Source organism: uncultured Luteimonas sp. (assembly GCF_947492465.1).
Taxonomy (GTDB): Bacteria; Pseudomonadota; Gammaproteobacteria; order Xanthomonadales; family Xanthomonadaceae; genus Luteimonas.
This window is the reverse complement of sequence record NZ_CANLNF010000006.1, coordinates 1-112884: the sequence shown is the minus strand read 5'-3', so window position 1 is coordinate 112884 and position 112884 is coordinate 1. Positions and strand designations below refer to the sequence as shown.

Annotated in this window: 105 protein-coding genes and 1 tRNA gene; 52 read left to right on the top strand and 54 right to left on the bottom strand. The window is 68.5% G+C overall.

Features of this window, described 5'->3' with window-relative positions:
• Positions 1-7: 7 nt before the first annotated feature.
• Positions 8-964, top strand: a complete 957-nt coding sequence (gene yegS, locus Q0863_RS13900) for a lipid kinase YegS (protein ID WP_298579532.1) — start codon at positions 8-10, stop codon at positions 962-964.
• Between the two features lie 132 nt (positions 965-1096).
• Positions 1097-2572 carry an anthranilate synthase component I gene (gene trpE / locus Q0863_RS13895; RefSeq protein ID WP_298579529.1) on the top strand — a complete coding sequence of 492 codons (1476 nt, stop codon included), beginning with the start codon at positions 1097-1099 and terminating at the stop codon, positions 2570-2572.
• 80 nt (positions 2573-2652) lie between these two features.
• On the opposite strand, the gene Q0863_RS13890 is transcribed toward trpE, so the two are convergent.
• Both Q0863_RS13890 and Q0863_RS13885 read right to left on the bottom strand, forming a co-directional pair.
• Entirely contained in the window at positions 2653-3285 is a 633-nt protein-coding gene (locus Q0863_RS13890; RefSeq protein WP_298579526.1) for a hypothetical protein, read from the bottom strand.
• 3 nt (positions 3286-3288) lie between these two features.
• Complete coding sequence (locus tag Q0863_RS13885) at positions 3289-3546, bottom strand: DUF2249 domain-containing protein (RefSeq protein ID WP_298579524.1); 258 nt, start codon at positions 3544-3546, stop codon at positions 3289-3291.
• A 137-nt stretch (positions 3547-3683) separates the two neighbouring features.
• On the opposite strand from Q0863_RS13885, the gene Q0863_RS13880 reads away from it, so the two are divergent.
• The 5 genes from Q0863_RS13880 (at position 3684) to Q0863_RS13860 (ending at position 7520) form a co-directional block, all read left to right on the top strand.
• Positions 3684-4262 carry an aminodeoxychorismate/anthranilate synthase component II gene (locus tag Q0863_RS13880; RefSeq protein ID WP_298579522.1) on the top strand — a complete coding sequence of 193 codons (579 nt, stop codon included), beginning with the start codon at positions 3684-3686 and terminating at the stop codon, positions 4260-4262.
• 151 nt (positions 4263-4413) lie between these two features.
• Positions 4414-5457: an anthranilate phosphoribosyltransferase gene (trpD, locus tag Q0863_RS13875; protein WP_298579520.1), complete on the top strand. Its 1044-nt coding sequence runs from the start codon at positions 4414-4416 to the stop codon at positions 5455-5457.
• A 43-nt stretch (positions 5458-5500) separates the two neighbouring features.
• The gene (locus Q0863_RS13870; RefSeq protein ID WP_298579517.1) at positions 5501-5860 is read left to right on the top strand and encodes an antibiotic biosynthesis monooxygenase; all 360 of its coding nucleotides are present in this window, start codon (positions 5501-5503) and stop codon (positions 5858-5860) included.
• Positions 5861-5982: 122 nt separating this feature from the next.
• Positions 5983-6801 (top strand): indole-3-glycerol phosphate synthase TrpC, encoded by an 819-nt coding sequence (trpC, locus tag Q0863_RS13865; protein ID WP_298579785.1) that lies wholly within the window; start codon positions 5983-5985, stop codon positions 6799-6801.
• Entirely contained in the window at positions 6798-7520 is a 723-nt protein-coding gene (locus Q0863_RS13860; protein WP_298579514.1) for a haloacid dehalogenase-like hydrolase, read from the top strand. The genes trpC and Q0863_RS13860 overlap by 4 nt, the downstream gene beginning before the upstream one ends.
• Positions 7521-7574: 54 nt before the next feature.
• On the opposite strand, the gene Q0863_RS13855 is transcribed toward Q0863_RS13860, so the two are convergent.
• A complete protein-coding gene (locus Q0863_RS13855; RefSeq protein ID WP_298579511.1) occupies positions 7575-8048 on the bottom strand; it encodes a GNAT family N-acetyltransferase in 474 nt (157 codons plus the stop codon).
• Entirely contained in the window at positions 8045-8680 is a 636-nt protein-coding gene (gene crp, locus Q0863_RS13850) for a cAMP-activated global transcriptional regulator CRP (RefSeq protein WP_298579782.1), read from the bottom strand. Before crp ends, Q0863_RS13855 begins: the two co-directional genes overlap by 4 nt.
• A 182-nt stretch (positions 8681-8862) precedes the next feature.
• On the opposite strand from crp, the gene speD reads away from it, so the two are divergent.
• Entirely contained in the window at positions 8863-9657 is a 795-nt protein-coding gene (gene speD, locus Q0863_RS13845; RefSeq protein ID WP_298579508.1) for an adenosylmethionine decarboxylase, read from the top strand.
• 189 nt (positions 9658-9846) lie between these two features.
• Here the strand turns inward: speD and coq7 are convergent, their stop codons facing one another.
• Positions 9847-10542 carry a 2-polyprenyl-3-methyl-6-methoxy-1,4-benzoquinone monooxygenase gene (gene coq7 / locus Q0863_RS13840; protein WP_298579505.1) on the bottom strand — a complete coding sequence of 232 codons (696 nt, stop codon included), beginning with the start codon at positions 10540-10542 and terminating at the stop codon, positions 9847-9849.
• A 203-nt stretch (positions 10543-10745) separates the two neighbouring features.
• Between coq7 and rplM the strand changes: the two genes are divergently transcribed.
• From rplM to maiA, 6 genes are all read left to right on the top strand, one after another.
• Entirely contained in the window at positions 10746-11174 is a 429-nt protein-coding gene (rplM, locus tag Q0863_RS13835) for a 50S ribosomal protein L13 (RefSeq protein WP_298579503.1), read from the top strand.
• A 3-nt stretch (positions 11175-11177) separates the two neighbouring features.
• On the top strand, positions 11178-11570 hold the full coding sequence (gene rpsI / locus Q0863_RS13830) for a 30S ribosomal protein S9 (protein WP_298579499.1): 393 nt from the start codon (positions 11178-11180) through the stop codon (positions 11568-11570).
• 48 nt (positions 11571-11618) lie between these two features.
• Positions 11619-11693: transfer RNA gene (locus tag Q0863_RS13825), tRNA-Gln, on the top strand.
• 182 nt (positions 11694-11875) lie between these two features.
• Positions 11876-12619, top strand: coding sequence for a 2OG-Fe dioxygenase family protein (locus tag Q0863_RS13820; protein ID WP_298579496.1), 744 nt, complete (start codon positions 11876-11878; stop codon positions 12617-12619).
• Positions 12620-12829: 210 nt separating this feature from the next.
• Positions 12830-13819, top strand: a complete 990-nt coding sequence (locus tag Q0863_RS13815) for a fumarylacetoacetate hydrolase family protein (protein WP_298579494.1) — start codon at positions 12830-12832, stop codon at positions 13817-13819.
• Positions 13820-14028: 209 nt separating this feature from the next.
• Positions 14029-14694 (top strand): maleylacetoacetate isomerase, encoded by a 666-nt coding sequence (maiA, locus tag Q0863_RS13810; RefSeq protein ID WP_298579491.1) that lies wholly within the window; start codon positions 14029-14031, stop codon positions 14692-14694.
• Between the two features lie 64 nt (positions 14695-14758).
• Here the strand turns inward: maiA and Q0863_RS13805 are convergent, their stop codons facing one another.
• Entirely contained in the window at positions 14759-15865 is a 1107-nt protein-coding gene (locus Q0863_RS13805) for a PilT/PilU family type 4a pilus ATPase (protein ID WP_298579488.1), read from the bottom strand.
• A 91-nt stretch (positions 15866-15956) separates the two neighbouring features.
• Between Q0863_RS13805 and Q0863_RS13800 the strand changes: the two genes are divergently transcribed.
• The 5 genes from Q0863_RS13800 to Q0863_RS13780 all read left to right on the top strand — a co-directional run bounded on the left by Q0863_RS13800 (position 15957) and on the right by Q0863_RS13780 (position 20436).
• Positions 15957-16343, top strand: a complete 387-nt coding sequence (locus Q0863_RS13800) for a DUF4398 domain-containing protein (RefSeq protein WP_298579485.1) — start codon at positions 15957-15959, stop codon at positions 16341-16343.
• Positions 16340-16933, top strand: coding sequence for a hypothetical protein (locus Q0863_RS13795; RefSeq protein WP_298579482.1), 594 nt, complete (start codon positions 16340-16342; stop codon positions 16931-16933). The genes Q0863_RS13800 and Q0863_RS13795 overlap by 4 nt, the downstream gene beginning before the upstream one ends.
• A gap of 387 nt (positions 16934-17320) precedes the next feature.
• Positions 17321-17539, top strand: a complete 219-nt coding sequence (locus Q0863_RS13790; protein ID WP_298579779.1) for a YdcH family protein — start codon at positions 17321-17323, stop codon at positions 17537-17539.
• A gap of 133 nt (positions 17540-17672) precedes the next feature.
• Positions 17673-19049 (top strand): pyridoxal-phosphate dependent enzyme, encoded by a 1377-nt coding sequence (locus tag Q0863_RS13785; RefSeq protein ID WP_298579479.1) that lies wholly within the window; start codon positions 17673-17675, stop codon positions 19047-19049.
• Between the two features lie 208 nt (positions 19050-19257).
• Positions 19258-20436 carry a cystathionine gamma-synthase gene (locus tag Q0863_RS13780; protein WP_298579476.1) on the top strand — a complete coding sequence of 393 codons (1179 nt, stop codon included), beginning with the start codon at positions 19258-19260 and terminating at the stop codon, positions 20434-20436.
• A 112-nt stretch (positions 20437-20548) separates the two neighbouring features.
• Here Q0863_RS13780 and Q0863_RS13775 read toward each other — a convergent pair whose 3' ends face one another.
• From Q0863_RS13775 to gspG, 10 genes are all read right to left on the bottom strand, one after another.
• A complete protein-coding gene (locus Q0863_RS13775) occupies positions 20549-21136 on the bottom strand; it encodes a hypothetical protein (RefSeq protein ID WP_298579473.1) in 588 nt (195 codons plus the stop codon).
• An 18-nt stretch (positions 21137-21154) separates the two neighbouring features.
• The gene (locus Q0863_RS13770) at positions 21155-23368 is read right to left on the bottom strand and encodes a secretin N-terminal domain-containing protein (RefSeq protein ID WP_298579470.1); all 2214 of its coding nucleotides are present in this window, start codon (positions 23366-23368) and stop codon (positions 21155-21157) included.
• A 40-nt stretch (positions 23369-23408) separates the two neighbouring features.
• The gene (locus tag Q0863_RS13765; RefSeq protein ID WP_298579467.1) at positions 23409-23885 is read right to left on the bottom strand and encodes a hypothetical protein; all 477 of its coding nucleotides are present in this window, start codon (positions 23883-23885) and stop codon (positions 23409-23411) included.
• Positions 23886-23926: 41 nt separating this feature from the next.
• A complete protein-coding gene (locus Q0863_RS13760) occupies positions 23927-24526 on the bottom strand; it encodes a hypothetical protein (RefSeq protein WP_298579465.1) in 600 nt (199 codons plus the stop codon).
• Positions 24523-25515: a hypothetical protein gene (locus Q0863_RS13755; RefSeq protein WP_298579462.1), complete on the bottom strand. Its 993-nt coding sequence runs from the start codon at positions 25513-25515 to the stop codon at positions 24523-24525. The genes Q0863_RS13760 and Q0863_RS13755 overlap by 4 nt, the downstream gene beginning before the upstream one ends.
• Before the next feature lie 49 nt (positions 25516-25564).
• A complete protein-coding gene (locus tag Q0863_RS13750) occupies positions 25565-26578 on the bottom strand; it encodes a type II secretion system protein GspK (protein ID WP_298579459.1) in 1014 nt (337 codons plus the stop codon).
• A 73-nt stretch (positions 26579-26651) separates the two neighbouring features.
• On the bottom strand, positions 26652-27245 hold the full coding sequence (locus tag Q0863_RS13745; RefSeq protein ID WP_298579456.1) for a type II secretion system protein: 594 nt from the start codon (positions 27243-27245) through the stop codon (positions 26652-26654).
• A gap of 2 nt (positions 27246-27247) precedes the next feature.
• The gene (locus Q0863_RS13740; RefSeq protein ID WP_298579453.1) at positions 27248-27757 is read right to left on the bottom strand and encodes a prepilin-type N-terminal cleavage/methylation domain-containing protein; all 510 of its coding nucleotides are present in this window, start codon (positions 27755-27757) and stop codon (positions 27248-27250) included.
• Positions 27726-28112, bottom strand: a complete 387-nt coding sequence (locus Q0863_RS13735) for a prepilin-type N-terminal cleavage/methylation domain-containing protein (RefSeq protein ID WP_298579450.1) — start codon at positions 28110-28112, stop codon at positions 27726-27728. The genes Q0863_RS13740 and Q0863_RS13735 overlap by 32 nt, the downstream gene beginning before the upstream one ends.
• 4 nt (positions 28113-28116) lie before the next feature.
• Positions 28117-28575, bottom strand: coding sequence for a type II secretion system major pseudopilin GspG (gene gspG, locus Q0863_RS13730; RefSeq protein ID WP_298579447.1), 459 nt, complete (start codon positions 28573-28575; stop codon positions 28117-28119).
• 75 nt (positions 28576-28650) lie between these two features.
• On the opposite strand from gspG, the gene Q0863_RS13725 reads away from it, so the two are divergent.
• The 9 genes from Q0863_RS13725 (at position 28651) to Q0863_RS13685 (ending at position 42319) form a co-directional block, all read left to right on the top strand.
• The gene (locus Q0863_RS13725) at positions 28651-29535 is read left to right on the top strand and encodes an ABC transporter permease (protein ID WP_298579444.1); all 885 of its coding nucleotides are present in this window, start codon (positions 28651-28653) and stop codon (positions 29533-29535) included.
• Positions 29536-29543: 8 nt separating this feature from the next.
• Positions 29544-31232 carry a type II/IV secretion system protein gene (locus Q0863_RS13720; RefSeq protein ID WP_298579441.1) on the top strand — a complete coding sequence of 563 codons (1689 nt, stop codon included), beginning with the start codon at positions 29544-29546 and terminating at the stop codon, positions 31230-31232.
• 45 nt (positions 31233-31277) lie between these two features.
• The gene (locus Q0863_RS13715) at positions 31278-32489 is read left to right on the top strand and encodes a type II secretion system F family protein (RefSeq protein WP_298579438.1); all 1212 of its coding nucleotides are present in this window, start codon (positions 31278-31280) and stop codon (positions 32487-32489) included.
• Between the two features lie 299 nt (positions 32490-32788).
• Positions 32789-34480, top strand: coding sequence for a hypothetical protein (locus Q0863_RS13710; RefSeq protein ID WP_298579431.1), 1692 nt, complete (start codon positions 32789-32791; stop codon positions 34478-34480).
• A gap of 239 nt (positions 34481-34719) precedes the next feature.
• Positions 34720-36000 carry a polysaccharide ABC transporter ATP-binding protein gene (locus tag Q0863_RS13705; RefSeq protein ID WP_298579415.1) on the top strand — a complete coding sequence of 427 codons (1281 nt, stop codon included), beginning with the start codon at positions 34720-34722 and terminating at the stop codon, positions 35998-36000.
• A gap of 203 nt (positions 36001-36203) precedes the next feature.
• Positions 36204-36917 (top strand): glycosyltransferase, encoded by a 714-nt coding sequence (locus Q0863_RS13700; RefSeq protein WP_298579400.1) that lies wholly within the window; start codon positions 36204-36206, stop codon positions 36915-36917.
• Positions 36914-37759: a hypothetical protein gene (locus Q0863_RS13695; RefSeq protein WP_298579385.1), complete on the top strand. Its 846-nt coding sequence runs from the start codon at positions 36914-36916 to the stop codon at positions 37757-37759. The genes Q0863_RS13700 and Q0863_RS13695 overlap by 4 nt, the downstream gene beginning before the upstream one ends.
• A complete protein-coding gene (locus tag Q0863_RS13690; protein WP_298579371.1) occupies positions 37756-38526 on the top strand; it encodes a sulfotransferase domain-containing protein in 771 nt (256 codons plus the stop codon). The genes Q0863_RS13695 and Q0863_RS13690 overlap by 4 nt, the downstream gene beginning before the upstream one ends.
• Before the next feature lie 163 nt (positions 38527-38689).
• Positions 38690-42319, top strand: a complete 3630-nt coding sequence (locus tag Q0863_RS13685) for a glycosyltransferase (RefSeq protein WP_298579356.1) — start codon at positions 38690-38692, stop codon at positions 42317-42319.
• On the opposite strand, the gene Q0863_RS13680 is transcribed toward Q0863_RS13685, so the two are convergent.
• The 9 genes from Q0863_RS13680 to Q0863_RS13640 all read right to left on the bottom strand — a co-directional run bounded on the left by Q0863_RS13680 (position 42316) and on the right by Q0863_RS13640 (position 53360).
• Positions 42316-44793 carry a hypothetical protein gene (locus Q0863_RS13680; protein ID WP_298579349.1) on the bottom strand — a complete coding sequence of 826 codons (2478 nt, stop codon included), beginning with the start codon at positions 44791-44793 and terminating at the stop codon, positions 42316-42318. The genes Q0863_RS13685 and Q0863_RS13680 overlap by 4 nt on opposite strands.
• A gap of 7 nt (positions 44794-44800) precedes the next feature.
• A complete protein-coding gene (locus Q0863_RS13675; RefSeq protein WP_298579343.1) occupies positions 44801-45781 on the bottom strand; it encodes a glycosyltransferase family 2 protein in 981 nt (326 codons plus the stop codon).
• Positions 45782-45917: 136 nt separating this feature from the next.
• Positions 45918-46526, bottom strand: coding sequence for a CatB-related O-acetyltransferase (locus Q0863_RS13670; protein ID WP_298579336.1), 609 nt, complete (start codon positions 46524-46526; stop codon positions 45918-45920).
• Positions 46523-47473, bottom strand: coding sequence for a hypothetical protein (locus Q0863_RS13665; protein ID WP_298579329.1), 951 nt, complete (start codon positions 47471-47473; stop codon positions 46523-46525). Before Q0863_RS13665 ends, Q0863_RS13670 begins: the two co-directional genes overlap by 4 nt.
• A 23-nt stretch (positions 47474-47496) precedes the next feature.
• Positions 47497-48297: a class I SAM-dependent methyltransferase gene (locus Q0863_RS13660; protein ID WP_298579322.1), complete on the bottom strand. Its 801-nt coding sequence runs from the start codon at positions 48295-48297 to the stop codon at positions 47497-47499.
• On the bottom strand, positions 48294-49481 hold the full coding sequence (locus Q0863_RS13655) for a glycosyltransferase (RefSeq protein ID WP_298579316.1): 1188 nt from the start codon (positions 49479-49481) through the stop codon (positions 48294-48296). The genes Q0863_RS13660 and Q0863_RS13655 overlap by 4 nt, the downstream gene beginning before the upstream one ends.
• On the bottom strand, positions 49478-50416 hold the full coding sequence (locus Q0863_RS13650; protein WP_298579310.1) for an electron transfer flavoprotein subunit alpha/FixB family protein: 939 nt from the start codon (positions 50414-50416) through the stop codon (positions 49478-49480). Before Q0863_RS13650 ends, Q0863_RS13655 begins: the two co-directional genes overlap by 4 nt.
• Complete coding sequence (locus tag Q0863_RS13645; RefSeq protein ID WP_298579301.1) at positions 50416-51162, bottom strand: electron transfer flavoprotein subunit beta/FixA family protein; 747 nt, start codon at positions 51160-51162, stop codon at positions 50416-50418. The genes Q0863_RS13650 and Q0863_RS13645 overlap by 1 nt, the downstream gene beginning before the upstream one ends.
• A 131-nt stretch (positions 51163-51293) precedes the next feature.
• Entirely contained in the window at positions 51294-53360 is a 2067-nt protein-coding gene (locus Q0863_RS13640) for a glycoside hydrolase family 99-like domain-containing protein (RefSeq protein ID WP_345780527.1), read from the bottom strand.
• 320 nt (positions 53361-53680) lie between these two features.
• Here Q0863_RS13640 and Q0863_RS13635 point away from each other — a divergent pair, with 320 nt between their 5' ends.
• The 3 genes from Q0863_RS13635 (at position 53681) to Q0863_RS13625 (ending at position 57587) form a co-directional block, all read left to right on the top strand.
• The gene (locus Q0863_RS13635) at positions 53681-54409 is read left to right on the top strand and encodes a CoA transferase subunit A (RefSeq protein WP_298579274.1); all 729 of its coding nucleotides are present in this window, start codon (positions 53681-53683) and stop codon (positions 54407-54409) included.
• Positions 54409-55062 carry a CoA transferase subunit B gene (locus Q0863_RS13630; protein WP_298579265.1) on the top strand — a complete coding sequence of 218 codons (654 nt, stop codon included), beginning with the start codon at positions 54409-54411 and terminating at the stop codon, positions 55060-55062. The genes Q0863_RS13635 and Q0863_RS13630 overlap by 1 nt, the downstream gene beginning before the upstream one ends.
• A 206-nt stretch (positions 55063-55268) precedes the next feature.
• Positions 55269-57587: an FG-GAP-like repeat-containing protein gene (locus Q0863_RS13625; RefSeq protein WP_298579256.1), complete on the top strand. Its 2319-nt coding sequence runs from the start codon at positions 55269-55271 to the stop codon at positions 57585-57587.
• Between the two features lie 198 nt (positions 57588-57785).
• On the opposite strand, the gene Q0863_RS13620 is transcribed toward Q0863_RS13625, so the two are convergent.
• The 3 genes from Q0863_RS13620 to Q0863_RS13610 all read right to left on the bottom strand — a co-directional run bounded on the left by Q0863_RS13620 (position 57786) and on the right by Q0863_RS13610 (position 62233).
• Positions 57786-58526: a phosphoadenylyl-sulfate reductase gene (locus Q0863_RS13620; protein ID WP_298579248.1), complete on the bottom strand. Its 741-nt coding sequence runs from the start codon at positions 58524-58526 to the stop codon at positions 57786-57788.
• Complete coding sequence (cysI, locus tag Q0863_RS13615) at positions 58523-60241, bottom strand: assimilatory sulfite reductase (NADPH) hemoprotein subunit (RefSeq protein ID WP_298579240.1); 1719 nt, start codon at positions 60239-60241, stop codon at positions 58523-58525. Before cysI ends, Q0863_RS13620 begins: the two co-directional genes overlap by 4 nt.
• A 153-nt stretch (positions 60242-60394) precedes the next feature.
• A complete protein-coding gene (locus tag Q0863_RS13610) occupies positions 60395-62233 on the bottom strand; it encodes an assimilatory sulfite reductase (NADPH) flavoprotein subunit (RefSeq protein ID WP_298579234.1) in 1839 nt (612 codons plus the stop codon).
• Between the two features lie 139 nt (positions 62234-62372).
• Between Q0863_RS13610 and cysD the strand changes: the two genes are divergently transcribed.
• A complete protein-coding gene (gene cysD, locus Q0863_RS13605; RefSeq protein ID WP_345780526.1) occupies positions 62373-63308 on the top strand; it encodes a sulfate adenylyltransferase subunit CysD in 936 nt (311 codons plus the stop codon).
• 46 nt (positions 63309-63354) lie between these two features.
• Positions 63355-65301 (top strand): adenylyl-sulfate kinase, encoded by a 1947-nt coding sequence (cysC, locus tag Q0863_RS13600; RefSeq protein ID WP_298579230.1) that lies wholly within the window; start codon positions 63355-63357, stop codon positions 65299-65301.
• A 119-nt stretch (positions 65302-65420) separates the two neighbouring features.
• On the opposite strand, the gene Q0863_RS13595 is transcribed toward cysC, so the two are convergent.
• Both Q0863_RS13595 and Q0863_RS13590 read right to left on the bottom strand, forming a co-directional pair.
• Positions 65421-65687 carry a GlsB/YeaQ/YmgE family stress response membrane protein gene (locus Q0863_RS13595; RefSeq protein ID WP_298579228.1) on the bottom strand — a complete coding sequence of 89 codons (267 nt, stop codon included), beginning with the start codon at positions 65685-65687 and terminating at the stop codon, positions 65421-65423.
• Positions 65688-65766: 79 nt separating this feature from the next.
• Entirely contained in the window at positions 65767-67260 is a 1494-nt protein-coding gene (locus Q0863_RS13590) for a M20 family metallopeptidase (protein WP_298579226.1), read from the bottom strand.
• A gap of 200 nt (positions 67261-67460) precedes the next feature.
• On the opposite strand from Q0863_RS13590, the gene Q0863_RS13585 reads away from it, so the two are divergent.
• Positions 67461-67796, top strand: coding sequence for a ComEA family DNA-binding protein (locus Q0863_RS13585; RefSeq protein WP_298579224.1), 336 nt, complete (start codon positions 67461-67463; stop codon positions 67794-67796).
• Between the two features lie 246 nt (positions 67797-68042).
• Entirely contained in the window at positions 68043-68627 is a 585-nt protein-coding gene (locus Q0863_RS13580) for a HutD family protein (protein ID WP_298579222.1), read from the top strand.
• 42 nt (positions 68628-68669) lie between these two features.
• Here the strand turns inward: Q0863_RS13580 and Q0863_RS13575 are convergent, their stop codons facing one another.
• The 13 genes from Q0863_RS13575 to Q0863_RS13515 all read right to left on the bottom strand — a co-directional run bounded on the left by Q0863_RS13575 (position 68670) and on the right by Q0863_RS13515 (position 82567).
• Positions 68670-70304 carry a sulfite reductase flavoprotein subunit alpha gene (locus Q0863_RS13575; protein ID WP_298579220.1) on the bottom strand — a complete coding sequence of 545 codons (1635 nt, stop codon included), beginning with the start codon at positions 70302-70304 and terminating at the stop codon, positions 68670-68672.
• Positions 70301-71272: an FAD:protein FMN transferase gene (locus Q0863_RS13570; RefSeq protein WP_298579218.1), complete on the bottom strand. Its 972-nt coding sequence runs from the start codon at positions 71270-71272 to the stop codon at positions 70301-70303. Before Q0863_RS13570 ends, Q0863_RS13575 begins: the two co-directional genes overlap by 4 nt.
• Before the next feature lie 40 nt (positions 71273-71312).
• Positions 71313-72194, bottom strand: a complete 882-nt coding sequence (locus tag Q0863_RS13565; RefSeq protein WP_298579217.1) for a DUF4198 domain-containing protein — start codon at positions 72192-72194, stop codon at positions 71313-71315.
• 38 nt (positions 72195-72232) lie between these two features.
• Positions 72233-72748: a DUF2271 domain-containing protein gene (locus Q0863_RS13560; protein WP_298579215.1), complete on the bottom strand. Its 516-nt coding sequence runs from the start codon at positions 72746-72748 to the stop codon at positions 72233-72235.
• Positions 72749-72771: 23 nt separating this feature from the next.
• A complete protein-coding gene (locus tag Q0863_RS13555) occupies positions 72772-73413 on the bottom strand; it encodes a PepSY-associated TM helix domain-containing protein (RefSeq protein ID WP_298579213.1) in 642 nt (213 codons plus the stop codon).
• Between the two features lie 109 nt (positions 73414-73522).
• A complete protein-coding gene (locus Q0863_RS13550; protein ID WP_298579211.1) occupies positions 73523-75886 on the bottom strand; it encodes a TonB-dependent receptor in 2364 nt (787 codons plus the stop codon).
• A 393-nt stretch (positions 75887-76279) separates the two neighbouring features.
• Positions 76280-76612: a non-heme iron oxygenase ferredoxin subunit gene (locus Q0863_RS13545; protein WP_298579209.1), complete on the bottom strand. Its 333-nt coding sequence runs from the start codon at positions 76610-76612 to the stop codon at positions 76280-76282.
• Positions 76609-77148: a GNAT family N-acetyltransferase gene (locus Q0863_RS13540; protein WP_298579207.1), complete on the bottom strand. Its 540-nt coding sequence runs from the start codon at positions 77146-77148 to the stop codon at positions 76609-76611. Before Q0863_RS13540 ends, Q0863_RS13545 begins: the two co-directional genes overlap by 4 nt.
• An 89-nt stretch (positions 77149-77237) precedes the next feature.
• Positions 77238-78512, bottom strand: coding sequence for a cysteine desulfurase (locus Q0863_RS13535; protein ID WP_298579205.1), 1275 nt, complete (start codon positions 78510-78512; stop codon positions 77238-77240).
• 4 nt (positions 78513-78516) lie between these two features.
• A complete protein-coding gene (gene sufD, locus Q0863_RS13530; RefSeq protein WP_298579203.1) occupies positions 78517-79755 on the bottom strand; it encodes a Fe-S cluster assembly protein SufD in 1239 nt (412 codons plus the stop codon).
• Entirely contained in the window at positions 79752-80516 is a 765-nt protein-coding gene (gene sufC / locus Q0863_RS13525; RefSeq protein WP_298579201.1) for a Fe-S cluster assembly ATPase SufC, read from the bottom strand. Before sufC ends, sufD begins: the two co-directional genes overlap by 4 nt.
• A gap of 111 nt (positions 80517-80627) precedes the next feature.
• Positions 80628-82091 carry a Fe-S cluster assembly protein SufB gene (gene sufB, locus Q0863_RS13520; protein ID WP_298579200.1) on the bottom strand — a complete coding sequence of 488 codons (1464 nt, stop codon included), beginning with the start codon at positions 82089-82091 and terminating at the stop codon, positions 80628-80630.
• A 17-nt stretch (positions 82092-82108) separates the two neighbouring features.
• Entirely contained in the window at positions 82109-82567 is a 459-nt protein-coding gene (locus Q0863_RS13515) for an SUF system Fe-S cluster assembly regulator (protein ID WP_298579198.1), read from the bottom strand.
• 151 nt (positions 82568-82718) lie between these two features.
• On the opposite strand from Q0863_RS13515, the gene Q0863_RS13510 reads away from it, so the two are divergent.
• Together Q0863_RS13510 and Q0863_RS13505 are read left to right on the top strand one after the other, a co-directional pair.
• Positions 82719-83201: an SET domain-containing protein-lysine N-methyltransferase gene (locus Q0863_RS13510; RefSeq protein ID WP_298579774.1), complete on the top strand. Its 483-nt coding sequence runs from the start codon at positions 82719-82721 to the stop codon at positions 83199-83201.
• A gap of 114 nt (positions 83202-83315) precedes the next feature.
• Complete coding sequence (locus tag Q0863_RS13505) at positions 83316-85562, top strand: DUF5916 domain-containing protein (protein WP_298579191.1); 2247 nt, start codon at positions 83316-83318, stop codon at positions 85560-85562.
• 52 nt (positions 85563-85614) lie between these two features.
• Here the strand turns inward: Q0863_RS13505 and Q0863_RS13500 are convergent, their stop codons facing one another.
• From Q0863_RS13500 to fusA, 6 genes are all read right to left on the bottom strand, one after another.
• Entirely contained in the window at positions 85615-86325 is a 711-nt protein-coding gene (locus Q0863_RS13500; protein WP_298579184.1) for a hypothetical protein, read from the bottom strand.
• 58 nt (positions 86326-86383) lie between these two features.
• Positions 86384-86815 carry a hypothetical protein gene (locus tag Q0863_RS13495; protein WP_298579176.1) on the bottom strand — a complete coding sequence of 144 codons (432 nt, stop codon included), beginning with the start codon at positions 86813-86815 and terminating at the stop codon, positions 86384-86386.
• A gap of 31 nt (positions 86816-86846) precedes the next feature.
• A complete protein-coding gene (locus tag Q0863_RS13490; RefSeq protein ID WP_298579166.1) occupies positions 86847-87515 on the bottom strand; it encodes a tellurite resistance TerB family protein in 669 nt (222 codons plus the stop codon).
• 102 nt (positions 87516-87617) lie between these two features.
• A complete protein-coding gene (locus Q0863_RS13485; protein ID WP_298579157.1) occupies positions 87618-88001 on the bottom strand; it encodes an HU family DNA-binding protein in 384 nt (127 codons plus the stop codon).
• Positions 88002-88137: 136 nt separating this feature from the next.
• On the bottom strand, positions 88138-88557 hold the full coding sequence (locus Q0863_RS13480; RefSeq protein ID WP_298579155.1) for a DUF2784 domain-containing protein: 420 nt from the start codon (positions 88555-88557) through the stop codon (positions 88138-88140).
• A gap of 9 nt (positions 88558-88566) precedes the next feature.
• Entirely contained in the window at positions 88567-90630 is a 2064-nt protein-coding gene (gene fusA, locus Q0863_RS13475) for an elongation factor G (RefSeq protein ID WP_298579153.1), read from the bottom strand.
• A gap of 340 nt (positions 90631-90970) precedes the next feature.
• On the opposite strand from fusA, the gene Q0863_RS13470 reads away from it, so the two are divergent.
• The 4 genes from Q0863_RS13470 to Q0863_RS13455 all read left to right on the top strand — a co-directional run bounded on the left by Q0863_RS13470 (position 90971) and on the right by Q0863_RS13455 (position 94708).
• Positions 90971-91405, top strand: coding sequence for an OsmC family protein (locus Q0863_RS13470; protein ID WP_298579151.1), 435 nt, complete (start codon positions 90971-90973; stop codon positions 91403-91405).
• On the top strand, positions 91398-92084 hold the full coding sequence (locus tag Q0863_RS13465) for an alpha/beta fold hydrolase (RefSeq protein ID WP_298579149.1): 687 nt from the start codon (positions 91398-91400) through the stop codon (positions 92082-92084). The genes Q0863_RS13470 and Q0863_RS13465 overlap by 8 nt, the downstream gene beginning before the upstream one ends.
• Positions 92085-92189: 105 nt before the next feature.
• Positions 92190-92951, top strand: coding sequence for a glycine zipper 2TM domain-containing protein (locus Q0863_RS13460; RefSeq protein WP_298579147.1), 762 nt, complete (start codon positions 92190-92192; stop codon positions 92949-92951).
• Positions 92952-93034: 83 nt separating this feature from the next.
• Positions 93035-94708 (top strand): amidohydrolase, encoded by a 1674-nt coding sequence (locus tag Q0863_RS13455; protein ID WP_298579145.1) that lies wholly within the window; start codon positions 93035-93037, stop codon positions 94706-94708.
• Positions 94709-94792: 84 nt separating this feature from the next.
• Here the strand turns inward: Q0863_RS13455 and Q0863_RS13450 are convergent, their stop codons facing one another.
• Complete coding sequence (locus tag Q0863_RS13450; RefSeq protein ID WP_298579142.1) at positions 94793-95677, bottom strand: PhzF family phenazine biosynthesis protein; 885 nt, start codon at positions 95675-95677, stop codon at positions 94793-94795.
• A 90-nt stretch (positions 95678-95767) separates the two neighbouring features.
• Here Q0863_RS13450 and Q0863_RS13445 point away from each other — a divergent pair, with 90 nt between their 5' ends.
• The 4 genes from Q0863_RS13445 to Q0863_RS13430 all read left to right on the top strand — a co-directional run bounded on the left by Q0863_RS13445 (position 95768) and on the right by Q0863_RS13430 (position 102071).
• A complete protein-coding gene (locus Q0863_RS13445; RefSeq protein WP_298579140.1) occupies positions 95768-98362 on the top strand; it encodes a bifunctional aspartate kinase/diaminopimelate decarboxylase in 2595 nt (864 codons plus the stop codon).
• On the top strand, positions 98359-99741 hold the full coding sequence (murL, locus tag Q0863_RS13440; protein WP_298579138.1) for a UDP-N-acetyl-alpha-D-muramoyl-L-alanyl-L-glutamate epimerase: 1383 nt from the start codon (positions 98359-98361) through the stop codon (positions 99739-99741). The genes Q0863_RS13445 and murL overlap by 4 nt, the downstream gene beginning before the upstream one ends.
• 1 nt (position 99742) lies before the next feature.
• Complete coding sequence (murD, locus tag Q0863_RS13435; protein ID WP_298579771.1) at positions 99743-101152, top strand: UDP-N-acetylmuramoyl-L-alanine--D-glutamate ligase; 1410 nt, start codon at positions 99743-99745, stop codon at positions 101150-101152.
• A gap of 112 nt (positions 101153-101264) precedes the next feature.
• Positions 101265-102071, top strand: coding sequence for a dienelactone hydrolase family protein (locus Q0863_RS13430; protein ID WP_298579137.1), 807 nt, complete (start codon positions 101265-101267; stop codon positions 102069-102071).
• On the opposite strand, the gene Q0863_RS13425 is transcribed toward Q0863_RS13430, so the two are convergent.
• Complete coding sequence (locus tag Q0863_RS13425; RefSeq protein WP_298579135.1) at positions 102023-102298, bottom strand: helix-hairpin-helix domain-containing protein; 276 nt, start codon at positions 102296-102298, stop codon at positions 102023-102025. The two genes, Q0863_RS13430 and Q0863_RS13425, sit on opposite strands and share 49 nt — an antisense overlap.
• Complete coding sequence (locus Q0863_RS13420) at positions 102298-103296, bottom strand: polyprenyl synthetase family protein (protein ID WP_298579133.1); 999 nt, start codon at positions 103294-103296, stop codon at positions 102298-102300. Before Q0863_RS13420 ends, Q0863_RS13425 begins: the two co-directional genes overlap by 1 nt.
• 202 nt (positions 103297-103498) lie before the next feature.
• Here Q0863_RS13420 and ssb point away from each other — a divergent pair, with 202 nt between their 5' ends.
• From ssb to Q0863_RS13390, 6 genes are all read left to right on the top strand, one after another.
• Complete coding sequence (gene ssb, locus Q0863_RS13415) at positions 103499-103981, top strand: single-stranded DNA-binding protein (RefSeq protein WP_298579131.1); 483 nt, start codon at positions 103499-103501, stop codon at positions 103979-103981.
• 138 nt (positions 103982-104119) lie between these two features.
• On the top strand, positions 104120-105433 hold the full coding sequence (locus Q0863_RS13410) for a site-specific integrase (RefSeq protein ID WP_019185703.1): 1314 nt from the start codon (positions 104120-104122) through the stop codon (positions 105431-105433).
• Positions 105417-107006 carry a site-specific integrase gene (locus Q0863_RS13405; RefSeq protein WP_237740350.1) on the top strand — a complete coding sequence of 530 codons (1590 nt, stop codon included), beginning with the start codon at positions 105417-105419 and terminating at the stop codon, positions 107004-107006. Before Q0863_RS13410 ends, Q0863_RS13405 begins: the two co-directional genes overlap by 17 nt.
• Entirely contained in the window at positions 106999-109032 is a 2034-nt protein-coding gene (locus tag Q0863_RS13400; RefSeq protein WP_026070176.1) for a hypothetical protein, read from the top strand. Before Q0863_RS13405 ends, Q0863_RS13400 begins: the two co-directional genes overlap by 8 nt.
• Before the next feature lie 4 nt (positions 109033-109036).
• The gene (locus tag Q0863_RS13395; RefSeq protein WP_080114903.1) at positions 109037-109471 is read left to right on the top strand and encodes a hypothetical protein; all 435 of its coding nucleotides are present in this window, start codon (positions 109037-109039) and stop codon (positions 109469-109471) included.
• 284 nt (positions 109472-109755) lie between these two features.
• Positions 109756-110400, top strand: coding sequence for an IS1595 family transposase (locus tag Q0863_RS13390; RefSeq protein ID WP_157267241.1), 645 nt, complete (start codon positions 109756-109758; stop codon positions 110398-110400).
• A 49-nt stretch (positions 110401-110449) separates the two neighbouring features.
• On the opposite strand, the gene Q0863_RS13385 is transcribed toward Q0863_RS13390, so the two are convergent.
• Entirely contained in the window at positions 110450-112273 is a 1824-nt protein-coding gene (locus Q0863_RS13385) for an SLC13 family permease (protein WP_019185707.1), read from the bottom strand.
• 86 nt (positions 112274-112359) lie between these two features.
• Positions 112360-112668 (bottom strand): PilZ domain-containing protein, encoded by a 309-nt coding sequence (locus Q0863_RS13380; protein WP_019185708.1) that lies wholly within the window; start codon positions 112666-112668, stop codon positions 112360-112362.
• On the opposite strand from Q0863_RS13380, the gene Q0863_RS13375 reads away from it, so the two are divergent.
• Positions 112661-112884: transposase zinc-binding domain-containing protein (locus Q0863_RS13375; RefSeq protein ID WP_298579100.1), on the top strand; the 224-nt coding region annotated here is incomplete at its 3' end. The two genes, Q0863_RS13380 and Q0863_RS13375, sit on opposite strands and share 8 nt — an antisense overlap.

Genomic DNA, 112884 nt, shown 5'->3' with positions numbered 1-112884 from the left:
CCCCTCCATGTCCAGCCCGCACTGGCGCCTGATCATCAACGGCAAGTCCGCTGGCGACGACGATCTGCGCGCGGCCGTGCAGGCCATGCGCGGACGGGGCATCACCATCGACGTGCGCGTGACCTGGGAGCAGGGCGATGCGCGGCGCTACGTCGACGAGGCCATCCGCGACGGCGCCTCGACCATCGTCGCGGCCGGGGGCGATGGCACGCTGAGCGAGGTCGCGGCCGCGCTCGCCGGCGACGACCGCTCCGCCGCTGTCCTTCCCGCACTGGGCCTGGTGCCGACCGGCACCGCCAACGACTTCGCCACGGCCGGGGACTTCCCGCAGGCACCCCTGCCGGCGCTGGCGCTGGTGGCGACGCAGGCGGCGCAGCCGATCGACCTGCTGCGCCTGGAGGCGGGCGGCGCCGTGCACTGGGTGGCCAACCTCGCCAGCGGCGGGTTCGGTACCCAGGTCACGGTGGAAACGCCGGAAGGCATGAAGAAGCTGCTCGGCGGACTGGCCTACCTGCTGACCGGCCTGTCCCGGCTTGGCCGGATCGATCCGAGCCGGGCCACCCTGCGCGGCCCCGGCTTCCAATGGCAGGGAGAGTTCATCGCGCTGGGCGTGGGCAACGGGCGCCAGGCGGGCGGCGGCCAGGCACTGTGCCCGGATGCGCTGGTCGACGACGGCCTGCTCGACGTCACCGTGATCCCGGAACTGTCCGGCGAGATCGCCGCGACGCTAGGCGCGGTCGTGAGCGAGGGCAAGGTGGCGGCGCTGGATCGCGTGGCCACGCGCGTGCGGCTGCCGTGGATCGAGATCCATGCCGACGCGCCGCTGGCGCTCAACCTCGACGGCGAGCCGGTCGAATCCACCCGCTTCCGCATCGAATGCGTGCCGCGTCGCCTGCGCATGCACCTGCCGCCGGACAGTCCGTTGCGTTCGCAACCACCGCCGCGGCCCCGTCCCACGGTGTAAAACGGCCGCAAAGCCGCTACATTAACGCCATGGGCGCGACCGCATTCCCGCATTTCCTTGCTGCCGGCGAAGGCTGGCGATGGTGGCCTGCCGCCGTCGCCACCGCCCGTCCGCATCCCGAGGAAATGCCGCGTGTCCCCGCAAGAAGAATTCCAGCGATCCGCCGCTGAAGGCCATACCCGTATTCCCGTCGTGCGCGAGGTCCTGTCCGACCTCGACACGCCGCTGTCGGTCTACCTGAAGCTGGCCGACGGCCCGCACACCTACCTGTTCGAATCGGTCGAGGGCGGCGAGCGCTTCGGCCGCTATTCGATCATCGGCCTGCCGGCCAGGCGCGTATTCGCCTTCCGCGGGCACACGCTGACCGTCAGCGAACTCGGCGAGCCGGTGGAAACGCGCGAGGTGGCCGATCCGTTCGCCGAGGTCGAACGCCTGCGCGCGGAGCACTCGGTGCCGCGGCTGCCCGGGCTGCCGGGCTTCAGCGGCGGCCTGGTCGGCTGGTTCGGGTTCGAGTGCATCGAGTACATCGAGCCGCGCCTGCGCGCCAACGCCAATCCCGACGAGCTCGACACGCCCGACATCCTGCTGATGCTCAGCGAGGAAGTGGCGGTGTTCGACAACCTCAAGGGCCGGCTGTACCTGGTCGTCCACGCCGACCCGCGCGAGGCGCAGGCGTTCGCGCGCGCCAACCGGCGCCTGGACGCGCTCGCGCACCGGCTGCGCCACGGCGGCGCGGGCTATCCCGAGACGCTGCGTCCGGAAGCCGTGGACGAGGCCCACTTCGAATCGGGCTTCACCCGCGAGGGCTTCCTCGACGCGGTGGCCCGGGCCAAGGACTACATCGCCGCGGGCGATGCCTTCCAGGTCGTGCTGTCGCAGCGCATGAGCGTGCCGTTCAACGCGCGCCCGGTGGACGTGTACCGCGCGCTGCGGGCGATGAATCCCTCGCCGTACATGTACTTCCTCGACGTCGGTGGCACCCAGGTGGTCGGTTCCTCGCCGGAGATCCTGGTGCGGCTGCAGGGCGGCGAGGTGACCGTGCGACCGATCGCCGGCACGCGTCCGCGCGGCGCCACGCACGAGGAGGACCTGGCGCTGGAGGCCGAACTGCTGGCCGATCCCAAGGAGCGCGCCGAGCACCTGATGCTGATCGACCTGGGCCGCAACGACGTCGGCCACGTGTCCGAGGCGGGCAGCGTGGAGGTCGGCGAGCGCTTCGTGATCGAGCGCTACAGCCACGTGATGCACATCGTCAGCGAGGTGACCGGCCGACTGAAGCCGGGGCTGAGCTATGCCGACGTGCTGCGCGCCACCTTCCCGGCCGGCACCGTCAGCGGCGCGCCCAAGGTGCGCGCGCTGGAGATCATCCGCGAGCTCGAGCCGGTCAAGCGCAATGTGTATGCCGGGGCGATCGGCTACATCGGCTGGCACGGCGATGCCGACACCGCCATCGCCATCCGCACCGCGGTGATCCAGGACGGCCGCCTGCACGTGCAGGCAGGCGCCGGCATCGTGTTTGATTCCGACCCGCAGAAGGAATGGGACGAAACCATGAACAAGGGCCGCGCGCTGTTCCGCGCGGTGGCGCAGGCGGCGCGGGGACTGTGAGAAGGAGTGTCGGGGGCATGTATGCAATGAAGCGTGCAGCGGCGGCCACGGGCGTGGCTGCGCTGGTCCCGGCGGGCGGCTCAGCTGCGCAGGGCCGTAGCCGGCGCGATGCAACGGACCTGGACCACCGCCGGGTCGTCCGCGTGCTCGAGCAGCAGGCGGCGTACGCGCGCCTGCCAGGCGTCGGCCAGCCGTCGCTGCTGCGCGGCTTCGGCCTGGCCGTGCACCACCAGGGCGAACAGGTTGCGCTGGTCGGGCTCGACCGGCACGGGAGAGGTGTCCAGCGTCACCTCCACCACCTGGCCGCTGTCGCGCCTGCGCAGGCGCAGCGCGTCGATGCCGGCTTCGCCGTAGCGCAGCAGCCCGGCCCGCACGTGGTGGCCCGCCAGGCCCTTGAAGCCGCCGGCGCCTGCCGCGCCGGTGACCAGGGTCAGGACCTGCCCGATCACGCCCGAGACGCCCGCGTCCTCGGTTTCGGGCAGGCTGACCGCGACGTGCCCGCGTTCGGGCAACGCTTCGCCATAGAGCGCCCGCAGCCCGGCACGGGCGCACAGCCATGCGCCGGCCACGGTCGGGCAGGAGTGGCCTGCCAGGCGCACGGCATCGGCGTAGCGGTACTCGATCACCCCGTCCGACGGCGCGCCCAGCAGTTCGGCCAGGCCGTCGTGCAGGCGCAGCACCGGCGCCTGCTCGAAGAACGCGGGAAAGCCCATGGCTCAGGCCCGGACGATGAAGTCGATCACGATGGCGCCGGGCTCGCGCTGGCGGTAGGCGATCTCGACGCGATCGCCGAAGCGGTCGACCAGCTGGCCCAGCAGCGGCAGCGGGTCGTGGTCGTTCACGAAGCGCATCGCCTCGCCCGGCTGCAGCGCGTCCAGCGCGCCGAAGATCGCCGAATGGCGGAAGCGCCGGGCGATGCCGCGGGCGTCGAAGGGGTGGGCGGTGTACTCGGCGGAACCGGAAGCGTCGGTCATGGCGATGGTCCTGTGGAAGGGGACGCCAGCCTGCGCCGCGCGCCGGCCGCAATCCCTGATCCAGGTCAGGGCATCGCCGGATCGCAGCCCGGCACGTGCCCGCAGGCCGGGCGTCCGAGTGCCGCGGAGGGCCCGGCATGCTGCTGATGATCGACAACTACGACAGCTTCACCTGGAACCTCGTGCAGTACCTGCAGGCGCTGGGGGCGGAGGTGAAGGTGGTGCGCAACGACGAGCTGACGGTCGCGCAGATCGGGCAGCTCGCGCCCGAGCGCATCGTGATCTCGCCCGGACCGTGCACGCCCAACGAGGCGGGCGTGTCGGTGGGCGTGATCGAGGCGCTGGGTGCGCGGGTGCCGATCCTGGGCGTGTGCCTGGGCCACCAGAGCATCGGCCAGGCCTATGGCGGCAGGGTCGTGCGCGCGGGCCGGATCATGCACGGCAAGACCTCGCCGATCCGCCATGCGGGCCAGGGCGTGTTCGCCAACCTGCCCGACGGCTACGAGGCCACGCGCTACCACTCGCTGGTCGTCGAGCGCGACTCGCTGCCGGCGTCGCTGGAAGTCACGGCGTGGACCGAGCACGACGACGGGTCGGTCGAGGAGATCATGGGGCTGCGCCATCGCGAACACCCGGTGGAAGGCGTGCAGTTCCATCCCGAGTCGATCCTGACCGAACACGGACATGCGCTGCTGAAGAACTTCCTGGAGCGCTGAACCCCACCGGCCGCTTCCGGAAGGCGGGTCCTTCCGGCGACGCGAGGCGATCCCGTCCGATGGGCGGACCGGCGGTCCACCACGCGACAGGCAGCCACACGAATCCCGAACACGCGCCACGAACCACACGAACCACGGATCAGCCCAGCCCATGACCATCACCCCCCAGGAAGCCCTGCAGCGCACGATCGAGCATCGCGAGATCTTCCATGACGAGATGATCGACCTGATGCGACAGATCATGCGCGGCGACGTCTCGCCGGTGATGACCGCGGCGATCCTCACCGGCCTGCGGGTCAAGAAGGAGACCGTCGACGAGATCGCGGCCGCGGCCAGGGTGATGCGGGAACTCTCGCGCGCGGTCGAGGTGCAGGATCGTTCGCGCCTGGTCGACATCGTCGGCACCGGGGGCGACGGCTCCCACACCTTCAACATCTCCACCGCCAGCATGTTCGTGGCCGCCGCCGCAGGCGCGCGCGTGGCCAAGCACGGCAACCGCAGCGTGTCGTCGAAGTCGGGCAGCGCCGACGCGCTCGAGGCGCTGGGCGCGGCGATCGAGCTGCAGCCGGCGCAGGTATCGCGCTGCATCGAGGAGGTCGGCGCCGGTTTCATGTTCGCGCCGATCCACCATCCGGCGATGAAGGCGGTGGCGCCGGTGCGCCGCGAGATGGGCGTGCGCACGATCTTCAACATCCTCGGGCCGCTGACCAATCCGGCCGGCGCGCCCAGCGTGCTGATGGGCGTGTTCCACCCCGACCTGGTCGGCATCCAGGTGCGCGTGCTGCAGGAGCTGGGTACCGAGCGCGCGCTGGTCGTCTGGGGTCGCGACGGCATGGACGAGATCTCGCTGGGCGCGGCCACGCTGGTGGGCGAGCTGCGCGACGGCGTGGTGCGCGAGTACGAGATCCACCCCGAGGATTTCGGCATCGGCATGGCCGCCAGCCGCAACCTGCGCGTGGCCGATGCGACCGAATCGAAGGCGATGCTGCTGGGCGCGCTGCGCGGCGAGGCCGGCCTGCCGCTCGAGATCGTGGCACTCAATGCCGGCGCGGCGCTGTACGTGGCCGGCGTCGCCGGTTCGATCGGCGACGGCATCGCGATGGCGCGGGCGGCGGTGGCCTCGGGCGCGGCGTTGCGCAAGCTGGAGGAATTCGTCGCGGCCACCCGGCGGCTGGCCGCCGCGGACGGGGGCTGATCCGTCGCTGGTCCTGTCGCCGCCCCTGTCCAGGAGTCCGAAAATGCATCCGGCCACGTTCGCCCGACTGCCGCCGCCGCCGTACTACGCGGTGATCTTCAGCGCCCAGCGCACCGACATCGACAACGGCTATGGCGCCACGGCCGATCGCATGGTCGAGCTGGCGCATCAGCAGCCCGGTTTCCTCGGCGTCGAATCCGTGCGCGGCGCGGACGGATTCGGCATCACCGTGGCGTACTGGGACAGCGAGGAGGCGATCCGCGCCTGGCGCCAGCATGCCGAGCACACCGCGGCGCGCGAGCGCGGCCGCGCCGAGTGGTACCGGCATTTCGAGTTGCGCGTGGCCCGCGTCGAGCGCGCCTACGGCTGGGATCGCAAGGCCGCCGCCGTGCCGGGCGGCTGAGACAAACCCCGCGTGGCTTCCGGCGCCGTGCGCAACGGTGCGATCATGCACATCGCCTTGCGGGGCCGGCGCAGTGCCGGTTGGCGCCCGGCAATCGAAGAGGACACACCGCCTTGAACCACCTGTTGCGCCCCGCGCTGCCGCGCAGCGGCGACATCCTGCAGAAGATCCTGGCGCGCAAGGCCGAGGAGGTCGCCGCGCGCGCCGCCGACCGCCCGCTGGCGCAGATGCGCGCGCTGGCCGCCGACATGCCGCCCACGCGCGGCTTCGCCGCTGCGATCGAGGCGAAGATCGCCGGCGGCGCCGCGGCCGTCATCGCCGAGATCAAGAAGGCCAGTCCGTCGAAGGGCGTGATCCGCCCCGATTTCCATCCCGCGCAGATCGCGCGCAGCTACCAGGACGGCGGCGCCGCCTGCCTGTCGGTGCTCACCGACATGGACTTCTTCCAGGGCGCCGACGCCTACCTGCAGGAGGCCCGCGCGGCCTGCACGCTGCCGGTGCTGCGCAAGGATTTCACCATCGATCCGTGGCAGGTGCATGAGGCGCGCGCGCTGGGCGCCGACTGCATCCTGCTGATCGTCGCCGCGCTGTCGGACGGGCAGCTGGCCGAACTGTCCGGCACCGCGATGGAACTGGGACTGGACGTGCTGGTGGAAGTGCACGACATCGACGAACTCGAGCGCGCCATCCAGGTGCCCGCGCCGCTGCTGGGCATCAACAACCGCAGCCTGCGTAGCTTCGAGGTCTCGCTCGATACCACGCTGTCGCTGCAGGGCGCGGTGCCGCGCGACCGCCGCCTGGTGACCGAAAGCGGCATCCACGCCGCAGCCGACGTCGAGCGCATGCGGGCGGCCGGCATCCACGCCTTCCTGGTCGGCGAGGCGTTCATGCGCGAACCCGATCCGGGCGCCGCGTTGCGCCGGCTGTTCTTCCCGGCATGAGCGCGGACGAGGCCCCGCGCCAGCCGCCGCTGGTGGTGTTCGATTTCGACCACACCCTCTACGACGGCGATTCGGGCAGCCACCTGTTCGCCTGGCTGATCCGGCGCAGCTGGTGGCGCACCGCGCTGGCGCTGCTGGCCGCGCCGGTGTTCGGGCCGATGGTCGCGTTCCTGCCCACGCGCCGCTACGGCATCTCGGGCTTCGTGTGGATCGGCACGGTGGGCATGTCCGGGCCGCGCACGCTGGATGCGGCCATCGACCGCTACGTGGCAGGGCACGAGGCGCAGATCCGCGCGCGGCTGCTGCCGGTGGCGCTGGCCGTGCTGCACCGGCACCGCGACGCCGGCGACCGCGTGGTGATCGCTACCGGCGCGCCGCCGGAGCTGGCGCGCGCGATCCTGGCGTTCGTGGCGCACGAGGCGGTGCCGGTGATCGGCACCCTGGTCGGCCCGCGGCTGGGCGCGATCGTCGCGGTGCGCCACTGCCACGCCGAGGAGAAGATGCGCATGCTGCGCGAGCGCGGCCTCGGCGAGATCGACATCGCCTACTCCGATTCCAGCGCCGACCTGCCGCTGCTGGTGGCGGCGAAGTCGCCGGTGGTGGTCAATCCCAAGCGCGGCAGCGAGGCGATGTTCCAGCGCATGCTGGCGCCGGGCACGCCGATCCTCAACTGGGGTTGCCGCGACCGCGGCGGCGAGCCGGTGACCGTCCCGGCCTGACCGCCGGACCGCCGGACCGCCGGGCCGCCGGCGGCGGCCTGCGGCCGGCGCGTGTCAGGCGTCGCCCAGGCGCTTGATGAAGCGGACCGTCCCGTCGCTGTAGCCGCAGGCCCGGTAGAACGCGTGCGCGTCGGTACGCTGGGAGCCGCTGGACAGCTCGAGACGCGCGGCACCGCCGCGGCGGGCGCGCCGCTCGGCCTCGCGCAGCAGCTGCCGGCCGAGGCCCTGGCCGCGCGCCGATGCGCTCACCACCAGCGCCGTGATGCGGCAGGTGGTGGTGTCCAGCGGCAGGTAGTACATGAAATCCAGCGCCACCAGCCCGGCCACGGCGCCATCCACCCGCGCCACCACGAGCGCCTGGCGGTCGTTGTCCAGGATCGCGCGGATCCGGCGCGCCGCGTCCTCCACGTCGCAGGGATAGCCCAGCTCGCAGAGCAGGGCGGCGACGTCGTCGGCGTCGAGCAGGCCCGCGCTGCGCAGGTCGGCTTCCGGCAGGTCGCCGCCCTGCGCGAACGGGCCGCCGCTCATCGGGTCCCGTAGAGCACGATGGTCTTGCCGCGGGCGTGCAGCTGGCCGTCGGCCTGCAGCTTCTTCAGCACCCGCCCGGCCATCTCGCGCGAGCAGCCCACCAGCCGTGCCAGCTCCTGCCGCGACACGCGCAACTGGGTGCCTTCGGGGTGGCTCATCGCCTCAGGCTCCCGGGTCAGGTCGTGCAGGGTGCGAATGATGCGGTCGGTGACGTCCAGGAAGGCCAGGCGGCCGGCCTTGCGGCTGGTGTCGAGCAGCCGACGCGACAGCTGCGCACCGATCGCGTACACGATGGAGGTCGCATCGTTGGTCAGGGTGCCGTCGAACAGCTGGTAGAGCCGCTCGTAGCTGATCTCGGCCAGTTCGGTCGGCACGCGCGTGCGCAGGATCACCTCGCGCACCTCGCTCTCGATGAACAGCCCCATCTCGCCGACGAATTCGCCGGGCCCGAAGTAGCCGAGCACCAGTTCGCGGCCGTCGTCCTCCTCGGTGATGATGCTGACCGAACCGCTGATCACGTAATACAGGGTGCCGGCGGGATCGCCGGGGCGGAACACCTCCGTGCGCGGCGGATAGCGCCGACGGTGGCAATGGGCGAGGAAACGTTCGATGGCCGCGGGGGACGGTGCCATCGGATGGGACGGGCGGCGATAGCTGCTGATCAGGGCCACAGGGCTTGGTTTCATGCAGGGGGGAACGGGGGAAGCGCCGAGATTAGGCCGTCCTTGCCCCGCGAGCAAACGCCTTGCCCCCACGGTCACCCGCTTTGCCCCATAATTCTGCCCTTCGTCCGCCCGACCGGGGACCGTCCCACGTGGTCAAGCCGCTGCCTCGCCTGAAGCTCCAGGGCTTCAACAACCTCACCAAATCGCTGTCCTTCAACATCTACGACGTCTGCTACGCGGCGTCCGAGGATGAGCGACGCCGGTACATCGAGTACATCGACGAGCAGTACGACGCCGACCGGCTGACCCAGATCCTGACCGACGTGGCCGAGATCATCGGCGCGAACATCCTCAACATCGCGCGCCAGGACTACGATCCGCAGGGCGCCTCGGTGACCATCCTCATTTCCGAGGAGCCGGTGATCGACAAGAAGGATGCCGGCCGGGACGTGATCTCCGACGCCGTGGTCGCGCACCTCGACAAGTCGCACATCACAGTCCACACCTATCCGGAGACCCATCCGGACAACGGCATCGCGACCTTCCGCGCCGACATCGACGTGTCGACTTGCGGCGTGATCTCGCCGCTGAAGGCGTTGAACTACCTGATCGAGAGCCTCGAGTCCGACATCGTGGTAATGGACTACCGCGTGCGCGGCTTCACCCGCGACATCAAGGGCAAGAAGCACTTCATCGACCACAAGATCAACTCGATCCAGGACTACCTGGCCAAGAACATCAGGTCGCGCTACGAGATGCTGGACGTCAACGTCTACCAGGAGAACATCTTCCACACCAAGATGCACCTGAAGGACTTCGACCTGGACCAGTACCTGTTCGAGGAAAAGGCGCGCAACCTGTCGTTCAAGGAGCGCATGAAGATCGAGGCGCGGCTCAAGCGCGAGATCGAAGAGCTCTACCACGGGCGCAACCTGATCGACTGAAGGTCCCGCGACCGCCGCGTGGCAGGGGTCGCGTGGCAGGGGTCAGAGTCGACTTTTCGCCTCCGCGAAACGTCTGGCCTGATCCTGCCGCTGGGGGCGAAAAGTCGACTCTGACCCCGGTTCCAAGGCCCCGCATCGCGGGGCCTTTCGCGTTGCGGGGCCCGCCCGACGGCGCTGCCGCTGGCGTGCCTACAGCCGGTAGGCCACGGTCTTCATCAACCTGGAGGCGGCCGCCATCAGGCCCGGGATCGGTCGCGGCAGGATCCGCGCGCCGGCCATCTCGGCGTTGACCGCATGGCGCGCCTCGTCGAGTTTCATCTGCTGCAGGATCTCGCGGCTGCGCCGGTCGGCGCCGGGCAGGCTCTGCAGGTGTTCGTCCAGGTGCGCCTCGACCTGGCGCTCGGTTTCCACCACGAAGCCGAGGTTCCAGCCGTCTCCGCGCAGCCCGGCCAGCAGGCCCAGGGCGTAGCTGCCGCCGTACCAGAGCGGATTGAACAGGCTCGGACGGCTGTCGAGTTCGCGCAAACGCTCGGCGCACCAGGCCAGGTGGTCGGTTTCCTCCTGGGCGGCCTCCAGCAGGTGCGCGCGCGTGTCCGCTTCCCGGGCCACGGCGGCCTGGCCGAAGTACAGACCCTGGGCGCAGACCTCGCCGACGTGGTTGATCCGCATCAGTCCGGCGGCGTGGCGGCGCTCGCCGGGCGACAGGGCGGCGTCGGGCGTGCCGTCGGCGGGATTGTCGCGGCTCGCGGCGGGCTGCCCCAGCACGGTCTCCAGCGCCCGCTGCGCCTCGACCAGGACGCGGTCGACCGGGTTCAGCCGGCGGGGCCTGCCGCGTGGCGGTGCGGGAATGGTGGCCGGGAGCGTGGAAGCGGGGGCGTCGGGCATGGCAATCTCCGGGTGGGGCCGGGCGGAAGCGCCCATGTTGGCGCCTGCCGGGCCCCCACGCCAGCGCGAGAGTGGCCGCGACTTGCACCGGGCCGGGCGTCGGGCTAGAATTCCGCTTCTGTGTTCCACCTCAACAACGCGAGGCGAAGTTCCGGACCCCCGGAACCAGCCCGACCAGGCACCCGCCCGGAGTCATTATTTAGATGAAGACCTTTACTGCCAAGTCCGAGACCGTCCAGCGCGACTGGTATCTCGTCGACGCCACCGGCAAGACGCTGGGCCGCCTGAGTTCCGAACTCGCGCGCCGCCTCCGCGGCAAGCACAAGCCCGTCTACACCCCGCACGTCGATACCGGCGATTACCTCGTGGTAATCAACGCCGAGAAGATCGCGGTGACCGGCAAGAAGCTGACCGACAAGCTCTACCACCGCTTCACCGGCCACATCGGCAACCTCAAGACCGAGTCCCTGGCCCAGGCGCTGGAGCGCCACCCCGAGCGCGTGATCGAGATCGCGGTCAAGGGCATGCTGCCGAAGAACACGCTCGGCCGCGCCATGTACCGCAAGCTCAAGGTGTACAAGGGTGCCGAGCACCCGCACGCCGCCCAGCAGCCCCAGCCCCTGGATATCTAAACGATGGCTACCACCCAGAATTACGGCACCGGCCGTCGCAAGTCCTCCACCGCCCGCGTGTTCCTGCGCAAGGGCAGCGGCAACATCACCGTCAACGGCCGTCCGCTGGACGAGTTCTTCGGCCGCGAGACCGCGCGCATGATCGTGCGCCAGCCGCTGGAGCTGACCAAGAACACCGAGAGCTTCGACATCCTCGTCACCGCCAGCGGCGGCGGCACCACCGGCCAGGCCGGTGCGATCCGCCTGGGCATCGCCCGCGCCCTGGTCGAGTACGACGAGACGCTGAAGACCGAGCTGCGCAAGGCCGGGTTCGTGACCCGCGATGCGCGCGAGGTCGAGCGCAAGAAGGTCGGCCTGCACAAGGCGCGTCGCGCGACGCAGTTCTCCAAGCGTTAATGCGCCGCTGGCGCCATCGCCTCGCGATGGCGCTACAATCCGCTCCATAGCCCCGTCGCCAAGCGGTAAGGCACCTGACTCTGACTCAGGCATTCGGTGGTTCGAATCCATCCGGGGCTGCCATATCCGAAAAGACCCGCCTTTTGGCGGGTCTTTTTGTTTGCGCGCCGCCAGGCCCTGGTGCGCGCGTACCCTGTGCATGCGCAGCGAGTTCTCGCCGATGCGCTCGCGGCAGGGGCGCAGAGAGCGAGCGATCGCGCTGCGCCCGCCACGTCGTCCGGCTGCACGCACGCTAGAATCCGCCGATGACGGCCCCGCTCCTTCCGCCCCTGTCCGATATGCACCGCGTGCTGGACGACATGCGTGCGCGCGGTTTCGCCGTGCTGCCTCCGGCCGGGCTGGTTTCGCTGGCGCGGGCGCGACCTGCGGATTTCGAGACGCTCGCGGCGGCTTGGGACGACCTGCCGCCCGACGCCTACCTGCGCGACGGCGGCCGCTATCGCAGCCGTCGCCACTCCTGTTTCGTGGTCGACGGGGAGCAGGTGCGGCAGGTTCCGCATCGCGCGCACTGGCAGTCGCTGGACTACAACGCGCTGCACGGCGGCATGCTCCGCATGTTCGAACCGATCGCGCCGGGTACCGTCGCCGCGCCGGTCTGGGCGTCGCTGCTGCGTGCCCTCGGGCAGCGGTGCTCGGCGCTGCGCGACCCGCGGCCCTGGTTCGTCGAAGCGCACCAGTTCCGCATCGACACCGCCGACGGGATCGGCCGGCCGACCCCGGAAGGGGCGCATCGCGACGGCGTCGATTTCGTCGCCGTCATCCTCGTTGCCCGCCACGCCATCAAGGGTGGCGAGACGCGGGTGTTCCAGGCCGAAGGTCCGGACGGCCAGCGGTTCACCCTGCTCGAGCCCTGGTCGCTGCTGTTCCTGGACGACGCCCGGGTGATCCACGAGTCCACCCCGATCCAGCCGGCCTCGGACGACGCGCCGGGCCATCGCGACACCCTGGTGCTGACCTTCCGCGCCGGCAGCTTCCAGGGCGACGACTGAGGGCAGTGGGCGGGGGCGGCAGCCCGCGATTCCAGGGTCCTGCCCCGCGGCGAAGATGACGCGCCGCCAGTTTCGATCCAGCCGTCCACGCAACGCTCGCGCTCGCCGATGGAAGATCCAAGGCGAATCCGGGCCAGGCGCCACCACCGCGAACCTCGATCCGCGGGCCGCTGGTTACAATTGAAATCACGAATCCGTTCCGGAGCAGGCATGAAACTCGGTTCACTGAAGGAAGGCGGCCGCGACGGCACCCTCGTGGTCGTCTCGCGCGACCTGACCCGCGCGGTCCGCGCCGCCGGCATTGCGCCGACCCTGCAGCGCGCGCTGGAAGACTGGGACAACGCCGCGCCGCGGCTCAACGCCCTGGCCCAGTCGCTGGAAAGCGGCGATGCCGACGGCGTGTTCGACCTGGAGGCCAACGCACTGGCCGCGCCGCTGCCGCGCGCCTACGAATTCGTCGATGGCAGCGCCTACCTGCCGCACGTCGAGCGCGTGCGTCGCGCCCGCGGCGCCGAGGTGCCGGAGAGCTTCTACACCGACCCGCTGATGTACCAGGCGACCAGCGCCGGCTTCCTCGGACCGCGCGATCCGGTGAGGGTGGTCAGCGAGGACTACGGCATCGACCTGGAAGCCGAGGTCGTGGTGGTCACGGGCGACGTGCCGATGGCGGCCACGCCCGAGCAGGCGGCCGCGCACATCCAGCTCGTCGGCCTGGTCAACGACGTCAGCCTGCGCAACCTGATCCCGGCCGAACTGGCCAAGGGTTTCGGCTTCCTGCAGTCCAAGCCCCGCTCGGCGCTGTCTCCGGTGTTCGTCACCCCGGACGAGCTGGGCGAGGCCTGGCGGGGCTGCAAGCTGCACCTGCCGCTGGTCACCCACGTCAACGGCGAATGGTTCGGGGCGCCCGAAGCGGGCGTGGACATGCAGTTCGATTTCGCCCAACTGGTGGCCCACGCGGCCAGGACGCGTCCGCTTTCCGCTGGAACTCTCGTTGGTTCCGGGACCATCGCCAACCAGGACACCTCGCTTGGCGCATCGTGCTTCGCGGAAAAACGCACCGTCGAAGCGCTCGAGACGGGCAAGCCGGTCACCCCGTTCCTGTCCTTCGGCGACAGCGTGCGCATCGAGATGCTCGATCGCGACGGGCGCAGCATCTTCGGTGCGATCGAGCAGCGCATCGAGCGCTACTCCGCGTCCTGACGGGCGGGGGCTGACGCGACGGGTGGCGAGCATGCATCATGCGCGCTGGCCCACGATGGCGGGCCGGCCCGGCATGGCGTCACCATGGCATGGACAGGCAGGGCCGATGGCGCGATGCGCGCCGCGGCCATCGCGGCGCGCGTGCATTCCCGCACCGCTCCGGCACGTGGGGATGCGTGCATCGTGAACAGCGACAGGGGGCGTGCGGGGTGAGCGAAGAACTGCGGCTGTATTCCTACTGGCGCTCGAGCGCCGCCTATCGCGTGCGCATCGGCCTCAACCTCAAGGGCCTTGCCTACGAGACCGTGCCGGTGCACCTGCTGCGCGACGGCGGCGAGCAGCTGGCGCCCGCGTTCGCGGCGACCAATCCGCAGAAGCTCGTCCCGGTGCTGCAGCACGGCCAGCGCGTGTTCCGCCAGTCGCTGGCGATCCTGGAGTACATCGACGAGGTGTGGCCGGAACCGCAGCTGCTGCCCAGCACCTCGCGCGAGCGGCAGCGGGTGCGGACGCTGGCGCAGCTGGTGGCCACCGACATCCATCCGCTCAACAACCTGCGGGTGATGCGCTACCTGGAGCGCGAGTGGAACGTGCCGCAGGCCGAGCGCGATGCCTGGACCCGGCACTGGATCATGGAAGGCTTCGATGCGTTCGAGACGCTGCTCGAAGGCCATCCGGCGACCGGGACGTTCTGCGACGGCTTCGCGCCGACCATCGCCGACTGCTGCCTGGTGCCGCAGGTCTACAACGCGCGCCGGTTCGGCGTGGACATGGCGCGCTACCCGACCATCGTCGCCGTCGAGCAGGCCTGCCTGGAACTGCCGGCGTTCCGCGACGCCGCGCCCGACCGGCAGCCCGACGCGCCGCTCCAGGCCTGACGCCGGGCCTTCGGACCGCCTTCATGCTGGCCGCGGTGGCGCCAAGCCAACCGCGGCAGGGCCATCAGCCCGTGCCGAACACGTCGGCGTAGGGGTCGTGCTCGCCGCTGCCGCCTTCGGACAGGCGGAACTTGAGGTCCAGCCCTTCGCGCGAGTCGGCCGCGCGCAGCGCGGTTTCGCGCTCGATCCGGCCTTCCTTGTAGAGGCGGAACAGGCACTGGTCGAAGCTCTCGATGCCGTCCTCGAGCGATTCCTCCATCGCCTGCTTGATCTCGTGCACCTGCCCGCGCCGCAGCAGGTCGCGGATCATCGGCGTGTTGATCAGCACCTCGGTCGCAGGCAGGCGACGCCCGTCGACCCCCACCACCAGCCGCTGCGAGACGACGGCGCGCAGGTTCAGCGCCAGGTTCATCAGCACGTTCTTGTGCGCGGCCTCGGGGAAGAAGTTGAGGATGCGCTCGATGGTCTGGTCGGCGTTGTTGGAGTGCAGCGTGGCCAGGCACAGGTGGCCCGTCTCGGCGAAGGCGATCGCCGCCTCCATCGTGGTGGCATCGAGGATCTCGCCGATCAGGATGACGTCCGGCGCCTCGCGCATCGCGTTCTTGAGCGCGTTGTGGAAGGCGTGGGTATCCAGGCCGACCTCGCGCTGGTTGACGATCGACTTCTTGTGCTTGTGCAGGTACTCGATCGGATCCTCGATGGTGAGGATGTGGCCCGAGGTGGTGCTGTTGCGGTAGTCGATCATCGAGGCCAGCGAGGTCGACTTGCCCGAACCGGTGGAGCCGACGATCAGCACCAGCCCGCGCGGGGCCATGATGATGTCCTTGAGCACCTGCGGCAGCTGCAGTTCCTCGATGGTCGGGATAGCGCTGCGGATCGCACGGATCACCATGCCCACCTCGCCGCGCTGCTTGAACACGTTGACGCGGAAGCGCCCGGAGTCCTGCAGCGAGATCGCCATGTTGAGCTCGAGGTCGCGCTCGAACTGCGGCACCTGGCCCTCGTCCATCAGCGAGTACGCGATCTTCTTGACCATGCCCGGCGGCAGGCCGGTGTTGCCCAGCGGATAGAGCTTGCCCTCGACCTTGATGTACACAGGCGCGCCGGTCGTCAGGAACATGTCCGACGCGTTCTTCTCCGCCATCAGCTTCAGGAAATAGCCGATGTCCATGTACAGATCCCCAATGGCCCGCCCCGACCGTTGCGCATCGGGCGAAGGCTGTCGACAATGGCCGCGCACCCGCAAACGGCACGGCCCCCCAATGGCGACAAGCTTCGCATACTTCAGGACCACGCTGCAGGCACTGGTGTGCGGATGCGTGCTGGCGCTCACGGCTTGCGCCACGACGCCTCCGCCCACGAGCGAACTGGCTGCCGCGCGGCAGGCGGTGTCGCGCGCGTCCGATGCCCATGCCGAACAGTACGCGACCGACGAACTCGCGCGCGCGGGCAGCCTGCTGACCCAGGCCCAGGCCGCGATGGCCGACCGGCGCGAAGGCGAGGCACGCGAGCTGGCGCTGCGTTCGGCGGCGCTGGCCGACCTCGCGACCGCGCGCAGCCGCGAAGCGGCCGTCCGCGCCGAACTCGAGCAGCGTCGCGCCGAGGTGGCCGGCCTGCGCCAGCGCCTTGGAATGGAGGAGGCGCCATGAAGATCCCCCTGCGCAATGCCGTGTGCCTGTCGCTGCTGCTCGCGCTGCCGCTGGTCCACGCGGCCGAAGATCCCGAGGCCGCCGCGCTGAACGGACGCCTGGTCGCCATCGAGGCAGATCCGTCCACCAATGCGCTGGCCTCGCTCGAGCGGCTGCAGGCGCGTCAGGCCGTGCAGGCCCTGGCCACCGCGCGCAGTCGGGCGCGTCCGGCCGCCCTGGAAGTAGCGCAGTGGCGGGTCGAAACCGCTGAGGTCGCGGTGCAGGCCGAACTGGCCCGCCGCGAGATCGACCGGCTCGAACGCGAGCGCTCGGACCTGTTGCTCGAGGCCAGTCGCCGCGAGGCCGCCCGCGCGCGCCAGGAAGCCGAACGGCTGCGTATCCAGACCCAGATCCAGGCCGAGGAAGCGGCCCGCCTGCGCGAGGCGGCCGAAGCCGAATCGCTGGCGCGGCAGGAGGCCGAAACCGTGCTCCAAGGCGTGTCCTCGCGCGAAGCCGCACGCCTGCGCGCGTCCCGGCAGCGGGCCGCGGAGCTCAAGCGCCAGGAAGAAGAGCTGATGCGCAGCCTGGAAGCCACGGACGAGACTCCCTGAGACCGGAGTCCGCCGGATTTTTGTGGCGGATCAATGGCTTGCTTCGTCCTGCCTGATGTATGGCCGGCCGTTTCCATGACCTTGCTGAACCGTTCCGGCAGCGCCGACCGGTTTCGTGACGGGCGCCTGCGGCAGGTGCCCCGGGGACCCTTGTCGCCCCCTGTGGGGAGGAGTAGGGTCGGATACCCAGGCGGCCACTTTTCCCGGCCGCCTGGTGACCGAGCCAGACCGATGACCGAGCCGATCCCGAACCAGGTGCCCGCCCCCGGCAAGACAGGCCGCCGGTGGGCCGTGGCGGCGCGATCCGCCCCGCGTCCGGTCTGCACCCCCGACGACGCCCCGTGCCCCGACCGGCCGGGGCGTCCGTATTTGCGCAGGAGGATTTCCATGTTCGAAGGGCAACCCCAGGCGGAACTCGACAAGCTGATCAAGGGCCATCCCGAGTTCAAGCAGCTCTACCAGCGCCACAAGGAGCTGGACAAGAAAGTGCTCGATGCCGAACTCGGCGTGCTCCCGATCGATGAAACCACCCTTTCGCTGATGAAGCGCGAGAAACTCGCCGCGAAGGACCGCCTGACCCGTCTCTACGACGTGTTGCAACACTGAACCTCTTGGAAGTCACGGGCGGCGGCGGCCATCCTCGTCGGTCGCCGCCGCCCGTGAGCTGTCCATCCGCCGTCCCGCGGCGGAGGCCGCGACCGGTGCGATAATCCCTGCTTTCCCGGGCGCAGCGATCCGCATGACGATCCATTCCTCCGTACTCGAACTCATCGCCGACACTCCGATCGTCAAGGCCCAGCGCCTGGATGCCGGCGTGTGCGAGCTCTACTTCAAGCTCGAGAGCCAGAACCCCGGCGGGTCGATCAAGGACCGGATCGGCCTGAAGATGATCGAGGCGGCCGAGGCCCGCGGCGAGCTCCAGCCCGGCGCCACCCTGGTCGAGGGCACCGCCGGCAACACCGGCATCGGCCTGGCCCTGGTGGCCCAGCAGAAGGGCTACCGCCTGGTGCTGGTGGTCCCGGACAAGATGAGCCGGGAGAAGATCTTCAACCTCAAGGCGATGGGCGCCGAGGTGGTGCTGACCCGCTCGGACGTGGCCAAGGGCCATCCGGAGTACTACCAGGACCTGGCAGCCCGCATCGCGGCCGAAACACCCGGCGCCTACTTCATCAACCAGTTCGGCAACCCCGACAACCCGGCCGCGCACGAGCACGGCACCGGCCCGGAGATCCTGCGGCAGATGGAGGCGGTAGGCGGGCTGGACGCGATCGTGTTCGGCTGCGGAAGCTCGGGCACCATGACCGGCCTGTCGCGCTGCTTCGCCGAGCGCGCCCCTCATGTGGAACTGGTGCTGGCCGACCCGGTCGGTTCGATCCTGGCCGAGTACATCAACGAGGGCACGCTCAGCGAGAAGTCGGGCAGCTGGATGGTCGAGGGCATCGGCGAGGACTTCCTGCCGTCGATCTCGGACTTCTCGCGCGTGAAGAAGGCCTACGCCATCTCCGACAAGGAGAGCTTCCTGGCCGCGCGCGAGCTGCTGCAGAAGGAAGGCATCTTCGGCGGCTCGTCCACCGGCACCCTGCTGGCCGCGGCGCTGCGCTGGTGCCGCGAACAGACCACGCCGAAGAAGGTGCTGGTGTTCGTCTGCGACACCGGCAACAAGTACCTGAGCAAGCTCTACAACGACTACTGGATGCTCGACAACGGCTTCCTGGAGCGCGAGCAGCACGGCGACCTGCGCGACCTGATCCTGCGCCCGTACTCCCAGCGCGACACCGTGGTGCTGGCGCCGGGCGACCTGCTGGTGACCGCGTACCAGCGCATGAAGCTGTACGAGATTTCCCAGCTGCCGGTGATGGATGGCGACAGCATCGTCGGCATCCTCGACGAGAGCGACGTGCTGCTGCACGTCTATGGCGACGAGGCGAAGTTCCGCGACCCGGTGTCCACCGCGATGGTGCGCAAGCTCGACATCCTGGACGTCAAGTCGCCGGTCGAGTCACTGCTGCCGGTGTTCGACCGCGGCCATGTCGCGATCGTCGTCGACGGCGACCGCTTCCTGGGCCTGATCACCCGGATCGACCTGCTGAACTGGCTGCGCCGGCGGGTACAGTAGTCGGCAACCGGCCGTCCGTGACCGGGCGGGCGGTCCCGTGCGGGCTGGACGGATTGTCTGTCCTCGTGAGGGCGCCCGGCATCCAACGGTGAGCGCCCCGCACCCAGGTTCCGCGGCCTTGGCGCGCAGCTGAACGGAGGCAGGGGCGCCCGGACCGACCCACCGGCCGATGCTAGAATCGCCGGCTCGATTCGTGATGGAAAACAGGATGACAGACCCCAACAAGGCGGTCGACGCAGCCGGCTGGGGGCTGGGCACGAAGGCCATCCACGCCGGCCAGGCGCCGGACCCGTCCACCGGGGCGGTGATGCCGCCGATCTACGCCACCTCGACCTACGCCCAGTCCAGCCCGGGCGTGCACCAGGGCTTCGAGTACTCGCGCACCCACAACCCGACGCGCTTCGCCTACGAGCGCTGCGTGGCCGGCCTGGAAGGTGGCAGCCGCGGCTTCGCCTTCGCCTCGGGCATGGCGGCCACCGCCACGATCCTCGAACTGCTGGACAGCGGCGATCACGTCGTGGCGATGGACGACCTGTATGGCGGCAGCTTCCGCCTGTTCGAGCGCGTGCGCCGGCGCAGCGCCGGGCTGGACTTCAGCTTCGCCGACATGACCGACGCGGCGACCTTCGAGGCCGCGCTCACGCCGAAGACGAAGCTGGTGTGGATCGAGACCCCGACCAACCCGCTGCTCAAGATCGTGGATATCGCGGCGATCGCGCAGATCGCCCATCGACACGGCGCGCTGGTGGTGGTCGACAACACCTTCGCCTCGCCGATCCTGCAGCGACCGCTCGAACACGGCGCCGACATCGTGATGCATTCGGCGACCAAGTACCTCAATGGCCACTCGGACATGGTCGGCGGCATGGTGGTCGTCGGCGACAACGCCGATCTCGCCGAACGCATGGCCTTCCTGCAGAACTCGGCCGGCGCGGTGCAGGGGCCGTTCGACAGCTTCCTTGCCCTGCGCGGCCTCAAGACGCTGCACCTGCGCATGAAGGCGCACTGCGAGAACGCGCAGGCGATCGCCGAGTTCCTGCAGGGGCATGAGGCCGTGCAGGACGTGATCTATCCCGGCCTGTCCTCGCATCCCCAGCATGCGCTGGCGAAACGGCAGATGGACGGTTTCGGCGGCATGCTCTCGTTCCGCGTCAAGGGCGGCTTCGAGGCCGCAAAGCGCTTCTGCGAACGCACGCAGCTGTTCACGCTGGCCGAGTCGCTCGGTGGGGTGGAGAGCCTGGTCAACCACCCGGCGGTGATGACGCATGCGTCGGTGCCGGTGGAGACGCGGGCGCGGCTGGGGATCGGGGATGACCTGGTGCGGTTGAGTGTGGGGGTGGAGGCATTGCCCGATCTGCGGGCCGATCTGGACGAAGCTCTACGCTGACGCCGCGTCCTGTCGCCATAATGTCCAGACAGGCGGCATCAGACTTCTTCCTCTGAGGTTTCTCCGAAAGCCACCCCGCCGCTTCGCGGGAGGGGTGGCCGCTGCGACGCGCTTACTGCGCGACTTCGCTGAGCAGCTTGCAGGGAATGTTGACGCCGCTGGTGCCCGCGACGGACAACGTCTCCCAGTAGAAGTCGCATGCCAGCAGGTTGTCGGCCGACGTCTTCCGACCCGAGGTGACATTCACCATCACCTGCGGTTGCCCAATGGTCAGATCCAGCAGTTGCTTGTCGAGCACATCTTCGGACAAAGTGACTGTTTCGCCGTCTTTCACCTCGCGCCTGACACGGCCCAGCTCGACCACGCCGAGCTCGTTGATGCGTGATTGGCCTTCCTGCGTGGGGTCACCGCCGTAGACCACCTCAAGCTGGATTGTCTCGCCATTGGAGGCAAACGCAGCCTTGGCGGCGGGAGACAAGGTCACGGAAATGTCTACCGGCGTGATCTGCGCGGCCGGCAGAGATTTGCGCAGATCGGCTTCTTGCGCAGCGATCGCGGCCTGTTCGTCAAGCGCGGGCGCAGTCCCGCCCTCGTCCATGTCATGGGCAACGTCGTCCTCGCTTCCCTGGCGCGCGCAGGAGGTGCCAAGAAGCATCACGGCAGCGAGAACGGGTGCGAAGAATCGGGTGTAGTGGCGCATAGGAACTCCTGCGGGCAATCAGTTCACTGGTGGGGGAGGCGGCAATTGTTGCGGCGAGGGTCGTGAAGGCTCGGAGAGTGGTACCTGGACTGAAGGTGGCTCGCGAGCAGGCATCTCGATGGAGCCCATCGTATTCATGATCGCGTTGCTGATCGCCTGGATCCGTTCATCGGTTTCGATGACGTATGGCACGATCATGATGACCAGTTCGGTGCGCGAACGATCGCTCGAAGTGTTCCGGAACAGGGATCCGAGCACCGGGATGTCCTTGAGCAGCGGCACGCCGCTGTTGCCGCGGGTCTGCCGGTCGGAGATGAGCCCAGCCATCACGATCGACCCGCCATCGCGCAGACTGACCTCCGTATTCAGGGAGCGGTTGAAGATTGCCGGGGACCCGCCGATCCCCCCGCCGGCCGACAGAGGCAACGCCTCGCTGACCTCCTGTGAAATTTCCAGATCCACCCGACTGTCTGAATAGACCGTAGGCTTGATCCTGGTGATGATGCCGGTTTTCCGGTACTGGATGGACTGCAGAAGATTGGTGTTGCCATCCGTCTGCTGGTTGGACGTCGTCTGCATGGTCACGGTCGGTACTTCGGTACCCACGTCGATGTTCGCTTCGCTGCCGCTCTTGACGATCAGGTGCGGGCGCGACAGGACGGTCACACGGCTGTCATTGGCAAAGGCGTTGAGGGCAGCACGATTCACGCCGGCCACATCGAGCAGATACGTCAACCCGCTGCTGCCACCACCGCTGTCATCGTCATCGTCATCTCCCCCGCCGGAGGTAGGAAGTTGCCCGGAGGAGAGGCGACCGTTGAAGCGGCCGAATCCACTCTTGGCGAACCAGCTCACGCCCAGCGACCGCTCATTGCCCAGAGTGACTTCGGCAATCGTGACCTCGATCATCACCTGGCGCGGTGCACGGTCGATCTGTCGGATCAGCAACTGCATGCGTTCCCACTGCGCGGGGTCGCCTTGGTAGATCAACGCATTGCGCGGCTCATCGACGATCAGCGGGCCAGCCCGGGACGAACGTGCCGCAGGGCGCCGGGTGGGTGCGGGCGCCGCAGGGGCGGCCCCCGGTGCGGCAGCTGTTGTCGCCGCCTCCTCTTCGCGATCTTCGGTGATGCTGCTGCCGTTGAGAATGGCCGCGATGTCGGCGGCTTTCGTGTTGCGGACCTGGTAATAGAACAGAGACTGGTCACCGGCCGTCGGACTGGCCTTGTCGAGTTCCCGTGCCCAGGCGATGGCGTAATCCATGACCTCCTGGCTGGTGGCGAACAGCAGTACGGAATTGGCTGCCTGGACCGGCAGCATGACCACGCTTCCCGGCGCGTTGGGAGCCCGCGCGGTGGAGTAACCCTGCACGTTGAGCACGTCGGAAAGGCGCTGGACAAGCTGTTCCGGAGGCAGGAAGGCGGGTTCTAGCCGGGCGCTCACGCGGCCGCGCATGGTGGGCCGGTCGAATACCGAAAGTGCGGACAGTGCTTGCTGCACCATGTTCGGCTTGCCACTCAGCAACAATGCGTTGCGGGCCGGCATCTCTGTGATCTGGATCTCCGAACCGTAGATGGTGGACAACCAGCGCTGAGCGTCGTTCGTGGTCACCACGTCCATTTCTACGAGCTGGAAGACCGGCCGATGGGTGACCGGGACCTCGGGCAGCGCACGCCCACTGATGATGAGCGGCGGCATCACCGCCGTATTGGACGCAGCGACGCTGATCCGCGTCACCCGACCTTCCTGGCGAACCGCCACGCCATAGTCCGACAGGACCTGGCGTGCGACCAGGAACATTTCCGCCGCGTCCAGGCGCTCCGCGGTGTTCACCGTGACCAGCTCCTCCAGCGCGGTCACCTCCGGGTCGATCTTGGTGGTCAGACCGAGCATGTTGCCGAACACTTCGTTGGCGAAGGTTGCGAGCGGCACGCCCTCGATGTTGATCACGAACGGGCCGCGGTTGGGCAGGGGAGGCAGATCCGAATCGGCCCGCAAACCCGCGACGGCGGTCCCGGTGGCGCCGATTCTCGGCGTTGGCAGCTCCCGCAACTCGGTACGCCTTTCCGCCCGCTGTTGCACCTCGAGCAGCGCCGAGTCGTCCCGGTCGGGGACAGGCGGGATGCCGAGCGGGGGCAGGCTCTCCTTGGGATATCGCGCGATGGAGGCGCAGCCCGCCAGCAGCATGGCCGACAGAGCCATCAGGCAAGGGGTATATAGCCGCAATCTCATCAATCGTTTCCTTGCTGGTTACGCGGGGAGGCCCGGGTTTTCACCGGCGCCTGGCCCGAGTTCTTGTATTCCGCGCCGAGGGTTTCGCTGCGGCTGCATCTTCAGCCGCTTGCGGCTCGGGGCAGTTGTCTCCTTCGGCGCTGACCGGTTCGGACCGGTAGAGCTGGTAGACAAGTTCGCAACCGCCACGTTCAATACGGATCCGGTCGTGGCCGATTTGCAGGAGCGTCGCGTCTCCGAGCGTCGCGCCGCGCTCCAATCGCATGATCTTGCGCTCAGTGAGCATCTCGATCAGGGCCACGGGACCTGTGGCGACACCCGCCAGACGCCAGGGGCCTTCCGCACCTGTACCGGACTCCTCGCCATCCCAGCGGACGGCCTGCAGAGCATTGCGTGTCTCGGCAGCCAGCGCGCGGCTCGGGACTGGATCCTCGGGCAGCGTCCAGTCGTCCGTGGCAGGCGCCTGCTTGGGCAGCGGCGGCGGTGGGCTGGCCCAGCCTATGGCAAGACCGGTCATCAGCGCCCCCAGGCACCAGGCCCACCATGTGTTCAACCGCTTCACGGTGCGACCTCAGCATCGGGGCCGGCTGCTTCGTCCGTGCCGGTCCGATAGTACCCCGCGATCGTCATGGTCACCCGACCTTGGCCGGCGCGAACCTGGGCGGTTTCCACGATGGCCAGATTGGGAGCGGCTTCCACCGTGCCCATGAAGTCGAAGGCCTGACGCGGCGTCAGCTCGGCGCGCACGGTTGCGCGCGCGCGGTAGACCCCGGGATGCTGCTCCATCTCGACCGGTTCCCCGACTTCGATCGTCATCGGACTGGCCGTACGGATGCTGTTCGCCACGCTGCGCAGCCAGTTCTGCATTGTCGCCTGCGCCAGCCCCGGCGTGGCCACAATCGGGATCTCACCAAGCAGCGCCCTCTGCGCGGTCTGCACCTGTTCGGCCCGGCGCAGCCAGACGTCCTGGCCGCGCAGGCCCCGTGTCTGGCGCAGGTCGATCTCCGCGGCAATCGCGTTCTTCTGTTGGGTGGTCCGCCAGTCGTGAAGCGACTGCAACAGAAAGCCGAAAAGCAGAGCCGCGACGAGGGCCAGCCCGATCTGCAAGCGGCGATTGCCTGCCAGTTGCTGGGACAGCGACTGCAACTGGCCCTTCATTGAAGTGCTCCGGCGTTATCGGGGGCCATCCCGGCAGGCGGAACGGTACCGACGACCGTCGCACGGATGGTCACACGCTTCGCTGCTTCCTCGACGCTGGAGCTCACGTTGGTGAACATCGGCGAGGTTTCCCAGGCCGAGACAAGCGCCGTCGCATCCACGCTCTCCACTGCGAAGATCACCTCCAGCCGGTCGACGGCGGTCTGCTGCCACTGCACGATCCGCCAGTCCTGGGACGGCATGATGCGACGGATCTCCGCCAGCATCGCCATCTGGCCCCGCGGCGCACGAAGGGCCATCATCTGCTGCAGGTCCTCCACTCCACGTTCCGCATCGGCACGTGCTTCGAGGATGCGGGTCAGTGGTGCATCGAGTTGTTGCCGGGCCCGTTCCGACGCGCGCACATCGGTCAGGCCGCGAAGTCCCGCCCCCGACTCAAAACCGATGGCCAGGCAGGCAATGGCGCCAGCAGCCACGGCGCCGCGACGGAGCCAGGTTCCGGCATCGTCAAGGGCGAGGCGGGTTCCCTGACGTTGTTGCGCCCACGGAGTCTGGCCGATGGGAGCCTCGACTGCATCGGGCAGTTCCATCACCCGCAGCCCCGCCCCCCGCAGGAACGCCGCCCAGTCCTCCCCCGACGGCGGAACAGCCCACCACCGGTCGGCCACAAGCCCCGCATCCTTCCATGCACGACCCTCAAAGCCCCGTGCCAACGCGAGCAGTTGGGCGCCTTCGGCCATGGGTTCACCGCAGTACTGGGCTTCCGGCACCACTCGCGCCACCCGCAACGGCTGGGGGCCAAGCAGTTCGGCCACCCGGCTGCGCGACCAGTACCAGACCCCGGCATGTGCACCGGACCAGGCGGCTTCGTGCGCCGGATCAGGGAATGGGGCCGCTCGTCTCACCGCAAGTGCAATGAAGCTGGCGCGCTGCTTGGCCGGGACCCTCGTGGCATCCACCGACAGGAACAGACACAGTTCGCGGCCCACTAGCACCTGCAGCTGCTTCGCTTCACCGCCCGGAATGGGCGTAGGGCCCTCAAGACCCAGGCGGACTCGCCGAGGCGAAAAGCGGAGTAGCAGGCGTCGTGACCACTGCCTGATCGGGGTCTTCATCTCGCGCAAGTCGGATTTCGTAGTCGATTCGCCAAGGAGGAAGACCGGTGGGCGCGGAGGAGAGCGTCCAGTGCACGAGTCGCCTCGGGCCGGATCGGCGATCCCATAGCATAAGATTCCCGGATCGGTTTGCAAACAGGTTCAACCCCTCGTCTCCCAGTGCGTTCAGCGGGAATGCCGATTGGGCCGCGTAGATCGATGTGAACGGGGTCTGGTTGCGTACGTCCACCATCCGCTGCGCGTTGGCCATGTCCATGCCCGGGATCAGCGCCAGCACCTCGGCCGGCGCGGTGTTGATGTTGAACGCACCGCCCCTGCTGATCGTCAGTTTTCGCAACAGATCCGAGTCTTGCTGGGATGCCAGCAGTTCGTTCCAGCCCAAGACGTTGCGCAGTTCCAGCGGAGTCGCAAGGGGCTGGTTGCTGGGTTCCGGCATGCCGGCACGCTCGTAGTGGTCCCGTTCGGCGCCGTCCAGATGCCGCAGGTCGTCCGGATCCTGGTAGTCGGTCAGTTTGTCGAAGTAGCCAGCGTGGCGTTCAGGCGAGGCGCCCAGCGATTCCAGGTACGCGGCAAGCAATGGGCCGGGCCAGGCGACGCTGACCAGCCCGCGGTCCTCCTGGAACGAGAAGCGCGCATTGCCCAGGCCCCCGTAGACGCGGCCATCGAGGCGGATTTCCGTGCCGATGGGCATGACGGCTTCGAAGCCGACGTCGTCGGTCGACACGCGCGGTGGCGCGGTGTACTCCTCGACCGTCAGGCCGCCTACCGTCTGGCGTTGGGTCGACAGCATGAACAGGAGAGTGTCACGGGTCGAGAGCATGTCGAGTTCGCCCTCGAACGCATCGCGTTCGGCCTGCGCCTCGGTCAACGCACGGTCGCTCGACAGGGCGACCATGCCCGCGAGCAGGGTCAGCACGACCACCAGGATCAGCACCATGATCAGCGCAAATCCCGATTGCGCCGCCCATCGCCCGGGCCGGCCGACGCCTCGTCTTGGAGGGCGGGGCGCGCTACTCGTCATCGAAGTACATGGGTTTGTAGGGCTGTTCCAGCGGTCCGATCACGTGCGCCGTCCATGCATCCTCGCGGCCGGAGGTGTCGCGGACCAGGAGCTCGACGTAGGCGGGCAGGTTGGTTCCCTCCAGCCCGAGTCCTTCCGAAGGCCAGGCGTCCGAGACCTTGCCATCGACCGACAGGTAACGGAACCGGGCCTCCTGGCTGTCGTCCAGCGGGAACTGCCAGGTCTGGCCATTTTCTTCCAGCTCCAGGACCAGGCCCCGGTCCGGATCGTCCGCGATCGACCAGCGGACACCGGTCATCGCACCGGACTGGCCGAACACCGGCGCAAGGGTCAGGCCATCCAGGCTTTCGGCATCGCCGCGGAATGGGCGTTCGTCCACCGGAGTCAGGCCGCGCATCGAGTCCGCCCACCACGTGGTGGTCAGGGCGCGCGCGCGTGTGTTGGCCGACATGCGCTCCAGCGTGGCGTGGGCAATCTGCCACTGGCCGAGAGACTGGAACCCGAGCGTCAGTGCCATGCTGATGATGATCAGCACCACCAGCATTTCCACCACGGTGAAGCCGTACGGGAGCGTGCGCCGCATGGTCATAGATCGTCTATGCTCAAGACTTGGGTCGCCACCCAGCCCGCGCGTCGTACATTGAACGCATACGTCTGCCTGCCGTCGCGCAGCGTTTCGACCTCGATGTCGTACAGAGCGAAATCGTAAGGGGCGGCGACGCCCGCCGAGGTCACCCCGGCGCGCCGGTCGGCAATGGTTTCGGCGGACCAGCGTACCGTGAGATCACCCACATCGCGGCTGCCGCGCTCGCCATCCATCGGATTGATGCCTTCGATGACCGCCAGCGCGACCCGCGCGTCCGCCAACCCCTGCGCTACCGAGCGCGCACGCTGTACGCCGATCGTAGCGCTGCCGAGCCATGCGTAAAGCGCCAGCATCGTGGTGGCCATGATCACCATCGCCACGATCGCCTCGAGCAGGGTAAATCCTGCCTGCCCTGCCAATCCCCTCGAACAGGGAGGCAGGCCGGCAGCCCCGGCCCGCAGTCGATCCGCCCGGGGATCACCCACGTTCAGGGCGGCAGAACGGGGCATGGATCTGCACGGGGATGCTCTGTCGTTCGGTCACCAGCGTCGCCTTTCCGCCGCGGCAGGCGCCGTTCGCCAGCACGACCAGTTCAGTCTCGAATTCCAATCGCCAGCCCTGCGGCAGGTCCAGCAGCGAGCTGATCCGCTCCGGAGGCGTCGACGGGTCCAGGTGCAACGCCTGCCCCGCCTGGCGGGCGTCCAGCGGCAGCATCGCCAGCCGGCCGAGGATCCGGCTCACGTCGCTGGACTCCTGCCAGGCGGCGACCATGCGGAAACTGGCTGGCGCGACCAGCGCCATCGCAAGGCCCATGATCGCCAGCGCCACCATGATCTCCAGCAGGGAGAATCCGCGCTGGTCCATAAGCCTATTGCCGGTCGGGCGGGTTTCCGATGTCCGCGTCATTGCCTTCCCCGCCAGGTTGCCCGTCCGCTCCCAGCGAATAGAGGGAGAACGGAAGGCTGCCGCTCGAGGTCGGGCTGTACTGGAACGGGTTGCCCCACGGGTCCAGCGGAACCTCCTCTTCCAGGTAGGGGCCTTGCCAGCGGTTGCTGATCCGCGGGTCGCTGGGCGGGCGCACCAGCATTTCCAGACCTTCTTCCTGGTTCGGGACACGGCCGGTGTCCAGGCGCATGGTCTGGATGGCCCCGCGCAGCATGCGCACCTGGGTGTCGGCCGTCTGCACCTTGGCCCGATCGGCCTGGCCGAACAGACGCGGTCCCACCAGGCCCATGATCAGCCCGATGATGACCAGTACCACGATCATTTCCAGCAGGGTGAAACCGCGAACGGCGTGCTTGCGGGGCAGGCGGTGGAGGCGTGGCACGGCAGGGATCCGGAAGGGCGGAAAACCGGGGGGAGTGTACAGCCGGCAGTGGGCTCCCGGCTGAATCCAGACCCCGTGCCCGACAGCGCCGGAGCGGGCGGCTGCTATCCTATGCCGATTTTCCGCACCCTTCCGATGCATCCAGTCCAGCCTTCCGCACCCAGGCGCCTGCTCCAGGGGTTGCAGCGCAACTGGTCGCTGTGGCGCACGCTGGTGGCACAGGACCTGGCGGTGCGCTACCGCGGCACGTTGTTCGGGCGACTGTGGCCGGTGCTGCTGCCGCTGCTGAGCCTGGCGATGTTCGGATTCGTGTTTGGGGCGGTGTTCCGTGCGCGCTGGCCGGGCCTGGGCGAGGGAGACCATCTGGGGTTCGTGCTCAACCTGTTTTGCGGGCTGCTGGTGCATGGCATGTTGTCCGAATCCTTGGGGCAGGCACCGACCCTCCTGCACAACAACAGCGCTTTCGTGCGCAAGATGGTGTTCCCGCTGCCGGTGCTGGTAGCAGTTCCGCTCGGCGCCGCGCTGACCCACGGCGCTGCAGGCTTCGTATTGCTGGGAATCGTGGCCGCGCTGTTCCACGGCACCCTCCACGCCAGCGCCCTGGCGTTGCCGTGGATCCTGCTTCCCTACCTTGCGATGCTCTACGGGCTGGCGCTGATGGCGGCGGCGTTCGGGGTCTACCTGCGCGACCTGGCGCAGGTCATTTCCGCGCTCATTTTCATGGTTCTGTTCACCGCACCGGTATTCTTCCCGCGCGACATGGTGCCGTCGGCGGTTGAAGCGCTGGTCGCGTACAACCCCATCACCTGGCCCGTCACCGCCGTGCGCGACGCGCTGCTGCACGGGCAGTGGCCGCCGCTGCACGACTGGTCGATGTATGCGGCCAGTGCCACCGTAGTACTGTTGCTGGGCATGTACTGCTTCCAGTTGCTCCGCCGTGGCTTCGCCGATCTGCTTTGAGCACTGCCATGACACCATCCCACGCCGCCCCGCATCAGCCCCTTGGTCAGCTGCTGCTTGCACGCGAAGTCATCCGCCCTGCCGACCTCGACCGCGCGCTCGACCTGCAGCGCGAGATGGGCGGCCGGCTGGGCAGCCTGCTGATGCGGATCGGCGCGATCTCCGAGGAGCAACTGGTCGATGCGCTTTCGGTGCAGCTGGGGTTGCCCGTGCTGGGCCGGGACCTGCAACCCCCGCCGGTCCACGAATGGCGCATGCCCGAAGGCATCGATCTTCCCGGCGACTGGATGATGGATCGCCAGGCACTGGTCTGGCAGGACGCGGAGGGCGAGGTGTTCTGTGCCAGCCGCGATCCCAATTCCACAGAGCTGCGCGAGGTGATGGCGTACCTGTTCGGAGGGAGGTCGCCGCGCTTCGCGCTTGCGCCCGGCCAGCTGGTCGAACGGCTGCTGGACGCGCTGTCGCAGGTGCAGCGTTCGATCGCCGGGACCGACGACGTGCGCCACCTGCGCGAGCTGGCCGAAGAGGCCCCCGTCGTCGAGCTGGTCAACAGCCTGGTGGCGCAGGCGGTGGAGCAGCGCGCTTCCGACATCCACCTGGAGCCTGGCGAAAACGACTTCGTGGTGCGCTTCCGGATCGACGGCGTGCTCTACAGCCGCCTGCACCTGCCGCGGGACCGCTTCAATGCCGTGGCCTCGCGCCTGAAGCTGATCTCTGGCATGGACATCGCCGAGCGGCGCCTGCCGCAGGACGGCCGGCTCACCGTGCGTGCCAGCGGCCAGGCCATGGACGTGCGCGCCTCGGCGTTGCCGGGCGTGCACGGCGAGTCGATCGTGCTGCGCCTGTTGCCCAAGGAGCGCAAGGACCTGGCGCTGGAGCGGCTGGGTATGGCGCCCGACCACCTGGCCCTGCTGCAGGAGTGGAGCCGCGAGGCGCACGGCATCGTGCTGGTGACCGGGCCGACCGGCTCGGGCAAGTCCACCACGCTGTATGCCACGCTGGCGGCCAGCAACGACGGCCTGAAAAAGCTGATCACCGTGGAGGATCCGGTCGAGTTCCAGCTCCCCGGCATCACCCAGATCCAGACCCACGCCGATATCGGCCTGAGCTTTGCCAACGTGTTGCGGTCGATACTGCGGCAGGATCCGGACGTCATCATGGTGGGCGAGATCCGCGACCGCGAAACCGCCGAGATCGCGATCCAGTCCGCGCTCACCGGCCACCTCGTGATGTCCACGCTCCACACCAACGATGCGATCGGCGCCTTCACCCGGCTGATCGACATGGGCGTGGAGCCGTTCCTGGTGGCCGCGCCGATGAAGGGGCTGCAGGCGCAGCGGCTGGTGCGCCGGCTGTGCATGCACTGCGCCGTGCCCAATGCGCACGTATTGCCCGCCATCGCCGAGGAGGCCGGGCACTGGGCGGCGAAGGTCCTGCCCGGTGAGCCGGCGCGCTGGATGGCGGCGCCGGGCTGCGCGCAATGCCAGCACACCGGCTACAGGGGGCGTGTGGGCATCTACGAGCTGGTGCCCGTGTCCGAGGCCATCCAGCAGGCGGTGGTGGCCGGGGCCACCCATCAGCAGTTGCGCGCCATGGCGCGGGCCGAGGGCTGCCGCTTCCTGCGCGAGGACGGCCTGCTCAAGGCCTGGCAGGGCGTGACCAGCGTGGACGAGGTGCTGCGGGTGACCGCCGTATGACGGCCATGCGCTTGCCCCGCGCAGCCCCGCGGCGGAGCCGCTGAGGTGCAGCGCTACAGCTACCGGGCCATGAACGCCGATGGCGTTGCGCTGGACGGAGAGGTGGTCGCCGCGAGCGAGCGCGAGGCGGCGCGCGCGATCGAGCAGCGCGGGCTGGTCGTGCTGGCGCTCAAGGCGGGCGGCGCCGGTGCTGCGTCGCCCCGCATGCCGGGTGGCCGGCGTGCCCGACTGCGCGCGCAGGACGTGATCCTGGCGCTGCAGGAACTGTCCACTCTGCTCACCGCCGGCGTCGGCCTCGCCGACGCGGTGGCGGCGCAGGCGCGCTCCAGCCCGCACCCGCGCCTGCGCGAGGCCTTCGACGGCATTGCCGCTGCATTGCGCCAGGGGCAGCCGTTCTCGCAGGCCCTGGCGGCGGCCGGTCTGCCCATGCCCCGTTATGTCGACACCCTGGTGCGCAGCGGCGAGAAGGCCGGCCTGCTTGCGCGGGCGCTGGGCGACGCCGCCTCGCAGATGGACTACGACCGGACCGTGCGCGGCGAGATGCGCCAGGCCCTGACCTACCCGGCGGTACTCGTGCTGGCGGGTGTGGGCGCGGTGCTGATGATGTTCACCTACGTGGTCCCGAAGTTCGCGGTCCTGCTCAAGCGCGCCCAGGACCTGCCCTGGCTGGCGTCCGCGGTCCTCAACACCGGCATGTTCGCGCGCGAGCACTTCTGGCTGCTGGCCGGCGGGGTTGCCGCGGCGGGCGTGCTGGCCGCATGGGCGCTCCGGCGCCCGGGCGCGGGGGCGCAGATGCTGGAAATGCTGGAGCGGGTGCCGGTCCTGGGCGTCTGGCGGGTGGAGGGCGAGGTGGCGGCGTGGGCCCGGGTGCTCGCCACCCTGCTGGGCAACCGCGTGCCGATGCTGGACGCGCTGGGACTGGCGGCCGACAGCGTCAACTCCCCGCGCCGGCGCGCCCGGCTGGACGAGGCCACGCGTGCGGTGCGGGGCGGCAGCACCCTGGCCGATGCCCTGGAAGAGCAGGCCACGCTGTCGGCGACAGGCTACAACCTGGTGCGGGTGGGCGAGCGCTCCGGCGAGCTGCCGGCCATGCTGTCCTCGCTGGCCAAGCTCTACCAGGAGTCCGGGCGCGCCCGGATGAAGCAGTTCCTGTCGCTGCTGGAACCGATTGCAATCCTGCTGATCGGGGGCGTCATCGGCCTGATCATGACCGGCATCATCCTGGCCATCACCAGCGCCAACGACATTGCTGTCTGATTCAGAAAAAATTTGTTGCGTCCCCGACTTGCGTGTGATCTTTGAGAACCCGGTTCAGCTTCGCGGTGAAGGTGTTAAAAGGGGTTGACGGCCAAGTATCCAATTCGCTAACGTGCCCGCCGTAGCTTACCGACAGGTAACTGCGAGCGGTGTCTGGGGAACTCGACCAAACGCCATTCGGGCTACCTGCGGTAGACCGGTTGCCAGTGGGCCACCCACTGGTACCGGGGAAGGCGGGCAGCCGGTAAGAGCTACAAAACTCGAGTACACAAACAATTCCAATGATGGAGTCCATCGCAATGACGAAGTTCAACAAGGGCGTCCTGGCTTCTGCCATCGCCGCCACGGTGATGCTGGCAGGTACGGCTTCCGCCGCCCGTCTCGGCTACGACACGCCGGTGCAGATCACCTACGCCAAGGATCTGTTCGCCACCGATTCGCGCACCATCGACCTGCCGGCCGACTTCACTGTCTATGCGCAGAGCGCCTCTGAAGTAGATGCTGCCGAGGATATTGTCGCCGGCCATAGCGTCGAGGTCGTGATCTCCCTCGGCCAGGGCGCCAATGCCGCCAAGTTCCAGTCGGCCTGGGTGGACATGCAGCCGGCCAACCTGGCGACTGCCATCATCGTCGGCGAAGAGGGCGGTGCTGCTGCGGGTGGCCAGACCGTCGCCGCGCTGGGCGGCACGGTGACCTACAGCGCTGGTGAGCGCGAGCTGCGCATCGTCTATACGGCCAGCACCAACGGTGACGTCGATGCGTCCGCCAACACGTTCGCGCTGCGCCTGCCGAGCCTGCGCCTGTACGATCTGCAGGGCGCCCTGCTGACCGGCAGCGTGGTCAACGGCGGTATCAGCATCACCAACCAGGACGTCCCGCAGACGGTTCTTGCCGGCAATGCCGTGTTCGCCCGCTCGGTGTGGGGCGAGGAAGTGTCCTTCCGCAACAACAACCCGGCGACCCTTGCCAACAAGTGGATCGACGCCCAGCGCTGCGCCGCGGACGACGACGCGCGCATCCTGTTCAGCATGCCGGGTGCGGCTGCTGCGGGCACCGTCGGCACCTCCTGCGGCTATGTGGACAACGACTGGTTCCGTGCCGGTACCATCAACGTTGCCATCGCCCAGGCGGACGAAGTCGGCCTCCCGGGCACGGGTCCCGAGAGCCCCGTCAACAACTTCGACGGCGCAACGCCCACCGAGTGGAGCCTTGCTGCCAGCCGTATCACGTACACCATCGAGGGCACCAACCTGTCCGCGTTCGATGGCAACAATGCGTGGCTCGACATCGACCCGACCTGCTCCAAGGCAACCGACAGCTTCATCAACCTGACGGTCAACGCCGCGGGCACCCAGGCGACCGGTTCGCACACGATGGACAGCCCGGCCAATGCGACGCTGAGCGGCCACTTCCTGCCGCTGACCACCGCTGCCGCCTCGGGCGTCGACATGCACGTCTGTCTCGCCGCCACGGGTGACGATGAGCTGATTCCGCAGGTCCTGTCCGGTTCGGTCTCGATCGACCACCGCGTGCCGGCCCTGTTCGTGAACCCGCCGGACCAGGACGGCTCGCTGTACCCGCTGCGCGCCAACACCGGTCTGTTCATCTTCCAGAACGTGAACCCGGGCTCCAACCCGACCGCACAGTCGTTCCTGCGTCTGACCAACAACAACGCCGTTTCGTGCTCCGTCACGATCGACGCGAAGGACGACCTGGGTCTGCTGTCGGGCCAGGTGCAGTACACCATCGCGCCGCACGCCTCGGAGCAGTTCAACATCGACGTGCTGGAGTCGGGCGTCGACAACCGCGGCCGTGCGATGACCGGTGCGCTGGGTGACGGTACGGGCAAGTGGTACGTCCGCGTCCAGCCCGAGTGCGCTGACTTCACCGCCTCGGCGCTGAACCGCAACGCCGTCTCGGGCACGGTCACCGACCTGACCCACGCCAAGAACGAAGTGTGGCTGACCCCGGACGACCTGCTGAACCCGTAATCGGGTTGAACCCGGGGACCGGGCTTCCGGTTCCCGGGTTTTGAAAGTGCATTGAGCGGGCGGCGAAAGCCGCCCGCTTTTTTTGTGCCCGGTTGTCGCGGTGCCCTCGTGCGGCGTCGCGGATCTCATCGCGCGGAGCCGCCAGAGCCCGTGTGCCCCGCGCCGATCGGGACGGCTCGGACCCGACGCTATAATTCCGGCCCCTTTCGCGCGCTGCGGCGCATCTGCCGAGGAGCTTCGTGGACGCACCCCCTGTCGCGCTGGTTGTCGAAGGCGTGGGCAAGACCTATCGGCTCTGGAGCACGCCCGGTAGCCGGCTGTGGGTGCCGGTGTGCTTCCGTCTCGCGGGCTTGCTGCCCGCGGCCGCGGCCGCCAGGTTGCGCGCCCGCCTGCACCGCCGCGTACACGACCACCAGGCCCTTTGCGACATCAGCTTCGAGCTGCCGCGCGGCGAGGCGCTGGGCATCATCGGCCACAACGGCAGCGGCAAGAGCACCCTGTTGCAGATCGTGGCCGGCGTGCTGGAGCCGACCACCGGGCGGGTGGCGATCAACGGCCGGGTGGCAGCGTTGCTGGAGCTGGGCTCGGGATTCAACCCCGAGCTGACCGGTCGCGAGAACGTGCGGGTCAATGCCGCCATCCTTGGATTGACGGCTGCCCAGGTGCGGGACCGGATGGACGACATCGTCGCTTTCGCCGACATCGGCCAGTACATCGACGAGCCGGTCAAGACCTACAGCTCGGGCATGGCGCTGCGGCTGGCGTTCGCGGTGCAGGTGCATACCGATCCGGACATCCTGATCGTGGACGAGGCGCTGGCCGTTGGTGATGCCGCGTTCCAGGCCAAGGCCATGGCCCGCATCGACGAGATCCTGCGGCGCGGTACCACGCTGCTGTTCGTCGGCCACGACCTCAACGCGGTCAAGGCCTTCTGCCATCGCGCGATGTTGCTCGACAAGGGCCAGGTGGTGCTGCAGGGCCTGCCGGACGAGGTGATCACCGAGTACCTGCACAGGACGCACAAGCGCGCGCTGCAGGCGCAGCAGGACCGGCGTGCGTCCAGCCTTGCACGCATCGACGGCGGCTACGGTCTGGAAGATGCTTGCGTGGTCCAGGCCCGCGTGAACGGCACGCGGCACGTCGGTGTACAACATGGCGGGCGGTTGGAGTTCGCGCTGGACGTGCGCCGCAGCGACGATATGGTGGCGCCGTGCCTGATCTTCGACGTTCTCGACGGCCGCGGGCTGCAGCTGACCGGCAGACGCATCGCGCTGCCGCAGGGTGAGGGCGTGGTGTGCGTTTCGATCGTGCTGGACGCCGTGTTCCAGCAGGGCATCTACCGCATCCGCACCCGCGTGGCCGACGCGCCTTCGCCGGACCTCACCACGGTGCTGGCACGGCAGGAAGGCTGGCTGTCGTTCGAGGTGGTGGACGACAGCCGCGAGCGCTTCACCGGATTGTTCCCGGTGCCGATGGACATCCATGTCGATGTCCCCGGCGATGATGGAGGACGCGCGTGAACCGCGGGCGGATGCTGTTCCACCGCGACTTCCACGGCCCCACAGGCGGACACGGCAAGGTGCGCGACTACTTTGGACATGCGCTGGCGCTGGGATGGGATGCGCGGGTGTACCTGACGCCGGGCTCGCTGCGCGACGCGTCCAATCCGTGGATGGACGTACCTGAACGGATCGAGCCGCAGTGGCGACCCGACACGGCCGACATGCTGTTCCTGGCCGGAATGGACTGGGCCGCGTTGCCGAACCAGGGCGACGGCGGGCCGCCGATCCTGAACCTGGTCCAGGGCGTACGCCATGCCGATCCTGCGCTGCCGCTGCACGGCTGGCTCGACCGTCCCGCCTGGCGCATCTGCGTAAGCCATCCGGTGGCCGTCGCAATTGCAGGTACGGGCCGTGTCAACGGGCAGGTGCGGGTCATTCCCGCTGCGATCGACCTGGTGGCCCTGCAGTCGGCTGCCGGGGCACGAGCCGGGGGGACGGTCTTCATCGGTGCAGCCAAGGATCCGGCACTCGGAATCGCGCTGGCGGCGCGCCTGCGGGACGCAGGCCTGCGGGTGGATCTGGCGACGCGATGGATGGCGCGACCGGACTACCTCGTGGCGCTCGCGTCTGCCGAGATCGCGATACCGCTGCCGCTGCCGCAGGAGGGCTTCTTCCTGCCCGGCCTGGAGGCGATGGCGCTTGGGTGCCTGACGGTAATGCCGCACTGCATCGGCAGCCATGAGTATGCGCGCGACGGGAAGAACTGCGTGCTGGCGGCACGGGATCCCGAAGCGCTGGCGGCCGCCGTCCTGCGCCTCGGCGATCGCGAGGCACGCGGTTCGCTGCTGCGCAACGCGCGCGAAACGGCGGCGCGGCACGACCTGCCAGCCGAGCGGGCCGCGTTCGGCGCGGTCCTTGAGGAGGCCACGGCATGACCGGGCGTAACATCGCGCTGACGGGCGTGCCGCGTTCGGGCACGACACTGTGCTGCAACCTGCTGGGCCAGGCGCCTGACACCGTGGCGCTGTTCGAGCCGATGGATGTGGCGGCGCTGCCGCAGGCGCGGGGACCGGCGCTGGCGCAGGTGGAGCACTTCTTCGTGCGGGCACGTGCTTCGCTGCTTGCCGAGGGCACCGCGTGGAGCCAGCAAGTCGACGGGGCGGTCCCCGACAACCCGTTTGCGAGCGAGACCGGCGCCAATGGACGCAGACGTCATCGCGCTGCAAGGGGCCTGATCCGGCTGGGCAAGCCGCTGTCCGCACGGTTCACGCTGGTGGTCAAGCACAATGCCGCATTTACCGCCTTGCTGCCGGAACTGGCAGGACGCTTCGAGACCTGGGCGGTGGTCCGCAATCCGCTGGCGGTGCTCGCGTCCTGGCATTCGGTCGATCTTCCAGTGACCCGTGGACGGCTGCCGGCGGGCGAGTTGTTGGACCCTGTCCTGGCGGCCGGGCTGGATGCGGAGGGCGACGTCGTTTCGCGCCAGCTGCGCGTTCTGGATTGGTTGTTCTCCCGCTATCTGGCCCATCTGCCTGCAGCGCGCCTGTTGCGCTACGAGGATGTGGTGGCAACGGCAGGACGGACGCTGTCGGAGGCTACCGGCGTGGAGGTGCCGAGGATCGCGCTCGACGAGCGCAATGCCAGCGCCCTTTACGATCTGCGCCTGTGCGAGCAACTGGCCGGTCGCCTACAGGCCGATCGCGGGGGCGCATGGCGCGGATGCTATGGCGACAGCGACGTCGAGCGCGTGCTCCATCGCATGCGGGAGCGGACGTGAGCGATCCGCGCATTTCATTCCTCGTTGGTGGGGTGCAGAAAGGAGGTACCACCGCCCTTGCCAGCTTCATCGCTGCGCATCCGGATATCGCGCTGCCGCGCCAGAAGGAAGCGCATCTTTTCGATGATGCGGCATTCGACCCTTCCTGGAGCGTTGCCGATATCGACGCGCGCTACGCCATGCATTTCGATGCGGAGCACGCGCGGCTGTTCGGCGATGCCACGCCGATCTACATCCTGCATCCGGTGCTGGTCCGCAGGATCGCAGCCTACAACCCCGGAATGAAGTGGATCCTGATCCTCAGGCACCCGGTCGAGCGCGCGCTGTCCCATTACCACATGGAGCGCGCGCGCGGCCGGGAATACCTGCCGTTCTGGTTGGCACTGGCTTGCGAATCCCGCCGCCTGCGCGCCTATGGGGACGATTGTTCCCGGGACTCGCCGCTGAGCCGTCACAGCTACCGGCTTCGCGGAGACTATGCACGCCAGCTGGACGTGCTTTATGGGTTTTTCCCGCACGACCAGGTGCTGGTGTTGCGCAACGCGGAGCTGTCGCATGCGCCCGGAGCGGTGATGGCGCGGGTCTGGGAATTCCTCGGCGTGGATCCGCCGGCCGGGGATGAATCCCATCCACGCGTGTTTGAAGGACACTACCGCAGGTTGCGTCGCGGTGGTCTGCGGTGGCGGTTCTACGAGTGGCTGTTCCGGCGCGAGCTCGCTGCGCAGGTAGAGCGCTACGGACTGCACTGGTCCGCCGCAGCCGATTAAGCGTCTCTTGCCGGCGAGCGCCAGCTGGTTGATCGACCGTCCCCGAACTCTCCAAACGTACGCGGAACGGCGAATCGGGTTCGGTCGGCAGAGGGGCTAAAATGACCGGTTCCGGCGCCCAGGCTTTCTGGTCGCCGCGCCGACCATAGAAGCCAGGACTCGCATGACCGTCGTTTCCGCCTCCTCACGAGCACTGCTGGTGCTCGGCATGCACCGTAGCGGAACATCTGCAGTGGCGGGCGCGTTACGTCTGGCGGGCTACGAACTCGGGCGCGATCTGATGGCGCCGGCCGCGGACAACCCGCGCGGTTTCTGGGAACACGCCGGCGTGGTGGCCATCCACGAACGCCTGCTGGTCGCGCTGGGCCGGGACTGGAACGATCCGCGTGACCTGCCCGGCGACTGGATCGACACGTCCGCTGCGCGGGAAGCCGCGGACGCGCTCGAAGCGTTGCTGCGCGCGGAGTTCTCGGGGGTCGCGCGCTGGGCGGTGAAGGACCCGCGGATGTGCCGGCTGCTGCCGCTGTGGTGGCTGGTGCTGAAACGCATGGGGGTGGAGGCGTCCGCGCTGTTCGTGTTGCGGCATCCGCGCGAGGTGGCCGATTCGATCTGGGCACGCAATCGCTGGCCGGAGGGACTGTCCCGCCTGCTGTGGATCCGGCACCTGCTGGATGCCGAGGCTGCAACTCGGCAGGTGCCGCGTGCGATTCTGGAATATCCCACGCTGCTCGCCGATCCGGGCGATGCATTGCAGGCGGCATTCACCGAACTGGGCATGCCGGATCCGGCGGTCGGCGCGGACACGCGCACTGCGTTGAGGGAATTTATCGGCGCCGCCGATCGCCACCACGTACGCGATGCGGAGGGCGATCCCGCATGGGAGTTGCCCTTGCGCATGTTCAATGCCTTGTCGACGACTGCCCCGTGGGCGACGCTGGCGCCGCTGCGGGTCGAGTTCGAGCGCGCGCAGGCGCTCTACGACGATGCGCTTGAAGCCTTCGCACAGCTCGGGCAGCGCGAGCGGGACGAACTGCGCGATGCCAGGCTGCGCCTGCGCGATGCCGATATGGAGGTCAAGGCAAGAGGCGCGGCTCTGGTCAGGCGCGATGCCGAAATGGCGACGTTGGCCTCGGCGCATGCACAGCTGCAGGTCGAACACGAAGAGCGCCTCCGCTGGCTGCAGACCCTGCAGCGCGAATACGAGGAGCGCAGCCGCTGGGCAGTCGAGCTTGACGCGCAGCGGCAGTCGCTGTCGACGCGACTGGGTGAGCTGCAGGCGGAGTACGACACACGCGTCCAGTGGGCCCAGACGCTGGATGCGGAGCGTGCGGCACTGGGCGAACGGCTTCGGGCGCTGCAGTCGGAATTCGACGACCGGACCCGGTGGGCGAAGTCACTGCAGCTGCAGCTCGACGTATGGACGGCTGCGATCGCAACCGGCCTGCGCGCTTCGGGCATCGAGACGCAGCCGGGCTTCGGCCTGGATCAGGCGGTCTCGGCGTTCCAGCACCTGGCAGAGGAGCGGGCCGCGGCGCGCGCGGAACTGGGCCGCATCTGCGTCGAACACCACAAGTTGTCCGTGCAGATGCAGGAGATCCTGCACTCGAGATCGTGGCGACTGACACGGCCGCTGCGCTTTGCAGGGCGCGTGGGGCGGGGCGACTGGTCGGGAGTGGTCGCGTCGCTGCAAGCCTCGCGATTCGGACGCAGCCTTCTAGCGTCCCTGCCCCGGGTGCTCGGGCGTCGGCTGCGTGGGGACGCCTCGCCACCGCAGTCGCATCGGGATGCAATCCCGCCGCCCGCTGCGCCATTTGCTTCCGCACCCTCGAAGCTGGAAATGGCCGAACGCGTGCGTGATCTCTCGTTTCCGGCGTGCGCACAGCCGCTGGTGTCGATCATCATTCCGACCTACGGCAATCTTTTTCACACGTTCAACTGCCTGGCTTCGATCGCGGCCCATCCGCCGAAGGTGTCGTATGAGGTGCTGGTGGTGGAGGATGCGTCGGGCGATGCGGAGATTGCCGCACTCGCAGCAGTTCCGGGACTGCGCTTCCACGAGAACCCGACGAACCTGGGCTTCCTGCGTTCATGCAACCGCGCTGCCACGCTCGCGGCTGGCGAGTACGTCTACTTCCTCAACAACGACACCGAAGTCACCCCCGGCTGGCTCGACCATCTTGTGGACGTATTCGAGCGCCGCCCGGATGCCGGTCTGGTCGGGTCCAAGCTGGTCTATCCGGATGGTCGCCTGCAGGAAGCGGGCGGGATCCTGTGGGCCGACGGCAGCGCATGGAACTACGGGCGGCTCGACGATCCCGACCTGCCCCAGTACAACTACCTGAAGGAGGCGGACTACATCTCGGGCGCGTCGATCATGCTGCGCAGGTCGCAGTTCCTGGACGAGCTGGGGGGCTTCGACGACCGCTATGCGCCGGCGTACTACGAGGACACCGACCTTGCGTTCCGGGTGCGGGAGCTCGGTCTGAAGGTCTACGTGCAGCCCCGCTCGGTGGTGATCCACCACGAAGGCGTGTCGAGCGGTACCGACGTCTCCAGTGGCGTGAAATCCTGGCAACCCGTCAACCAGCGCAAGTTCCTCGAGCGTTGGGGCGGGCTGCTGGCGCGTGAGCATACGACCAGTGGAGTCGATGTCGAATCTGCGCGCGACCGCAGCCGCGGGCGTCGCGCAATCCTGCTGGTCGACCACTACATTCCGCAGCCCGATCGCGATGCGGGATCCCGCGCGATCTTCCAGCTGCTGGAAGTGCTGGTCGCGCAGGGGCACTGCGTCACGTTCTGGCCAGACAACCTGTTCCGTGACCCCGACTACGTGCATCTGCTGCAGGACATGGGGGTGGAAGTCATCTACGGCCCGGCCTACGCAGCGCGCTTCGATGCGTGGCTCGCAGAGCGGGCGGAACGGTTCGGTGCTGTGATCCTTAGTCGCCCGCATATCGCGAGCAAGTACGTGGATGCGGTACGCAGGCACACGAAAGCACGACTGGTGTATTTCGGCCACGACATCCATCACCTGCGCATGCAGGAACAGATGAAGATCGCACCATCGGAGCAGCTTGCGCTGGATACGCGCTGGATGCGCACGCTCGAGCACGGCATGTGGAGCAAGGCCGACAGCATCGTGTACCCCTCGTCCGATGAAACAGCGTATGTGGAGCACTGGCTGCAGAACACCGGTGGTCGCGCGCAGGCATGGACGGCGCCCCTGTACGGCTTCGAGTCCGTTGCCGCCACTGCCCCAGGCGATCTTGGCGGTCGCAGGGACATCATCTTCGTGGCCGGCTTTGCCCACGATCCGAACGTGGACGCAGCGCTGTGGCTGGCCGAAGAGATCCTGCCGCACGTGCGTCGGGCTGTCCCGGGCGTGCGGCTGTCGCTGGTCGGCTCGAATCCGCGGGCTGAAGTGCTTGCCCTGGCCGGAGACGACGTCGAGGTCACCGGCTTCGTGAGCGATGCGGAACTGGAAGCGCGTTACGCGCGGGCACGCGTCGCCGTGGCGCCTTTGCGTTTCGGCGGAGGGATGAAGGGGAAGGTGCTCGAGGCGATGCACCAGGGCGTCCCCTGCGTAACGACGGCCACGGGAATGCAGGGTCTGTCGGCTGCCGTTGGCTTCATGCGATTCGCCGAGGACGCAGAAGGCATTGCCCGGCATGTCGTGACGTTGCTTACCGAAGACGCAGCATGGCACGACGTGTCATCCAACCAGCTGAAGTTCATCGAGCGAAACTTCTCGCGCAGGGCATTGGACAGCACATTTGCGGCGATTCTGGACTAACCGCGTCCGGAAGGCGCCTGGTCAGGCGCGTGCTTCTTCGCTGACGGGGCCTTGGCGCCGGCGCGGTTGTCGCAAGGGGTTTCAGCCATGCGCAGCCTGGCGATCACCGCATCCGCGGTGCCGTCCACCAGATAGATGACGGTAGCGTCGGTAAGCCATTCACCGGTCTGTTTTGCGCCTTCGCGCTGGCTCGGCGCAACCCACAACTTGGGCGCCTGGTTTGCCTGTACGATCCACAGTTCCGGTTGAGAGCCATGCGCAGTTTGAAGTGCCCAGCTGACTTCGGCTGAATAGGGCGCTGGCGCGCAGGGGCCGCGTCGTGCCTGGAGCGCACTGCCGGCCAGTGCTGTTTCGTCCAGAGTCCAGGGCAGTGCGGGGGTCTGCGTGTCGGATTGGGCTGCCAACCGCCCGTCTGCAACGGGATCTGTAGTGGGGCCAGATGCGTCCTGGCAGGCCGCAAGAGCGACCGCGAGTGCGACCGCTGCAGGCAGGGCACGAAGAGGCACGGATGCGAACATGGTGCAGGGATCCTGTGATTTCAGCTGAATGGATCGGGCGAGAAATGCCATGGAACGTTCATCTGTAGTAATGGGGCTGTCTATCAGCGCGCTGCTACGGAGTCTGAGCGTAGTCGGTCCGGTTGGCGACGGGCTGCACGCCGCCAGTGGGAATTCAAGTGTCTGGAGGCCTGGCTGAACCGGGATGGACGGGAGTTCACATCCGTCCAGCGACAGGGAGACCGTTGGAGTCGTGCCGCCGTCATAGCGTTCGGCGGGCGGGACGTAGACGCCGATTTCCAACGTGTCGGCGCGAGAAACATGCGCTCGCAAGACAGCATCGGCGCTGACCCATCTGCCGTCGTGTTCGGCTTTGTGGAACCCCGCGAGCTGCCCGTCGTGCAGCCGGTTGAACTGGTGGGGCCGGGTCAGGTCGATGCGCAGGGGGGTAGCGGCAACGCTGCGCGGGTCGAAGCGATACACCTGTGGCAGGGTGCTCTGTGGTACGAGCGCGGTAGATGGATACATCGCCAGCACCCTTCTGGTCTCGGTGGTATGACCAGCCTCCTGATCGACCACCAGATACGCGGAAGGCGAGCGGGTGAGCTCGTCGGCAGGGGTGTCGTTGATGTCGAGCAGGGCGCGACCGGCGAGCAGCGATATCTGCGGGGCCGAACTCCACCCCGCGGCGTAGACCGGCGCGTCCGGTGGCAGCGACCGGAGCGTCTCGACGGCGCGGTCGACAATGCTGACATCCACTGGCCTGATCGCGCCGTGCATTCTGGACTGCATCAAAAAAGCGGCGGCGAAGCAGATTGCCACAACGGTGGCCACGGCTGCCGCCCGCTGCCGCCACCGTGATGCTGCTCCGCACGCCATCGACGACGACACCAGAATCCACGCGATGTTGACCAGGGCCATGCCGTTGAAAATGCGCCTGTGCCATGCCTTTGGCGTGGGCGTGAGCGCCAGCCACCAGATCAAGTACGCGGCCGCGGCCGCAAGAGTGGCCAGCAGGATCCAGCGTGCGTGCCGAGCCGTCGGCGGAAACATGGCCGCCAGCCCGAAAGGCAACAGCAACCAGAGCATTGCAAGCGGGGTCGGCAAATGCAGGAATGCGGACAGCATCCCGAAGTGCCGCCAGATCTTCTCTGGCAAGGAAGGCGCTTCGCCGGGTGTTTCGGCAATCCCCGCTTCCCGGCTGATCGACAGGTACTCCAGCGCCCACCATGCCCTATACGCGTCGGCTCCACCCAGCGACAGCATGCGATAGGCTTCCCAGACGACGATGGGCGAGAGGAAGCCTGCAGCCAGCAGCGCGATATCTGCGGTGCGGGCAGCGGGCGCGCGCGCACGGGTGATCGCATGCAAAGCCATGACCAAGCCCACCGGCCCCACGCAGACGAGCATGACGGTCTTGGTCACGACAGCCGCACCCAGCAGCATCGCCGCCGCCGTGACGCGGGTGCGCGAGCCGGGATCCGTCCAGGGATACAGCGCGAGTCCTCCCACCGCCAGAGCCAGGCCGGGCACTTCGCCAAATCCCCGGAACCCGTATGCAAGAACACCAGGGGTGGACAGCAACATCAGCACCGCCGCGAACCCGTCCAGCGTACGGCCGCGCACCTTGCGCGCGAGCATGAAGGCTGCGCCGGCAAGGAGGAGGACAAAGAAGACGTTTGCCAGCTGCGACTGCGCCACCCCCATGCCGAACAGGCGGTAACCCGCCGCAGCGACGAGGATGTACGGGCCGTTGGTCTGGATTTCGCGGGGGAATGGCGCCCGCTCGCCGTAACTGCGGGCGTAACCGTCGCCCTGGGAGACACTCCAGGCCACCTGCAGGTTCATGGCACCGTCGAACGAAGGCACCAGGGTGAATGCGCGGAAAAACAGGATGAGCAGTACCGCCAGCGCTGCCGCTCCCACCAGCAGGGCCGGAGCTCGCGTTCGCCTGCGTCCCGACGGATCCGTGCGCATCGGTGGGTTACCTTGCGGCAGCGCTGTCGGCGTCGGGCGGACAGCTGGCCAGGCTCAGTGCCGTGGCATTGCCGGTCCGGTCGACCTTCTCAAGCAGTTTCCGGTTCGTGGCGATCAGGTCCGCAAGCAATCCACACATGAGTGCGAGCGCCGACAGCGTCACCAGCAAGGAGGCCAGGATCAGTGATTGCACGTGCCCGCCACCCTGTCCCGTGGCCAGGAACACCAGATAGCGGATACCCAGCAACAGTCCGGGGATGCCGAGCAAGGCCGCTACGGACAAAAAAGTAAACATCGGCCTGTAGATCACGAATACCCGGACGATGGTGACCAGGGAACGCCGGACGTAACTGCCTATGCTGCGCACCAGACGCGAGGGACGCAGGTCCGCATTGGTACGGATCGGCACCGATACGATGCGCAGGTTGCTCTGGCCGGCCTGGATGATCGTCTCCAGGGTATAGGTGTAGGGATTGAATACATTCAGGCGCATGGCGGTTTCCCGCGAAATAGCGCGGAATCCGCTGGGCGCATCCTGCACGTCCGTGCCGCTGGCCTTGCGCACCGCCCAGCTGCCCAATCGTTGCAGCTTCTTCTTGATCCAGGAGAAATGCGCCGTTTCGTCGATCGGACGGGCCCCGATGACCATGTCGGCCCGCCCCTCCAGGATCGGAGTGGTGAGAGCGGGAATATCCCGCGCCTCGTACTGGTTGTCCGCATCGGTGTTCACTACCACGTCGGCGCCCAGGCGCAGCGCCGCATGCAGACCGGTCATGAAGGCTGTCGCAAGCCCGCGGTTGACGGGATGCTGGATGACGTGGTCGACGCCGAGTTCGCGCGCAAGCGTCGCGGTGCCGTCGGTCGATCCATCATCGATGACCAGCCATTCGACGCGGTCGAAGCCTTCCACCTGCCGGGGAAGCGCGCCTACGGCGATTCCAAGGGTCCCTGCCTCGTTGAGGCAGGGGATCTGGATGATCAACTTCATCGCGTGGGGTACCTGTGTAGGGCGCGAGCATGCCCGGGCGGCGCGCGCAGATTGTGCCATATGGGCGGCGCGCTCCCCTTCGGGGCGTGCGCAGGTCCGCGGCGCGGTACACGCAGGCACGTTGCACGGGGCGAACTCATGACGTCGCTTCAGTGTCTCTGGCGCACGTGGCTAGGAACTCTTCGATCATCCCGCTCATCAGCAGGTGCGCGTGTCGCTCCACGCGCTCGTGCGGCCAGTTCCACCAGGCGATCGCAAGGAGCCTGGCGATCGTCGCCTCGTCGAAGCGGCGACGCACTGCCGTGGCCGGGTTGCCGGCCACGATCGAGTAAGGCGGGACATCGCGACCAACAACCGCCCGAGCTCCGACCACCGCGCCGTCTCCGATCCGCACCCCCGACAGGATCAGGCAGCCGGCGCCCAGCCAGACATCGTGGCCGATCACGACGTCTCCCCGGCTGGCGGGGTGGCCGCCGATCGCCCGTGCCGCTGGCCAGGTCTTCGGAAACTTCGAGAAGGGAAAGGTCGTCACCCAGTCCGTGCGGTGGTTGCCACCCAGATAGATTTCGACACCCTCGGCGATGGAGCAATATTTGCCGACGGTGAGGTTGGCATCCTCGCCCCACCAGCGTATGCGGGGTGCGCCATAGGTGTGCTTTCCGACCACGACGCGACCCGAAGTCGAACGCCACGCGATGCGCTTGATCCAGTGTTTGGGATTGCGCAGCAGGAACGGCAGGTTCATTGCGGCAGCTTCTCCGTAATACGGGTCGCTGCGCCCATTGCCGGCTTGGTGGCGCGCAGCTGCCAAAGCCCGATGGGTAGCAGAAGGACGTCTCCCAGAGTGGTCGCGATGCGGATGGCGAGGATCACGGCGCTTGCGTCGGCGGGGGTATAGGCATCGCTGAGCAGGATCAGCATGACCGCCTCGCGCACGCCGACTCCAGCGGGTGCGCCCGGTGTGGCGAAACCCATGATCCATGCCAGGGAAAAGGACGCGAGCAGTAGCCAGCCGTGCCGGGGTGCCTCCGGCAGGAGCAGCCCCGCCATGCCGATGATCCCGATGCCAAAGACAAGATAGACCAGCGCATAGAGCAGTAGTGCCCGCACCATGGTGGCGGGTCCGGGCGCTGCAACCTGTGTCTGCCGAGCCTGCTGCGGGGCGAAACGCCACAGCAGCCACGGCGTGACGTACTTGAGCATCCCCAGTCCCAGGAGGCCGAGCGCGGCACAACCGGCGACCAAGCCGACGACATGCAGTCCGCCGATGTCGGCAAGAACCTGCACACGACCGGACAACAGGAGCGAAGCGCCGCCCACCACGACGCTCGCGATGCACAGCAGGCCGATCTCCGCCAATCCCGTCAAAACCATTGGGGCCGGGCCTATTCCCCGGTCCAGTGCGAGCGCGCCTCGCCCCAGGTGATGGGCGACATTACCCGGCAGGTATTTGCCGACCTGCGTGGCAGAAACAATGCCGCACAGCTCCATCCAGCGTTTGCGAAGCCCCATCCCGAGCAGGAGTTCGCGCCAGCCCAATGCCGAAACCGCCACCCCGAGCAGATAGAACCCGACCGCCAGCGCGATGCCGCTGGCGGCTGCGGGCGTTGCGTAGGCGGAAAGGTCCTGGCCTCGCCAGGAACGGCCAATGAGATAGATGGATAGCCCCGTCGTAGCGATCGCGACGGTCAATCCTAGGAGCCGTACCGCTCGCTTCATGTCGACCGGGCTTGCGCTTTGACCACATAGCCGCTGCCCAGATCGGTGTCCAGGAAGCCACGCTGGATGATGTCAAACGTCCTCAGCGCCAACTTGCCCGGCAACGACCGGACCAGAGGGAACAGCTTCATGTCTGGCCCGCGGTCGATGCCGCTGCGATCGTTGTTCTTGCGGCGATCCTCTGTGGGGTCATCGCCGCGATGGATGTTGCGGGCGAACAGTGGTTGGCTGGCCCATTCGGTGAGATTGGTGAGGGGAAAGCCATAGCATTCGAAGCGGACGCAGTCGAACCCCCCGCGGTCGAGCGCCGAGACCAGTTCGTCGCGTTCATAGCGGCGGACGTGGCCGGCCCATTCGTCGCGTGCCGTCCACAACTTCATGTGGGCAGGTACGGACATGATGAGATGGCCGCCGGGCCGGAGCCAGGAGCGCCACAGCTCCACGGCGGCAATGTCGTCCTCTATGTGCTCGAGGACCTCGAAGGCGCAGATCACGTCGAAGCGACCCGCCCAGTCCAGGCCGGGCTCGGCGTGCACCGGGACATCGTGTCCGGCGGCCGACAACATCGACTGGGTGCGAGTGCGGGCTGCACTGGAGGAATCCAGCGCCTCGCAGCGATACCCTGCGTCCATGAACTCGACCAGTAGCGCGCCCGCGCCAGGTCCGATCTCGAGCAGGCGCCCGGACGGGATGTCGTGCAGCAGCGCCTTGATCCGTGCGCGGCGCATCAGGTAGCGCGGGGCGGGTACCCAGCCCAGATCGGTATAGATGGGTCCCAGCAACGGATCCTTGGTCATGTTCGGCCCTCTGAGCCTGTAGCAGCGAGTGATTCGATCAACTGCGCCGCGACGGCATGCGGCCGGATTGCAGGCAGAACCGACCGATGACAGCAAGTTTCGACCGCGCCAGAGTTTCGGGCTGCCTCCAGGACGGCTGCCGCCAGAGCTGCAGGGTCACCGGGGGGCACAAGGCGCACGCAGGGTGGCGCGTGTACAAGTAGCTCACGGATGGCGGGGGAGTCCCGAGTGATGAGTGGCTTCCCGGCGGCCAGGACCTGGAAGACTTTGTTGGGGATCACGCTGGCCGCCTTGTCTGATGTGCCAAAGATACCGAGGCAGATGTCGGCCGACTCGATCTCGTCGCGCAGGTCGGTGTAATCCACCCAGTCGCGCCACTGCAGCGCCGGAAGCGGCTCTGCGTCGATCATCGCGCGAATACGCTCCGCCTCCTGCCCTTTTCCGATCAAGGTCCATTCCACCGCGGCGTTGCGGAGTAGGCCCGCCGCGCGGATGATTGTCGCGATGCCGTGCAGCGGTATGAACTGGCCGTAGAACAGCACTCTCAGGTGACGGTTGTAGGGCAGTGGGTCCGCGGGCGGGGACAGCGCGGAGTGCCGGGTGGTTACGAACACCTCGTCCTCCACGCCAACCATCGCACGCCCGACCCGCCCGCGACGAAGGCCGAAAAGACCTTCCATACGCCGTGCGTGTGTGGCCGTATCCATGAACGGCTGATCCGTCAGCCGGACCCCCGCCCCCTCAATCAGCCGGATCAGCCGACCTACCGGATGGGCTGCGCCGAACAGCGCGCGATCGAGCACGATGGTGTCGTAAGCGGACAGGAACCAGTCCAGCGCGATGCGGGCGCCGCGTAGCCTGGCAAACGGCCAGATCACGAACACGTCGACGAAGCCCGGGTAGCCGATCAAGACCCAGTCGTGACCAGGAAGGCGCAGATACCGCAGCAGTAGACGGGGGTACGCCAGCAGCGTCTTCAAGCCGAGTGCGAGCCACCCGCCGACGCCCCGAATGCGGCTCTTGTCCTCGATGCCGCTCCATACGTCGGTACGACACTCGATCACTTCGATGCCGTTCTCGCGCAACCCGCGGATCAGGATGCGCGTGCGCGGCTTGCCCGTGTCGCAGGTCCCCCAGAGTACGAGACGCTTTACGCCAGACACATTGGCTGGCGCCTTCGTCAAAGAGCCGCTTCCAGTTCCGGCAGCAGTTGGAACAGGTCTCCCACCAGCCCGATGTCGGCGATCTCGAAGATCGGCGCGTCCGCGTCCTTGTTGATCGCCACGATTGTGCCGGCATCCTTGATGCCGGTCAGGTGCTGGATCGCGCCCGAGATGCCCACCGCCACGTACAGCTCGGGGGCGATGATCTTGCCGGTCTGGCCGACCTGCAGTTCGTTGGGCACGTAGCCGGCATCGACCGCCGCGCGCGAGGCGCCCACGGCCGCGCCGAGGCGGTCGGCGAGCTTGTAGATCACCTCGAAGTTCTCCTTTGAGCCCACGCCACGTCCGCCGGACACCACGCGACGCGCACTCTGCAGGTCGGGGCGATCGGACTTGGCGGCGGCCAGGCCGAGGTGACGAGTGTGGGTCGGCAGGGGCACATCCACCGACACGGTTTCGACCGCGGCGCTGCCGCCGGTCGCCGCTTCGGGCCAGGAAGCAGTGCGCACGGTCGCCACCACGGTGCGGTCGGCGGGGGCGCGGACGGTGATGATGGCATTGCCGGCGTAGATCGGACGCTTGAACTCGTGCGTGCCCTCGACCGTCATCAGGTCCGACACCTGGGCCACGCCCAGCAGCGCGGCGACGCAGGGCGCCAGGTCCTTGCCGAACGTGGTGCTGGGCACGAACAGGTGGCTGTAGCCCTCGGCCAGCTTCGCCACCTGCGGCGCGAGCACCTGCGCGACCGGCTGCGTGTTGGCGGCGTTGGCGACGGCCAGGACCCGCGCCACGCCTGCGATCTTCGCGGCTTCGGCGGCCACGGCGGCCGGATCCGCGGCGAGCACGGCGACATCGATCGCGTCGGCGGACAGCGCCTGCGCGGCGCTCACCGTGCGCGCGGTGGATGCGTTGAGCCTGCCATCCAGGTGTTCGGCGATGACGAGAACCTTGGCCATTACAGCAACCCCTTCTGCTTGAGTGCGGCGACCAGTTCGGCCGCGTCCTTGACCAGCACGCCCTTGCTGCGCCCGGCTGGCGGGGCGTAGGTGATGGTTTCGAGGAAATCGCCAGGCTCGATGCCCAGATCGGCAAACGGTAGCGTTTCCATCGGCTTGCTCTTGGCCTTCATGATGTCGGGCAGCTTGATGAAGCGCGGCTCGTTCAGGCGTAGGTCGGTGGTCACGACGGCGGGCAGGTCGACTTCCAGCGTCTCCAGGCCTGCGTCGACTTCGCGCACGACCGTGGCCTTGCCGCCCTCGACATCGAGCTTCGAGGCGAAGGTGGCTTGCGGACGGCCCCACAGAGTGGCCAGCATCTGGCCGGTCTGGTTGGCGTCGTCGTCGATCGCCTGCTTGCCCAGGATGACCAGGTCCGGCTGCTCCTTCTCGACCAGCTTGAGCAGGGTGCGGGCGGCGGTCAGAGGCTGGATGGCCTGGTCGCAAACCACGTGGATGGCGCGGTTGGCACCCATGGCCAGGCCGTTGCGCAGGTGCGCGGCGGCGTCGGCCGGGGCGATGGTGGCTACGACCACCTCGGTGGCGATGCCCTTGTCGCGCAGGCGCAGCGCTTCCTCGAGCGCGATTTCGTCGAACGGGTTGGCGGAGAGCTTGACGCCCTCGGTGACCACGCCGGACCCGTCCGGCTTGACCTGGATGCGGACGTTGTAGTCCACCACGCGCTTGTAGGCGACGAGGATCTTCATCTTGCGGGGACTCCCGGGAAAGGAACGGGGGACGGACAGACCGGTGATTTTATCCGGATGCGCACCAGCCGCGCGACCGGGTTGCGAGATCGTCACGCGCCGGTCGATCGCCGAGAGGCGGCGCCGCGCATTCAGCCGCTCGGAGCCGCGTAGGGATAGGGCCGGCCGGCGTCGGGGTCAGTTTCGCCGCAGACCTCGGCCGCCGAGCGCGTGCGGTAACCCGCGTCGTTCACGCACAGCGCCAGCACCCGCTCGATGGCGTGGGCGAACGTGCCGTCGAGCTGCCCGGCCTCCGCCTCGAATTCCCATTCCTCCAGATGCGCGTCGAGCAGAGGGCGCAGGGCCTCGGTGCGGCACCACAGCATGGTGCCGGCGATGAATCGATGCTCGAGATAGCTGCGGTCGCGTAAGCCGAGCCGAGTGATCAGGTACTCGATGGCGTCGCGGTTCGCGCTGAGATAGGTTTGCATCGGAAGCAGGTGGCCCTCCGGCCCCACCGCGCCGAGGCCCGGGTCTGCGGTGAAGGCCGCAAGGATGCTTCGCGCGCGCTGCGGCGAGATCAGCCGCTCCAGCATCTCGCGACGCCACCGATCGCCGTCGCTACGGTGTCGCGACCGCTTGGTGTGCAGTTTCAGCACCAGCTCCACGCCCTCGTCCAGCAGGCGGTCGGCGACGCGCATGAAGGGCAGAATATCGCGGCCGCGATTCTCGCCCACCACCAGATCGCCCGGCAACGGAGAGCGCGCCAGCACGTCGGCGATTTCGGCCTCGCGCTCGGGCGCGGTGGTCACCAGCAGGCGCCAGTCGATGCCCGTCGCGGCCAGGCGCTGGAGGATGTCCTCGAACTCCTCCGCATACCAGGCATGGACCACCGCGGCGGGACGCGGATTGGCGGGCGGCGGATCCGCTGCAAGTCGCAGGCCTGCGCTGGTCGCCTGCAGCCAGGCGTGGCCGAGACGATGGTCCGGTTCGAGCACCGCACCTTCGGCCCATTCGTTCCAGGCGTTCACGAAGACCAGGCGCTCGCGGTGCGGCTGCCCGCCGGTGCGCTGGCGGATCGTGGCCGCCAGCCAGTCGCGATAGCGGCGCGGCGAGGCATGCAGCAGCACGCGGCCGCGGCCGGTGCGGCGCGGTTCGTTGTCCCATCCGGGGTTCACGCAGGGATACAGCGGATAACCTGGAGCGGGCCGCTGCAGGGCATCGGCCACGAGCGCGCGCCAGTCCAGCACGCGACCCTCGTAGTCCGGGTTGATCAGCCGCTGGTGGCGTGTCAGTTCCGTCGGCTCGCTCATGTTGGGCGGGAACTCGATCGCCGCATCGAAACCGATGTCGGATGGATCCGGGCGCTCGAAGCCCTGCACATAGCACAGGTGGAGTTCGCCCAGGCCGAGGCGGCGGCATTCCTCGCGCCAGCGCGCCGCGGTTGCGGCCGGGTCGGGGAACAGGCTGGGCCGGTAGACCAGCAGCACGGGGCGGCCGTCCACTCGCAGGTAACGTGGGTCGGCGAGGTAGCGCGCGACGTGGCGGATGAACGCCAGGTCATCCGTCGACGAATGGTTCTGGGCGAGGATGATCTCGTCATCGCGCCCGTCCCAGCGCCGCGACCAGCTCTCGTTGGCCCAGCACAGACAAAAGGGCAGGTCGAGGTCGGGGGTCTCCAGCCACAGGCGCAGTGGCGCCTCCAGAGGGCTGTGGCCGTTGAACCAGTAGAAGTAGAAGGCGAATGCGCCCACGCCGTGGCGGCGGGCAAGGTCTGCCTGGCGCCGCATCGTGTCCGGATCGCGCAGATCGTATTCGCCCAGGACGCCCGGCAGGCGTGGCTGCGCATGTCCGTCGAACTGCGGACTGGCGCGGCGCACGTTACGCCATTCGGTGAAGCCTTCTCCCCAAGCTGCATCGTTCTCGGGAATCGGATGGAACTGCGGCAGGTAGAACGCGACCAGGGTCGCCGGCAGCGGCCCAGGCAGGATGGGGGGAGCGGCGTCGCGATGGCCGAGCGCCAGGGCGTCGGCGGGCCGACGCCCGCTACGCTCACGGGCGTATGCATTGATCGGCAGGCCGCGCGGCGCACGCGGCACCAGAAAGCCAAGCCGGGCGAGAAACCAGGCACGCAGGCGGTCACGCTTGCCCTCGTCGATCGGCGCGGCGCGGAAAGCCAGACGGAGGATATGGAAGCAGGCCGACTTGAGTCTGTGCAAAGGAAATCTGCGCGCCATGCGCCGCCGTTCGCCGTGGATGGCCGGGCGGCTATGGTGGGCCAAACGGTGTCGGCGGCCAACCAGCGCGGCGCCAGTACGGGCGACGAACCATGTGCGACTGCGTTCGGCTCGTCAGTCCCGGCCGGATGGCAGCTGTCGGCTTGCTGGAGGCGATGACGGTGGAAGCGCGGCGGAAAGCACGCACGGCGATGGCGCAACTGGCCGGCGCTCGTATCGGAGGGGCGAACTACCCGTTCGTACACTGCGGCAGCATCGGTACGCCGGGTAGAATCCAATGGATTCCCATGCGAGGTATGCGAATGTCTTCTGAACCGGTAGCTGGATCGGCGCGCAAACTGTTCCCGGATGCCATGTCGGCATTGCAGGGGCTGATCGCCGACGGCCAGACCCTCGCCGTCGGCGGATTCGGCCTGTGCGGCATCCCCGAGGCCCTGATCGCGGCTCTCCGGGATTCAGGGGCCAGGGACCTGACCGTGATCTCCAACAACGCCGGCGTTGACGGCTTCGGCCTCGGCCAGCTGCTGGAAACGCGCCAGATCCGCAAGATGATTTCGTCGTACGTGGGCGAGAACAAGGAGTTCGAGCGCCAGTACCTGGGCGGCGAGCTGGAACTGGAGTTCAACCCGCAGGGCACGCTGGCCGAGCGGCTGCGCGCCGGTGGGGCGGGCATCCCGGCCTTCTTCACCCGCACCGGCTACGGCACCGTGGTGGCGGAGGGCAAGGAAACCCGCCAGTTCGGCGAGCACTGGTACGTGATGGAAACCGCCCTGGAAGCGGACGTGTCCCTGGTCAAGGCCTGGAAGGCCGACGAGGCCGGCAACCTGGTGTTCCGCAAGACGGCGCGCAACTTCAACCCGGCCTGCGCGATGGCCGGCAAGGTCTGCGTGGCGGAGGTCGAGGAACTCGTCCCGACCGGCGCCATCGACCCGGACCACGTGCACCTGCCCGGAATCTACGTGGACCGCATCGTGCTGAACCCCACCCCCGAGAAGCGCATCGAGCAGCGCACCGTGCGAGGAGCGAACTGATGGCCTGGACCCGCGACCAGATGGCGCAGCGCGCCGCGCAGGAGCTCACCGACGGCGCCTACGTCAACCTCGGCATCGGCCTGCCGACCCTGGTGGCAAACTACATCCCCGACGGGGTGGACGTGTGGCTGCAGTCGGAAAACGGTCTGCTCGGGATCGGCCCGTTCCCCACCGAGGACGAGGTCGACGCCGACCTGATCAACGCCGGCAAGCAGACCGTCACCGCCCGGCAGGGTGCCAGCTACTTCGGCAGCCACGAGTCCTTCGGGATGATCCGCGGCGGCCACATCGACCTGGCAATCCTGGGCGCGATGCAGGTCACAGACAAGGGCGACCTGGCCAACTGGATGGTGCCCGGCAAGATGGTCAAGGGCATGGGCGGGGCGATGGACCTGGTGGCCGGCGTCAAGCGCGTGGTCGTGCTGATGGAACATACTGCGAAGAATGGCGAGCACAAGATCCTGCCCGAATGCACCCTGCCGCTGACCGGGGTGGGCGTGGTCGGCCGGATCATCACGGATCTGGGGGTTTTCGATATTGCGCCAGCAGGACTCGAGGTGGTGGAGGTCGCCCCCGGGATCACTCGTGCGGAGTTGGCGCAGCGGACCGGCGTCGCACTCCATCGCCAAGGATACGCTTCAGTCAGCGTTTAACCGGCTGCCGCCGACCGGTCTAGGCCCATAGGAGGGTCGTTCATGCTGCCAAGGTTTTCAATAACTTGGCCGTGTGATCACCTGCCGCGAGGCTGAAAAGGGAATCAGCGCGCTGGTCATGCCTGCTTCCTGCAGGGACGGCCCTGGCTTATGCTGCGAAACGCTCCGCTGGGGACGGAGTTCCTTCCATACTTCGGGACTGCAACATGCGTAAACATCTGCTCGGACTCATGATGATCGCCGGGGTGGCCGGCTGCACTTCGGAGCCGGGGGTCGAGTCGGTGAGTCCCGGCGCAGAATCGCCAGCCCAATCCAAGGCAGAGTCGCCTGCTCCGACCGCATCGTCATTGGCTTTGGCCAGGGGAGCTGCGAGCGGCTTCGCTGCGCTCCCGGATCGAGGCGAGCTGGTAGCGTACGGCGGCGCGAGGAAGACGCGTAGCTCAGGGCCCTATACCTGGCATCCTGTCTCGGTCAGCGAGACTCATGCACTGAACGCAATCGGCTCCGGTCGTCTGGTGATCAACACGCCTGAAGGCAAGCCATTGGCTCTGCGGTACGACCGTCACGAAGAGCACGCCGACGGCAACTGGACCTGGTTCGGCCGCAACTCGGACGGTGCGAGTGCTGTGATGACCTTCGGCGAGAAGGCCGTATTTGGCACGATCGTGCATGGCGACACGCGATATCGGCTGCGCAGCGACCGTACCGGTGCGTGGCTTGTCGAGACGGATCCGCGTCTGGTCGCTGCCAACGGGGGCAGGCCGCATGATGGCGACGACACCCTGCTCCCACCCGCAAGCCGCGCGCTTGCGGCCGCGGCTGCACGGCAGCTTGGCAAGAGCGGAGCCGCAGCGCAGACCTCGTTCAACAAGGCGGGCGCGGTGGTCGATCTGCTCGTGGGTTATTCGAGCACCATTGCCACCGAACTCGGCAGCCAGAATGCGGCCGTGACGCTGATGAGCAACCTGGCAGCAATGACCAATGCCGCTTATGCCGACAGTGGGGTCAACATGCGCGTGCGATTGGTGCACGTGATGCCGGTGAACTATTCGGATAACTCGCTCAACCGGGACGCGCTGCAACAGCTGACCGGCTACAACGTGGACACGCAGCAGCCGGTTACGCCAAACGCCGCGTTCAATTCCCTTCGTGCGGCTCGCAACGAGTACGGCGCCGACCTCGTTGCATTCGTTCGGCGTTATCGTGAACCGGAGCAGGATGGTTGCGGTATCGCATGGCTGCTGGGCATGAATCAGTCGGGGATTTCTGCGGCTGACGAAGCATTCGGTTACGCGGTGGTCAGCGATGGCGAAGATCCAAGTACCGACAACAACACCTACTTCTGCAGTGACTATTCGCTGGCGCATGAGCTGGGCCATTTGATGGGCCAGGCACATGATCGGGACAATGCCGCCGACGCCGGGGCGCATAGCTATTCCTATGGCTACCGCGAAGCGTCTACGTCAGGGTTCTTCACTATCATGGCCTATCCGGTCGGCGATGGTCAGGTCGAGGCGCCGTACTTCGCCAACCCCGCGGTCCGGTGGCAGAACCGTCCCACGGGTACTGCCACGGAAGACAACGTGCGCAGCATGAACCAGACCATGCCTCTGGTGTCGCAATTCCGCGCCACGGTGGTGCCGCTCCCCAACATCCGGAGCGATTTCGATGGCGACGGCAAGTCGGACATCATTTTCCGCCATGCAGGCAACGGGCAGAACGTGATCTGGAAATCCGCGAACGGCTCGACCCAGCAGGCCATGACTGCCGTGCCTAGCCAAGCTTGGGCCATCGTGGGCACGGGTGATTTCAGCGGCGATGGCAAAGCGGACGTGCTTTGGCGGAATTCGGCCAGCGGGGCCAACGCTATATGGAGGTCGGGATCGGGGGCGAGTGCAGATTCGCAGGTCGTTGCGGCCGTCCCCGATCAGAACTGGAAGGTTGCGGGGGTTGGCGACTTCAATGGAGACAATCGCGCCGACATCCTGTGGAGGCATGCTGCCAACGGTAGAAACGTGATCTGGGTTTCGGGCAACTCGGCTGCCCAGATCCCGGTGGCGACAGTGGTTGGCGGGGGTTGGTTGGTCGCAGGGGTAGGAGACTTCAACGGCGATGGTCGGGACGACATTCTCTGGCGCAGTGCTTCGAACGGCCAGAACACAATCTGGCGGTCCGGAGCCAGCAACGCCAGGCAGACGGTGGCAACCGTGTCGGACCAGAACTGGAAGGTGGCGGGCGTGGGGGATTTCGACGGAGACGGCGTAGATGACATTCTCTGGCGACACGCTGTCACAGGCGGAAATTCGATCTGGCTTGGCGGCAGCGCAGGCACGCAGCAGGCCGTCGTAAGCGTTGCTCGGGAGTGGTTCGTGGCTGCAGTTGGTGATTACGACGGTGACGGTCGGGCTGACGTGCTGTGGCGCAATTCATCCAACGGGAGCAATATTTATTGGAAGTCGGCCAATTACTCGACACGACAGGCCGTGGCAGCGGTGCCGAATCTGGCCTGGCGGGTTTATTACTGACCTATTCAGTCGGGCGTGGGCCTGCATGCAGGCCCGGCTGGTATATGAGGGAGGGCACGAGTGCCCTCCCTCTGCCGCGATAGCTATACGGGAATCGACACCGATGACGGAACTGCCAAACAGGTGAAGGCCCCGTTGGAAGGCTGGAAGCGGGCGGTCAGTATCGTTCAGGCCGACCGGCTTGCTGATCGAAAGCCTTCAGCGCGTCGTTGCAGGCTCGCCTTCGAAATGCAGACCGCATTCGCGCTTCAATCCAAAGAAGCGGGTTTCTTCTTCGCTGATGCCTGCCGCCAGCGGCCGCGTCGTATGCACATCCCCGATCGACACATAGCCCTGGTCCCACAGCGGGTGGTAGGGCAGGCCGTGCTTCGAGAGGTACTGGCCGACGTCGCGGTCGCTCCAGTCGGCGATGGGGTGCAGTTTCCAGCGGCCGTCCTTGCGCTCGAGGAAGTCGATGTTGGCGCGGCTGCGGCTCTGGCTGCGGCGCAGGCCGGCGATCCAGGTGCCGACGCCGAGTTCCTGCAACGCGCGCTGCATCGGTTCGACCTTGCGCAGGCGGTTGTAGCGGGTGATGCCGTCCACGCCTTCTTCCCAGATGCGGCCCATGCGGGCTTCCATCCACGCCACGCCGATCTGCGGGCGGTAGACCTTGAGGTTGAGCGACAGGCGCTCGGTCATCTCGTCGATGAAGCGGTAGGTTTCCGGGAACAGGTAGCCGGTATCGATCACGATCACCGGCAGGTCGGCGCGCTGGCTGGTGGCCATGTGCAGAGAGACCGCGGCCTGGGCACCGAAGCTCGAAGACAGCACGTGCTCGCCGGGCAGGGTGTGCAGCGCCCATTCCAGGCGCTCCTCGGCGCGGCGCGCCCCCAGCCACTGGTTGAGCTCGGCCAGTGCCTGCGGGGAGTCGGCGGCGTGGGCGGGCGTGGGCAGGTTCATGCGGGTTCTTCCACGAGCGTGCTGGCGATGGGGCCGTGGCGGCGATCCTTTTCCGGGATGTCGACCACGCCGGTGCGCAGCAGGAAATCGCCGAAGCCTTCGCCATCGAGGCGCGAGGCGGCGTAGGCGGCCAGCAGCGGCTCAAGCGAAGCGAGGATCTCGGGCTCGGTGATGTTCTCGCGGTACAGCGTGTTGAGCCGCTGCCCGCGATGGTCGGCGCCGAGCATCAGGTTGTAGCGTCCGGGCGCCTTGCCGACCAGCGCGATCTCGCCCAGGTAGGGACGCGAGCAGCCGTTGGGGCAGCCGGAGATGCGCAGCAGGATCGGCGCCTCGGCCAGGCCGTGCGCTTCGAGCAGTGGCTGCAGCTTCGCGGTGAAATCGGGGAGGTAGCGTTCGGCCTCGGCCATCGCCAGGGCACAGGTCGGCAGCGCGACGCAGGCCACGGCGCTGCGCGCGAGCGCTGTGGGTGCGCGATTTTCCGCGTCCAGTCCGTGCTGCACGACCAGGGCCTCGATGCGCGCGCGTTCGGCCGCAGGAACGCCGGCGATGACCAGGTTCTGGGTCGCGGTCAGGCGGAACTCGCCCTGGTGGATGCGCGCGATCTCGCGCAGGCCGGTGAGGTGCGGGGCGCCGGGACGGTCGGCGATGCGCCCGGACGGCAGCGACAGGGTCAGGTGCCAGCGCCCGTCCTCGCCCTCGACCCAGCCGAAGCGGTCGCCGTTGTGGTCGAAATGGAAGGCACGCGCGGGCTCGAGGCGGAAGCCGGCGCGCTCCTCCATCTGCGCGACGATGGCGTCCAGGCCGTGGTCGTCGATGGTGTACTTGAAGCGCGCGTGTTTGCGTTCGACGCGGTCGCCGAGGTCACGCTGCACGGTGACTGCGGCCTTCGCGATCTCGAGCACCCGCTCCGGCGGCACGAAGCCGATGACGTTGGCCAGTCGCGGATAGGTCCTGGGGTCGCCGTGGCTCGCGCCCATGCCGCCGCCGATGGCGACATTGAAGCCGGCCAGTGCGCCGTTGTCGTCGACGATGGCGATCAGGCCGAAGTCGTTGGCGAACACGTCCACGTCGTTGAGCGGCGGCACCGCGACGGCCATCTTGAACTTGCGCGGCAGGTAGGCGGCGCCGTAGATCGGGTCTTCCTCGCGACCGCTGTCGGCCAGCTTCTCCTGGTCCAGCCAGATCTCGTAATAGGCACGCGTCCGGGGCAGGAAGGCCTCGGACAGCTGCTGCGCCCACTCGTAGACCTGCGCGTGCAATCGCGACTGCAGCGGGTTGCTTGCGCCGAGCACGTTGCGGTTGACGTCGCCGCAGGCCGAGACGGTGTCGAGCGCGGCGGCATTGATCGCCTGCATCGTCGCCTTCAGCTCGCGCTTGATCACGCCGTGGAACTGGAAGGTCTGGCGGGTGGTGACGCGCAGCGAGTCGTTGGCCCAGGTGGTCGCGATGGCGTCGAGCTTGAGCCACTGTTCGGGCGTGAACACGCCGCCCGGCGCGCGGATGCGGATCATGAACTGGTGCGCGGGCTCAAGCTTCTGCCGGCGGCGCTCGTCGCGGATGTCGCGGTCGTCCTGCTGGTAGCTGCCGTGGAACTTGACCAGGCGCTGGTCCTCGAACGACAGCGAGCCGGTGACCGGATCGGCCAGCCCCTCCAGCAGGGTGCCGCGCAGGCCGAGGCTGCGGGTCTTGATGTCTTCGACGGAAGGATGGCTCATGGGGCAGGGATTCGGAATTGGGAATTTGGAACAGGGAATCGGAATCGATGGGAGCGGTCAGGGAGCGGAGTTCGGATGCCTGGGCGTCGATGGATCAGCGGAGCGCAACACCCGCTCTCCGAATCCCCAATCCCGACTCCCGAATCCCTGCCCTCAATACACATCGCGGCCGTAGCGCCCTTCGGCCTGCAGGCGGGTGAGGTATTCGGCGGCCGCCTCTGCATCGCCGCCGTTGTGCGCGGCGACGATGTCCAGCAGCGCCGCGTGCACGTCCTTGCCCATCGCGATCGCGCCGCACACGTACAGGTGCGCACCGCCCTGCAGCCAGTCGTAGACGTCCCGACCCTGTTCGCGCAGCCGGTCCTGCACGTAGATCTTGGCGGCCTGGTCGCGCGAGAAGGCCAGGTCCAGCCGGTGCAGCTCCTTGCGCTGCAGCGCGTCCTGCCACTCCGTTTGGTAGAGAAAGCCGGTGTTGAAGTGGCGCGCGCCGAAGAACAGCCAGTTGCGGCCGCCCGCGCCGGTTTCCGCGCGTTCCTGCACGAAGCCACGGAACGGTGCCACGCCGGTGCCCGGGCCGATCATGATGATGTCGCGCGAGGCGTCGGCCGGAACGCGGAAGCGCTCGTTGGGTTCGATGTAGACCGGCACCTGGCCGCCGTCCTCGAGCGCTGAGAGGAAGCCGCTGGCCGCGCCGATGTGTTGGCGGCCGTGGGCGCTGTAGGCCACCACGTCCAGGGTCAGGTGCGCCTCCTCGCCGACGCGCTTGCGGCTCGAGGCGATGGAGTACAGCCGCTGCGCCTGCGGCCGCAGGGCGGCCAGCAGCGACGCCGCGTCCCAGTCGGCCGGCCAGCGGCGCAGCACGTCGGCCAGCTGGTGGTCGGCGAGCAGCGCGGCGAAGCCGGGATTGCCCGGTTCGAGCAGCTGCTGCAGTTCCGCGGCCCCCGAACGTTCGGCGAGTGCGGTGAGGGTGGGCCGCGAGAGCCGGCTCAGTTCGCGACGCGTGGCCAGCCACTCGGACAGCGCCAGCGTATCGCCATCGAGGCTGACCGCGGCGTCGCCATCGAGACCCGTGGCTTCCAGCACCGGCGCGACCAGCGCTTCGGGATTGCGGTGGCGGATGCCGAGCGCATCGCCGGGCTCGTAGGCTAGGCCGGAGCCGTCCAGCGACAGCTCCAGGTGGCGCACGTCCTTGTCGACCGTGCCGTAGCGACGGAAGCCCGTGCCGCGGAACTCGCGGCCGCTGAGCGACTGGTTGGCCAGCACTTCGGCCGGGAACGGGCGCTCGTGCGACCAGCTGGCGGCGGGGCGTAGCGGGGTGACGGTGGCCACGTGCGCCGTGGCGCCGGACGCGGCCGGCTTGAGGTGCTCGCGCGCCTGCGCAAGGACGGCGTCGCGCCAGGGCGCGGCGACCGTGTCGATGTCCAGGTCGGCCAGGCCCGGATCGGCCACGCGCTGCGCGCCGAGTTCGGCCAGGCGGGCGTCGATCCGGCGCGCGATCCCGCAGAAGTCCGCGTAGCTGGTATCGCCCAGGCCGAGCACCGCGAACTTCAGGTCCGGCAGTTTCGGCGCGCGACGTCCCTGCAGGAACTCGACGAAACCGATCGCGTCGTCCGGCGGATCGCCTTCGCCCTGGGTGCTGATCACCACGTAGAGCAGGCGCTCGCCGGCCAGTTCGCGGGTGGCGTAGGCGTCGGCGCGCACCAGGCGCGCGGGCAGGCCGGCCGCCTGGACCTTGTCCAGCAATGCCTCGGCCGCGCGACGCGCATTGCCGGTCTGGCTGCCGTAGAGGATGGTCAGGCGGGCGCCGTCGGCCGCATCGGCGCGTGGCGCCGACGCCGCGACGGCAGGCGCGGCACCGCGGCTGGCCAGGCCGGCCGCATAGCCCGACAGCCACCACAGTCCGGCCGGCTCCAGCCCCTGGGTGAGGCGGAACAGCGCATCGGCCGTGTCCTGGGGAAACGGCAGCGCAGGCAGTGCGGCGGGTGCGGACATCCTTGCGACGGTCCTTCTTGACTGTGCGGCACAGCCTACGGGGCGTGCGCGCGGCGCCGGAAAGGATCGACGGTTATGCAGTCATGCCGTGAGGTGATTTACATGCGCGGCGGGAACGCTGGCTACAATCGCCGCCGACATGAGCCTTCCCGATCCCGCTTCCGTGCCGGCGCCTGCCGCGACTACCGACCTCGACCGGCTCGAGGCAGAGAGCCTGCACATCCTGCGCGAGGTCGCGGCCGAATGCCGCAACCCGGTGCTGCTGTACTCGATCGGCAAGGACAGTTCGGTGCTGCTGCACCTGCTGCTCAAGGCCTTCGCGCCGGCGCTGCCGCCGATCCCGCTGCTGCACGTGGACACGACCTGGAAGTTCCGCGAGATGATCGCCTTCCGCGATCGCCGCGCCGCAGAGACCGGCATCGAGCTGCGCGTGCACGTCAATCCAGACGGTGTGCGCGATGGCGTCGGCCCGTTCAGCCACGGCGCCAGCGTCCATACCGAGGTGATGAAGACGCTGGCGCTCAAGCAGGCGCTCGAGGCTGGCGGCTACGACGCCGCGATCGGCGGCGCGCGCCGCGACGAGGAGAAGTCGCGTGCGAAGGAGCGCGTGTTCTCGTTCCGCGACGCGGCGCACCGCTGGGACCCGCGCCGCCAGCGCCCGGAGCTGTGGAACCTCTACAACGCGCGCGTGGGCCAGGGCGAGAGCGTGCGCGTGTTCCCGCTGTCGAACTGGACCGAACTGGACGTCTGGCATTACGTGCGTCGCGAGAACATCGACGTGGTGCCGCTGTACTTCGCGGCCGAGCGGCCGGTGGTGCGGCGCGACGGTACCTGGATCATGGTCGACGACGAGCGCTTCGTGCTGCGTGACGGCGAGCGGGTCGAGCAGCGCCGCGTGCGCTTCCGCACGCTGGGCTGCTATCCGCTGACCGGCGCGGTGGAATCGGACGCGGCCGACCTGGACGCGGTCATCGCCGAGATGGAAACCAGCGCGCTGTCGGAGCGCGCCGGCCGGCTGATCGACCATGCCGACGGGGATTCGATGGAAAAGAAGAAGCGGGAAGGTTACTTCTGAGTGGAGCCGGGGATTCGGGATTGGGGATACGGGAAAGCGGGACGCCATGTGGCGACTCAGCCAACGATGCGGTCGGGCGGATCCGGAGGAGACAGTGAGTAACGTGGCCATCGAACATCAGGAAGCCGGTTTTCACCGCCTTTCCGAATCCCGACTCCCGACTCCCGAATCCCGGTTTCTGCGCCTGATCGCCTGCGGCAGCGTCGACGACGGCAAGAGCACCCTGATCGGGCGCCTCCTGCACGAGGCCGGGCGCGTCCCCGATGACGAGCGCGCCGCGCTGGCGCGGGCCAGCGCCTCGCACGGCACGCGCGGCGGCGAGATCGACTACGCGCTGCTGCTCGATGGCCTGGACGCCGAGCGCGAGCAGGGCATCACCATCGACGTGGCCTGGCGCCACCTGCAGACGGCCAGGCGCCGCTTCCTGATCGCCGACTGCCCCGGCCACGTGCAGTACACGCGCAACATGGCGACCGGCGCCTCCCAGGCCGACCTGGCCATCGTGCTGGTCGATGCCACCAGGGGGCTGCTGCCGCAGACCTTCCGCCACGTCGCGATCCTGTCGCTGTTCGGCGTGCGCCACGTGCTGCTGGCGGTGAACAAGATGGATCGGGTCGGCTACGACCGGTCGGTCTTCGATGCGATCGCCACGCGCTTCGGCGCACACGCGGCCCGGCTGGGCGTGCCGGACGTGGTCGCGATCCCGGTGGCCGCCGCGGTCGGCGACAACATCACCACGCGTTCGACGTCGATCGACTGGTACGCCGGACCGAGCGTGCTCGAGCATCTGGAAAGCGTGGAGATCGCCACGCCCGATCCCGCGCTGCCGCTGCGTCTGCCGCTGCAGTCGGTCCTGCGCGACGCCGAAGGTGGCCGCTGGCTGGCCGGCACCATTGCCGCGGGCACGCTGCGCGTGGGCGATGCGGTGCGGGTGGAGCCGGCCGGCGCCGCCAGCCGTGTGGCGGCCCTCAATGTTGGCGGCGCACCGGCGCAAGTGGCAGCCCAGGGTTCCGCGGTCGCGGTACAACTCGCCGACGAGGTCGATGCCGGACGCGGCCACGTGCTTGCCGGCGGCAGCGAGCCGCTCGCGCACAGCGACCAGTTCGTGGCCGACGTGCTGTGGTTCGATGAGGCGCCGCTGCTGCCGGGACGCCGTTACCAGCTCAAGCTCGGCCCGCGCACGGTGGGCGCGCGGATCAGCGAGCTGAAGTTCCGGCACGATCCGGAAAGCCTGCAGCCGCTGGCGGCCAAGCGCCTGGAGTTCAACGAGATCGGCGAGCTGGTGCTGTCGCTGGATGCGGTGGTGGCGTTCGCGCCCTATGCCGAAAGTGCGGCGCTGGGCGGCTTCATCCTGGTCGATCCGATCAGTCGCGCCACGGTCGGCGCCGGCATGATCCGCCACGGCCTGCGCCGTGCCGACAACATCCACTGGCAGGCGCTGGACGTGGATCGCAAGGCGCGCGCCGCGATCAAGGGCCAGCAGCCGCGCTGCGTCTGGTTCACCGGCCTGTCGGGCGCGGGCAAGTCGACCATCGCCAACCTGGTCGAACGCGGCCTGCTGGCGCGCGGCCTGCACACCTACCTGCTCGACGGCGACAACGTCCGCCATGGCCTCAACCGCGACCTCGGCTTCACCGACGAAGACCGCGTCGAGAACCAGCGCCGGGTGGCCGAGGTGGCGAAGCTGATGACCGAGGCGGGCCTGATCGTGCTGGTCAGCTTCATCTCCCCGTTCCGCGCCGAACGCGCCGCGGCGCGCGCGCTGTTCGCGCCAGGCGATTTCCTCGAGGTCTTCGTCGATACCCCGCTGGCCGAGGCCGAGCGGCGCGACGTCAAGGGTCTCTACGCCAAGGCGCGTCGCGGCGAGCTGCCCAACTTCACCGGCATCGACTCACCCTACGAGCCGCCGGAGGATCCGGAACTGGTCCTGGACACGCAGTCGGCCGAGCCGGCTGCGCTGGCGGAACAGGTGATCGCGCGCCTGCTGGACTGACCGCTCCGCGACGCCCGGCGCGTGTCCCGGGCGCGGCCGACGTCGCAGTCGCCGCCGACAGGGACTTGCGACGCTGCGCGATCGCGCCGGATGCCCGGCCATGATCGGAGCGCGCCGCCTCAACGCCTGCGGAGCATTCCCACCACGAGCAGGATCACGATCGCGCCGACCAGCGAGGCCAGGAAGCCCACCTTCTCGCCCGCGCCGTACCAGCCCATGGTGCGGCCGAACCAGCCGGCCAGCAGGGCGCCGCCGATGCCCAGCAGCGTGGTCAGAATCAGTCCCATCCGGTCGCGGCCGGGCTTGAGCAGGCGCGCGAGCACGCCGACCACCAGGCCGACCACGATGATCCACAGCCAGCTGCTGCCGCCGAACATGCCTTCCATTCGTTTCCCCTGTCGTTGTCGATGACGCAAGGCTGGCAGGACCGGCGCGGCCGCGCCAGTCCTGCCGCACGCGCTTGTTTCAGCAGCAGCCGTGGTCGCCGTGGCGGGCGCCGCTGTCGGGCGCGACCGCCGCACCGCTCGTCTCGCCGCGCTGGCTGGCCAGGTGGTGCTCGGCGATCACGCGCGCCACCGATGCGGTGACCTTCTTGCCCATCGGGATGTGCAGGAACTCGTTCGGTCCGTGCGCATTGGAGTGCGGCCCGAGCACGCCGGTGATCATGAACTGCGCGCCGGGGAACTTCTCGCCCAGCATGCCCATGAAGGGAATCGAGCCGCCTTCACCCATGTACATCGCCGGCTGACCGAAGAACTCCTGGCTGGCCGCGTCGATCGCGCGCTCCAGCCACGCCGACTGTGCCGGCGCGTTCCAGCCGGTGGCGGCCTTTTCCAGCGCCAGCGTGACCTGCGCGCCATCGGGCGGATCGCGCAGCAGCTCGGCCTGCAGCAGTTCGCCGGCGCGTTTGCCGTCGACCGTGGGCGGCAGGCGCAGCGACAGCTTGACCGCGGTGTGCGGGCGCAACACGTTGCCGGCCGAATCCAGCGAAGGGATGCCGCCGACTCCGGTGACCGACAGGGCCGGGCGCCAGGTGCGGTTGAGCACCAGCTCGGCGAGTTCATCGGCCATCGGGCGCAGGCCCGGCACCAGCGGGAACTTGTCGTAGATGGCCGTATCCAGCACCTCGGCCGCGCGGCGGGCCTGCTCCAGGCGCTCATCGGGGACCTGCGCATGCAGCCCCTCGAGCAGGATGCGCCCGGTCTTCTCGTCCTCGATGCGTGAGAGCAACTGGCGCAGCAGGCGGAAGCTCGAGGCCACCACGCCCGATGCATCGCCCGAGTGCACGCCTTCCTCCAGCACCTTCACCGTGAGGTTGCCGCCGGCCAGGCCGCGCAGCGAGGTGGTGCACCACAGCTGGTCGTAGTTGCCGCAGCCCGAATCCAGGCACACGACCAGCGACGGCTTGCCGATGCGGTCGGCCAGGTGGTCGACGTAGGCCGGCAGGTCGTAGCTGCCCGACTCCTCGCAGGCCTCGATCAGCACCACGCAGCGCGCGTGCGGCACCTGCTGCTCGTGCAGGGCCAGGATCGCGGCCAGCGAGCCGTAGATCGCATAGCCGTCGTCCGCGCCGCCGCGGCCGTACAGGCGCTCGCCGCGCAGCACCGGCTTCCAGGGGCCGAGGTCGTCGTCCCAGCCGGTCATTTCCGGCTGCTTGTCGAGATGGCCGTAAAGCAGCACGCAGTCGTCGTCGCTGCCGCCGTGCGCGGCCGGGATCTCGATGTAGATCAGGGGGGTGCGGCCTTCCAGCTGCACCACCTCCACCTGCATGCCGGGGATCGGCTGCGCGCGCGCCCAGGATTCCATCAGCTTCACGGCGTCGGCCATGTAGCCGTTCTTCACCCAGTCGGCGTCGAACATCGGCGACTTGTTGGGGATGCGGATGTATTCGACGAGCTGGGGAACGATCTCGTCGTCCCACTTGGCGCCGACGTAGCGGTCGATCTTGCTGGCGTCCATCGTGCGTGTCCGGTGCGGAAAATTCGATTCTATCGCGCGCGGCGTGTAGGGGTTTTCCGACGCGGCACCGCGGCGTAGCCCTGCGCCGCGGCGGCGGCTGCGGCGATGCCCTGCGGCGCGACGACGCGCAACACTGCGATTGCCGGCTGCGAGGAACGCGCCGGGGGCAAGGAAACCCACTTCAACATCAGGAGATCGACATGAACAAGATCAAGGCCCTGCTTTCGACGCTGGCGCTGTCGCTGCTGCTGGCGGGCAGCGCGCTGGCCACCGAGAAGGTCAACATCAATACCGCCGACGCGGCCACGCTCGATCGCGTGCTGCACAACGTCGGCGCGGCCAAGGCCGAGGCGATCGTCGCCCACCGCAAGGCCAACGGGCCGTTCCAGAGTCCCGAGCAGCTGGCCCAGGTGAAGGGCATCGGCCTGCGCACGGTCGAGCAGAACCGCGATCGCATCGTCGTCTCCGCACCGCGCGCGGCCAAGCCGGCCGGCGCCGGCGCCGCCGCGGGCCGGACCGCCGCGCAGACCCGCTGACCCCAGTCTGCTGGCGCGCAGGGACGCGCGCCAGCGACGGGAGCAGGGATGCTCCGGGGACCGGCCGGAGGCCGCCACAGGGACGTACCCGCCGCCCGTTCCGCGCCAGGATGGCCCGGGCGGGCGGCCTTTCGCCGTCTGCATCGCGCGTCGCGCTTGGAGTCCGGCGCTGCCCGCCTCGATCCAGCGGATGATGCAGGGCTGGACGCAGCAGCGGCTGCGCGAGACCCGATCTACACTGGCCGCATGCAGTCCTCGCGCGTGATTCCCGCCAACGAGTACCGGCGCCTGCGCTGGGCCAACCAGGCCGGCTGGACCCGCGAGATCCATGCCGATCCCGGGACCGGCCACTGGGCCTGGCGCATCTCGATCGCCGAACTCGACCGCGCCTCGCCGTTCTCGCCATTGCCCGGGGTCGAACGGGAACTGGTGCTGCTGCGCGGCGAAGGCCTGCGCCTGCGTTTCGCGGATGACGCCTTGGTCGAACTGCATCCGCCGCACGGCCGGCTGCGTTTCGACGGCGGGCGCGTGCTGGTGGGAGAGCCGGAGGGCCGCTGCGAGGTGTTCAACCTGATGTGGCGGCGCGATGCGGCCGAAGCGCAGCTCTGGCATCGCCCGCTCACCGGCGCGATGGTGGTCTTCGTCGAGCCCGGCTCGACCTGGATCGTGCACCTGCTCGGCGGCCACGCGCGCATTGGCGCCGACGCGGCCTTCCCGGCGCTGGCGGCGGGCGATACCGCGCTGCTGCGTGCGCAGGGCCAGCGCGCGCGCTACGTGATCGATGGCGGCGGCGAAGTGCTGCTGGCGCGGATCGACGCGGCCGCGCGCTGAAGCCGCGACCCGGGCGCGTGGCGCGGGTCGCGGCGGTCGCGGTCAGTAGACGTCGCGCCGATAGCGCCCCTGCGCGCGCAGCTGCTCCAGCGGGCCGTCCCCGAGTGTTTCGCGCAGCACCGCGTCCACGCCGGGCGCCATGCCCTCGAGGCTGCCGCAGACGTAGATGCTGGCGCCCGCGGCGATCCACTCGCGCAGCGCCGGTGCCGCCGCGCGCAGCGCGTCCTGCACGTAGCGCGGGCCGCCCGGGTCGCGGGAGAACACCGCGTCCAGGCGCTCCAGCACGCCCGATGCACGCCAGCGCTGGAGATCGGCATCGAAGAATGCATCGCGCGCCTGTTCGCGCTCGCCGAACAGCAGCCAGTTGCGGCGCGCGCCGGCGCGTTCGCGTGCCTTGAGCAGTGCGCGCAGGCCGGCGATGCCGGTGCCGTTGCCGATCAGCAGCAGCGGGCGCGGGTCGGCCGGCGGATGGAAGTTGGGGTTGCTGCGGATGCGCAGGTCAACCGGCGCGCCGGGAAGGGCATGTAGGCACAGCCAACCGCTGCCCAGGCCCGGCCGGCCGTCGTCGCGCCGCATCTGCCGCACCAGCAGCTCCAGCGCGCCGTCTCCGGGCAGCGAGGCGATCGAGTATTCGCGGTGCGGCAGCGGCTGCAGCGCATCGGCCAGCGCCTGCGGGTCGGCGACACGTCCGCCAGCCTCGGGCGGGCGCGATCGCGACAGCGCCTCGCGCAGCGGCGTCGCCTCGCCCCGCACGAGCACCGTGGCCGCCCCGTCCAGGCCGCGTGCGGCGAGCCACTGCTCCACTTCGGCCGGCGGATTGCGCGGGCCGACCTCGGCGATGTCGCCGGCCTGCCACGACGGCGTCCCGCCGGCGGGCGGATGCAGGGCGAGGTGGAACGCCGGGCCGCCGAGGCTGCCCGGGTTCAGCAGGCGCCGCGACGCCAGGGTCCACGATTCGTAGCGCGGCGGCGTCCAGTCCGGCATCGCGTCGGCGCCTGCAGCCTGGGCGAGGTGGTGCTGCCAGTGGCGCAGCGCGCCGGGATCGCCGTTGTCGACCTCGGTCAGGTCGAAGAGTGCGCGCGCGCCGCACTGCCGCAGCCACTGTTCGAGCTGGTGGCCGAAGGCGCAGAAGTGCGCGTAGCCGCGGTCGCCCAGCGCCAGCACCGCGTACTGCAGCGTGCCGAGTGCCGCGGGCCGCGCCATTGCCGCGCGCACGAAGGGCAGGGCGGGATCGGGCGGATCGCCTTCGCCGGTGGTGCTGACGATGAACAGAGCGCGGCCGGTACGTGCCAGCACCGCGGCGTCGACCGACGCGAGCGGCAGCAGCGCGACCTGCAGGCCGGCCGCGCGCAGCGCCGCGGCCGTCTGCGCGGCCAGCGCGGCGGCGAATCCGGTCTGGCTGGCGTGCACGACCAGCCAGGGCAGCGCCGCGTCGTGGTCGAGGGTCTCGACGGCCATCGGCCGTGCGCGACGCAACAGCCATGCGCTCGCGCCGAGATAGGCCGCGACCCAGCCTGCGGCCAGCCACCACTGCCGCGGCCGCGGCGACGCTGGCCACCAGTCGGCGTCGTGCAGCGGCAACAGCGCCAGCGCCGCGACCAGGAGCAGGGCCAGCGCCGCGACGTTGCCCAGCAGCGCCCGCCAGCGCGGCGGCGGGTTGGCGGCAGCGGCGTTCATTGCAGCAGGCAGGCTTCAAATGCGGGAGTCAGGCGCGGCGGCGCAGCGGCATCCGACGGCAGCAGCCGCGCGGCCAGTCCATGCGCGCTGGCGAAGGCGTGGCCGCCCTCCAGGCCGAGCACCGTCAGGGCGGTCGACCAGGCGTCGGCCTGCATCGCGCTGGCGGCGAGCACGCTCACCGCCGCCGGCGCGTCGACCACCGGCGCGCCGCTGCGCGGATCGAGGGTGTGCGACAGTTCGCGGCCGCCGGCCTCGAACCGCTGCCAGCGCGGACCCGAGGTCGCGATCGCCGCATCCTCGAGTACCACCACGCAGGGCGCTCCCTGTTCGGGGCCGTCGCTGTCGACCAGCACGCGCCAGGGCGTGCCGTCGGGCTTGCGGCCATGGCCGCGCAGCTCGCCGCCGACGTCGACCAGCGCCGCGGCGATACCGCGCGCCTGCAGCAGCGCGACCACCGCATCGACGCCGTAACCCTTCGCGATCGCCGACAGGTCCAGCGACAGGCCGCCGGGCTGCAGCAGTTCGCGCGTGTCCGGGCGCAGCTCCAGCCTGCGCCAGCCGGCGGCGTCGCGCGCCTGCGCCAGCACCGCCGGGTCCGGAACCCGGCGCGGACCCGCCTGCGCGCCGAATCCCCAGGCCGCGACCAGGCCGCCGATCGCCGGATCGAAGGCACCGTCGCTGGCCTGCGCCACCTGCAGCGCGCACGCCATCACCCGGAAGAAGTCGTCGGGCAGGACATGCCAGCTGCCGGCGGGCGCCCGGTTGAACCGGGCCAGGTCCGAGTCCGGCTCCCAGGTGCTCATCTGCGCCACGATCGCGTCCAGCCGCGTCTGCACCTGTCCGTGCAGCGCATCCAGCGGCTGGCTGCGCGGCGCACACAGGTCCACGCGCCAGCGCGTGCCCATGGTGGCGCCATACAGCGTGTGCACGGCGGCGGGATCGGCGGCGGAAGTCGCGTCGCCGGTCATGCCGGTCCCGGCATCGGCCCGGACAGCGCAGCGTCGCGCATTACTGCGGCAGCACTTCCAGCGTGGCCACGTACGACAGGCGGCGCCGGCTCGCCTGCGGGACCGACGGGCGATCGTCCTGCACGCCGGCTTCGAGCCAGTACATGCCCGGTTCCGGCCAGGTGACGCGGAGCAGGCCTTCGGCATCCGTGGTGGCGGTGATCTCTTCCTGCGCGTTGCGGTAACGGGTGCCGCCGCGCACGATCTCGAACGCCAGGCCGGGCGCGGGCTTGCCGTCGACCAGCACGCGGAACGTGGCTTCCTCGCCCGCGAACAGGTCGTTGGGATGGGTCACCGGCGCCAGTTCGATGCCCTGGCCGGTGGCCGCGAGCGCGGTGTCGTTGGGCGCGCCGTTGGTGACGAAGGTTTCCACCCGGCCCACGGTCTGGGTGACCTCCACGTTCCGCGCGTCCTTCGGCACCTTGGTCGCCAGGTCTTCGGCGGTCGCGCTGCGCAGGAAGCCGCCGCGCGTGTCGGGCGCCGCGCCCGGGCCGCTGACCGGCTTGCCTTCGGCCTCGGCGCGGGCCTTCGCGGCCAGGCTGGCGGGCGTGTCCCAGCGTACCGACAGACCGGCGCTGGCGTTGGCGATGCGATAGGTGCCGGTCTGCGCGAGCTGCAGGTCGAAGGTGCTGCGGTACTTGCCGGTGCTGGCGTTGCTGAGCTCGACCGTGCTGCCGTCGGGCGCGGTGGCGGTCACGTTGTCCAGCCGCATCGGCACGTGGTCCGGGAAGAACAGCTGGTTGGAGATCGCGCCATCGAAGGTCACCCACACGTCGCCGCCGTTGACCACGGCCTGCGAGGGAATGATCCATTGCTTGTGCGCGGCGGCCGACAGCGGCAGCAGTGCGGCGACCGCCAGGACGAGCAGGGACGTACGCTTCATGGAAGACTCCTTGAACGAAGGGAATGTGCGCGCGGCGCTCACGGCGTGAGCCTGAGCGAGACGGCGCCGAGTTCGCTGCTGCCCTGCGCGCGGCCGGACTGCGCGGACTTGACCGGCCAGGTGAAGGGGATCTTGAGCAGCTCGCGGCCGCCGACCTCGCGCACGGCCTCGACCACCAGGGTGTATTCGCCGGGTGCAAGCTTCGACAGCTCCGGATGCGCATCGTCGAAGCCCAGCTCGTGCGTGCCGGCCGGCCGCGTGGGCCCGGTGACGCCGTCGACCGGCACCTCGAGCGCGCGTCCGGACTTGCGCCACCACTGGCGCAGGTCGGGCAGCCACTTGGTGCCGTGGCCTTCGCTGGTGTCCTTGCTCATGTACCAGACCGCGAGGTTGGCCGCGTGCTTGCCGCCCGGGCCTTCGACGAACACCGCCACGTAGGGCCGGTGATATTCGGCGACCTTCATCTGCGGGATCTGCACCGAGACGGTGACGTCGGTCGCCTGCGCCGGGAGGGCGAGCAGACTGCCGATGGCGATGCTGAGCTGGATGCGCATGGAGCGGCCTCCTGGAAGCGGAATCAGTGGATGAACAGCAGCGCCAGCAGCGCCGGCACCAGCAGACCCAGGCCGACGTACGGCCAGGTCATGCGGCGCTGGCGCGCATGCATCTGCAGCAGCAGCAGGCCGGTGACGGTGAACACCACGCAGGCCAGCGCGAAGATGTCGATGAACCAGCCCCAGGCCGGCCCGGTGTTGCGCCCCTTGTGCAGGTCGTTGAGCCAGGAGATCCAGCCGCGTTCGGTGCGCTCGTACTCCAGCTCGCCGCTGGCGCGGTCGATGCTCAGCCAGGCGTCGCGGCCCGGTCCCGGCATCGACAGGTAGATCTCGTCGGCCGACCACTCGGCCTCGCGGCTGCCGATGGGTGCGTCGAGCGCATCGGACAGCCACGCCGCCACCATGGGCGGCAGCGGCGCGGTCTGCTCGTCGTCGCCTTCCAGCGCCGCCTGCAGCGGCGGCGGCAGCGCCAGCTGGCGGTTGTCGACGCGTGGCTCGCCCTCGATCCTGGACGCGTGGTTGAGGGTGATCCCGGTCACCGCGAACAGCAGCATGCCCACCAGGCACAGCGCCGAGCTGATCCAGTGCCACTGGTGCAGCGTGCGCAGCCAGAAGCCGCGGCGCTGCTGGCCGGTGAGCGCGTTGGAAGTGGCCTCGTGGGGCATGGGGCGGGTCACGGGAAGGGCGGCAAGTATACGGTGTGGACGAGAAGCGTTCTCATTCCTGGGGGCGGTCCGGCCGCGCCCGGAGGCCCGGGCGCGACCCAGTGGCCGCTCAGAACTGCACGTTCACGCCCAGCCAGAGGTTCCGCGACTTGTCCTTGTTGTTGTAGTCGTCCAGGTAGGTCGGGGCCCACTCGCCGGTGTTCGCGTCCTGCGTCCACAGCGTCTGGAAGGTGGTGAAGTCCTCGTCCAGCAGGTTGTTGATCCGCGCGTTGAGGCTGACGTTGTCGTTGAACCGGTACTGCGCGCCCAGGTGCAGCACGGTGTAGTCCTGGTAGTCCCGGCGCACGCCTTCGATCACGTCGCGGTAGCGCCGGGAGCGCGCCTCGGCGACCAGCTGCAGGCTGAAGCGCTCGCTCGCCTGCCAGCCGAGGGTGGCGTTGGCCATGTGCCTGGCGGTGTCGGTCAGCGGCAGGCCCCGCTGCGCGCCGCTGAGCTGCTCGCTGTCGGTGTAGGTGTAGTTCGCGCGCAGCGACCAGGCCTCGGTGATGCCCCAGCGTCCGGCGAGCTCGGCGCCCTGGATGCGGACCTCGTCGATGTTGATGTTCTGCGCGTAGGTCGTGTAACCCAGCAGCCCGTAGTCGCCGAGGTTGGCGCAGGGCCGCACGCCGCCGGTCTGCTCGCAGCTCAGGCTGGTCTCGCCGCGGGCGATCTTGTCCTCGAAATCGTTGCGGAACACGGTGACGTTGAAATTGTGCCGGCGGTCTGGCGAGGTCCAGTACAGCGCGACCTCGCTGTTGACGCTGGTCTCGGGCTGCAGGTCGGGGTTGCCGACGAAGGGCGAGGTGCCCTGGCCGCCGAAGCCGGTGATGCCGTCGTACAGGTCGGTGGTCTTGGGCGTCTTGTAGCCGGTGCTCACCCCGCCCTTCAGCGTCCAGGCCGGGCCGATGTCCCAGACCGCATAGGCGCGCGGACTCAGGTGGCTGCCGAACACGTTGTGGTCGTCGTGGCGCAGGCCCAGGGTGACGGTCAGCGCGTCGTTCGGACTCCAGTTGTTCTCCGCGAACAGCGACCACATCCGGTGTTCCTGCACCGTGCCGTTGCCTTCGCCGCCGTCCTCCAGGCCGAACACGCCGTCCTCGAGTTCGCCATCAATGGCCTGCCCGCCGACGATGACGTGGTGCTGCTCGCCGAGCGCGAAATCGAACTTGGCATCCAGCGTGTACTGGCTGCTTTCCATGGTGCGCCGGGGTCGCGGCAGGAAGGTGTCGGCGACCAGCTGGCGGCGCTCGTCGCGGTCCAGGCCGGCGTACGGGCCGGTGTCGCAGACGTCCGCGTTGCCGCAGTACATGTCCCGGTGGCGCAGGCGCTCGGCCACGGTGAAGGGCAGGGTGCGGCCGAGGTTGGCGGTCTCGATGTGGGCCAGCGAGACGAAGCTGTTGCCCCAGTCCCACTGGCCCTGGTGCGTGGCCGACCACTGGTCGCGGGTGAACTTCTGGTCGGCGGCGTAGCCCACGCGCGGAGCCGGACGCCACAGCCCCTCGATGCCGTCGACGGTGCCCAGCGGATAGGTTTCGGTGCCGAGATTGTTGATGTACGGGGTGTTGTCGTATTCCTGTTCGGAGGTGTCGTAGTCGAGGACCACGCTCTGGAATTCGGTCGGCGTCCAGCTGAGGGTGAGGCCGGCCGTGCGGTTGACGTTGTCGACCGTCTTGCCGCCGCCGCCGAAGCCCAGGGAACGCTCGAACTGCGTGCCGTCGGGCGCGGTGATGACCTCGTAGTCCGGGGTCGAGGCGTCGCGTTCGTATCGCGAGCCGCGCACGCCCAGGCCGAGCCTGTCCTGCACCAGCGGACCGCTGACGGCGAAGTCCAGGGTGGTGTCGGTGCCGAAGTCGTCGTTCTCCTGGAAGTTGCGCGACACCGTCGCCGATCCGTGCCAGGCGTCGCCGACCTTGCGGGTGATGATGTTGATCACCCCGCCCATGGCGTCGGCGCCGTACAGGGTCGAGGCCGGGCCTCGGATCACCTCGATGCGCTCGATCATGTCCAGCGGCGGGATGTGGTTGAACTGGTTGCCGCCGAAGTTGTTCGGATAGATGTCGCCGTGATTGTTCTGGCGCTTGCCGTCGATCAGGATCAGCGTGTAGTCCGGGCCCATGCCGCGCAGGCTGATCGTCTTCTGCCCGGTCTTGTCCGAGGTCTCGCCGACGTCGACGCCCTCCAGGTCGCGCACCGCGTCGATCAGTGTGATGTAGGGGCGCGTGGTCAGCTCCTCGCGCGTGATCACGCTGATGCTGGCCGGCGCGTCGGTGATCTTCTGCTCGAAGCCGGCGGCGGTGACGACTACGGCATCGAAATCGACCGGGTCCGGGGCCGGCGCCGGCGCGGGCGCCGCGATGGCCGGGGCGGCCAGGCCGACGGCGAGGGCGCAGGTGAGGGGCGAGCGGCGCAACAGGGTTCGCAGGGAGGTGGGCATGTAGGCGGGTTCTGTGTCGGTGACGTGGGGTCGGCCCGGCGGCGGGGCGCGCGCATGGGCTGGCGGCCGGCCGGGCGGAAAGGAAGAGGGGCGGGAGGCCCGCGCTAGCCGGCGGGCGGCGCGTGCGCTGGCGGCAGGCAGGGGCTGCCCGGCCGAGGGTCGAGGTCACGCGGCATGCGGATCACGTTCATTTCCCGTGGGCGGCAGAGACACGCCCGATGTGAAAATGTTAAACGAGAATCTTTATCAAACGCAATCGCAACATCGTTCTGCGCAGCGGGCCGGGCATTTTTGTCCACCGGACAAGCCGGACAAGCTGGACAAGCCGGACAAGCCGGACAAGCGGAGGGACGCGGAAGTGGCAGGAGGCAGGCCGTCAGGCCCGGAACCGGCTTACTCGCGGTCGTCGCGCACCCAGACCCCGCCGTCCTGGGTCCTGACCGGGAACTTCGCCACCGGCTCATAGGCCGGCGCGCACAGGGCGCGGCCGTCGCGGATGTCGAAGCGGGCGCCATGCAGCACGCACTCCACGCTCGACTCGCCGGCCTCGAAACTGCCGGCCGACAGTTCGAAGTCCTCGTGCGTGCACTTGTCCTCGAGCGCGTACAGGGTGCCGTCGAGGTTGAACACCACGATGCCGGCGCCGGTGACCTCGTCGAAGCCGGTCTTCATCTCGCCCGGGAGCAGGTCCGAGGTCGCGCAGATGAAGGTCCAGGTCTCGCTCATGCGGCTGCTCCGTCGAAACGTTTCTCGAGCACCTCGAAGCGCAGGTCGTCGCGCAGCGGGACGCCGAAGCGCTCGTCGCCGTAGGGAAAGGGCTTGAGCACGCCGGTACGCCGGTAGCCGCGGCGCTGGTACCAGGCGATCAGTTCGTCGCGCACGTCGATCACGGTCATCCGCATCGCCGGCAGCGCCCACTCCTCGCGGGCCACGCGCTCGCATTCGGCCAGCAGGCGGCCGCCCAGGCCGCCTCGCTGCAGGCCGGGCCGGACGGCGAACATGCCGAAATAGCCCGCGCCGTCCTCGTCGGCCACGTGCGCGCACGCGGCCAGGCCGGCCCCGTCGCCGGCGACCAGTACCCGGCTGCGCGGACGCGCCAGGTCGGCACGCAGCACCTCCGGGTCGATGCGCTGGCCCTGGAGCAGGTCGGCCTCGGTGGTCCAGCCGGCGCGGCTGGCATCGCCGCGATAGGCGGACGTGACCAGGGCGACCAGGGCCGGAATGTCGTCCTCGGTGGCGGCGCGGAAGTCGGGTGCGTGCATGGGCACATTGTAGGAGTTGCGTGCGGCGGACCGCAGCCGCCGGCGGGCGACGTGGGTGGCGGCGCGCGGTCCGGTCGCGCGCGTCGCGATCAGCCCAGCAGCCTGCGCACCTTCTGCAGCGCGGCGACGAAGGCGTCGATCTCCTCGTGCGTGTTGTAGAACGCCAGCGAGGCGCGGCAGGTGGCGGCGACGCCATAGAACTGCAGCAGCGGATGCGCGCAATGCTGGCCCGAACGCACGGCCACGCCTTCCAGGTCGAGCAGGGTGGCCAGGTCGTGCGCATGCGCGCCCTCGACCAGGAACGACACCACCGCCGCCTTCTCCGGCGCGCGGCCGAGGATGCGCACGCCGCCGGCCGCGTCCAGCGCCTCGGTCAGGTGCGACAGCAGCTCGGCTTCCCGTGCCTCGATCGCGTCCATGCCGATGCCCTGCAGGTAGTCCACCGCGGCGCGCAGGCCGACGAAGCCGGAAATGTTGGGCGTGCCCGCCTCGAAGCGGTGCGGCGCATCGTTGAACACGGTCCCGTCGAAGCTGACCTCGCGGATCATCTCGCCGCCGCCGAGGAAGGGCGGCATCGCCTGCAGGTGCTCGCGCCGGCCCCAGAGCACGCCGGTGCCGGTCGGGCCGCACATCTTGTGGCCGGTGAAGGCGTAGAAGTCGCAGCCGATCGCGGCCACGTCCACCTTGCGGTGCGGCACCGCCTGCGAGCCGTCGACCACGGTGACGATGCCGCGTCGCCGCGCCTCGCGGCAGATCTCGCGCACCGGATTGACCGTGCCCAGCACGTTGGACACGTGGGCCACGGCCAGCAGCTTGACCTCGGGCGTCATCGCCTGGCGCAGCGCGTCGAGGTCGAGGCTGCCGTCGGGCAGGATCTCGGCCACGCGCACCGTTGCCCCGGTGCGCTCCGCCACCAGCTGCCAGGGCACGATGTTGGCGTGGTGCTCCATGCGCGAGACCAGGATCACGTCGCCCGCGCGCAGCCGCGGCAGCGCCCAGGAGTAGGCCACCAGGTTGATCGCGAACGTGGTGCCGCTGCAGAGCACCAGCTCGTCGCTGCGCGCGTTGACGAAGCGCGCCAGTGCGGTGCGCGAGGCCTCGTAGGCCTCGGTGGCCTCGGTGCCCAGCGCGTGCACGGCGCGGCTGACGTTGGCGTTGTGACGACGATAGAAATCGTCCATCGCCTCGATCACCGCCGCCGGCTTCTGCCCGGTGTTCGCGCTGTCCAGGTAGAGCAGCGGCTTGCCGTGCACCTGCCGCTGCAGCAGCGGGAACCCGGCGCGGATGCGCGCCCAGTCGGGCGCGGTCGCGGCGCGTTCTTCGGCTGTGCCGGGGGTGGCCGGCTGCGGGCGGACAGTGCTCATGGCCTCAGGCTCCCAGTGCGTCCAGCGCCAGGTCGATGTGCGCCACCAGCGCCTCGCGCACCGCCGCGTCGCCGATCATGGCCAGCGGTTCGCGGCAGAAGGCGATGGTCAGCAGCTGCCGCGCCTCGTCCAGCGGTAGGCCGCGCGAGCGCAGGTAGAACAGCGCGTTCGCGTCGATCTGCCCGACCGTCGCGCCGTGCGCGGCCTGCACCTCGTCGGCGTGGATCACCAGCACCGGCTGGGTATCGATCTCGGCATGGGCCGACAGCAGCAGGTTCTTGTTCGACAGCCGCGCGTCGGTGCCATCGGCGCCCTCGTGGATGGTGATGCCGCCATGGAACACCGCGCGCCCGCGCCCGCCGCCGATGCCGCGCCAGAGCAGCTCGCAGCGGGTGTCGCGCGCCAGGTGCTCGATGCCCAGGCGGGTATCGACATGGCGGCGCCCGTCCGCCAGCAGCACGCCGTTGGCGGCCAGTTCCGCGCGGTCGCCTTCCAGCCGCACGTTGAGCTCGTGCCGCGACAGCGCACCGCCCAGCTCCAGGTCGACGCGGTGGTAGCGGGCGTCCTCGCCCAGCCGCGCGTCGGTACGCAGGAACAGCGTCGCGCCTGCGTCGGCATGCTGCACGCGCGCATGCAGCAGTGTCGCGCGGGCGCCGACCTCGATCGCCAGCACCTGGTTGTCGAGGTGGCGGTGGGCCGCGCCGTCGAGGTGGTGCTCCATCAGGCGCAGGCTGGCGTCCTCGCCGAGTTCGACGCGGTGGCGCAGGTGCCAGGCGAGATCGGCCTCGGCCGGGGCGCCGACGAAGACCAGGTGCACGGGCACGTCGACCTCGACACCCGCGGGTACCCGCAGGCGCACGCCGCCCTGCGCCAGCGCGGCATTGAGCCGTGCGAACACCGCGTCGGCCGGTGCCTCCTCGCCGTAGGCGGTTTCGCTGGCCGTGGCGGCCAGCTCCACGCCGGCCGGCAGCGCGTCGAGGCGCGAGAGCGCGGCGTCATGGCGCCCGTTGACGAAGACCAGGCGCGGCGCCGGGATGGCGTCGAGCAGGGCCGGATCGATGGCCGCCTGTTGCAGCTGCGCGGGCGCGAACTCTCGCCGCTCCAGTGCGCGCAGCGGGGTGTACTTCCAGCTTTCGGTGCGCGGCCCGGGCAGGCCGTCGCGCAGCACGGCCTCCAGCCGTTCGCGCTGCGTGGCGTCGCCACCGAAGCCGCTGGCGAGCGAATCGAGGAGCGGGCTGCTCACGCGGCGGCTCCCGGCGCGACCCGGTCGGCGATCCACGCGTAGCCGTGCTGCTCCAGTTCGAGCGCCAGTTCCGGTCCGCCGCTCTCGACGATGCGGCCGTCGGCCAGCACGTGCACCACGTCGGGCCGGATATAGTCGAGCAGCCGCTGGTAGTGCGTGATCACCACGAACGAGCGATCGGGCGAGCGCAGCGCGTTGACGCCGTCGGCGACGTGCTTGAGCGCGTCGATGTCCAGGCCCGAGTCGGTTTCGTCGAGGATCGCCAGCCGCGGCTCCAGCACCGCCAGCTGGAAGATCTCGTTGCGCTTCTTCTCGCCGCCGGAGAAACCCTCGTTGACGCCGCGGTGCAGCAGCTTGTCGTCCAGGTGCAGCACCGACAGCTTCTCGCGCACCAGCTTGAGGAACTGCATCGAATCGAGCTCCTCCTCGCCGCGCGCCTTGCGTTGCGCGTTGAGCGCGCTGCGCAGGAAGTAGGTGTTGTTCACGCCGGGGATTTCCACCGGGTACTGGAAGGCAAGGAACACGCCGGCCGCGGCGCGTTCCTCGGGCTCGAGTTCCAGCAGCGGCTTGCCGTCGAACTCGACGCTGCCTTCGGTGATCTCATAGCCCTCGCGGCCAGCCAGGATGTTGCCCAGCGTGGACTTGCCCGCGCCGTTGGGGCCCATGATGGCGTGCACCTGGCCGGGCTTCACGTCGAGCGAAAGGCCCTTGAGGATGTCGCGGTCGCCGATGCGGGCGTGCAGGTTTTCGATCTTGAGCATGGGATTGGGGATTCGGGATTGGGGATTCGGAAAGGCGGGATCGGACTCGGGAATAGGCGAGGTCGCTGTCGCGAATCCCCAATCCCGAATCCCGGGAAGGTTCGGGCGGCGTCAGCCGACGGAACCTTCCAGCGACACGTCCAGCAGCTTCTTGGCCTCCACCGCGAACTCCATCGGCAGCTCGCGGAAGACCTGCTTGCAGAAGCCATCTACGATCAGGCTCACCGCGTCCTCCTGGGAGATGCCGCGGGCGCGGCAGTAGAACATCTGGTCGTCGCTGATCTTGGAGGTGGTGGCCTCGTGCTCGACGGTCGCGGTCGGGTTCTTCACCTCGATGTAGGGGAAGGTGTGCGCGCCGCACTTCTTGCCGATCAGCAGGCTGTCGCACTGGGTGTAGTTGCGCGCGCCCTCGGCACCGGCGGCGACCTTGACCAGGCCGCGGTAGGTGTTCTGGCCGCGGCCGGCGCTGATGCCCTTGCTGACGATCTTGCTCTTGGTGCGCTTGCCGACGTGGATCATCTTGGTGCCGGTGTCGGCCTGCTGGCAGTGGTGGGTGAGCGCGACCGAGTGGAACTCGCCCGACGAGTCGTCGCCCAGCAGCACGCAGGACGGGTACTTCCAGGTGATCGCCGAACCGGTCTCGACCTGGGCCCAGACCACCTTGCTGCGCGCGCCACGGCACTCGGCGCGCTTGGTCACGAAGTTGTAGATGCCGCCGACGCCGTTCTCGTCGCCCGGGTACCAGTTCTGCACCGTCGAGTACTTGATCTCGGCATCGTCCAGCGTGACCAGCTCGACCACCGCCGCGTGCAGCTGGTTCTCGTCGCGCATTGGCGCGGTGCAGCCTTCGAGGTAGGACACGTGCGCGCCTTCCTCCGCGATGATCAGGGTGCGCTCGAACTGGCCGGTGTGGCCGGCATTGATGCGGAAATAGGTGGACAGCTCCATCGGGCAGCGCACGCCCCTGGGGATGAACACGAACGAGCCGTCCGAGAACACCGCCGAGTTCAGCGCCGCGAAATAGTTGTCGCCCACCGGCACCACTGTGCCCAGGTACTTGCGCACCAGGTCGGGGTGGTCCTGGATGGCCTCGGACATCGAGCAGAAGATGATGCCTTTTTCGGCCAGTTCCTTGCGGAAGGTGGTGCCGACCGACACCGAGTCGAACACCGCGTCCACCGCCACGCCGGCGAGCTTGGCCCGCTCGTGCAGCGGCACGCCGAGCTTGTCGTAGGTGTCCAGCAGTTCCTTGGGCACCTCGTCGAAGGACTTGTACTTCGGTCCCTTGGGCGCGGAGTAGTAGCTGATCGCTTGGAAGTCGATCGGCGCGATGCGCAGCTTGGCCCAGTGCGGCACCGGCATGGTCAGCCAGTGCCGGTAGGCGGCCAGGCGCCACTGCGTCATCCACTCGGGTTCGCCCTTCTTCGCCGACAGGGCGCGGACCACGTCCTCGTCCAGGCCCGGCGGCAGCGAATCGGATTCGATGTCGGTGACGAAGCCGGCGTCGTAGCGGCGCCCGAGCTGCTCGTGGATTTCCTTGTTGGCGATGACGGGTTCTGCGAGTTGGGTGGCCATAGGGCTGCCTGTGGTGTTCATGCGTTGGCCAGGCGCGCCTGGATGCGCCGGCCGGTATCGGGTTGGGGAGGCGCGACGTCGCCGAGCATCTGCGCCAGGCTCACGCTGCGCAGCGCCGCCGCGACCACGTCGTTGATGCGGCGCCAGTTGCCGCGGACCCCGCATTGCCCGGAGATGCCGCATTCGCCATGGTCCAGGCTGCATTCGGTCATCGCCAGCGGGCCTTCCATCGCCTCGACGATCTCCACCAGGCTGATCGCGTCGGCCGGCCGCGCCAGGCGGTAGCCGCCGTGCGCGCCACGGAAGCCTTCCACCAGCCCGGCCTGCGCCAGCGGCTTGAGCAGCTTGCTCACGGTCGGCACTTCGAGGCCGGCGCGTTCGGCCAGTTCGCTCGCGCTGAGCACCGCATCGGGCCGCGCGGCGAGCACGGTCAGCACCACGGTGGCGTAGTCGGTGAGCCTGGTGACGCGGAGCATCGGCGCGGCATCTCGCAATGGGGACCAAAATTGTACTCTTTACGCCGGCGCGGCTCAAATCCGGCGCAGGCGAAGCTTCAGCCGCAGCTGCGCGGGCTGTCGGGCGGCGGGCCATGCCACAATGCCGCTCCCGCCGCCAGCCATGCCCGCGATGCCCAAGCAGAAGAAGAAGATCGAAGCCCGCCTGTCGCCGATCCACGGCAACGGCATATTCGCCACCGAGCTGATCAGGAAGGGCGAGCGGGTGATCCGCTACAAGGGCACGCTGCGCACCCACGCCGAGGTCGACGAGGACTACGGCGACGAGGACGAGAACGGGCACACCTTCCTGTTCACGCTCAATGACGAATACGTCATCGACGCCAACATCAAGGGCAACATCGCGCGCTGGATGAACCACAGCTGCAAGCCCAACTGCGAGTCCGAGGTCGAGGAGGATGCCAAGGGCCGCAAGGACAAGGACAAGGTCTTCATCAATGCGCTGCGCGACATCAAGCCCGGCGAGGAGCTGACCTACAACTACGGCATCGTCCTGGACGAGCCGCATACCGCCAAGGCCAAGAAGCTGTGGGCCTGCAAGTGCGGCAACAGGAACTGCACCGGGACGATGCTGCAGCCCAAGCGCAAGCGCTGAGCCGCGGGCGGGCGATGCCCGCCGGTGCCGCAAGGTTGCCATGACCGATGGGACGTGCCGGCGCCGGCGGCCCTCCCTAGCCTGCGCGGCGTGGACAATGCCGAGGGAGGCAGCGTGGCGCATCGTGGCGGTTCGATCGGGTTGTCCTTCGTGCTGGCCGCGCTGTGCGCGCCGGCCATCGCGGTCGAGATCGACGGCCGCATCGATGCCGGGGAATGGGCCGGCGCCCGCCACATCGCCGATTTCCGCAAGGTCCAGCCGCTGACCGGCGAGCCCGGCTCGCTGTCCACCGAGGCCTGGGTGCTGGCCACGCCCGACGGGCTGGCCGTCGCCTTCCGCAATGCGCAGCCGCCGCAGGTACCGCGGACACGGCAGAAGGTGCGCCGCGATTTCGAGGAACAGGTCGACCGGGTCAACGTCTTCGTCGATTTCGACGGCGGCGGCCGTACCGGCTACGCCTTCACGGTCAGCTCCACCGGCGGGGTGGCCGACGAGATCATCACCAACGAGAACCAGTTCAGTTCGGACTGGGACGGACTGTGGCGGCACGCCGTCGGCGAGGACGAGGCCGGCTGGAGCGTCGAGATCCTCGTGCCCTGGCACACCGCGCCGATGCAGGAGATCCGCGACGGCGAGCGCACGCTCGGGCTGTACCTGGCGCGCGTGATCGGGTCCACCGGCGAGCGCACGGCCTGGCCGGTGGCGAGTTTCGAGAGGCCGCGCTTCCTGTCCGATTTCGCCCCGCTCACCGTGCCCGGCCACGACCAGTCGCTGCTCGCGGTCACGCCCTACGTCTCGGGGCTGTACGACAACGTGGGCGGCAGCGGCGAGGGCAACGCCGGCGTCGACCTGTTCTGGAAAGCCAGCGGGCGTTTCCAGCTATCGGCCACGGTCAATCCCGACTTCGGCCAGGTGGAAAGCGACGACCTGGTGGTGAACTTCAGCGCCACCGAGACCTTCGTCAGCGACAAGCGCCCGTTCTTCACCGAGAACCAGGGCATCTTCGAATACACCACGCCCTCGGACTTCAGCCAGCTGCTGTACACCCGCCGCATCGGCGGACCGGCCGACGACGGCAGCGGCGCCAGCGACATCGCCGCCGCGCTCAAGCTCAACGGCGGCCTGGGCGGCATGAAGTACGGCCTGTTCTCGGCCGACGAGGCGGGCGAGGCCGGACGCAACTTCCATGCGCTGCGCCTGGTGCAGGATTTCCAGGACCAGAACCTGGGCGTGATGCTGACCCGCGTCGACCGGCCGTTCCTCGACCGCGAGGCCACCGTGCTGGGGGTGGACCACAACTGGCGGCCGACGCCGCGCTGGAACCTGCGCAGCCGCCTGTTCGGCAGCCGCATCGACCAGGCCGGCACGCGCAGCAGCGACCTGGGCGCGACCCTGTGGGCCGACTACGAGATGGACCGCGGCTGGCGCCAGCAATGGATCGCGATGCACTTCGGCGACGAACTCGAGATCAACGACGCCGGCTACCTCGCCCGTAACAGCGTCAACTACCTGCACTGGCAGGTCTCGCGCCGATTCACCGATCTGCCGGACGATTCGCGCGCGGCGTCGATCGACTGGCGCGGCCGCATCAGCGGCAACTACAACAACCACGGCGACCGCCTCAACGACCAGCTGCGCATCAGCCGCGAGGCGCAGCTGCGCGACGGCAGCAACGCCTACGCCCAGGTCAACGTCAATGGCGCCGGCGTCAGCGACACGCTGCTGCGCGGGCACGGCAACGTGCGGCTGCCGGCCAACTTCAACGCCTACTACGAGTTCGAGCGGCCGCGCAAAGGGCGGTGGGCGCACGACCTGGAAGTCGAGGTGTTCGGCGGCGGGCTGGCCGGCAACCGCCGCCTGGGCAGCGCGCTCTGGTACGGCGCGACCTATTTCGTCACCGACGGGCTGAGCCTCAATGCCGGCGCCGCGCTGACCCGGCGGCCGGACTGGCTGATCTGGCAGGGCGTGGACAGCGGCAACCTGGTGGGCGCGTTCGCGGGCAAGGAAGCCAAGCTGCTGGCGGGCCTGGACTGGAACATCAACGCACGCCAGGAGCTGCGGGTGAAGCTGCAGGCGATCGGCATCGACGCACGCCTGCGCCAGGCCTGGCGCTTCGATCCGGCGGGACGTGCGATCGCGTCGGCCGATCCGGTCGAGGACTTCAGCGTGCGCAACCTCGCCTTCCAGATCCGCTACCGCTACGAACTGGCGCCGCTGTCGCACCTGTACGTGGTCTATGGCCGCGGCGGCTTCGATCGCAGTGCGATCGCCGACGGCGTGGACGAGGCGCTGGTCGACAGCTTCGACCTGCGCGACGACGAGCAGCTGATGGTGAAGCTGAGCTACCGGTTCGAGCTGTAGGCAGCACGACAGGAGCGCGGCGCGGCCGTCGGGCCGCGCCGTCAGCGCCTGCTCAGCGCGCCGCGTCGCGCAGGTCCACCGCGGCGATGCGCCAGGCGCGTTGCGCGACGGTCGCGCCGTCCACCTGCGAACGGCGCAGCGTATAGCGCCCGGCCTGGTGCTGGACGCTGCCGTCGACGCCGGTGCGGGTGACGGTCACCGGCACTTCCACGTACACCGAGCCGGCGGCGCCTTCGGCCGGGCGCGGTTCGCCGACGGTGAGTTCGATCGATGCGGCGTCGGCGAAGCTGGCCGCAAGCTGTGCCGGCGACTCCGCGGCGCCGCTGCCCCCGGACCAGGCGGCATGCGCGGTGGCGAAGTCGCGTGCGTTGATCGCCGCGTAGTAGCCGCGCAGCACGTCGCGCGGGTCCTCGGGCGGTGGCGTCGCGACAGGCGCGGTGACCAGGGGCTCGACCGGGATCGGCGCGACCAGGCCGGCCTCGGGATTCTGTTCCAGCGGCGGCAGCTCCGACGCGGCGCCGGGCAAATCTGCGGGCGCCTGCAGCGGTGCGGATCCGGCCAGCGGCACCTCCCCCGGACCCGGGGCGGCAGGCATGTCGGTGATCGCGCCGCCGGCCTGCTGCGGCCCCGGCAGGGGCGCCTCGGCAACGGCCTGGCCGTCTTCCACGCGCTCGGGCTCGTCGCCGCAGCCGGCCAGGACGATCAGCGAAGCGAGACACAGGCCGCGGGCGGCGGCGGCGATGGAGTGCGAAGGACGGGGCATCGGAAGGGTCGGCTGCGACGGTCCCGGCAGTCTGCCAGCGGCGCATGCATGCGCCGCGTCAGCGCGGCTCGCGCAGCGCGCTGCGGCGCGGCTGCAGCCACGCCAGCAGCAGGCCCAGCAGCAGCATGCTGGCGGTTCCGAACGCGGCCTGCCGCGCGACCAGGCCCGCCGGCAGCGGTTGTGCGGCATAGGCCAGCAGGCAGGCCGGCACCGTCGCCACCAGCGCCATCGCCAGGCCGAAACGCAGGCCCTGCCGCAGCACGTGCCGGTCGTGCGCGAAGCCGTGGCTGAAGATCCAGGTCATGGCGAAGCCGAGCAGGGCATGCGCCAGCAGCACCCAGGGCACCTGGCGCGCGCCGTCGCGCGCGTCGCGGTAGTCGTGGGCGAGCGCGGCATAGTCGGACGCCAGCAGCACGCCGTGGACCAGGAACGTGAGCAGCAGCGCGGCGAACGAGACCACCGTGCCGCAGATCCAGAACCGCTTGTCCATCGTGCGTCGTCCCGTTGGCGATGCCGCAATGCTACCCGGCGCGGCCCGTGGCGGCCGCGTCGCGGTATTCCCGGTCGAGCCGCTGGCGCAGCGCCGGGTCGAGCCCGAGCTGGCGCGCGAGTTCGTCCAGGTAGGCGCGCTCCATGAAGTTCTGGTCGTCCGCGGCCACCAGGCTGGCCAGGTACATCTCCGAGGCGATCTCGGGCGTGGACGCCGCGCGCGCCACTTCGGCAGGATCCAGCGGCTTGTCCAGCTCCGCCGTCATCCAGCGCTGCACCTCGGCGCCGGGTGCCATGCGTGCGAACTCGCCCTCGATCACCTCGCGCTCGCGCGCGTCGATGTGGCCGTCGGCCTTGGCCGCGGCGACCAGCGCGCGCAGGATCGCTTCGGCGTGCAGGTCGGCCTGGGGTGGCGGCAGCCGGTCGACCGTCTGCGGCTGCACCGCGGCGCCCTGCTGGGCGCGGTAGTCGCCGTAGGCGCGGTAGGCCATCACGCCCAGCGCGGCGAGGCCGCCATAGGTGGCGAGCTTGCGGGTGGTCTTGTTGCGGCCCAGCAGCAGGCCGAGCGCGCCGCCGGTCATCGCGCCCTTGCCGAAATCCGAGCCGAGCATGCCGCCCAGCCCGCCGCGGCCGTCGTTGCCCGAGAGCGTGGTCGGCGCCGCCGACTTGAGCAGGTGGTCGAGGAATCCGTTGAGGCTCATCGTCGTTCGTCCAGTGGGGAATGCGCGCATGCTACCCGCACAAAAGGAAACGGGACGGCAATTGCCGTCCCGTTCCGGGTGTCGCAGTACAGGCGCCGGCAATCAGGCCGCGGCGTCCTTGAGCTTCTTCAGCGGACGCACCTTCACCTTCACCGAGGCGGGCTTGGCGGCGAACCACTGCTCTTCCTTGGTGAACGGGTTGATGCCCTTGCGCTTGGGCTTGGCCGGCACGCTGACCGCGCTGAACTTGGCGACGCCCGGCAGGGTGAAGCTGCCGGCGCCCTTCTTGTTGAGCGAGCCGTGGATCGCGCCTTCGAGCGCGCCCAGCACGGCGCGGATGTCCTTCGCGGCGACGCTGGTGGCGTCGGCGATGTGCGCGACCAGGCCCGACTTGCTCAGGGCTTCCTTGATCGCCTTCGGGGCAGCAGGCTTGGCAGCCTTCTTCGGAGCAGCCGCCTTCTTGGTCGGGGCCTTCTTCTTTGCCATGGGTGTGTGATCCCTCGTCTGTGTCTGTGGTCTGCGTTCTGATCTGGCCGAACGTGCCGGCAGGCGCAATGTAGGGCATCCGCAACGCCCCGCCAATAGGAAAACGCGAAAAAAACGCGTCCGTGGCGCTTCCGCGTCAGGCCTCGCGTCCAGCTTGCGCCTGCCGGCGCAGTGGTGGCCAGCGCCACCAGCAGGCCAGGACGATCGCCGCGAACGCGGTATAGGCCAGGACGAACACCCACCACGGCGCCTCGAAGAAGATCAGTCGCGAAAGCCAGTGCTGGATGAAGGATCCATCGTAAGTGTCCTGTCCGGCACGGATTCGCAGCGCCCGCTCCCAGTCGGTGAGCGGACACAGCCGGCCCAGCCAGGCCTGCAGCGCGATCACCAGCATCAGGCCCAGGTGGGTCGCGCGCAGCGCGAAGCTGCGCGCCGGACGCCACCCGAGCGGAGCGCCGAGCAGGATCGCCAGCGTCCCCAGCACCACGAACGCGACCACGCCCAGGTGCAGGACGAGTATCGCGTCGGCCAGCAGCGCGGCCAGCGAAGGCGCCATCGCGTGCGCTCAGTCGTCCTCGTGGCGCGGTGCGTAGGCCTCCACCAGCGCCTGCTGCACCTGCGGCGGCACCGCTTCGTAGTGGCTGAAATCCAGGCTGTAGCGGCCGCGGCCGGCGGTGATCGACTTCAGTTCCGCGGCGTAGCCTTCCAGCTCCGACAGCGGCACCTGCGCACTGACCGCGATCTCGCCATTGCCGGTGGCGTCGGTGCCGTTGATGCGCGCGCGCTTGCCGGCGAGGCTGCCGCTGATGTCGCCCATTGCGCTTTCCGGGGCGTGCACCGCGAGGTCGACGATCGGCTCGAGCACCTGCGGCCTGGCCTTGCCGACCGCATCCAGGAAGGCCTTCTTCCCCGCCGCGATGAAGGCGACTTCCTTGCTGTCGACCGGATGGTGCTTGCCGTCGTGCACGACCACGCGCAGATCCTGCATCGGATGGCCGGAGATCGCGCCCGAGCGCAGTACCTGGCGTACGCCCTTTTCCACGGCGGGCAGGAACTGGCCCGGGATCACCCCGCCCTTGACCTCGTCGACGAACTCGAAGCCCGCGCCACGCGGCAGCGGCTCCACCCGCAGCGCGACCTCGCCGAACTGGCCGGCACCGCCGGTCTGCTTCTTGTGCCGGTGGTGGCCCTCGGCGCCGATGGAGATGGTCTCGCGGTAGGCGATGCGCGGCGGGCGCGTGTCCACCTCCACGCCGAAACGGTCGCGCAGCCGCTCCAGGTTGACCCGCAGGTGCAGGTCGGACAGGCCGCGGATCACGGTTTCGTTGGTTTCCTCCTCGTGCTCGACCTGGAAGCAGGGATCCTCCTCGGCGAGCCGGTGCAGGGCGGTCGCCAGTTTCTGCTCCTGGCCGCGGCTGCCGGCGCTGACGGCCAGGCCGAACATCGGCCTGGGGAATGCCACCGGCGCGAGGTGGATGTGGTCCTCGTCGTGGCTGTCGTGCAGCACCGCGTCGAAATGCAGGTCCTCGACCTTGGCGATGGCGACGATGTCGCCGGGCACGGCCTGGTCGATCTCGACGTGCTCGCGCCCGTGCAGCCTGAACAGGTGGCCGACCTTGAACGGCTTGCGTCCATCGTCGACGAACAGCTGGCTGTCCTTCCGCACGCAGCCCTGGTAGACGCGGAACACGCCGAGCTTGCCGACGAAGGGGTCGTGCACGATGCGGAACACGTCCGCGATCACGTGCGCGTCGGGATCCGGCGTGGTGGCGATCGGGCGCGCGTCGGCGCCGCGGCCCTTGAGGAAGGGCGGGGGATTGGCCTCGCCGGGGTGCGGGAACAGGCCGGCGGCGATGTCCAGCAGCGCCTGCACGCCGACGCCGGTGCGCGCGGAGACGAAGCACACCGGCACCAGGTGGCCTTCGCGCAGGCACTGCTCGAACGCGTCGTGCAGTTCGTCGCCGGATAGGCCGCCCTCGCCCAGTTCGAGATAGTGGTCCATCACCGTTTCGTTGATCTCGACCACCTGGTCGAGGATCCGGCGGTGCCAATTGGCCACGGGCCCGAGGTCGCTGTCGCCCTCGCTGCTGCCGAAGCAGTCGACCACGCGCGTGCCGCCATCGGCGGGGAGGTTGAGCGGCAGCACTTCGGGGCCGAAGTTCTGGCGCAGCAGGTCGAGCACGCGGCCCGGATCGGCGCCGTCGGCGTCGATGCGGTTGACCACGATCGCCCGGCACAGGCCGCGCTCCCTGGCCCGTTCCATCAGCCGCCGGGTGCCGTACTCGACGCCGCCCGCGGCGTCGACCACGACCAGCGCGGTTTCCACCACCGCGAGCGCGGCCAGCGCCGGACCGCGGAAATCCGGGTAACCGGGCAGGTCGACCAGGTTGAGGTGGATGGACTGCCCGTCGCCGGCGGCGTAGCCCATGCTGGCGATGGCGGCGTCGATGGAGTGGCCGCGCTGCTTCTCGATCGGATCGAAGTCGGAGACCGTGCTGCCGCGTTCGATCGTGCCTGCCGTCTGGATCGCGCCGCCGGCGTGCAGCAGGGCTTCGAACAGGGTGGTCTTGCCGGCGCCGGGGTGGCCTGCCAGGGCCACGTTGCGGATCTGCTGTGTCGAGTGGGGCATGGTGCCGTGTCCTCCCTGTCGTGACGTCGCGCCGGTGGCCGGCGCCGGATGCGCGGGCGGACGCCGCCGGACACCGGCGCGCAACGCCGGGACCCTGCGGTGGTCCGTTCTGCGCCGTCATGGCTGTCCGCGGGAGGAACGCTGCCGTTCGAGCATTCGCTCGAGGGGCGGTCATGGCGGGAGCACACCTTAGCGCGTCGCGCAGCGCGGGGCGCGTTGCGACGCAGCACGCCGGATGCGGTCTCGCGGTCATGACCGGAGCAACGGCCGGTCCGCCATACGCGGAAGTAACGCCGGGCTGCGTACGCTGGCCGCTTTCCACCGGAATGGAGCGAAAACGATGGGCATCTCCCGCAAGGCCAGCGCACACTGGGAAGGCGACCTGAAGACCGGCAAGGGCAGCCTCAGCACCCCTGCCAGCGGCCTGCTCGACGGGACCCGCTACGGGTTCAACAGCCGCTTCGGCGACGAAAAGGGCACCAACCCCGAGGAGCTGATCGCCGCCGCGCATGCCGGCTGCTTCACCATGGCGCTGTCGGCCAAGCTCAGCGAGGCCGGACACCCGCCGCAGTCGCTGGACGGCAGCGCCGAGGTCGACCTGTCGATGGAAGGCGGCCCCTCGGTGAGCGCGATCCGGCTGAAGATGAAGGCGCGGGTGCCCGGGCTGGATGCGGCGAAGTTCCGCGAGCTGGCCGAGGACGCCAAGCAGAACTGCCCGGTCTCGCGCGCGCTGAGCGCGGTGCCGATCACGCTGGAGGCGGAACTGCTTGGGTGAAACGCCGCGTTCGGTGCTGATGGTCCACGGCGGTGGCGGCGGAGGCTGGGAATGGGCCGTCTGGCGCGGCGTGTTCGAAGCCGCGCGGCTGCAGGTCGAAGCGCCCGACCTGCAGCCCTCGTCCCGCGGCCTGGCGCTGACCGGGTTCGCCGACTATGCCGCCCAGGTGCGCGCCGCGCTGATCGCGCTGCCGCGCCCGCGCGCGGTGGTCGGCGCAAGCCTGGGCGGCCTGCTGGCCGCCGCCTGCGCCGATGCGGCCGATGCCGTGGTGCTGGTCAATCCGCTGCCGCCCGCACCCTGGCATGCCCAGTTGCCGGGCCGCGACTGGCCCGATGTGGTGCCCTGGCAGCGCGACGCGCGCCTGACCGGCACCCGCCGCGCGCTGCCCGATGCCGACGAGGCGACCGCGCTGTTCGCGTTCCGCAACTGGCGCGACGAGAGCGGGCTGGCGATGCGCGAGGCGCACGCGGGCATCGCCGTGGCGCGCCCCGGATGCCGCGTGCTGTGCATCGCCTCGATGGTCGACGACGACGTGCCGCCGGCGCTGACCGCGGCGCTGGCCAGCGACTGGGGCGCGTCGCTGCTGCGCGCGCAGGCGGTCAGCCATGTCGGTCCGCTGCTCAGGCGCGGCGCCGCCGACTGCGCCGCGCAGGCGCTGGCGTGGCTGTCGGCGCAGTGAATGCCCTGTCGCGGCGGCGCCGCGGACCCGCTGGATTCAGGCCTGCGTTAGCCGGCTCCGCCTAGCGTGTCGTCGCGCCCCACGTTCCGGCGCGGGGAGTTGCACATGAAGCCCACGGGGATCGCCCTTGCCATAGCGCTGCTGCTGTCTGGCGGCGCCGCCTCCGCGCAGGCCTACGACGACCGCTACGGTCCCGCGCCCTACGGCGATTACAGCCATCGCTCGGCTGGCGAGCGCTATGACGCTGACCGTTTGCGCGGTCCCGATCCGGTCGGCGCGCGCGACCGCTATGCCGACGACGGCTACGACTGGGCGCGCGTGGTGCGGGTGGATCCGGTCTTCGACGGCAGCACCCGGCCCGTGCACGGGCAGCGCGAGTGCCAGACCCGTCGCGACAGCTATGTCACCACCGATCCCTATCGCACCGATCCGTACCGCGATGGTGACTACGGCGATAGCGGCCGCCGTGACGACGGCTACGCGGATTCTTACGGGCAGTCGCGGCGCGACGACAACGGCCGTCTGGTCGCCACCGTGATCGGCGGCATTGCCGGCGCGGTACTCGGCAGCAAGGTCGGCGACGGCAGCGGGCAATACATCGGTACCGCGGTCGGTTCGATGGTCGGCGGCATGGCCGGGCGTGGCATCTACGACGCCAACCGGCGCCAGCGCGATGCCTACGTCACTGTCTGCGAGCCGGACCCGTACCGCGGCGACGGTTACGACGCCTACGGCCGTGATGCCTACGACCGCACCGTCGACCGTTACGACGTCACCTACGAATACGCGGGCCGGCAGTACACCACCCGCACCAGCTACCACCCCGGCGACCGCATCCGCGTGCGGGTGGACGTGCGCCCCGAATAGGCCAGGCGCCCGGCGCCCCGCGCGGGGCATCGGCTGCCGCGCGTTGTAGCATCGGGGGCCACTGCCCGTCGGATGCGCCGCCCATGCTTCGCAAGACCCTGCTGTCTTTGCTTTTTGCCGCTGTGCTCGTGCCCCTCGCGGCCGGCGCCCAGACCCTGCTGCAGGCCGGCAGGATCCACACCTCCGACCCGGACCAGGCGGTGGCGGAGGCGATGGTTTGGGACAAGGAGGGACGCATCCTCGCGGTGGGCGAGGGCGACGTGCTGAAGGCCAGGTACCCCGACGCGCGCCTGGTCGACCTAGGCGATGCGACCGTCGTGCCCGGGCTCATCGATGCGCACGCGCACATCGTCGGACTGGGCATGGCGCTGACCCGTGCCGACCTGGTCGGCACGCGCAGCAAGCGCGAGATCCTCGAACGCCTGCAGGCGTTCGAACGGGACCTGCCGCCGGGCGAGTGGCTGATCGGCCGTGGATGGGACCAGAACGACTGGCCCGAACAGGTCTTTCCCACCGCCGCCGACCTGGACGCCGTCTTTCCCGAGCGACCGGTGTGGCTGGGCCGCGTCGATGGCCACGCAGGCTGGGTGAACTCGGCGGTGCTGCGCGCGATCGCGGCCGATCCCGCCGCCGGCGCGCTGCTGGCGGAAGGCCAGCCCGATGGCGGCCTGATCGTGCGCGACGCCGGCGGCCGCCCGACCGGCGTGTTCGTCGACGAGGCCGAGCGGCTGGTCGCGGCGGTGTCGCCGGACCTGGACCAGGCCGATGCCGACCGTGCGCTGGAACTCGCCCTGGCCGCCGCCGTGCGCCAGGGCCTGACCGGCCTGCACGACATGGGCACCTCGCTGGCCGATTTCCAACAGCTGCGCCGCTTCGCCGACGCAGGACGCCTGCCGTTGCGCATCAGCGCATATGCCGACGGCGATGGCCGCGCGCTGGACTGGCTGTGCGCGAACGGTGCCTACGCACATCCCGGCAAGCGGCTGCAGATGCGCGGGGTGAAGTTCCTGATCGACGGGGCGCTCGGCAGCCGCGGCGCGGCCATGGCCGAGGACTACAGCGACGATCCCGGCAACCGCGGCCTGGTCCTGATCGAGCCGGTGCGTTTCGCGCAGCTGGTCGGACGCGCCCAGGGCTGTGGCCTGCAGGTGGCCACGCATGCGATCGGCGACCGCGGCAACCGCATCGTGCTCGACGCCTACGCGCGCGTGCTCGGCGAGCGCTCCACAGACGACCACCGCTGGCGCATCGAGCATGCGCAGATCATGGCGCTCGAGGACATCCCGCGCTTCGCCGAGCTTGGCGTGGTGGCCTCGATGCAGCCGACCCATGCGACCTCGGACATGCCCTGGGCCGAGGCGCGCGTGGGTGCGGAGCGCATCGCTGGCGCCTACGCCTGGCGGCGTTTCGCCGAGGCCGGCGTGCCGCTCGCGCTGGGTTCGGATTTTCCGGTGGAGTCGCCCGATCCGCGTTTCGGCCTGCACGCGGCCGTGACCCGCCAGGACCGCAGCGGCGATCCGCCAGGCGGATGGATGCCGGAGCAGCGGCTGACGATCGCGGAAGCCTTGCACGGCTTCACCGCGGGCGCGGCCTGGGCCCACCACGACGAAGCGCTGACCGGCCAGCTGGCGCCGGGACTGCAGGCCGACTTCGTCGTGCTGGCGCAGGACCCGATGGCCGTGGCGCCGGCCGACCTGCACGCGCTTACGGTGCGTTCGACCTGGGTCGATGGCGCCCCGGTCTACGAAGCGGAGTGACGCCGGGCCAGGCATCTGCGGACTTCGCCTGGAGCGGAATCCGGGCGGCCCGGCCGGAGTGGCCGGGCCGGTGCGGCGACCGGCCTACCTGGCGGGCCAGTCGATCCGGCCGTCGATGACGCTCTGCACGTGTCCGCCGGACCAGACGTCGCCGGACTCGTCCACCTGCAGTTCAATGATCGCGTCGAAGCCGACTTCGCGGCCCTGGCTGATGCGGTAGCGGCCATCCTGGCCGGGCAGTGCGTCGCGCGCGGCCAGCCAGGCGGCGAGGGTGGCGTTGGCCGCGCCCGAGGCCGCGTCCTCGAAACAGGCGGTCTGACCCACCCAGGCGCGCACCGCCAGCGCGTAGTCGGGGCTGTCGGCGCGCGCGAACGCGCACAGCCCCATGCTGTCGGTGGCGTGCGCCAGCCGTTCGATCGCCGGCCAGTCCGGCGTGGCGCCCCGCAGCTGCGCTTCGCTGGCGAGTTCGGCCAGCCACCAGCGGCGGCCGCCGTCGACCAGCGCCGGCGGCAGCGCGCCCGTCGCCAGTCCCGCCAGCGCCTCGCGCAACTGCGGATGCCCGGCATCGGCGACTTCGGCGATCCGCGCCCGCGGCGTGCGTACCGCGATCGTGCGGGCCGCGCCGTCGCCTTGCACGCGCAGCGGAAGATGGCCGGCGATCCCGGCCTGCACCAGCAGGCCGTCGCGCGGCACCGCCAGGCCGGCCTGCAGCACGGCGTGCGCCGTGCCCACGCTGGGATGCCCGGCGAACGGCACCTCGCGGCGCGGGCTGAAGATGCGGATGCCGTAACTGGCGTCCGGGTCGGGCGCCGGAAACACGAAGGTGGTCTCGGGCAGCCGCGTCCAGCGCGCGATCGCCTGCATGGCCGTGTCGTCGAGTCCTTCGGCATCGAGCACCACGCCGAGTGGATTGCCGGCGCCGGGGCGATCGGCGAAGACGTCGAGCTGCAGGTAACGGCGTTGCGGCATGTGGGGGCTGGCCTGTGGTCCGGGTAGAATCCGCGCTTCCATCCGCGCGCGCGGACGGGCCGCCCGTTATACCGGAATCCATTCGCCCCCATGCCATCTCCTTCGACCGGCACGCCCTGGGTCGTGCTCAAGTTCGGCGGCACTTCGGTGTCGCAACGCCATCGCTGGGACACGATCGGGCAGCTCGCGCGCAAACGCGCCGAACAGTGCGGAGGTCGCGTACTGGTCGTCGTCTCGGCGCTTTCGGGTGTAACCAACGAGCTGACCGCGATCGCCGGTGGCGCAGACGACGCGGCGACGCGCGTCGAGGCGCTGGTCGAGCGCCACCGGGCGTTCGTGCAGGAACTTGAACTCGATCCGGACGCGGTGCTCGGCGAACGCCTTGGACAGCTGCGCGGGCTGCTCGACGATCCGCGCGCGGCCACGCGCCCGCTCGACTGGCAGGCCGAGGTGCTGGCGCAGGGCGAGCTGCTGTCGTCCACGCTCGGCGCGGCCTACCTGCGCTCGCAGGGCCTGGACTTCGGCTGGCTGGACGCGCGCGACTGGCTCGATGCGATCGAACTGCCCAACCAGAGCGACTGGGGCAAGCGCCTGTCGGTGTCGTGCCGGCGCGAGGCCGACGACAAGTGGCGCGCGCGCTTTGCCGCGCAGCCGGCGCGCCTGCTGCTGACCCAGGGCTTCATCGCGCGCCATGGCGACGGCGGCACCGCCGTGCTCGGGCGCGGCGGATCGGATACCTCGGCGGCGCTGTTCGGCGGCCTGCTGCGCGCGCAGGGGGTGGAGATCTGGACCGACGTGCCGGGCATGTTCACCGCCAATCCGCGCGAGGTACCGGACGCGCGCCTGCTCACGCGGCTGGACTATGCCGAGGCGCAGGAAATCGCCACCACCGGCGCCAAGGTCCTGCACCCGCGTTCGCTCGGCCCGTGCCGCGTCAGCGGGGTGCCGATGTCGATCCTCGATACCGGGCGCCCGGAGCTGCCCGGCACGCGCATCGACGGCAATGCCGCGCCGATCCCCGGGGTCAAGGCGATCAGCCGCCGCAACGGCATCGTGCTGGTGTCGATGGAGACGGTGGGCATGTGGCAGTCGGTCGGCTTCCTGGCCGACATCTTCGAGCGCTTCCGCCGCCACGGCCTGTCGGTGGACCTGATTGGTTCGGCCGAGACCAACGTCACCGTCTCGCTCGATCCCAGCGAGAACCTGGTCAGCACCGACGTGCTCGCGCGCCTGTCCGAGGACCTGGCGCAGATCTGCCGGGTCAAGGTGATCGCGCCCTGCGCGGCGATCACCCTGGTCGGCCTGGGCATGCGCTCGCTGCTGCACAAGCTCTCCGACGTGTGGGCGACCTTCGGCAGGGAGCGCGTGCACCTGATCTCGCAGTCGTCCAACGACCTCAACCTCACCTTCGTCATCGACGAGGCCGATGCCGATGGGCTGCTGCCGATCCTGCACGGCGAACTGATCGATTCGGGAGCCATGCCCGTGTACGAGACCGCCGTGTTCGGCCCGCGCTGGAAGGACATCCTCGGCACCACCCGCCCACGGCCGCAGCCATGGTGGCGCGGGGCGCGCAAACGGCTGCTGGCGCTGGCGCAATCCGGCACGCCGCGCTACGTCTACCACCTGCCCACGGTGCGCGAACGCGCGCGGCAGCTGCTGGCGGTGGCCGCGGTCGACCGCCGCTACTACGCGATCAAGGCCAACTCGCATCCGGCGATCCTGCGCGCGATCGCAGCGGAGGGCTTCGGCCTGGAATGCGTGTCGATGGGCGAGGTGCGGCACGTGTTCGACAGCGTGCCGGGCTTCGACGCCGGCCGGGTGCTGTTCACGCCGAGCTTCGCGCCGGTGGACGAATACCGCGAAGCCTTCGCGCGCGGCGTCACCGTGACCGTCGACAACTGCGAGCTGCTGCAGCGCTGGCCGGAGGTGTTCCGCGGTCGCAGCCTGTGGCTGCGCATCGACCTGGGCCACGGCGACGGCCACCACGAGAAGGTGACCACCGGCGGCAAGGCCTCCAAGTTCGGCCTGGCGGCCAGCCGGGTGGAGGAGTTCGCGGCGCTGGCGCGCGGCCTGGAGGTGCGCATCACCGGCCTGCACGCGCACCTGGGCAGCGGCGTGGAGACGCGCGAGCACTGGCGGCAGATGGTCGACGAGATGGCCGGCTTCGCGCGCCGCATCGGCACGGTGGAGGTGCTCGACATCGGCGGCGGCCTGCCGATCCCGTACGCGGCCGACGACGAACCCTTCGACCTGGACGACTGGGGCGCGGGCCTGGCAGAGGTCAAGGCGCTGCACCCGGCGTTCGCGCTGGCGATCGAGCCGGGGCGCTTCATGGTGGCCGAGGCCGGCGTGCTGCTGGCCCACTGCAGCCAGGTGGTGGAGAAGGACGGCGTGCATCGCGTCGGCATGGACGCGGGCATGAACGCGCTGATCCGGCCGGCGCTGTACGACGCCTGGCACGACATCGTGAACCTGTCGCGGCTGGACGACGCCCCGCCTGCGGACTTCGACGTGGTCGGTCCGATCTGCGAATCCAGCGACATCTTCGGCCATCGCGTGAAGCTGCCGGCGGCGACCACGCCGGGCGACGTGATGCTGGTGTCCGATGCCGGTGCCTATGGCTACACGATGGCCAGCACCTACAACCTGCGCGCCCTGCCGGCCGAGGACATCATCGAATGAGCCAGTGGGTGTTCAACCGCGACGCGATCCGCGCGTTCCGTTTCGTGCGCTGCGGTTTCGATCCCGGCAGCGGCGTCGCGCAACTGGTGTACGCGTTCGACGAGGGCCCGGAACTGGTCGAGACGGTGACCGTGCCCGGCGCGCCGTTCGCGCTCGACCCGGTGCGGGCTGCCGCGGCCGATCGCGCGCTGCAGCTGCTGCACCTGGTCGCCGGCGTGAGCTACTACAAGGCCGCGGTGCCGGCGCAGATCCGGATCGACGGAGATGCGATCGATGCCGCGACCGCCGCGCTGATGGACGAGGTCTACCTGCACGGCCTGGGCGAATTCGCCTACCGCAACGGACTGGACCTGCGCGAACGGGTGCGGTTCCCGGCTTCCGCAGGGGAAGGGCCGGTGGGCGCCGATCGCGACGGCGGGGCGCCGGCAGCGGGCCTGCGGCCGCATGCGCTGGTGGCGATCGGCGGCGGCAAGGACTCGCTGGTCAGCATCGAGGCGCTGCGCGCGCTTGGCGTGGCGCAGACGGTCACCTGGATCGGCGGTTCGCAGCTGATCCGGGCCTGCGCCGAACGCACCGGCCTGCCGACGCTCAACCTCGGCCGCCAGCTGGCGCCGGAACTGTTCGAGTACAACCGGCTCGGCGCCTGGAACGGGCACATCCCGGTGACCGCGGTGAACTCGGCCATCATGGCCTTCGCCGCCGTGGTGCTGGGCGTGGACCAGGTGGTGTTCTCCAACGAGCGGTCGGCCAGCTACGGCAGCCTGATCGAGGGCACCGGCGAGGTGAACCACCAGTGGTCGAAGGGCTGGGCCTTCGAACGCGCGCTGGCCGCGCACCTGCGCTCGCACGTGGCCACGGACCTGCGCTACTACTCGCTGCTGCGTCCGCTGAGCGAACTCGCCGTGGCCCGCCAGTTCGCGCGCATCGACCAGTACGACGCGCACTTCTCCAGCTGCAACCGCAACTTCCACCTGCTCGGCGAGCGCCCGGTCAACCGCTGGTGCGGGGTCTGCCCGAAGTGTCATTTCGTGTTCCTGGCGCTGGCGCCGTTCATGCCCAAGCCGCGCCTGGTCGGCATCTTCGGCCGCAACCTGCTCGACGATCCGGCGCAGGTGCCCGGCTACGACGCGCTGCTCGAGTATCGCGACCACAAGCCGTTCGAGTGCGTGGGCGAGGGCCGCGAATCGCGCGCGGCGATGGCGGCGCTGGCGACGCGCCCGGAATGGCGCGAGGACGCGATCGTGGCGCGCTTCGCGCGCGAGATCGCGCCGCAGCTCGGCTCCGGCGAGGCGGGCATCGAAGCGCTGCTGGTGCCCGACGACGAACACGGCATTCCGGCGCCGCTGTGGGAGCGCCTGCGTGCGCGATTCGCCGACTGACATCGCCTCGCTGCGCGGGCTGCGCGTCGCGCTGTGGGGCTGGGGGCGCGAGGGCCGCGCCGCGTGGCGCGCGTTGCGCGCGCGCGAGGCCGGGCTGCCGACATCTGCAGGCGGCAACGGCTTCCCGCCGCAGTTGACCCTGTTCTGCAGCGAAGACGAGGCGGTCGAGGCGCGCGCGCTCGGGGATGCCGCGCTGGCGGTGGAGACCGACGCGACGGCCGGACGGCTGTCGGCTTTCGACGTGGTGATCAAGTCGCCCGGCATCAGTCCCTACCGGCCCGAGGCGCTGGCGGCGGCCGCGCAGGGCACGCGCTTCATCGGCGGCACCTCGCTGTGGTTCGCCGAGCGCAAGGATGCGCGCACGATCTGCGTCACCGGCACCAAGGGCAAGAGCACCACGTCCGCCCTGCTGGCGCACCTGCTGCGGGCCGGCGGCCACCGCACCGCGCTGACCGGGAATATCGGCCAGCCGCTGCTCGAACTGCTCGATGCGCAGGCCGGATACTGGGTGGCGGAACTGTCGAGCTACCAGACCCGGGACGTCGCCCGCAGCGGCGTGCGCCCGGACGTCGCGATCGTCACCAACCTGTTCCCCGAGCACCTGGACTGGCACGGCAGCGAGGCGCGCTATGTCGAGGACAAGCTGTCGCTGGTGACCCAGGCCAGGCCGCGGATCGCGGTGCTCAACGCCGGCGACGCGCGCCTGGCGGCGCTGGACCTGCCGGGCAGCGACGTGCGCTGGTTCAACCAGCCGGAAGGCTGGCACCTGCGCGGCGACGTGCTGTGGCGCGGCGACGAGGCGGTGTTCGACACCCGTGGCCTGCCGCTGCCGGGGCGGCACAACCGCGGCAACCTGTGCGGCGTGCTGGCGGCGATCGAGGCGCTGGGCCTGGATGCGGTGGCGCTGGCGCCGCATGCAGCCAGCTTCCAGCCGCTGCCGCACCGGCTGCAGCGCCTGGGAACCCGCGCGGGCATGACCTTCGTCAACGACTCGATCAGCACCACCCCGCACGCCAGCCTGGCTGCACTCGAGGTCTACCGCGGGCAGCGCGTCGCGATCCTGGTCGGTGGCCATGATCGCGGTCTGGACTGGACCGCGTTCGCCGAGCGGGTGGGCGCGCAGCCGCCCGCGGCGATCGTGACGACGGGGCAGAACGGGCCGCGCATCCACGCCCTGCTGGCCAGCGTGGCACCGGCTGCCGGCTTCGCGCTGCGGCAGGCACCCGACCTCGCCGGGGCGATCACCGAGGCGAAGGCGGCGCTGGCGGGCGAAGGCGTGGTCCTGCTCTCGCCCGGCGCACCGAGCTTCGGCGCCTATCGCGACTATGCCGAACGCGGGCGCCATTTCGCCGAGCTGGCGGGCTTCGATCCCGCCGCGATCGCATCGATTCCGGGGATGGGGATCGCCTGACGCGATGTGCAGGCGGTGGGCGTCGCCGCCATGCCACCGCTGCGGGGACCGTCCAGCGCCCTACGCCGTCCTGCGCTAGGCTTCCGGCTTCCCCAGCCGAACGGAGTCCGCCATGCAACGCTCCCTGTTCCTGTCCGCCCTGCTCGTCGCGGCGATGTCCGTAGGCCCGGCCGTCGCCGGCATGAAAGCCGAACCGCTGGAATGGAAGGTGGGCGAGGACGGCTTCAGCGGCTGGCTGGTCTATGACGACAGCGGGGACGACCGCCGCCCGGGGCTGGTGATGGTGCCCAACTGGATGGGCGTGACCGACGATGCGCTCGAGCGCGCCAGGGCGATCGCCGGCGACGACTACGTGGTGCTGGTGGCCGACGTCTACGGCAAGGGTCGGCAGCCTCGCGACAGCGGCGAGGCGGGCAAGCTCGCCGGCTCGCTGCGTGGCGAGGATCGTGGTCCGCTGCGCGCGCGCATGCACGCGGCGCTGGAGACGCTCAAGGCGCAGGCCGGCAGGGCGCCGCTGGATGCGGAGCGGATCGGTGCGTTCGGCTTCTGCTTCGGCGGCTCCGCGGTGCTGGAGCTGGCCCGCAGCGGCGCAGACGTGGCCGGCGTGGTCAGCCTGCACGGCGGGCTGGCGCCGGGCGCGCAGTCGAAGACGGCCGAGCGCATCGCCGCGCCGGTGCTGGTGCTCAACGGCGCCGACGACAAGGCGGTGGACGATGCCCAGGTCAAGGCGTTCGAGGAGGAAATGGACGCGGCCGGGGCGGACTGGCAGTTCGTCGACTTCAGTGGTGCGGTGCACTGCTTCGCCGAGCCTTCCGCAGGCAGCGACCCGGCCAGCAACTGCCGCTACGACGAACGTGCGGCGAAGCGTGGTTACCGGATGATGGACGGCTTCTTCGACGAGGTGTTCGGCGCGGACTGAGCCTGCGCCACCGCTATCGCGTTCGCGATGGCGGTGCGCGCCTGCGGGCTGTTCTTCCAGCAACTGGCGCCGAGCATGGCGGCGGCTTCGTCGACGACGGTGACGGGCGAGGCCCTGGCCAGCGCCTCGAAGGAGCCGTAACCCAGCTGCTCCAGGCGGGCGATCACGGTCGGCCCGACCCCTGTGGCGACCAGCAGCGCCACGCGCTCCGCCGGGCTGAATCCCATCAGTTCCCGCGCTCCACGGCGTGCCGCGCAAGGCCGCGCAGGGCGGCGACGGCGTCGTTGTCGGGGAGCGGCGCCAATGCCGCTTCGGCCTTCGCCGCGTACTCGCGGGCGCGGGCGCGGCTGTAGTCGAGGCTGCCGGCGCGCTGGATCGCCGCCAGCACCTCGGGCATGGCCCCGGTATCGCCCTGTTCGACGATGGCGCGCAGGCGGGCGCGGGTGGCGTCGTCGGCCTGCGCCATCGCGTGGATCAGCGGCAGGGTGGCCTTGCCCTCGGCCAGGTCGTCGCCGAGGTTCTTGCCCAGCGCCTGCGCATCGCCACTGTAGTCGAGCACGTCGTCGGCGATCTGGAACGCGTAGCCCAGCTGCATGCCGTAGTCGTACAGGGCCTGCTGGGTGTCCTCGTCGGCGCCCGAGGCCAGCGCGCCGAGCCGCGTGCCCGCGGCGAACAGCACCGCGGTCTTGCGCTCGATCACGCCCAGGTAGGCGGCCTCGTCGGTATCGGGGTTGCGCACGTGCAGCAGCTGCAGCACCTCGCCCTCGGCGATGCGGTTGGTGGTGTCGGCCAGCAGCCGCATCACCGCCATGTCGTCGAGTTCGACCATCAGCTGGAAGCTGCGCGAGTACAGGAAATCGCCCACCAGCACGCTCGGCGCGTTGCCCCACAGCGCGTTGGCGGTGCTGCGGCCGCGGCGCAGGTCCGATTCGTCGACCACGTCGTCGTGCAGCAGGGTCGAGGTGTGGATGAACTCGACGATCGCCGCGAGCTGGTGGTGCTGTGCGTGGACAGGGCCGGTTGCGCGCCCGGCGAGCGCCACCAGCATCGGCCGCAGGCGCTTGCCACCGGCCGACACGATGTGTTCGGCGATCTGGTTGATCAGGACCACGTCCGAGGCCAGCCGGCGGCGGATCAGGGCATCGATGGCGGCCATGTCGGCGGCCGCGAGCGCCTGGATCGCGGGCAGGTCGGGCGTGGGCGCGGCGGGGGCAGGGGCGTCCATGGACGATCCGGGGAGAAAGGACCGGCGATTATACGAACCCCTTCCGCCTTCATCCCCGCCCCGGTTCCACGGGAAATCCCGCCGCCACGGCCGTGGCGCGGCGTAGTCCTACCCGCCGGCGCGTCCCGGCCCGACGCCGCGGGTGGGCGGGCTATAATCCAATGCCCTTCGCCGGGCACGCCGGCGACACCTGAGGAACACCATGGCCCGCGGCATCAACAAGGCGATTCTTGTCGGCAATCTCGGCAACGACCCCGAAACCCGGTACACCCAGGGCGGCATGGCCGTCACCAAGATCAGCCTGGCCACCACCTCGGTGCGCAAGGACCGGGACGGCAACAACCAGGAAAAGACCGAGTGGCACCGGGTGACCTTCTTCGGCAAGCTCGGCGAGATCGCGGCCGAGTACCTGCGCAAGGGCTCGCAGGTCTATGTCGAGGGCCGGATCAGCTACAGCGAACACACCGGCGACGACGGCCAGAAGCGCTACTACACCGACATCATCGCCGACGAGATGCAGATGCTCGGCGGCCGTGGTGAAGGCGGTGGCGGTGGCGGTGGCGGTGGCTCCTACGAACGCAGCCCGCGTCCGCAGCGCCAGGAATCCGCCCCGCGCCAGCAGTCGGCGCCGTCGCGCCAGGCTCCGCCGGTGGACGACTTCTCCGACGACGACATTCCGTTCTAGGACACCTATCCTCACGCTTTGTAGCTAATGGATCCAGGAAGCCCCTTCTACTAAGGGGCTTTTCTATTTTTTGCTCACTACTTTTGTAAAGTAAAATGGTATAGTCATTCATATGTAGTAAATGTAGAAAAAGACCTTATGTCCTCGCTTGCGATGCGCGTGATGAATCAAGGTGAGCGCGTGCCACTTCTGCTGGACGATCAGGGGCTTCCTCTGTTCTACCCGACGCTCTTTGCGACGGCGCAGTTGCGCAACGCCGGAGCGGCCGTCAATACGATTCGAAACGCTCTCACGCACATCCAGGTGCTCCTTCGATGGGAGATGCAGGAAGGACGCAACCTCGTTGACGAGTTCACGGGTGGGACGTTCCTTTCGTTGCCAGACATCGTGTCGCTGCGCGATCTCGCGAAGCTGGACATGCGATATGTGGGCGCTAGAGAAGACACCGAAGTGCGCTCGGGCAACGTGGTGGCCTTTTCTGATGCACGGGTAGGCCCGACGGTGGCGCGTCCCTCGGTGACCCAGCGAGTGGCCTACAACCGCATGACGACGATCGCGGACTACCTGGAGTTCCTCGGCGGCGTCATCATCCAGCATCGCAACTCTGCGGAGTTTGCGCACGATTTGGCTGAGATGGGCAAGCGCATTCGAAAGCACCGCCCACGAGGGTCCAAGCACGGACTCATTCAGACGCCGGTCGAGAAGTCGCCTGATCCAGGGGTGGTCAAGCGGCTGCGGGAAGTCATCGCCATCGGGAGCGACGAGAACCCGTTCAGCGATCCGACGATCCAGCTGCGGAATGCGATCATCATCGAGTTGTATCGAGTCACCGGCATGCGAACGGGCGAACTGCTCAGCCTTTGGGTGGAGCAGTTTCATCTTGGGCACGAGCCAAGCGTCAGCGTTCGACGCAATCACGATGACGTGCACGATCCTCGCGCTTATCAGCCGACCAGCAAAACGAAAGAGCGCATTCTGCCGATCTCGGACGAGCTCGCAAAGCTGGTCCAGCACTACATCCTTGAAGTGCGTGCACGCATTCCTGGGGCGCGACGACATCCCTACGTTTTCGTATCGCACAAGGCCGGGAAGACCTTTGGGAGGCCGCTGTCGAAGAATGGCCTGTACCGAGTCATCGAGCGAGTCAGCGCGGTCTCGCCAGAACTGGCGGGCATACATCCTCACGCACTGCGCCATCACATGAATTACGCGCTGTCGCTAGCGATTGATCAACACAATGCAGCGTCGCGTTCCAATGACGCCGAGCAGATCATTAGGGAGGGTCGCGAGCAGGACATTCGTGCACACCTCAATGGACATCGCAACAAGGAGTCGGGCAAGGTCTATAACGAGCGTCATATCCGTGAACAGGCCGACAAGGCCATGCGACTGCTGGGCAGCGCACTTGCTCGCAATAACGATAAGAAGGTGGGTGATGAAGGCAAGCGCTAAGGCGGATGCAGCCGTACCAGAGACTGCTTCGCCGCGTATGGCTATATCGAAGGATGGCTATTCATTCGATCCGAACGACATGCAGTGGAAGCTAAATAAGGATGTTCAAATCTCGCTTGGTGTCATAGATGACCTTGAGCCGGATTGTAGGCAGGGTGCCCGCCTCACCCTTCAGCGCTACGCAGAGGAGCAATCCGCCTCGCATACCTACAACATGGCTGAGCGCATGAAGCGGTTCATTCGTGAAACGGGGTCTGCTGAAGTGTCTCCGGCTTCGCTCATGAACTGGAGAGCCTCACTCGGATTGGATGGGGAGTGGAATCTGGGGGGGCTCAAGGGGTTCTTGCTGGCATGGCATGACTATGGGTTCGCTGGGATCTCCAAGGATGTGGTTGAACTTCTTGAAGGTTGGCGTATCACCGGCAATGAAAAAGGCGCAGCTGTGGCAAACGGCTGCCCAGAAACGGGACCTTTCACGGATATTGAGCTGCAGTCCCTATTGGATTGGGCGAATCTCGCGGTGGTCCAGAAAACGATTGATTTCGAGGATTACGCCTATCTGTTGATGCTGGCAATGACTGCTCGGCGACCCATCCAGATCGCTGCGCTCAGAGGCAAGGATCTGGCTTTGCCGAAGGCAGGCGATAGCTTCTATACGCTAAATGTTCCACGCTCCAAGCAGCGAGGTGGCTCCTTCCGCGGTGAGTTTCGTTCACTTCCAATCCCGAACGATCTTGGCGTTGTGTTGCAGCAACAGCACAGGGGCTCAGTCAAACTTGTCGAGAGTCGAGTGGGATATACGTTGCACGCATCGCTGCGGGATGAAATTCCGATCTTCATCAATGCATCCAAGGCGTACACACTTCGCCGCAACACCGATGGTTTCGCGCTTAAAGAGTTGCTTCTCGGAAGTACGCCTGATCTTCTGCACGCGACGACGACATCATTTAGCCAGGCGCTGCAGCGCGTCGCACAAGCGTGCACAGCGCGCTCGGAGCGGACTGGCGAATATCTCCGTCTCACAGCCACGAGATTCCGCTACACACGAGGTACGAAACTTCGGAGGGAAGGATTCGGGGCATACGTGATCGCAGAGTTGTTGGACCAATCCGACATCCAGCAGGTCAAGGTCTATACCGAGAATACGGCCCAAGAGGCGGTGTTCATCGACCGGATAGTGGGCCCCGCCCTTGCGCCATTTGCACAAGCTTGTCTAGGAACGCTGGTTCGCAGCGAACGTGACGCGATACGCGGCGACGACCCTACCAGTCGTGTGTCGAATGATCGGCAGAACGCCGTGGGGACATGCGGAAACTTTGGCTTCTGCGCCAGTGGATATCGCGCTTGCTATACATGCGTGCACTTCCAGCCCTGGCTCGACGCTCCACATTCGGAAGTGCTCGAGGATCTCTACGCCGAGAAACTCAGGGTGAAGGAGGCTGGATGTGCGGAGGTGGTGGTCAACGCCAATGATCTCCTGATACTTGCTGTGGAGGACTGCGTCTCGAAGTGCGCGGCCATGCGTCGAGAACTGTCGGGCGCATCATGCCTCGCTGAGGTGTCAGATGTCTGATGTCGTCCTGTTTGTTCCGCGCGATGCGCGGTTCGCCAGCGAAAATTTGGCCGAGTTCATACGGCTTGCGCGTGAAGATCTAACAGCATTCGGTGGGCGAGACGGCTGGGAAGATCACAAGTGGAGGCTGGGAAAGACATCAGTTGTCTTTGCCACGAAGACGAAGGAATTAACGAGCCATCGTTTCACCCCGATGGCAGAGCCGTTCATCCAATTCGCCAAGGCATACGTTCGTTATACGTACAGTCACAAGCCCGTTAAGAGCATTGACTATCCGGTTCGAGCATTGCGTTGCATCGAAGCGGCTCTTCTTGAGTCCCGCGGAGGTGCCGACGTCAGCGGATTGAACGGGGCTGTGATGGACGTGGCGGCTGCCAAGTGCCGGGAGTTCTACAAGAGCGACGACGAGAGATGTCAGACGGGGCGTCAGATGGCTCGCATTTTCGAATTCCTTCGGGAGAAAAAGATTGTCCCTTCCTTGCAGCAGTGGAAGTCGCCGTTCCCGAAGCCGAAGATACTGACCGAAGACATCGGAGGCGCGGGGAAAGCACACCGTGCAGCGAAGCTGCCGTCCAACGAGGCAATGTTCGCTTTGGCTGAAATGTTTGCAGCCGCCGATGATGTCGAGACTCAATATTTTTCCTCTATCGCCACGCTTTTGATGGTTGCACCGTCGCGAATTTCTGAGGTGCTCGCGCTTCCAGTTGACTGCATTCAGTGGGATACCGACGAATATGGAGCGCCGCAAATGTGCCTGCGATGGCGGGCAGCGAAGGGCAAGGGAGCCACGAAGAAGTGGGTGCCTTCGGTGATGCAGGATGTTGTCATCGAAGCCGTGCGTCGGCTGACCCAAATCGGCGCTCCCGCTCGTGCGGCTGCCCGCTTCGCTCATGATCACCCTGGAAGATTTATGGATCATCCGGGCTGTGTGGTGACGGTGGGCGATGCCGCCGATCGTCTGCTGATGCCGAATGAAGTGGCAGCTGCTCTAGGGCTTCGGGTTCACAGAAAAACGTACCGTACTGACGGCACGCCCACTTGGTCGCAGGTGGTTGGGGACAAGCGGTTGAAAAAGCTCCTTGATCGGGGTGACATCTCCTACAAGGATCTGGCCGCCTACGTTTTTGAAGGGTGCGCCGGGCCGGATTGGCCATTCATTGATGACAGCAGGACAGTGAAGATCTGGGATGCCCTCTGCCTGCACCGCGTGAACGAGTTCCATCGCGAACATGAAGTCAAGCGGTTCTCATGGGCAATCGCCACATCAACGATGGTGAATGATCGCCTGGGCGGGAGTTCGGATCTCTCGCTCTTCGAGAAGAAGGGCTATCGGAACTCAGATGGAAGTCCAATCAAGCTCACGACTCATCAGCCCCGTCATTGGCTCAATACCCTGAGTCAGCGGGGCGGTATGGACGAGATGACGTTGGCTCAGTGGTCGGGCCGCGCCCGTGTTGCCGACAACGCGCACTACGATCATCGTTCGCCAGAGGAGCGCATGAGAGAGGTGCGAGACATCCTCAAGGTGGAACATAAGTCGCTACTTGAACGATTCCAGAGCCGTCAACCGGTCACTTATCAAGAGCTTGGGGTAGATCGCCTGGGGACCGCCAAAGCTACGCTCTACGGGATGTGCGTTCACGATTACGCGATGAGTCCCTGCCAAAAACAGCGTGAATGCATGACTTGCAAGGAGCATGTATGCATCAAGGGGGATCACGTGACATTGGATCGAATCCTGCTTCTGGAGGCGCAAACCAAAGCGCTTCTTGATCGGGCCCTCGAGGCTCGCGAAGCTGGGGACTTCGGCGCAGACCGATGGGTGGACAACCATAAATGGAAGTTGGCACATGTGCAGGCGATGCGCATGACGTTGGAGCATGATGGCGTGCCCGATGGCACTGTCTTGCGCATTCCAGATGGTCACGATCCTTCGCCAGTGCGGCGAGCGCTGATTGAACTAGGCGTAGTCCTGCCCGATGCTCTGGCTCTGCATCCTCGCGTAATTCCCTTGGCACTCGCATAAAGCCATGCCGAAGAAGATTGTCACGAAATCGACCCTACCCAAGATCCTGCGGGTATTGGATCAATGGGAAGGCAAGTTGACCTGGGATGCTTACTGCGATCGAGTTGCCCAAGCGCTTGGCATCGATTCCGTGAGCCGCCATGCGTTGCTCAATTATCCTGCAATCAAGGAACACTACCGGCGTCGGCAGCAGGAGCTGAGAGAGGTTAGGGATCAACGGCCAAGAGACTTCACGATGGAAGTTGCAAATCGGCGGATCGCGGATCTTGAGGCGCAGGTGAGCCGGCTTGAAGCCACCAACACGTTGCTGCTTGATCAATTTCGGCGGTGGCAATACAACGCGTACGCCAACAACGTGCGGATGGATAGCTTGAATTTGGATAAACCACTGCCTGCGGTTGATCGGTCAGGACATGGGGCGAAAGGGAAGAGTAGGTAGATTTTCGAATTGCATCGAGCATCGGCAAGCGGTCGAACAGTTGGCAGATCTTGATGCAGCAGGGAGCGAGGATGTCTCACTTGAGCGTTGTTGTCTCAGTTTTTGAGACTCACGTGGAGTAGCTTCGGGTCACTGGAGTGTGGGATGCGATGGATGAACCTGATTCAAGCTTACTGGCCGGCTATCGCTGCAATGGCGTTCTCGTTGCTGGCCGTAGGAGTGATATCTACCTTGCGGCACAGTTCATTTGGTACGGAGTTGATGGCTAGACGGGCCGATCGGCTCTGGCACTGTCGCGGGAGCTGGGGATCGGCTACGACGCGGCCTGGCTGCTCAAGCACAAGCTGATGCAGGCCATGGTCGAGCGTGAAGGCAGGCGCCAGTTGGCCGGCTGGGTCCAACTGGACGATGCCTATTTCGGCGGCGAGCGCCGGGGTGGGCCACGTGGCCGCGGTGCCGACGGGAAGCAGGCGTTCGTGGCCGCCGTGCAGTGCTCCGAGGAGGGCCATCCGGAAGTGATGCGGCTGGATGTCGTCAAGGGATTCAGCGCCGATGAGATCGGCGCCTGGGCCACGCGCCACCTGGCCCCCGATACCGTCGTCGTATCCGATGCCCTGGCAGGGTTCAATGCGGTGGGCGAGGTGGCCGGCACCAGCCATCGCCGGCTGCGGACGGGCAGCGGTGGGCACAAGTGCGACCATCCGGCACTGCGCTGGGTCAACGTCATGCTGGGCAACGTGAAGACCGCTCTGCGCGGCACCTACCATGGACCCCGGCGCAAGTACGCCCAACGCTACCTGGGCGAGTTCTGCTATCGGTTCAACCGACGGTTCGAACTGCATCGGCTGGTTGCACGATTGACCTACGTGCTGCTCCGTACGCCGCCGCTGCCCTATCGGATGGCAACCGTGGATGCGATAGCCGGGTAATCAGGAACAAAAAAGCCACGTTGAATCCAGACTCCAAGGCATTGCCGCATCATAGCGGCAGCAGAACCGGCACGAGAAGGACCGTCACCACCAGGGCGATCATCGCCAGCGGCACGCCGATCTTCACGAAATCGACGAAGCGATAGTTTCCCGGCCCCACGACCAGCATGTTCACCGGCGATGAAACGGGAGTCATGAAGGCCGTCGACGCGGCAAGCGCCACGGTCATGGCGAAGGGATAGGGCGAAGCCTCCAGCCCCGCCGCAAGGGCAAGCGCGACCGGCGCCATCAGCACGGCGGTCGCGGTGTTGGAGATGAACATGCCCAGAAGGGCGGTGACGAAGAACAGAACAGCCAACACGGCACGCGGAGAACCGGACCCTACCGTCGATAACAGCCAATCGGCCGCCAGATCGATCCCGCCCACTTCCTGCAGCGCAATCGAGAAGGGCAGCATGCCGACGATCAGAACCAGCGTCTGCCAATGGATCGAACGGTAGGCGCCGTTCATGCCGACGCAGCCGGCAAGGCCGAAAAGCAGGCAGCCGATCAGCGCCGCCAGAACATTGGGCACGATGCCGCTGGCCATCATGAAGACCGTCAGGAGCAGGATCGCCACCGCAAATGGCGCGCGCGACCGGACGGGCGCTACATCGTCGCTCTCGACAGGCAGGTTCAGCAGGATCAGCCGGTCCGGCGAGCGCGGCAGACGCTCTATCGCGCGCCAGGGGCCGATGACAAGGAGTATATCCCCGGCGCGGAACCTCACTTCCGTCACCGGCTCTTCCAGCGCCTTGCGTTCGCGCCTGACCCCGACGACCGTCACATCGTGAAGCGATCGGACATCGGCCTCCGCCACGGTTTTGCCCACCAGCCTCGAATCCGGAGAAAGCAGCACTTCGGCCATGCCGATCTCCTGACTGCGATCCCCGAAATAATTGGCGGCCAGTTCCATCGGGTGCAGCCTGAAGCTGCGAGCCACTTTCCCGATATCGAGATCGCGCCCGCACGCATCGATCATCAATATGTCCCCGGCCTCCAGCTGGCTGTGGGCGTGCGGGCGCAGAAGCTGGCGGGAAAAGCGCCTCTCACGCTCGATGGCGATGATATTGATCCCGGCGCTGCCGCGCAGGTCGAGCGTGGCGAGCGGCCGTCCGATCAGGGAAGAATAGGGATCCACCGCAAAGCGGTATTCGCGGCCCTCCAGTCCGTATTTCTCTATGAAATCGCGAAGGGTGGGGCGTTCCGGCCCCTGCTCCGCTTCCGGCACGCCGGCGAGGAAACGGCGCGCGGCGAGCATATAGATGATGGCCAGGACAAGCAGCGGAAGGCCGAAAGGCGTGAAGGCGAAGAAGCTGAATCCCTCATAGCCATGCCGCTCGAGCTCGGCATGGACCACGAGATTGGGCGCCGTGGCGACCAGTGTCATCATGCCGCTGAGCAATGCCGCGACCGACAGCGGCATCATCAGCCGGCTGGCGGGAATGCGGGCGTTGCGCGCGATCCGCAGGACTATGGGGATGAAAATGGCGACCACGCCGGTCGAGCTCATGAACGAGCCGATGCCCGCCACGACGATCATCAGCAGCACGATCAGCCGGGCCTCGCTGCGGCCGGCCTTGCTGACAAGCCAGTCCCCCAGCATCTGCGCCACGCCCGTCCGGACCAGCGCCTCGCCCACAACGAAAAGCGCGGCGATGAGGATGATGTTGGGATCCGCGAAGCCGGCGAATGCCTGCTCGACGGTGATGACCCCGGAAAGCGGCAGCGCCACGATCATCATCAACGCAACGGCATCCATTCGCGGACGGCCGATCGCGAACATGACAATGGCGGAAATCAGCAGGGCGAGGACAAGGGCCAGGTCGGACATCGTCCCAGCCTAGTGCATTTTTTGCAGTCAGGGGAATCCGCGCGCCGCAAAGAGGTCCGGCGGCCGCCTGTTCGGGGGTGACTTGCCTACTCCGGTTTCCGGCTGGCGGGCTGCCGCAGGCGCAGGATATTATCCAATACGGAAGGATGCAGCGGCCGGGCGAACTGGCAGCCGACCACGAATTCATCCACCCACACGACCTTCGCCTGCTGGGGCTCCAGCTGCGGCAACCTTATCCAGCAGGTGTCCCCGATACGGAGCGCCTGGATCGCGGCAATACGCACGCCATGCGTGGAAATGTCGAGGATCTGGACATTGGTGCGGACGTTCCCCTTGCGGAACTGCACAGTCGCATTCAGCGGCCGCCGCTCGGCAAGGCGAGAAATCTTGCCCAACCTCCTGCTTCCAGACCTGCTGCAGGCGCATTGGCCGGACTTTCTCGCGCGCCGTGAGGTAGAAGACCGCCCGCTGCCCGAGTATGTGCGCGAGGAGTTCGAGACCTACCTGCGCTGCGGCGTGCTCGAGCACGGCTTCCTGCGCGTGGTCTGCGAGCACTGTCGTGCCGAGAGGCTGGTGGCGTATTCCTGCAAGAAGCGCGGGCTGTGCCCGAG

Excerpts from the sequence above, each read along its gene's own strand:
- Q0863_RS13635 (WP_298579274.1), top strand. The coding sequence starts at position 53,681 with ATGTCTTCTGAACCGGTAGCTGGATCGGCGCGCAAACTGTTCCCGGAT.
- Q0863_RS13685 (WP_298579356.1), top strand. The coding sequence starts at position 38,690 with ATGACCGTCGTTTCCGCCTCCTCACGAGCACTGCTGGTGCTCGGCATG.
- Q0863_RS13490 (WP_298579166.1), bottom strand. The coding sequence starts at position 87,515 with ATGAGCCTCAACGGATTCCTCGACCACCTGCTCAAGTCGGCGGCGCCG.
- Q0863_RS13820 (WP_298579496.1), top strand. The coding sequence starts at position 11,876 with ATGACGGCCCCGCTCCTTCCGCCCCTGTCCGATATGCACCGCGTGCTG.
- Q0863_RS13570 (WP_298579218.1), bottom strand. The coding sequence starts at position 71,272 with ATGACCGGCGACGCGACTTCCGCCGCCGATCCCGCCGCCGTGCACACG.
- sufC (WP_298579201.1), bottom strand. The coding sequence starts at position 80,516 with ATGCTCAAGATCGAAAACCTGCACGCCCGCATCGGCGACCGCGACATC.
- Q0863_RS13720 (WP_298579441.1), top strand. The coding sequence starts at position 29,544 with ATGACACCATCCCACGCCGCCCCGCATCAGCCCCTTGGTCAGCTGCTG.
- Q0863_RS13710 (WP_298579431.1), top strand. The coding sequence starts at position 32,789 with ATGACGAAGTTCAACAAGGGCGTCCTGGCTTCTGCCATCGCCGCCACG.
- Q0863_RS13645 (WP_298579301.1), bottom strand. The coding sequence starts at position 51,162 with ATGAAGATCCTCGTCGCCTACAAGCGCGTGGTGGACTACAACGTCCGC.
- Q0863_RS13765 (WP_298579467.1), bottom strand. The coding sequence starts at position 23,885 with ATGACCGGTCTTGCCATAGGCTGGGCCAGCCCACCGCCGCCGCTGCCC.
- Q0863_RS13650 (WP_298579310.1), bottom strand. The coding sequence starts at position 50,416 with ATGGCCAAGGTTCTCGTCATCGCCGAACACCTGGATGGCAGGCTCAAC.
- Q0863_RS13680 (WP_298579349.1), bottom strand. The coding sequence starts at position 44,793 with ATGCGCACGGATCCGTCGGGACGCAGGCGAACGCGAGCTCCGGCCCTG.
- Q0863_RS13540 (WP_298579207.1), bottom strand. The coding sequence starts at position 77,148 with ATGCACGCACCCGACTTCCGCGCCGCCACCGAGGACGACATTCCGGCC.
- Q0863_RS13420 (WP_298579133.1), bottom strand. The coding sequence starts at position 103,296 with ATGGACGCCCCTGCCCCCGCCGCGCCCACGCCCGACCTGCCCGCGATC.
- Q0863_RS13445 (WP_298579140.1), top strand. The coding sequence starts at position 95,768 with ATGCCATCTCCTTCGACCGGCACGCCCTGGGTCGTGCTCAAGTTCGGC.
- rpsI (WP_298579499.1), top strand. The coding sequence starts at position 11,178 with ATGGCTACCACCCAGAATTACGGCACCGGCCGTCGCAAGTCCTCCACC.
- Q0863_RS13555 (WP_298579213.1), bottom strand. The coding sequence starts at position 73,413 with ATGCCCCACGAGGCCACTTCCAACGCGCTCACCGGCCAGCAGCGCCGC.
- Q0863_RS13620 (WP_298579248.1), bottom strand. The coding sequence starts at position 58,526 with ATGAACCTGCCCACGCCCGCCCACGCCGCCGACTCCCCGCAGGCACTG.
- cysC (WP_298579230.1), top strand. The coding sequence starts at position 63,355 with ATGTGGCGACTCAGCCAACGATGCGGTCGGGCGGATCCGGAGGAGACA.
- Q0863_RS13575 (WP_298579220.1), bottom strand. The coding sequence starts at position 70,304 with ATGAACGCCGCTGCCGCCAACCCGCCGCCGCGCTGGCGGGCGCTGCTG.
- Q0863_RS13870 (WP_298579517.1), top strand. The coding sequence starts at position 5,501 with ATGCATCCGGCCACGTTCGCCCGACTGCCGCCGCCGCCGTACTACGCG.
- cysI (WP_298579240.1), bottom strand. The coding sequence starts at position 60,241 with ATGAGCCATCCTTCCGTCGAAGACATCAAGACCCGCAGCCTCGGCCTG.
- Q0863_RS13535 (WP_298579205.1), bottom strand. The coding sequence starts at position 78,512 with ATGAGCACTGTCCGCCCGCAGCCGGCCACCCCCGGCACAGCCGAAGAA.
- Q0863_RS13805 (WP_298579488.1), bottom strand. The coding sequence starts at position 15,865 with ATGGACATCGGCTATTTCCTGAAGCTGATGGCGGAGAAGAACGCGTCG.
- Q0863_RS13700 (WP_298579400.1), top strand. The coding sequence starts at position 36,204 with ATGCTGTTCCTGGCCGGAATGGACTGGGCCGCGTTGCCGAACCAGGGC.
- Q0863_RS13890 (WP_298579526.1), bottom strand. The coding sequence starts at position 3,285 with ATGGGCTTTCCCGCGTTCTTCGAGCAGGCGCCGGTGCTGCGCCTGCAC.
- Q0863_RS13695 (WP_298579385.1), top strand. The coding sequence starts at position 36,914 with ATGACCGGGCGTAACATCGCGCTGACGGGCGTGCCGCGTTCGGGCACG.
- murL (WP_298579138.1), top strand. The coding sequence starts at position 98,359 with ATGAGCCAGTGGGTGTTCAACCGCGACGCGATCCGCGCGTTCCGTTTC.
- Q0863_RS13400 (WP_026070176.1), top strand. The coding sequence starts at position 106,999 with ATGTCTGATGTCGTCCTGTTTGTTCCGCGCGATGCGCGGTTCGCCAGC.
- coq7 (WP_298579505.1), bottom strand. The coding sequence starts at position 10,542 with ATGCCCGACGCCCCCGCTTCCACGCTCCCGGCCACCATTCCCGCACCG.
- Q0863_RS13430 (WP_298579137.1), top strand. The coding sequence starts at position 101,265 with ATGCAACGCTCCCTGTTCCTGTCCGCCCTGCTCGTCGCGGCGATGTCC.
- Q0863_RS13405 (WP_237740350.1), top strand. The coding sequence starts at position 105,417 with ATGAAGGCAAGCGCTAAGGCGGATGCAGCCGTACCAGAGACTGCTTCG.
- Q0863_RS13470 (WP_298579151.1), top strand. The coding sequence starts at position 90,971 with ATGGGCATCTCCCGCAAGGCCAGCGCACACTGGGAAGGCGACCTGAAG.
- Q0863_RS13450 (WP_298579142.1), bottom strand. The coding sequence starts at position 95,677 with ATGCCGCAACGCCGTTACCTGCAGCTCGACGTCTTCGCCGATCGCCCC.
- Q0863_RS13550 (WP_298579211.1), bottom strand. The coding sequence starts at position 75,886 with ATGCCCACCTCCCTGCGAACCCTGTTGCGCCGCTCGCCCCTCACCTGC.
- Q0863_RS13455 (WP_298579145.1), top strand. The coding sequence starts at position 93,035 with ATGCTTCGCAAGACCCTGCTGTCTTTGCTTTTTGCCGCTGTGCTCGTG.
- fusA (WP_298579153.1), bottom strand. The coding sequence starts at position 90,630 with ATGCCCCACTCGACACAGCAGATCCGCAACGTGGCCCTGGCAGGCCAC.
- Q0863_RS13790 (WP_298579779.1), top strand. The coding sequence starts at position 17,321 with ATGTTCGAAGGGCAACCCCAGGCGGAACTCGACAAGCTGATCAAGGGC.
- Q0863_RS13855 (WP_298579511.1), bottom strand. The coding sequence starts at position 8,048 with ATGAGCGGCGGCCCGTTCGCGCAGGGCGGCGACCTGCCGGAAGCCGAC.
- Q0863_RS13880 (WP_298579522.1), top strand. The coding sequence starts at position 3,684 with ATGCTGCTGATGATCGACAACTACGACAGCTTCACCTGGAACCTCGTG.
- rplM (WP_298579503.1), top strand. The coding sequence starts at position 10,746 with ATGAAGACCTTTACTGCCAAGTCCGAGACCGTCCAGCGCGACTGGTAT.
- Q0863_RS13770 (WP_298579470.1), bottom strand. The coding sequence starts at position 23,368 with ATGAGATTGCGGCTATATACCCCTTGCCTGATGGCTCTGTCGGCCATG.
- Q0863_RS13510 (WP_298579774.1), top strand. The coding sequence starts at position 82,719 with ATGCCCAAGCAGAAGAAGAAGATCGAAGCCCGCCTGTCGCCGATCCAC.
- Q0863_RS13590 (WP_298579226.1), bottom strand. The coding sequence starts at position 67,260 with ATGGACGCCAGCAAGATCGACCGCTACGTCGGCGCCAAGTGGGACGAC.
- Q0863_RS13460 (WP_298579147.1), top strand. The coding sequence starts at position 92,190 with ATGAAGCCCACGGGGATCGCCCTTGCCATAGCGCTGCTGCTGTCTGGC.
- sufB (WP_298579200.1), bottom strand. The coding sequence starts at position 82,091 with ATGGCCACCCAACTCGCAGAACCCGTCATCGCCAACAAGGAAATCCAC.
- Q0863_RS13410 (WP_019185703.1), top strand. The coding sequence starts at position 104,120 with ATGTCCTCGCTTGCGATGCGCGTGATGAATCAAGGTGAGCGCGTGCCA.
- Q0863_RS13395 (WP_080114903.1), top strand. The coding sequence starts at position 109,037 with ATGCCGAAGAAGATTGTCACGAAATCGACCCTACCCAAGATCCTGCGG.
- Q0863_RS13595 (WP_298579228.1), bottom strand. The coding sequence starts at position 65,687 with ATGGAAGGCATGTTCGGCGGCAGCAGCTGGCTGTGGATCATCGTGGTC.
- Q0863_RS13800 (WP_298579485.1), top strand. The coding sequence starts at position 15,957 with ATGGCGACAAGCTTCGCATACTTCAGGACCACGCTGCAGGCACTGGTG.
- Q0863_RS13860 (WP_298579514.1), top strand. The coding sequence starts at position 6,798 with ATGAGCGCGGACGAGGCCCCGCGCCAGCCGCCGCTGGTGGTGTTCGAT.
- Q0863_RS13385 (WP_019185707.1), bottom strand. The coding sequence starts at position 112,273 with ATGTCCGACCTGGCCCTTGTCCTCGCCCTGCTGATTTCCGCCATTGTC.
- Q0863_RS13560 (WP_298579215.1), bottom strand. The coding sequence starts at position 72,748 with ATGCGCATCCAGCTCAGCATCGCCATCGGCAGTCTGCTCGCCCTCCCG.
- Q0863_RS13795 (WP_298579482.1), top strand. The coding sequence starts at position 16,340 with ATGAAGATCCCCCTGCGCAATGCCGTGTGCCTGTCGCTGCTGCTCGCG.
- Q0863_RS13610 (WP_298579234.1), bottom strand. The coding sequence starts at position 62,233 with ATGTCCGCACCCGCCGCACTGCCTGCGCTGCCGTTTCCCCAGGACACG.
- Q0863_RS13630 (WP_298579265.1), top strand. The coding sequence starts at position 54,409 with ATGGCCTGGACCCGCGACCAGATGGCGCAGCGCGCCGCGCAGGAGCTC.
- Q0863_RS13740 (WP_298579453.1), bottom strand. The coding sequence starts at position 27,757 with ATGCCCCGTTCTGCCGCCCTGAACGTGGGTGATCCCCGGGCGGATCGA.
- Q0863_RS13745 (WP_298579456.1), bottom strand. The coding sequence starts at position 27,245 with ATGCGGCGCACGCTCCCGTACGGCTTCACCGTGGTGGAAATGCTGGTG.
- crp (WP_298579782.1), bottom strand. The coding sequence starts at position 8,680 with ATGGCACCGTCCCCCGCGGCCATCGAACGTTTCCTCGCCCATTGCCAC.
- Q0863_RS13750 (WP_298579459.1), bottom strand. The coding sequence starts at position 26,578 with ATGGTGCTGATCCTGGTGGTCGTGCTGACCCTGCTCGCGGGCATGGTC.
- Q0863_RS13885 (WP_298579524.1), bottom strand. The coding sequence starts at position 3,546 with ATGACCGACGCTTCCGGTTCCGCCGAGTACACCGCCCACCCCTTCGAC.
- Q0863_RS13785 (WP_298579479.1), top strand. The coding sequence starts at position 17,673 with ATGACGATCCATTCCTCCGTACTCGAACTCATCGCCGACACTCCGATC.
- Q0863_RS13480 (WP_298579155.1), bottom strand. The coding sequence starts at position 88,557 with ATGGCGCCTTCGCTGGCCGCGCTGCTGGCCGACGCGATACTCGTCCTG.
- Q0863_RS13485 (WP_298579157.1), bottom strand. The coding sequence starts at position 88,001 with ATGGCAAAGAAGAAGGCCCCGACCAAGAAGGCGGCTGCTCCGAAGAAG.
- Q0863_RS13565 (WP_298579217.1), bottom strand. The coding sequence starts at position 72,194 with ATGAAGCGTACGTCCCTGCTCGTCCTGGCGGTCGCCGCACTGCTGCCG.
- cysD (WP_345780526.1), top strand. The coding sequence starts at position 62,373 with ATGAGCCTTCCCGATCCCGCTTCCGTGCCGGCGCCTGCCGCGACTACC.
- Q0863_RS13580 (WP_298579222.1), top strand. The coding sequence starts at position 68,043 with ATGCAGTCCTCGCGCGTGATTCCCGCCAACGAGTACCGGCGCCTGCGC.
- Q0863_RS13545 (WP_298579209.1), bottom strand. The coding sequence starts at position 76,612 with ATGAGCGAGACCTGGACCTTCATCTGCGCGACCTCGGACCTGCTCCCG.
- Q0863_RS13660 (WP_298579322.1), bottom strand. The coding sequence starts at position 48,297 with ATGACCAAGGATCCGTTGCTGGGACCCATCTATACCGATCTGGGCTGG.
- Q0863_RS13815 (WP_298579494.1), top strand. The coding sequence starts at position 12,830 with ATGAAACTCGGTTCACTGAAGGAAGGCGGCCGCGACGGCACCCTCGTG.
- Q0863_RS13775 (WP_298579473.1), bottom strand. The coding sequence starts at position 21,136 with ATGCGCCACTACACCCGATTCTTCGCACCCGTTCTCGCTGCCGTGATG.
- Q0863_RS13670 (WP_298579336.1), bottom strand. The coding sequence starts at position 46,526 with ATGAACCTGCCGTTCCTGCTGCGCAATCCCAAACACTGGATCAAGCGC.
- Q0863_RS13625 (WP_298579256.1), top strand. The coding sequence starts at position 55,269 with ATGCGTAAACATCTGCTCGGACTCATGATGATCGCCGGGGTGGCCGGC.
- trpD (WP_298579520.1), top strand. The coding sequence starts at position 4,414 with ATGACCATCACCCCCCAGGAAGCCCTGCAGCGCACGATCGAGCATCGC.
- Q0863_RS13495 (WP_298579176.1), bottom strand. The coding sequence starts at position 86,815 with ATGGACAAGCGGTTCTGGATCTGCGGCACGGTGGTCTCGTTCGCCGCG.
- yegS (WP_298579532.1), top strand. The coding sequence starts at position 8 with ATGTCCAGCCCGCACTGGCGCCTGATCATCAACGGCAAGTCCGCTGGC.
- Q0863_RS13780 (WP_298579476.1), top strand. The coding sequence starts at position 19,258 with ATGACAGACCCCAACAAGGCGGTCGACGCAGCCGGCTGGGGGCTGGGC.
- Q0863_RS13735 (WP_298579450.1), bottom strand. The coding sequence starts at position 28,112 with ATGGACCAGCGCGGATTCTCCCTGCTGGAGATCATGGTGGCGCTGGCG.
- Q0863_RS13585 (WP_298579224.1), top strand. The coding sequence starts at position 67,461 with ATGAACAAGATCAAGGCCCTGCTTTCGACGCTGGCGCTGTCGCTGCTG.
- Q0863_RS13675 (WP_298579343.1), bottom strand. The coding sequence starts at position 45,781 with ATGAAGTTGATCATCCAGATCCCCTGCCTCAACGAGGCAGGGACCCTT.
- Q0863_RS13515 (WP_298579198.1), bottom strand. The coding sequence starts at position 82,567 with ATGCTCCGCGTCACCAGGCTCACCGACTACGCCACCGTGGTGCTGACC.
- Q0863_RS13760 (WP_298579465.1), bottom strand. The coding sequence starts at position 24,526 with ATGAAGGGCCAGTTGCAGTCGCTGTCCCAGCAACTGGCAGGCAATCGC.
- ssb (WP_298579131.1), top strand. The coding sequence starts at position 103,499 with ATGGCCCGCGGCATCAACAAGGCGATTCTTGTCGGCAATCTCGGCAAC.
- Q0863_RS13425 (WP_298579135.1), bottom strand. The coding sequence starts at position 102,298 with ATGGGATTCAGCCCGGCGGAGCGCGTGGCGCTGCTGGTCGCCACAGGG.
- Q0863_RS13500 (WP_298579184.1), bottom strand. The coding sequence starts at position 86,325 with ATGCCCCGTCCTTCGCACTCCATCGCCGCCGCCGCCCGCGGCCTGTGT.